Annotated in this window: 114 protein-coding genes and 5 pseudogenes (3 of these 119 only partly in view); 98 read left to right on the top strand and 21 right to left on the bottom strand. The window is 39.2% G+C overall.

Annotated elements, in window-relative coordinates:
- The 18 genes from pepF to D2A30_06575 form a co-directional block, all read left to right on the top strand.
- Positions 1-980 carry the 3' portion of an oligoendopeptidase F gene (gene pepF / locus D2A30_06660; GenBank protein ID ULL21276.1) on the top strand. The gene continues 829 nt to the left of window position 1, outside the view, so 980 of the gene's 1,809 nt are visible here — the last part of the coding sequence; its start codon lies beyond the left edge, outside the window; it ends in the stop codon at positions 978-980.
- A complete protein-coding gene (locus D2A30_06655) occupies positions 977-1,423 on the top strand; it encodes a hypothetical protein (protein ULL21275.1) in 447 nt (148 codons plus the stop codon). The genes pepF and D2A30_06655 overlap by 4 nt, the downstream gene beginning before the upstream one ends.
- Before the next feature lie 12 nt (positions 1,424-1,435).
- A complete protein-coding gene (locus D2A30_06650) occupies positions 1,436-1,984 on the top strand; it encodes a hypothetical protein (protein ID ULL21274.1) in 549 nt (182 codons plus the stop codon).
- A gap of 74 nt (positions 1,985-2,058) precedes the next feature.
- Positions 2,059-2,778, top strand: coding sequence for an O-methyltransferase (locus D2A30_06645; protein ID ULL22007.1), 720 nt, complete (start codon positions 2,059-2,061; stop codon positions 2,776-2,778).
- A gap of 62 nt (positions 2,779-2,840) precedes the next feature.
- The gene (gene prsA / locus D2A30_06640) at positions 2,841-3,824 is read left to right on the top strand and encodes a foldase PrsA (GenBank protein ULL21273.1); all 984 of its coding nucleotides are present in this window, start codon (positions 2,841-2,843) and stop codon (positions 3,822-3,824) included.
- A gap of 267 nt (positions 3,825-4,091) precedes the next feature.
- The gene (locus tag D2A30_06635) at positions 4,092-4,580 is read left to right on the top strand and encodes a UDP-N-acetylenolpyruvoylglucosamine reductase (GenBank protein ULL22006.1); all 489 of its coding nucleotides are present in this window, start codon (positions 4,092-4,094) and stop codon (positions 4,578-4,580) included.
- Positions 4,581-5,046: 466 nt separating this feature from the next.
- Positions 5,047-7,665, top strand: a complete 2,619-nt coding sequence (locus D2A30_06630; GenBank protein ID ULL21272.1) for an alanine--tRNA ligase — start codon at positions 5,047-5,049, stop codon at positions 7,663-7,665.
- A gap of 87 nt (positions 7,666-7,752) precedes the next feature.
- Positions 7,753-8,583 (top strand): glycosyltransferase family 8 protein, encoded by an 831-nt coding sequence (locus D2A30_06625; GenBank protein ID ULL22005.1) that lies wholly within the window; start codon positions 7,753-7,755, stop codon positions 8,581-8,583.
- 258 nt (positions 8,584-8,841) lie between these two features.
- Entirely contained in the window at positions 8,842-9,750 is a 909-nt protein-coding gene (locus D2A30_06620; protein ULL21271.1) for a carbohydrate kinase family protein, read from the top strand.
- Between the two features lie 213 nt (positions 9,751-9,963).
- Entirely contained in the window at positions 9,964-10,209 is a 246-nt protein-coding gene (locus tag D2A30_06615; protein ULL21270.1) for a hypothetical protein, read from the top strand.
- 13 nt (positions 10,210-10,222) lie between these two features.
- The gene (locus D2A30_06610; GenBank protein ULL21269.1) at positions 10,223-10,429 is read left to right on the top strand and encodes a hypothetical protein; all 207 of its coding nucleotides are present in this window, start codon (positions 10,223-10,225) and stop codon (positions 10,427-10,429) included.
- A gap of 1 nt (position 10,430) precedes the next feature.
- Positions 10,431-10,646, top strand: a complete 216-nt coding sequence (locus D2A30_06605; protein ID ULL21268.1) for a hypothetical protein — start codon at positions 10,431-10,433, stop codon at positions 10,644-10,646.
- Between the two features lie 226 nt (positions 10,647-10,872).
- Positions 10,873-11,439 (top strand): DUF3267 domain-containing protein, encoded by a 567-nt coding sequence (locus D2A30_06600; GenBank protein ULL21267.1) that lies wholly within the window; start codon positions 10,873-10,875, stop codon positions 11,437-11,439.
- A 12-nt stretch (positions 11,440-11,451) separates the two neighbouring features.
- On the top strand, positions 11,452-11,667 hold the full coding sequence (locus D2A30_06595) for a transcriptional regulator (GenBank protein ID ULL21266.1): 216 nt from the start codon (positions 11,452-11,454) through the stop codon (positions 11,665-11,667).
- On the top strand, positions 11,664-12,422 hold the full coding sequence (locus D2A30_06590; GenBank protein ULL21265.1) for a DUF3169 family protein: 759 nt from the start codon (positions 11,664-11,666) through the stop codon (positions 12,420-12,422). The genes D2A30_06595 and D2A30_06590 overlap by 4 nt, the downstream gene beginning before the upstream one ends.
- 401 nt (positions 12,423-12,823) lie before the next feature.
- Positions 12,824-13,513 carry a CPBP family intramembrane metalloprotease gene (locus D2A30_06585; protein ID ULL21264.1) on the top strand — a complete coding sequence of 230 codons (690 nt, stop codon included), beginning with the start codon at positions 12,824-12,826 and terminating at the stop codon, positions 13,511-13,513.
- 8 nt (positions 13,514-13,521) lie between these two features.
- Positions 13,522-13,839: a hypothetical protein gene (locus tag D2A30_06580; GenBank protein ID ULL21263.1), complete on the top strand. Its 318-nt coding sequence runs from the start codon at positions 13,522-13,524 to the stop codon at positions 13,837-13,839.
- A gap of 28 nt (positions 13,840-13,867) precedes the next feature.
- Positions 13,868-14,542 (top strand): CPBP family intramembrane metalloprotease, encoded by a 675-nt coding sequence (locus D2A30_06575; GenBank protein ID ULL21262.1) that lies wholly within the window; start codon positions 13,868-13,870, stop codon positions 14,540-14,542.
- A gap of 42 nt (positions 14,543-14,584) precedes the next feature.
- Here the strand turns inward: D2A30_06575 and nrdF are convergent, their stop codons facing one another.
- The 3 genes from nrdF to nrdH form a co-directional block, all read right to left on the bottom strand.
- The gene (gene nrdF, locus D2A30_06570) at positions 14,585-15,544 is read right to left on the bottom strand and encodes a class 1b ribonucleoside-diphosphate reductase subunit beta (protein ULL21261.1); all 960 of its coding nucleotides are present in this window, start codon (positions 15,542-15,544) and stop codon (positions 14,585-14,587) included.
- A gap of 603 nt (positions 15,545-16,147) precedes the next feature.
- Complete coding sequence (gene nrdE, locus D2A30_06565) at positions 16,148-18,307, bottom strand: class 1b ribonucleoside-diphosphate reductase subunit alpha (protein ULL21260.1); 2,160 nt, start codon at positions 18,305-18,307, stop codon at positions 16,148-16,150.
- Between the two features lie 42 nt (positions 18,308-18,349).
- Positions 18,350-18,568 carry a glutaredoxin-like protein NrdH gene (nrdH, locus tag D2A30_06560; protein ULL21259.1) on the bottom strand — a complete coding sequence of 73 codons (219 nt, stop codon included), beginning with the start codon at positions 18,566-18,568 and terminating at the stop codon, positions 18,350-18,352.
- Positions 18,569-18,961: 393 nt separating this feature from the next.
- Between nrdH and acnA the strand changes: the two genes are divergently transcribed.
- From acnA to D2A30_06530, 6 genes are all read left to right on the top strand, one after another.
- Entirely contained in the window at positions 18,962-21,631 is a 2,670-nt protein-coding gene (gene acnA / locus D2A30_06555) for an aconitate hydratase AcnA (protein ULL21258.1), read from the top strand.
- Entirely contained in the window at positions 21,628-22,746 is a 1,119-nt protein-coding gene (locus D2A30_06550; GenBank protein ID ULL21257.1) for a citrate synthase, read from the top strand. Before acnA ends, D2A30_06550 begins: the two co-directional genes overlap by 4 nt.
- A gap of 2 nt (positions 22,747-22,748) precedes the next feature.
- The gene (locus tag D2A30_06545; GenBank protein ULL21256.1) at positions 22,749-23,930 is read left to right on the top strand and encodes an NADP-dependent isocitrate dehydrogenase; all 1,182 of its coding nucleotides are present in this window, start codon (positions 22,749-22,751) and stop codon (positions 23,928-23,930) included.
- A gap of 156 nt (positions 23,931-24,086) precedes the next feature.
- Positions 24,087-24,350, top strand: coding sequence for a phosphocarrier protein HPr (locus tag D2A30_06540; GenBank protein ULL21255.1), 264 nt, complete (start codon positions 24,087-24,089; stop codon positions 24,348-24,350).
- A 4-nt stretch (positions 24,351-24,354) separates the two neighbouring features.
- Complete coding sequence (gene ptsP / locus D2A30_06535; protein ID ULL21254.1) at positions 24,355-26,088, top strand: phosphoenolpyruvate--protein phosphotransferase; 1,734 nt, start codon at positions 24,355-24,357, stop codon at positions 26,086-26,088.
- Between the two features lie 174 nt (positions 26,089-26,262).
- Positions 26,263-27,687: an NADP-dependent glyceraldehyde-3-phosphate dehydrogenase gene (locus D2A30_06530; GenBank protein ULL21253.1), complete on the top strand. Its 1,425-nt coding sequence runs from the start codon at positions 26,263-26,265 to the stop codon at positions 27,685-27,687.
- 42 nt (positions 27,688-27,729) lie between these two features.
- Here the strand turns inward: D2A30_06530 and D2A30_06525 are convergent, their stop codons facing one another.
- The gene (locus D2A30_06525; GenBank protein ID ULL21252.1) at positions 27,730-29,217 is read right to left on the bottom strand and encodes a DUF1846 domain-containing protein; all 1,488 of its coding nucleotides are present in this window, start codon (positions 29,215-29,217) and stop codon (positions 27,730-27,732) included.
- A 332-nt stretch (positions 29,218-29,549) separates the two neighbouring features.
- Between D2A30_06525 and D2A30_06520 the strand changes: the two genes are divergently transcribed.
- The 5 genes from D2A30_06520 to ftsY are packed head-to-tail and all read left to right on the top strand — an operon-like array spanning position 29,550 to position 36,648.
- Positions 29,550-30,236 carry a ribonuclease III gene (locus D2A30_06520; GenBank protein ULL21251.1) on the top strand — a complete coding sequence of 229 codons (687 nt, stop codon included), beginning with the start codon at positions 29,550-29,552 and terminating at the stop codon, positions 30,234-30,236.
- 2 nt (positions 30,237-30,238) lie between these two features.
- Entirely contained in the window at positions 30,239-33,772 is a 3,534-nt protein-coding gene (gene smc, locus D2A30_06515) for a chromosome segregation protein SMC (protein ULL21250.1), read from the top strand.
- Positions 33,769-34,578 carry an HAD family hydrolase gene (locus D2A30_06510; protein ULL21249.1) on the top strand — a complete coding sequence of 270 codons (810 nt, stop codon included), beginning with the start codon at positions 33,769-33,771 and terminating at the stop codon, positions 34,576-34,578. Before smc ends, D2A30_06510 begins: the two co-directional genes overlap by 4 nt.
- Positions 34,568-35,380: an HAD family phosphatase gene (locus D2A30_06505; GenBank protein ULL21248.1), complete on the top strand. Its 813-nt coding sequence runs from the start codon at positions 34,568-34,570 to the stop codon at positions 35,378-35,380. Before D2A30_06510 ends, D2A30_06505 begins: the two co-directional genes overlap by 11 nt.
- A gap of 2 nt (positions 35,381-35,382) precedes the next feature.
- Positions 35,383-36,648: a signal recognition particle-docking protein FtsY gene (ftsY, locus tag D2A30_06500; GenBank protein ULL21247.1), complete on the top strand. Its 1,266-nt coding sequence runs from the start codon at positions 35,383-35,385 to the stop codon at positions 36,646-36,648.
- Positions 36,649-36,693: 45 nt separating this feature from the next.
- Here the strand turns inward: ftsY and D2A30_06495 are convergent, their stop codons facing one another.
- The 4 genes from D2A30_06495 to D2A30_06480 all read right to left on the bottom strand — a co-directional run bounded on the left by D2A30_06495 (position 36,694) and on the right by D2A30_06480 (position 40,700).
- Complete coding sequence (locus D2A30_06495) at positions 36,694-37,368, bottom strand: DNA alkylation repair protein (protein ID ULL21246.1); 675 nt, start codon at positions 37,366-37,368, stop codon at positions 36,694-36,696.
- A 52-nt stretch (positions 37,369-37,420) separates the two neighbouring features.
- Entirely contained in the window at positions 37,421-38,905 is a 1,485-nt protein-coding gene (locus tag D2A30_06490) for a glucose-6-phosphate dehydrogenase (GenBank protein ID ULL21245.1), read from the bottom strand.
- 77 nt (positions 38,906-38,982) lie between these two features.
- A complete protein-coding gene (locus D2A30_06485) occupies positions 38,983-39,798 on the bottom strand; it encodes a TIGR03943 family protein (GenBank protein ULL21244.1) in 816 nt (271 codons plus the stop codon).
- Positions 39,795-40,700 carry a permease gene (locus D2A30_06480; protein ID ULL21243.1) on the bottom strand — a complete coding sequence of 302 codons (906 nt, stop codon included), beginning with the start codon at positions 40,698-40,700 and terminating at the stop codon, positions 39,795-39,797. Before D2A30_06480 ends, D2A30_06485 begins: the two co-directional genes overlap by 4 nt.
- Before the next feature lie 271 nt (positions 40,701-40,971).
- On the opposite strand from D2A30_06480, the gene ligA reads away from it, so the two are divergent.
- The 25 genes from ligA (at position 40,972) to D2A30_06355 (ending at position 66,232) form a co-directional block, all read left to right on the top strand.
- On the top strand, positions 40,972-42,930 hold the full coding sequence (gene ligA / locus D2A30_06475; protein ID ULL21242.1) for an NAD-dependent DNA ligase LigA: 1,959 nt from the start codon (positions 40,972-40,974) through the stop codon (positions 42,928-42,930).
- A gap of 12 nt (positions 42,931-42,942) precedes the next feature.
- Complete coding sequence (locus D2A30_06470) at positions 42,943-43,986, top strand: YegS/Rv2252/BmrU family lipid kinase (protein ID ULL21241.1); 1,044 nt, start codon at positions 42,943-42,945, stop codon at positions 43,984-43,986.
- Positions 43,987-44,121: 135 nt separating this feature from the next.
- Positions 44,122-44,322, top strand: coding sequence for a F0F1 ATP synthase subunit C (locus tag D2A30_06465; GenBank protein ID ULL21240.1), 201 nt, complete (start codon positions 44,122-44,124; stop codon positions 44,320-44,322).
- 36 nt (positions 44,323-44,358) lie between these two features.
- Entirely contained in the window at positions 44,359-45,075 is a 717-nt protein-coding gene (locus D2A30_06460; GenBank protein ID ULL21239.1) for a F0F1 ATP synthase subunit A, read from the top strand.
- A 14-nt stretch (positions 45,076-45,089) separates the two neighbouring features.
- Positions 45,090-45,596, top strand: coding sequence for an ATP synthase F0 subunit B (gene atpF, locus D2A30_06455; protein ID ULL21238.1), 507 nt, complete (start codon positions 45,090-45,092; stop codon positions 45,594-45,596).
- On the top strand, positions 45,597-46,130 hold the full coding sequence (locus D2A30_06450; protein ID ULL21237.1) for a F0F1 ATP synthase subunit delta: 534 nt from the start codon (positions 45,597-45,599) through the stop codon (positions 46,128-46,130). It abuts the gene before it with no gap.
- Between the two features lie 14 nt (positions 46,131-46,144).
- The gene (locus D2A30_06445; GenBank protein ID ULL21236.1) at positions 46,145-47,647 is read left to right on the top strand and encodes a F0F1 ATP synthase subunit alpha; all 1,503 of its coding nucleotides are present in this window, start codon (positions 46,145-46,147) and stop codon (positions 47,645-47,647) included.
- 11 nt (positions 47,648-47,658) lie between these two features.
- Positions 47,659-48,537 (top strand): F0F1 ATP synthase subunit gamma, encoded by an 879-nt coding sequence (locus D2A30_06440; GenBank protein ID ULL21235.1) that lies wholly within the window; start codon positions 47,659-47,661, stop codon positions 48,535-48,537.
- Positions 48,538-48,558: 21 nt separating this feature from the next.
- On the top strand, positions 48,559-49,965 hold the full coding sequence (gene atpD / locus D2A30_06435) for a F0F1 ATP synthase subunit beta (protein ULL21234.1): 1,407 nt from the start codon (positions 48,559-48,561) through the stop codon (positions 49,963-49,965).
- A gap of 9 nt (positions 49,966-49,974) precedes the next feature.
- Positions 49,975-50,391 (top strand): F0F1 ATP synthase subunit epsilon, encoded by a 417-nt coding sequence (locus tag D2A30_06430; GenBank protein ULL21233.1) that lies wholly within the window; start codon positions 49,975-49,977, stop codon positions 50,389-50,391.
- Positions 50,392-51,154: 763 nt separating this feature from the next.
- Positions 51,155-51,472, top strand: coding sequence for a QacE family quaternary ammonium compound efflux SMR transporter (locus D2A30_06425; GenBank protein ID ULL21232.1), 318 nt, complete (start codon positions 51,155-51,157; stop codon positions 51,470-51,472).
- 6 nt (positions 51,473-51,478) lie between these two features.
- Complete coding sequence (locus D2A30_06420; protein ULL21231.1) at positions 51,479-52,366, top strand: sugar ABC transporter permease; 888 nt, start codon at positions 51,479-51,481, stop codon at positions 52,364-52,366.
- A 9-nt stretch (positions 52,367-52,375) separates the two neighbouring features.
- On the top strand, positions 52,376-53,227 hold the full coding sequence (locus D2A30_06415; GenBank protein ID ULL21230.1) for a carbohydrate ABC transporter permease: 852 nt from the start codon (positions 52,376-52,378) through the stop codon (positions 53,225-53,227).
- A 34-nt stretch (positions 53,228-53,261) separates the two neighbouring features.
- Positions 53,262-54,584: an extracellular solute-binding protein gene (locus tag D2A30_06410; GenBank protein ID ULL21229.1), complete on the top strand. Its 1,323-nt coding sequence runs from the start codon at positions 53,262-53,264 to the stop codon at positions 54,582-54,584.
- Between the two features lie 28 nt (positions 54,585-54,612).
- Positions 54,613-56,121 carry a hypothetical protein gene (locus tag D2A30_06405; protein ID ULL21228.1) on the top strand — a complete coding sequence of 503 codons (1,509 nt, stop codon included), beginning with the start codon at positions 54,613-54,615 and terminating at the stop codon, positions 56,119-56,121.
- Positions 56,118-56,855, top strand: coding sequence for an HAD family hydrolase (locus D2A30_06400; GenBank protein ID ULL21227.1), 738 nt, complete (start codon positions 56,118-56,120; stop codon positions 56,853-56,855). The genes D2A30_06405 and D2A30_06400 overlap by 4 nt, the downstream gene beginning before the upstream one ends.
- The gene (gene ugpC, locus D2A30_06395; protein ID ULL21226.1) at positions 56,856-57,962 is read left to right on the top strand and encodes a sn-glycerol-3-phosphate ABC transporter ATP-binding protein UgpC; all 1,107 of its coding nucleotides are present in this window, start codon (positions 56,856-56,858) and stop codon (positions 57,960-57,962) included.
- 183 nt (positions 57,963-58,145) lie between these two features.
- Positions 58,146-58,373 (top strand): DUF1146 domain-containing protein, encoded by a 228-nt coding sequence (locus tag D2A30_06390; protein ID ULL21225.1) that lies wholly within the window; start codon positions 58,146-58,148, stop codon positions 58,371-58,373.
- 22 nt (positions 58,374-58,395) lie between these two features.
- Positions 58,396-59,679, top strand: coding sequence for a UDP-N-acetylglucosamine 1-carboxyvinyltransferase (murA, locus tag D2A30_06385; GenBank protein ULL21224.1), 1,284 nt, complete (start codon positions 58,396-58,398; stop codon positions 59,677-59,679).
- Positions 59,672-59,863 carry a DNA-directed RNA polymerase subunit beta gene (locus D2A30_06380; protein ID ULL21223.1) on the top strand — a complete coding sequence of 64 codons (192 nt, stop codon included), beginning with the start codon at positions 59,672-59,674 and terminating at the stop codon, positions 59,861-59,863. The genes murA and D2A30_06380 overlap by 8 nt, the downstream gene beginning before the upstream one ends.
- A gap of 29 nt (positions 59,864-59,892) precedes the next feature.
- The gene (locus D2A30_06375; GenBank protein ID ULL21222.1) at positions 59,893-60,732 is read left to right on the top strand and encodes a DNA/RNA non-specific endonuclease; all 840 of its coding nucleotides are present in this window, start codon (positions 59,893-59,895) and stop codon (positions 60,730-60,732) included.
- Positions 60,733-61,033: 301 nt separating this feature from the next.
- Positions 61,034-62,077, top strand: coding sequence for a phenylalanine--tRNA ligase subunit alpha (locus tag D2A30_06370; GenBank protein ULL22004.1), 1,044 nt, complete (start codon positions 61,034-61,036; stop codon positions 62,075-62,077).
- A gap of 646 nt (positions 62,078-62,723) precedes the next feature.
- A complete protein-coding gene (locus D2A30_06365) occupies positions 62,724-63,245 on the top strand; it encodes a GNAT family N-acetyltransferase (GenBank protein ID ULL21221.1) in 522 nt (173 codons plus the stop codon).
- Between the two features lies 1 nt (position 63,246).
- Entirely contained in the window at positions 63,247-65,646 is a 2,400-nt protein-coding gene (locus D2A30_06360; GenBank protein ULL21220.1) for a phenylalanine--tRNA ligase subunit beta, read from the top strand.
- Between the two features lie 319 nt (positions 65,647-65,965).
- A complete protein-coding gene (locus D2A30_06355; GenBank protein ULL21219.1) occupies positions 65,966-66,232 on the top strand; it encodes a DUF2087 domain-containing protein in 267 nt (88 codons plus the stop codon).
- A gap of 20 nt (positions 66,233-66,252) precedes the next feature.
- On the opposite strand, the gene D2A30_06350 is transcribed toward D2A30_06355, so the two are convergent.
- Positions 66,253-66,555 carry a hypothetical protein gene (locus D2A30_06350; GenBank protein ULL21218.1) on the bottom strand — a complete coding sequence of 101 codons (303 nt, stop codon included), beginning with the start codon at positions 66,553-66,555 and terminating at the stop codon, positions 66,253-66,255.
- A 198-nt stretch (positions 66,556-66,753) separates the two neighbouring features.
- On the opposite strand from D2A30_06350, the gene D2A30_06345 reads away from it, so the two are divergent.
- Together D2A30_06345 and D2A30_06340 are read left to right on the top strand one after the other, a co-directional pair.
- Entirely contained in the window at positions 66,754-67,497 is a 744-nt protein-coding gene (locus D2A30_06345; GenBank protein ULL21217.1) for a polyphosphate polymerase domain-containing protein, read from the top strand.
- Positions 67,484-68,161: a DUF4956 domain-containing protein gene (locus D2A30_06340; GenBank protein ULL21216.1), complete on the top strand. Its 678-nt coding sequence runs from the start codon at positions 67,484-67,486 to the stop codon at positions 68,159-68,161. Before D2A30_06345 ends, D2A30_06340 begins: the two co-directional genes overlap by 14 nt.
- Before the next feature lie 69 nt (positions 68,162-68,230).
- On the opposite strand, the gene D2A30_06335 is transcribed toward D2A30_06340, so the two are convergent.
- Positions 68,231-68,713, bottom strand: coding sequence for an 8-oxo-dGTP diphosphatase (locus D2A30_06335; protein ULL21215.1), 483 nt, complete (start codon positions 68,711-68,713; stop codon positions 68,231-68,233).
- Between the two features lie 168 nt (positions 68,714-68,881).
- On the opposite strand from D2A30_06335, the gene folE reads away from it, so the two are divergent.
- The 12 genes and pseudogenes from folE (at position 68,882) to D2A30_06275 (ending at position 76,575) form a co-directional block, all read left to right on the top strand.
- On the top strand, positions 68,882-69,445 hold the full coding sequence (gene folE, locus D2A30_06330; protein ID ULL21214.1) for a GTP cyclohydrolase I FolE: 564 nt from the start codon (positions 68,882-68,884) through the stop codon (positions 69,443-69,445).
- A gap of 8 nt (positions 69,446-69,453) precedes the next feature.
- Positions 69,454-70,266: a dihydropteroate synthase gene (gene folP / locus D2A30_06325; GenBank protein ULL21213.1), complete on the top strand. Its 813-nt coding sequence runs from the start codon at positions 69,454-69,456 to the stop codon at positions 70,264-70,266.
- On the top strand, positions 70,259-70,621 hold the full coding sequence (folB, locus tag D2A30_06320) for a dihydroneopterin aldolase (protein ULL21212.1): 363 nt from the start codon (positions 70,259-70,261) through the stop codon (positions 70,619-70,621). The genes folP and folB overlap by 8 nt, the downstream gene beginning before the upstream one ends.
- Positions 70,618-71,118, top strand: a complete 501-nt coding sequence (folK, locus tag D2A30_06315; GenBank protein ID ULL21211.1) for a 2-amino-4-hydroxy-6-hydroxymethyldihydropteridine diphosphokinase — start codon at positions 70,618-70,620, stop codon at positions 71,116-71,118. Before folB ends, folK begins: the two co-directional genes overlap by 4 nt.
- A pseudogene (locus D2A30_06310) lies at positions 71,115-72,427 on the top strand (GntP family permease). Before folK ends, D2A30_06310 begins: the two are co-directional and overlap by 4 nt.
- A 35-nt stretch (positions 72,428-72,462) precedes the next feature.
- Complete coding sequence (locus tag D2A30_06305; GenBank protein ID ULL21210.1) at positions 72,463-72,732, top strand: hypothetical protein; 270 nt, start codon at positions 72,463-72,465, stop codon at positions 72,730-72,732.
- A 234-nt stretch (positions 72,733-72,966) separates the two neighbouring features.
- Positions 72,967-74,004, top strand: a complete 1,038-nt coding sequence (locus tag D2A30_06300; GenBank protein ID ULL21209.1) for an NADH:flavin oxidoreductase/NADH oxidase — start codon at positions 72,967-72,969, stop codon at positions 74,002-74,004.
- A gap of 139 nt (positions 74,005-74,143) precedes the next feature.
- Positions 74,144-74,218, top strand: a pseudogene (locus D2A30_06295) (DNA transposition-like protein).
- The gene (locus D2A30_06290) at positions 74,218-74,898 is read left to right on the top strand and encodes an IS6 family transposase (GenBank protein ULL21208.1); all 681 of its coding nucleotides are present in this window, start codon (positions 74,218-74,220) and stop codon (positions 74,896-74,898) included. The pseudogene D2A30_06295 and the gene D2A30_06290 overlap by 1 nt, the downstream one beginning before the upstream one ends.
- A 151-nt stretch (positions 74,899-75,049) precedes the next feature.
- Positions 75,050-75,613 carry a DUF2975 domain-containing protein gene (locus D2A30_06285; protein ID ULL21207.1) on the top strand — a complete coding sequence of 188 codons (564 nt, stop codon included), beginning with the start codon at positions 75,050-75,052 and terminating at the stop codon, positions 75,611-75,613.
- A gap of 12 nt (positions 75,614-75,625) precedes the next feature.
- On the top strand, positions 75,626-75,832 hold the full coding sequence (locus D2A30_06280; protein ID ULL21206.1) for a transcriptional regulator: 207 nt from the start codon (positions 75,626-75,628) through the stop codon (positions 75,830-75,832).
- A 32-nt stretch (positions 75,833-75,864) separates the two neighbouring features.
- The gene (locus D2A30_06275) at positions 75,865-76,575 is read left to right on the top strand and encodes a DUF975 family protein (protein ID ULL21205.1); all 711 of its coding nucleotides are present in this window, start codon (positions 75,865-75,867) and stop codon (positions 76,573-76,575) included.
- A gap of 493 nt (positions 76,576-77,068) precedes the next feature.
- Here the strand turns inward: D2A30_06275 and D2A30_06270 are convergent, their stop codons facing one another.
- Both D2A30_06270 and D2A30_06265 read right to left on the bottom strand, forming a co-directional pair.
- Positions 77,069-77,368: a hypothetical protein gene (locus D2A30_06270; GenBank protein ID ULL21204.1), complete on the bottom strand. Its 300-nt coding sequence runs from the start codon at positions 77,366-77,368 to the stop codon at positions 77,069-77,071.
- A gap of 709 nt (positions 77,369-78,077) precedes the next feature.
- On the bottom strand, positions 78,078-79,127 hold the full coding sequence (locus D2A30_06265; protein ID ULL21203.1) for a DUF389 domain-containing protein: 1,050 nt from the start codon (positions 79,125-79,127) through the stop codon (positions 78,078-78,080).
- Between the two features lie 497 nt (positions 79,128-79,624).
- Between D2A30_06265 and D2A30_06260 the strand changes: the two genes are divergently transcribed.
- From D2A30_06260 to D2A30_06245, 4 genes and pseudogenes are all read left to right on the top strand, one after another.
- Positions 79,625-79,846: an AbrB/MazE/SpoVT family DNA-binding domain-containing protein gene (locus D2A30_06260; GenBank protein ID ULL21202.1), complete on the top strand. Its 222-nt coding sequence runs from the start codon at positions 79,625-79,627 to the stop codon at positions 79,844-79,846.
- A complete protein-coding gene (locus D2A30_06255) occupies positions 79,843-80,250 on the top strand; it encodes a type II toxin-antitoxin system death-on-curing family toxin (GenBank protein ID ULL21201.1) in 408 nt (135 codons plus the stop codon). The genes D2A30_06260 and D2A30_06255 overlap by 4 nt, the downstream gene beginning before the upstream one ends.
- Positions 80,251-80,348: 98 nt before the next feature.
- Positions 80,349-80,420, top strand: a pseudogene (locus D2A30_06250) (DNA transposition-like protein).
- Positions 80,420-81,100 (top strand): IS6 family transposase, encoded by a 681-nt coding sequence (locus tag D2A30_06245; protein ID ULL21200.1) that lies wholly within the window; start codon positions 80,420-80,422, stop codon positions 81,098-81,100. The pseudogene D2A30_06250 and the gene D2A30_06245 overlap by 1 nt, the downstream one beginning before the upstream one ends.
- An 81-nt stretch (positions 81,101-81,181) precedes the next feature.
- On the opposite strand, the gene D2A30_06240 is transcribed toward D2A30_06245, so the two are convergent.
- From D2A30_06240 to D2A30_06230, 3 genes are read right to left on the bottom strand one after another with little or no spacing between them, the layout of a single operon-like run.
- Positions 81,182-81,820, bottom strand: a complete 639-nt coding sequence (locus D2A30_06240) for a TetR/AcrR family transcriptional regulator (GenBank protein ID ULL21199.1) — start codon at positions 81,818-81,820, stop codon at positions 81,182-81,184.
- 25 nt (positions 81,821-81,845) lie between these two features.
- A complete protein-coding gene (locus D2A30_06235) occupies positions 81,846-83,030 on the bottom strand; it encodes an ABC transporter permease (GenBank protein ID ULL21198.1) in 1,185 nt (394 codons plus the stop codon).
- On the bottom strand, positions 83,027-83,749 hold the full coding sequence (locus tag D2A30_06230) for an ABC transporter ATP-binding protein (GenBank protein ULL21197.1): 723 nt from the start codon (positions 83,747-83,749) through the stop codon (positions 83,027-83,029). The genes D2A30_06235 and D2A30_06230 overlap by 4 nt, the downstream gene beginning before the upstream one ends.
- Before the next feature lie 181 nt (positions 83,750-83,930).
- On the opposite strand from D2A30_06230, the gene D2A30_06225 reads away from it, so the two are divergent.
- From D2A30_06225 to D2A30_06175, 11 genes and pseudogenes are all read left to right on the top strand, one after another.
- On the top strand, positions 83,931-84,509 hold the full coding sequence (locus tag D2A30_06225; protein ULL21196.1) for a uracil-DNA glycosylase family protein: 579 nt from the start codon (positions 83,931-83,933) through the stop codon (positions 84,507-84,509).
- Positions 84,510-84,776: 267 nt separating this feature from the next.
- Positions 84,777-86,627 (top strand): heavy metal translocating P-type ATPase, encoded by a 1,851-nt coding sequence (locus D2A30_06220; protein ID ULL21195.1) that lies wholly within the window; start codon positions 84,777-84,779, stop codon positions 86,625-86,627.
- Between the two features lie 76 nt (positions 86,628-86,703).
- The gene (locus tag D2A30_06215) at positions 86,704-86,934 is read left to right on the top strand and encodes a copper chaperone (protein ULL21194.1); all 231 of its coding nucleotides are present in this window, start codon (positions 86,704-86,706) and stop codon (positions 86,932-86,934) included.
- 15 nt (positions 86,935-86,949) lie between these two features.
- Positions 86,950-87,228 carry an iron-sulfur cluster repair di-iron protein, ric gene (locus tag D2A30_06210; GenBank protein ID ULL21193.1) on the top strand — a complete coding sequence of 93 codons (279 nt, stop codon included), beginning with the start codon at positions 86,950-86,952 and terminating at the stop codon, positions 87,226-87,228.
- Between the two features lie 27 nt (positions 87,229-87,255).
- Positions 87,256-87,912, top strand: coding sequence for a Crp/Fnr family transcriptional regulator (locus D2A30_06205; protein ID ULL21192.1), 657 nt, complete (start codon positions 87,256-87,258; stop codon positions 87,910-87,912).
- Between the two features lie 67 nt (positions 87,913-87,979).
- Positions 87,980-89,124, top strand: a protein-coding gene (locus D2A30_06200) for an IS3 family transposase (protein ID ULL21191.1) whose coding sequence is annotated in 2 segments (ribosomal slippage) — positions 87,980-88,241 and positions 88,241-89,124 — 1,146 coding nt in all. Because the reading frame shifts where the segments join, the coding sequence is not laid out codon by codon here.
- A gap of 50 nt (positions 89,125-89,174) precedes the next feature.
- Positions 89,175-89,367, top strand: a pseudogene (locus D2A30_06195) (DNA-binding protein).
- A 74-nt stretch (positions 89,368-89,441) separates the two neighbouring features.
- Positions 89,442-90,949: pseudogene (locus D2A30_06190) on the top strand (site-specific integrase).
- A 90-nt stretch (positions 90,950-91,039) separates the two neighbouring features.
- A complete protein-coding gene (gene ylqF, locus D2A30_06185) occupies positions 91,040-91,891 on the top strand; it encodes a ribosome biogenesis GTPase YlqF (protein ULL21190.1) in 852 nt (283 codons plus the stop codon).
- Complete coding sequence (locus D2A30_06180) at positions 91,878-92,651, top strand: ribonuclease HII (protein ULL21189.1); 774 nt, start codon at positions 91,878-91,880, stop codon at positions 92,649-92,651. The genes ylqF and D2A30_06180 overlap by 14 nt, the downstream gene beginning before the upstream one ends.
- Positions 92,652-92,653: 2 nt before the next feature.
- Entirely contained in the window at positions 92,654-93,664 is a 1,011-nt protein-coding gene (locus tag D2A30_06175) for a YdcF family protein (GenBank protein ULL21188.1), read from the top strand.
- Positions 93,665-93,699: 35 nt separating this feature from the next.
- Here D2A30_06175 and D2A30_06170 read toward each other — a convergent pair whose 3' ends face one another.
- The 4 genes from D2A30_06170 to D2A30_06155 form a co-directional block, all read right to left on the bottom strand.
- Positions 93,700-94,350: a hemolysin III family protein gene (locus tag D2A30_06170; protein ID ULL21187.1), complete on the bottom strand. Its 651-nt coding sequence runs from the start codon at positions 94,348-94,350 to the stop codon at positions 93,700-93,702.
- Positions 94,340-94,891 (bottom strand): DUF1836 domain-containing protein, encoded by a 552-nt coding sequence (locus D2A30_06165; protein ID ULL21186.1) that lies wholly within the window; start codon positions 94,889-94,891, stop codon positions 94,340-94,342. The genes D2A30_06170 and D2A30_06165 overlap by 11 nt, the downstream gene beginning before the upstream one ends.
- Before the next feature lie 108 nt (positions 94,892-94,999).
- Positions 95,000-96,655 (bottom strand): CoA-disulfide reductase, encoded by a 1,656-nt coding sequence (locus D2A30_06160; protein ULL21185.1) that lies wholly within the window; start codon positions 96,653-96,655, stop codon positions 95,000-95,002.
- Positions 96,652-96,987 carry a rhodanese-like domain-containing protein gene (locus D2A30_06155; protein ULL21184.1) on the bottom strand — a complete coding sequence of 112 codons (336 nt, stop codon included), beginning with the start codon at positions 96,985-96,987 and terminating at the stop codon, positions 96,652-96,654. The genes D2A30_06160 and D2A30_06155 overlap by 4 nt, the downstream gene beginning before the upstream one ends.
- 120 nt (positions 96,988-97,107) lie before the next feature.
- Here D2A30_06155 and D2A30_06150 point away from each other — a divergent pair, with 120 nt between their 5' ends.
- The 8 genes from D2A30_06150 to D2A30_06115 all read left to right on the top strand — a co-directional run bounded on the left by D2A30_06150 (position 97,108) and on the right by D2A30_06115 (position 104,613).
- Positions 97,108-97,368, top strand: a complete 261-nt coding sequence (locus tag D2A30_06150; GenBank protein ID ULL21183.1) for a metal-sensitive transcriptional regulator — start codon at positions 97,108-97,110, stop codon at positions 97,366-97,368.
- Positions 97,369-97,378: 10 nt separating this feature from the next.
- Positions 97,379-97,942, top strand: a complete 564-nt coding sequence (locus D2A30_06145) for a sugar O-acetyltransferase (protein ULL21182.1) — start codon at positions 97,379-97,381, stop codon at positions 97,940-97,942.
- A 58-nt stretch (positions 97,943-98,000) separates the two neighbouring features.
- Entirely contained in the window at positions 98,001-98,843 is an 843-nt protein-coding gene (gene dprA / locus D2A30_06140) for a DNA-protecting protein DprA (protein ULL21181.1), read from the top strand.
- Positions 98,844-98,935: 92 nt separating this feature from the next.
- Positions 98,936-101,029: a type I DNA topoisomerase gene (locus D2A30_06135; protein ULL21180.1), complete on the top strand. Its 2,094-nt coding sequence runs from the start codon at positions 98,936-98,938 to the stop codon at positions 101,027-101,029.
- A gap of 378 nt (positions 101,030-101,407) precedes the next feature.
- Entirely contained in the window at positions 101,408-101,905 is a 498-nt protein-coding gene (locus tag D2A30_06130; GenBank protein ID ULL21179.1) for a 50S ribosomal protein L10, read from the top strand.
- A 67-nt stretch (positions 101,906-101,972) separates the two neighbouring features.
- Positions 101,973-102,335 carry a 50S ribosomal protein L7/L12 gene (locus tag D2A30_06125; GenBank protein ULL21178.1) on the top strand — a complete coding sequence of 121 codons (363 nt, stop codon included), beginning with the start codon at positions 101,973-101,975 and terminating at the stop codon, positions 102,333-102,335.
- A gap of 979 nt (positions 102,336-103,314) precedes the next feature.
- Positions 103,315-104,067 carry a D-alanyl-D-alanine carboxypeptidase family protein gene (locus D2A30_06120; GenBank protein ID ULL21177.1) on the top strand — a complete coding sequence of 251 codons (753 nt, stop codon included), beginning with the start codon at positions 103,315-103,317 and terminating at the stop codon, positions 104,065-104,067.
- A 96-nt stretch (positions 104,068-104,163) separates the two neighbouring features.
- Positions 104,164-104,613 carry a VOC family protein gene (locus D2A30_06115; GenBank protein ULL21176.1) on the top strand — a complete coding sequence of 150 codons (450 nt, stop codon included), beginning with the start codon at positions 104,164-104,166 and terminating at the stop codon, positions 104,611-104,613.
- Positions 104,614-104,676: 63 nt separating this feature from the next.
- Here D2A30_06115 and D2A30_06110 read toward each other — a convergent pair whose 3' ends face one another.
- Both D2A30_06110 and D2A30_06105 read right to left on the bottom strand, forming a co-directional pair.
- Entirely contained in the window at positions 104,677-106,287 is a 1,611-nt protein-coding gene (locus D2A30_06110) for a permease (protein ID ULL21175.1), read from the bottom strand.
- A complete protein-coding gene (locus D2A30_06105) occupies positions 106,284-107,027 on the bottom strand; it encodes an ABC transporter ATP-binding protein (protein ULL21174.1) in 744 nt (247 codons plus the stop codon). The genes D2A30_06110 and D2A30_06105 overlap by 4 nt, the downstream gene beginning before the upstream one ends.
- A gap of 280 nt (positions 107,028-107,307) precedes the next feature.
- Here D2A30_06105 and uvrC point away from each other — a divergent pair, with 280 nt between their 5' ends.
- Positions 107,308-109,077 (top strand): excinuclease ABC subunit UvrC, encoded by a 1,770-nt coding sequence (gene uvrC, locus D2A30_06100; GenBank protein ID ULL21173.1) that lies wholly within the window; start codon positions 107,308-107,310, stop codon positions 109,075-109,077.
- 267 nt (positions 109,078-109,344) lie between these two features.
- On the top strand, positions 109,345-109,728 hold the full coding sequence (locus D2A30_06095; GenBank protein ID ULL21172.1) for a hypothetical protein: 384 nt from the start codon (positions 109,345-109,347) through the stop codon (positions 109,726-109,728).
- A 163-nt stretch (positions 109,729-109,891) separates the two neighbouring features.
- Positions 109,892-110,020, top strand: a complete 129-nt coding sequence (locus D2A30_06090; protein ID ULL21171.1) for a DUF4044 domain-containing protein — start codon at positions 109,892-109,894, stop codon at positions 110,018-110,020.
- 205 nt (positions 110,021-110,225) lie between these two features.
- A complete protein-coding gene (gene obgE, locus D2A30_06085) occupies positions 110,226-111,539 on the top strand; it encodes a GTPase ObgE (GenBank protein ULL21170.1) in 1,314 nt (437 codons plus the stop codon).
- 283 nt (positions 111,540-111,822) lie between these two features.
- The gene (locus D2A30_06080) at positions 111,823-111,990 is read left to right on the top strand and encodes a hypothetical protein (protein ID ULL21169.1); all 168 of its coding nucleotides are present in this window, start codon (positions 111,823-111,825) and stop codon (positions 111,988-111,990) included.
- Between the two features lie 98 nt (positions 111,991-112,088).
- Positions 112,089-115,343, top strand: partial view of an ATP-dependent nuclease subunit B gene (gene rexB, locus D2A30_06075; GenBank protein ULL21168.1) — the 5' portion only. Its footprint extends 12 nt past the window's final position; the window shows 3,255 of its 3,267 coding nt (coding positions 1-3,255); its start codon is at positions 112,089-112,091; its stop codon lies beyond the right edge, outside the window.
- Positions 115,322-115,343 carry the 5' end (the start) of a helicase-exonuclease AddAB subunit AddA gene (gene addA, locus D2A30_06070; protein ULL21167.1) on the top strand. The gene runs 3,680 nt beyond the window's last position, so the window shows 22 of its 3,702 coding nt (coding positions 1-22); the start codon lies at positions 115,322-115,324; the stop codon falls past the right edge of the window. Before rexB ends, addA begins: the two co-directional genes overlap by 34 nt.

The following is a 115,343-nucleotide window of genomic DNA, read 5'->3' as shown; positions in this document are numbered from 1 at the left end:
ACCTTCCGCTCTTGCACCGTTATATCAATTTGCGAAAGAAACTCTTGGGCATTGACGACTTGAAGATGTACGATATGTACACGCCATTGTCAGATTTTAGCACCAAGATTTCCTATGAAGATGCACTCAAAAAATGCCAAGAAACCTTGGGAATCTTCGGTGAGGAGTATTCGGCTATTGTAAAAGAAGCCTATGAGAATCGTTGGATTGACGTCCATGTCAATGAAGGAAAACGCTCAGGAGCATATTCAGGTGGTGCCTACGACACAAACGCCTTCATGCTTCTCAACTGGCAAGATAACTTGGATAACATGTACACCCTTATCCATGAAACAGGACATTCTCTTCATTCCATGTTGACTCGCAAGACACAACCCTATGTCTATGGCCATTATTCACTTTTCTTAGCTGAAATTGCGTCAACAACCAATGAAAATCTTTTGACAGAAAAACTATTGGCAGAAGTAGAAGATGACAAGGAACGCTTTGCTATTCTCAACCATTACCTAGATGGTTTCCGTGGTACAGTCTTCCGCCAGACACAATTTGCCGAGTTTGAACAAGCTATCTATAAGGCAGACCAAGAAGGTCAAGTCTTGACGGCTGATTTCCTCAATGAATTATACGGTCAGACTAACGAAAAATACTACGGACTTTCTGCAGAAGAAAACCCAGAAATCCAGTTTGAGTGGGCTCGCATTCCACACTTCTATTACAATTTCTATGTCTATCAATATGCGACAGGTTTTGCGGCAGCATCAGCTCTCGCAAACAAGATTGTCAATGGTAGTCCAGAAGACAAAGAAAACTATCTCAACTACTTGAAGGCTGGTAGCTCAGATTATTCCCTCAACGTCATTGCAAAAGCTGGTGTAGATATGACCAAGGAAGACTATCTTAACGATGCTTTTAAAGTTTTTGAAGCACGCCTAACTGAATTGGAAGAGCTTGTTGAAAAAGGGGTTACATCTGTAAAATGATTTCCTATAAGCGTTCGATTGTGATACCAGTTGCAGTCAGTATTGGTTTGGTTTTGATTGGAATTGGCTTAATGACAAAGCCGGAACCAGCATTGGTTTCAGGATTGTGTTATTTATTGCTGAGTATTCCGTCAGCATTGTATGCTTATTTCTTGCGCAAACAGGGAGCTGTCTTTGTCTTGAATGAGCAGTATTTAGAATATCAAAGCAAAGCAGGAGGAGACTATCAGCGCCATTCTTTAGATGAGATTGCGGAGATTCGCTACCTTGTTTCTCCTGTCTATCGTGGCTATCAGTCGAAACGTCTGCGAATTGTAGGCAATAAAGGAGCACTACTTGCAGTCGTCAATTTGAATAAGCTTGATGGTGCAGATTTTAATGGTATATACCATTTTGTAGAGCAGGTAGCACCGTATATAAAATGGGACTTTTCAAATTCATAAAGTGGAGGTACTATGTTAACGGAAGAACTGCTACAGGATATTTTTGAACTGGCGGACCTCATGTCAAATGGTGATAGGGAGCTATTTCTCCAGCTTAGAGATGTGGTTTTTGCTAGTGATCCGAATCAGATTTTAAACTCTATTGAACGCATCCTAGAACCAGATTCATTTGATGATTTCTTGGACCGTGTTGGGGAGTCTGAAAAGGAAAATCTTTGGTTAATCTTGATAAAATTACTAGAGCATTTTGATTATATTTGTGTGCGTGATTATAAGGACAATCTTGAAGATTTTATCTACTTTTTTGACCGACTTCATCAAGTCCGCAATGCAGGGATTTCTCTCAAATTGGATTCGGATGGATTAAATCCAGCTGCCTCTATTTCAGAATGGGCAAGAGTCATTGATAGCAAATATCTTGATGAACATTTTTGTCTAGGGGCAGTGGATATTGACACGGATAGTTACTATCTCTTTTTCAGTAAGCAAGCGACTTTTGTTCGACTTCAAGAACTAGCTGGAAATTTAGGGTATCGAATTGATTACGCCAAAAAAATGTAAAGAAAAGGTGGGGAAACCTACCTTTTAGTGTGTTGATGAAGAAAATCTTGTCGGCTTATGATATAATGGATTCTATGGTCGAATCATATAGTAAAAACGCAAATCACAATATGCGCCGTCCTGTCATTAAGGAAGAAATTGTGGACTTTATGCGAACACGTCAGGCGCAAAATACAGGGTTTTTGAAAGAACTGGAAGAGTTTGCTCGTCAAGAAAATATTCCAATTATTCCACATGAAACAGTTGCTTTCTTTCGGATTTTGATGCAAACCTTGCAGCCTCAAGAAATATTAGAAATTGGAACAGCTATTGGTTTTTCAGCGTTATTAATGGCTGAGAACAGTCCCAATTCACACGTTACAACAATCGATCGAAATGAAGAAATGATTGGTTTTGCTAAGGAAAACTTTGCCAAATATGATCAGCGCCAGCAGATTGAATTGCTGGAAGGGGAAGCAATGGATTTGTTACCAACTCTCCCTGATGATACCTATGACTTTGTCTTCATGGACTCTGCTAAGTCTAAATACATTGTCTTTTTACCGGAAGTATTAAAAAAGGTAAAAGTGGGTGGTTTGATTGTTCTTGATGATATTTTTCAGGGTGGTGATATCGCAAAGGACATTAAGGAAGTGCGTAGAGGACAACGAACCATCTACAGGGGTCTACAACGCTTGTTTCAGGCAACCTTAAATCATCAAGATTTGACTGCTAGTTTGGTTTCAATGAGCGATGGATTACTGATGATTCGTAAGAATAGTGCTAATATTACCCTTGAAATAGAAGAAATTTAAGATAATTTAAAGCTTTTGTGTTATAATATAGAGGTTATTGAATAAAAGGAGACAGTTTTTCTATGAAGAAAACTAAAAAATTTTTTGCAGGAGCGGTAACTTTATTGGCTGCTGCAACTTTAGCAGCATGTTCATCAAGTGCCGATAAAGATATCATCACGATGAAAGGTAGCACCATCTCTGTTTCAGAATTTTATGATCAAGTAAAATACAATTCTCAAGCACAGCAGGTTTTGCTTTCTATGATTATTAGTGACGTATTCGAAAAAGAATACGGTGGTAAAGTTTCTGCTCAAGAAGTAGATGATGCATATAATGATATGGCAGAGCAGTATGGTGACTCTTTTGCCTCTGCACTTGCATCAGCTAGTTTGACAGAGGAGACATATAAAGATCAAATCCGTACAAACAAATTGGTTGAATATGCAGTTAAGAAAGCCGCAGAAAAAGAGTTAACGGATGATGCATATAAGAGTGCTTATGAAGCTTATACACCAGAAGTAACTGCTCGTGTTATTAGGTTAGATGATGAGACTAAAGCAAAAGAAGTACTTGCATCTGCACAAGCAGAGGGCGCAGATTTTGCTCAATTAGCGAAAGACAATTCTACTGATACTGATACAAAAGATGATGGTGGAAAAATTACATTTGACTCATCATCTACTACTCTTCCAACTGAAGTACAAACCGCTATCTTCGCCTTGGATGCTGGTCAAGTCGGCGCATCAGTTATATCCGTTTTGGATGCATCAACATATACTACAAGCTACTATGTTGTAAAATTAGAGTCTAAAACTGAGAAATCTGATAACTGGGAAGATTACAAAGACAAATTGAAAGAAATCATTCTTGCTGAAAAACAAGCAGATTCTACTTTTGTCTCTAACGTCATTAAGACTGCTCTCCAAGACGCGAATGTGAAAGTAAAAGACTCAGCATTCCAAAACTTGTTGTCACAATACATCACAACTGAAGAAAGTAGTTCATCTACTGAATCTTCAAGTTCATCTTCATCAACAACTGAATCTAGTTCATCTGGTGAATAATGAACAACATATATTAAGATTAGATACTTGACACCTTAGTTCAGAAAATTGGCGGTTGTTGCGAGCCATCTAAGCCAAGTATTTTGCTACTTAATACTACAATTGAATAGTAGAACCTGAATTCACAGTTTAGCCGATCTTTCTTTCATAAGAAATGCTTTACTACTGAATACTGGTTCTTAAATGAGAATGACAAGTCATTGAATGAAGGTGGTACCGCGGTTCTTCGCCCTTCGTTTGATTTCTTGTTATTTTTTTGAGGTGATTATGAAACAATTTCTAGTGAAACAACGGTTTACGTTTGGCGGTGAAAAATTTAATATCCAAGATAATTTTGGACAATTGGCCTATCAAGTTAAAGGAAGTTTTTTAGAAATTCCGAAACGCTTTACTGTCACCAATGACCAAGGTATTGAAATTTGTCAGATTACGAAAAAAGTATTTTCTTTCCTGCCTCAGTTTACAATTGATATGGCTAATGGCCATTCTTTCTATTTACAAAAGAAATTAACATTTTTTAAAGACCGGTATACGGTCGAAAGTTTAGGTTTGCTTTTAGAAGGCAATATTTGGGACCTTGATTTTCGTTTGAGGACTCCGGATGGTCAACTAGTTGCTGAAATTTCCAAAGAACTTTTTCATTTAACTTCCCATTATTCTGTAACGGTTGTAGATGATGGTTATGCTGATTTAGTTATTTCTTTAGTAGTTGCCATTGACTATGTGGAAATGATGGAAGCTGCATCTAGTTCTTAATAGTTTATCACTGAAAGTTTTTCTAAAAACAAGCAATCTATTGGTGTTGGTTCCTGTTCCCTGGAACCATGTGTGTTTTGAAAACAAATTGAAATTTTTAACAAAGGAATGGTTTGGTTAGGTTATTTTCGAATCAAAGCCAAGCTAAAAACAAATGAAAGGAAACGTTCAGTTCAGCTAGTTAGTTAAATTGAACCCGCCCGGAAGGGTTGCTTCTTTCAATTGCTGACTTCTCAAAATATCTAAATGAAAGGAAAGGGTATCGAGTTTATTCTGAAATGAACTCGGGCTACGGACTTTCACCTCAATTATTACTATATGAAAGGAAAAGTTCAATTTAGATAATTTTCTGAATTGAACCCGAGCTAAAAGCGTCGAGAAAAAAGATAGACCGCCTAGTGCGCTGGCGCACAGCGTTGGTCTCCTATTTTCTTCTCGCTTTCTTAACGCTCTTGGTATCTTAATTATGCATCAATTATCTTCTGCTCAAATCCGTCAAATGTGGTTGGATTTCTGGAAATCTAAGGGTCACGCGGTTGAGCCTTCTGCAAATCTTGTTCCGGTGAATGATCCGACTTTGCTTTGGATTAACTCTGGTGTGGCAACTCTTAAAAAGTATTTTGATGGCTCTGTGATTCCCGATAACCCACGTATCACTAACGCTCAAAAATCAATTCGTACCAACGATATCGAAAATGTTGGTAAAACTGCTCGTCACCATACTATGTTTGAAATGCTTGGGAATTTCTCTATTGGAGATTATTTCCGTGATGAAGCAATTGAATGGGGTTTTGAATTGCTAACTAGCCCGGAATGGTTTGGTTTCCCTAAAGAAAAATTGTACATGACATATTATCCAGACGATAAAGATTCATATAATCGTTGGATTTCACTTGGTGTGGAACCAAGTCACTTGATTCCACTGGAAGACAATTTCTGGGAAATTGGTGCTGGCCCTTCTGGTCCAGATACAGAAATCTTCTTTGACCGTGGTACTGAATTTGACCCTGAGAATATCGGTGTTCGTCTTTTGGAAGAAGATATTGAAAACGACCGTTACATCGAGATTTGGAATATTGTACTTTCACAATTTAACGCTGATCCAGCAGTTCCTCGTTCAGAATATAAAGAATTACCTAATAAAAATATTGATACGGGTGCAGGTTTAGAACGTTTAGCAGCTATTTTCCAAGGAGCTAAAACAAACTTTGAGACTGACCTCTTCTTGCCTATTATTCGTGAAGTTGAAAAACTATCTGGTAAAACATACGATCCAGATGGTGATAACATGAGTTTCAAAGTAATTGCGGACCATATTCGCGCTCTTTCATTTGCCATTGGAGATGGAGCTCTCCCTGGTAATGAGGGACGTGGCTACGTTCTCCGTCGTCTTCTCCGTCGTGCTTCAATGCATGGTCAACGTTTGGGAATTTCTGGACCATTTTTATATAAGTTAGTTGAAATTGTGGGTCACATTATGGAGAGCTACTATCCTGAAGTACTTGAAAAACGTGATTTTATTGAAAAGATTGTAAAACGCGAGGAAGAGACTTTTGCCCGTACTATTGATGCTGGTAGTGGTCACTTAGATCAATTATTGGCTCAGTTAAAAGAGGCAGGGAAGGATACACTTGAAGGTAAGGATATCTTTAAACTGTATGATACTTATGGTTTCCCAGTGGAGTTAACTGAAGAATTGGCTGAAGATGCAGGTTATAAAATTGACCATAAAGGTTTTAAAGCTGCGATGAAAGAGCAACAAGATCGTGCGCGTGCAGCAGTTGTCAAAGGTGGTTCAATGGGAATGCAAAATGAAACATTGGCTGGAATTACAGAATCTTCAACTTTTGTATACGGGCAAACCAAGCTTGACGCGACATTATCTGTAATCATTGCAGAAAATGAGCGTACAGAAGCAGTTTCAGAAGGTCAAGCATTATTAGTATTCAATCAAACGCCATTTTATGCAGAGATGGGTGGTCAGGTTGCCGATCATGGTGTTGTTAAAAATGCCACTGGCGATATTGTTGCGACTGTCCTTGATGTTCAAAAAGCACCAAACGGGCAACCATTGCATAAGGTTGAGCTTCATGCTAGCATTTCACTTGGTCAGGTGTATACACTTGAGCTTGATACAAAACGTCGCAATGGTGTAGAGAAGAACCATACTGCAACTCACTTGCTCCATGCAGCTCTTCACAACATCATTGGTGAACACGCAACACAGGCTGGTTCCTTGAATGAGCAAGACTTCCTACGCTTTGACTTCACTCACTTTGAAGCAGTTACGGCAGAAGAACTTCGTCGCATTGAAGAAGAAGTCAATGAACAAATCTGGAATGCTATTCCTGTTGTAACAGTAGAGACTGATATTGATACTGCTAAAGAAATGGGAGCTATGGCACTCTTTGGCGAAAAATATGGTAAAGAAGTTCGAGTTGTTACAATTGGTGATTATTCTATCGAACTTTGTGGTGGTACACATGTTAGTAATACGTCTGAAATCGGTATCTTCAAGATTTTAAAAGAAGAGGGTATTGGATCAGGTACTCGCCGTATCATTGCAGTAACTGGCCGTGAAGCCTTCTTTGCCTATCGTGACCAAGAAGATGCTTTGAAAGAAGTAGCGGTGACTATCAAATCCCCACAAATCAAGGAAGTACCAAACAAGGTTGCAAGTCTTCAAGAACAAGTTCGTGAATTGCAAAAAGAAAATGCTTCTCTGAAAGAAAAAGCAGCTGCAGCGGCAGCTGGTGATGTATTCAAAGATGTGAAAGAAGCTAACGGAGTTCGCTTTATTGCCAGCCAAGTTCAAGTTTCGGATGCAGGTGCTCTCCGTACTTTTGCGGACAACTGGAAACAAAAAGACTACTCAGATGTATTGGTGCTAGTCGCTTCTATCGGTGACAAGGTCAATGTCCTTGTAGCTAGCAAATCAAGTAATGTACATGCTGGTAATCTTATCAAAGTTCTTGCGCCTATCGTAGCAGGTCGTGGTGGTGGTAAGCCAGACATGGCCATGGCAGGTGGTAGTGATGCTTCTGCAATCCAAACACTCTTAAACAGTGTAGCAGAAAACCTATAATATCTTATTCCAAACTCCATTGGGAGTTTGGTTTTTTCTATGGCTTGTGATACAATGAAGGAAATCCATCAGCAAAAGGGAAAAGGTATGAATTTATTATTTGTAATCGATGATGCTTATGTTGAACAGCTTAAAGTAGTCTTATACTCCATCGTTCATCAGATGCCAAAACAGGCGTTTCAGGTGTTCTTAATGCAGCAGGTTCTTTTGAAAAAGCACTCTGAAATCAAGCGTTTTGTGGAGAATTTGGGAATGACTTATCATCCAATCGTGGTCGGAGAGGATGCTTTTGCAAGTGCTCCTACAACGGACCGTTATCCTCAAACCATTTATTACCGTCTTCTTGCACATGAATTTTTACCAGAAGAAGTGGATAAAGTCCTTTATTTAGATGCGGATTTGATTTGCCTAAATGGTTTTTGGGGGCTTTATGAGATGGAGATGGGGGAGCAGTACTATGTGGCGGCTAGTCATAATGAAGATGGTAAGCTTTTAGATTATGTTAATAAGCTTCGACTGAATAATTTTGAAATGGATTCTTCTTACTTCAATACAGGTGTTCTCTTGATGAACTTAGAAGCTATTCGTTCCCATGTGAAACGAGAAGATATTTTAAACTTTATCAAAAATAATCGTAAGCGATTGTTTTTACCTGATCAGGATGTACTTAATGGTCTTTATGCTGACAAGGTGATCCCGATTCCAGATGAAGTGTACAACTATGATGCACGTTACAGTTTGATTTATCAAATAAAAAGTCAGGGAAAGTGGGACTTGAATTGGGTGATTGACCAGACAGTTTTCTTACATTTTGCTGGTCGAGATAAGCCATGGAATCAAAATTATTTAGGACGTTACTCTGCTCTTTACAAATTTATGTCCAGTTTGACACGTAAGTTTGAAGAAACTCTCTCCTAAATTTGAATTGGTTAACCTAGAAATTTGTTGAATTAGACAAGTGGGAATAGCAAGTCGCACGTCAGGCTGAAATAGTTCACTGAACGCTTTCACTCCCCCTGACTGTTAAAGCCAATCACCCACTGCACTGAAGTGTTGACAGGAACTCTGAGAAGTGGCTCTGGTCTTGAGCCCAGCCTCTTCTCTTACGTCGAATTAAATAAATATAATTAAAATGACTTTATTCTGGATGAATGATTTTAGATACGGGAGAGAATTATGGGGAAATGTTTGGTCATAGGCTCAACAGTCTGTGATGTAATGATATATTTGGATCAATTACCGGGTCGTCAAGGAGATGCGCACATAAGAAAACAAGTTATGTCTCTTGGTGGTTGTGCATTCAATGTTGTTACTATTCTCCACCACCTCGGGCTAGATTATGATTTTATTTCACCGGTTGGCTCAGGTCTTTATGGAACATTCGTTAAAAGTGAATTAAAGAAACTGGGTATTGAAACGTCAATTGCTTTAGATGGAGAAAATGGCTGTTGCTATTGTTTTGTAGAGTCAGATGGTGAGCGAACATTTCTGTCAGATCACGGTGTGGAATATTCGTTTGATCCCGCTTGGTTGGAAGGACTTGATTTATCCTCTTATGAATATATCTATGTCTGTGGATTAGAATTGGAAGAGGAAACGGGGCAGCAACTGGTTGATAGTTTGACAGATTGCCCGACTCCCATTATCTTTGCGCCTGGACCGCGGGGAAATAAAATTCCTTTAGAAAGAATGCAACAGTTGCTGGATTTGTCTCCAATCTTGCATGTAAATGAGCAGGAATCCATTGATTTAACTCATGAGGTAGATGTGGAGAAGGCTACAATACAGCTATTCAATCGGACTGGCCGAGCAGTGATTGTGACCAGAGGAAAAAATGGGGCGATTGCTTTTGATGGGGGCTGGCATAAAGTGGCTAGTTTTCCAGCAACCGTAAAAGATACGATCGGAGCAGGTGATAGTCATGTTGGAGCTTTGATGGCTGCACTGGCAATCGGAAAAAACCTAAAACAAGGCTTGAAATTTGCCAATCTTGTCTCTAGCTATATCGTTTCTCAGGAGGGCGTCCATCTTGAAGAGATACAGTATAAAGAATTAAAAGAGCGTTTGACGAATATAGGAGAATGAGGCAAGATAGCCTCTTTTTTATTTTTTACGAATAACTAGATAGAACGATGACAAGGTTTTATTACATTATGACTATCATCATAAACTTTTTGACAAAAATTATTATTTTTTTGACAAAGATACTTGTCAAAAAGAAAAAGAAGTGTTACAATGATATCAAGATAAATTGATGGAAACGAATTCATCAATCAAGAAAAAAGAAAGTAGGGATTTATGATGAAAAAGCAACTGGTTATTACAGGAAAACATATTTTTTACGGTGTGATGATTCTCTACATCCCGATTACGCTATTTGCCTATATCAAAGGGATACTGGAACCATTTATGTTGACACCTTACGCTTCATTTTTCGCTGTATACCTCTTAGATATAGATAATTCAGATACGGAGAAAGAGCCGTGGTTTAAACTAGAATTTGGTAAGAAAGTCGAAAACGACATTAAAAAAACTGATGAATAAAGAGGATACAATCATGAAAAAGTTAAATAGTCTTTACATCGCAAGATTTCTACAAATAGCAGCAATTGCTTATCTAGTTTTTGTCATACTATCAGATATTATGAAGTGGCAACAATTGGATCATACTCAAGTGACCCTTGCCATTTGTCTAATTGTAATGACAACTGATATTATTGAAAAAAAGAGCAAAAGAAATAGAAATGTAGCAGGAGAACAGTAATATGGAGAAATGGAAAGAATTTTGTAAGGGTATCTATTTTGGTTTATTAGCAATTGGATTGTTTATCTTCCTCCTGAATGATTTCTATTGGTTGATGAAGGAGCCATCTTATCAAGTTGGCTTCCAACTATACCTTTCTATCGCTGTTGGATTCCTTATTATTCCGTTTTTTATAAAGGTAGGTTTTGGTTTAGAGAAAAAATTCCAAAACAACTAGATAATGTCTGGGAAGGTAGATATGAATATCAATAATAAGAAAAAAACTCTTGTCACAGGTACAAGTTTTACAAGGTGAATCCAGTTTGCCTTTCTTATTCGCTATACTCTATTCTTTCATTCGGAAGCTCATATTCGGCTATGAAATGGCTATGGTGCTTCTTTTGATAATGACGTGTTTTTGTTGAAGTTAAACTTAGCTATTTGCAAAGAAAGGGAGAAGAAAAATGGAAGCTAAAAAGAAATTATTTGAAGTCAATATCATGGAAAATAAGAAGTTTGTTTGGGGATTGAATATTCTTGCTGTGGCACTCATCTTTCTATTTGCGTACATATTTGGAAAGATAGGGTCTTTGTTGCTCGTTGACGGTGCACAAAATCTTGAAATAGACTTACTTCAATTATGGTTAGGTTTGCTACTGTATTTTCTTTTAATAGCTGTGCATGAGGCTATCCACGGAATCTTCTTCAAAGTTTTTTGTCCTGAAAATCCTGTTAAATTTGGGTTTAAATGGAAATCGGTCATGGCCTATGCGACCAGTCCAGGCTCACTCTACAATCGAATGCAAATGCTAGTAATCAGCCTGGCTCCCTTTGTTGTGATTAGTTTGGTTTTGACTATGGTAGCAGGTTTTGGGATGATGAATACCACTCTTTACTTCATGTTAGCAACCATGCACGCTGCCTCTTGTGCAGGCGATTTCTACTATACCTATCTTTTATTGGTTAAGTTTGCCAAGGGAAATATAGCTGTCGAAGACACAGAAACAGGCTTGATTATCTATCAAGCCTAGAAAGGAAATATCATGGAATATGTCTTGAAAAATCGGCTCAAGGAATTGCGAGCCAGAGATGGTCTCAATCAGACAGAGCTAGCAAAGTTAGCAGAAGTATCACGGCAGACCATTAGCTTGATTGAGCGGGGCGAATACACGCCCTCGGTGGTCATTGCCATGCGTATAGCACAGATTTTTAATGAAAATGTGGAGAATGTCTTTCAATTAGTGGAGGTAGCAAAATGAAACAAGGAAAACAACTTTCAACGAAAAAAAGATGGATGAGATATTCAGCGTATATGCTGATTTCAGCAATTTTGGGTGGCTTTATCGGTTTCTTTGGAGTATTAATCTTTAAATTCAGCCTACCTTCTTATCTCAATTTAGATAATTTTCTAATTTTTTTGAGGATTATTACATTTGTAATTTTCGTTGGAACCGTATATTTTGGTGTTAAAGCTAATCAAAATTATAAACTTTATCATTCCATTTCAGATGAGGATGAAGAACGTGTTGATAAACTATATAAGAAAATGTATCGTAACCTAGAGTACGCGACCATTACATTCAATGTTGCTGCATCATTGACATTGTTAAATTTGGTTTTAGGATTCGGGGTCACTTTCTTAGAAGAGAGTGCAGTTATGTACGGGTCCATTCTTGACGTAGTTTTCTATGTTATTCTTCTCATCTCTCAGGTTTTTATTGTGAAACTAACTCAGAAAATTCGTGACTATAAGCTTTCTGCTTTTGCTACGGTAAAAGAGGTGAAGGAATTTATGGAGGCTATGGATGAGGGAGAAAAACAAGCTAACTACGAAATGAGTTTTCAAATCGTTTTTACTCTGAATCAAATTGTGTTACCAGGTTTGTATCTATTCCTATTTGTAGTTAGCGTGCTATTGCAGGAGCGACAAATTATGGCCTTTCTAGTTGTTGCATTTTTACATATTTACATCAATGTCATGCAAGTTCGCATGATCCGTCGTTACTTTAAATAATTAAACATCAAATCCGTTGATGTGAAAAGAATAAATGACTCGGGAAACTTTTTAAGTGAGTAAATATCTGTTTCCTATCAATTTTGTTTTTTCAACTTAGGCAATATTTTCGGAGAATGGCTAGCTACTGGGCAGAGTGATTTGTCAAACCTGAATTTCCTATTGCCAATGGTTTTGGGCTTGCCAGCTCTGCTATTGTCATTTAGTTTCTCTTTTATTACTTCGACGTAAGTGGAAACTCCGTTTCCTTATTTCCAACTTCAAACACTACACTGGATTGTTTGAACTCGCCTTGCCTAACTGAAGTTATGCCTGTGGCTAGTTGCCTTGTACTAAAAGTAAACTAAAAGACTTTATCTTTCAACAAACGAAAAATAATTGTTTATATTAAGGAGATTGCTATGAATAGACTTGGAAATGTGAGATACTGGAATGTGGTTGAAAATTGGAAGTTTCTCTTAGTGGGACTTGCTGTCGTTGCATTAAATGTTTTGAGTCAGATGGCGATGTACGCCTTACCAAATTTTGATGGGGATAATTTACTGATTGCCGCATCTTTCTTGCTGGTTGCTGTTGTTCTTGGTCTAATCTTAACTGGCAAATTAGGCCTATGGAAGGGTGAGCAGAAGTGGGGGATAGTTGCGAATATTGGTTTTGTAGTACTTGCTTTTATCGTTATGTTTGGTCTGAAAATGATTGGCTGGCAATTGATGATGCTAGAAGAGGGTTATGGTCAAACGACTGCCAATCAGGAAGTCCTCAATCATTCAGGTTTGCCGACCTTACTTTTATTTATCTTTACAGTATTATTTGCTCCTGTTTTGGAGGAACTGTTTTTCAGAGGAATTGTTATGGGGAAAGTCTTTGGTAAAGATTCTATTGTTGGTCTGTTGCTATCAAGTTATCTATTTGGTCTTATTCATGTACCGACTAATATCGGGTCTTGGTTTATTTATAGTGGTATGGGCCTAGTACTAGGGCTCGCCTATCAAATTTCTGGCAAGTATACCAATGCACTCATTCTACATAGTCTCAACAATTTTATCGGATTTTTGTTTATGTTGCTAATGCAAAGTATTGGCTTGATTTAGGAGGAAAGATGGAAGTATTTTTGTGGATAGCCTTTGTTTATTTATTATTAAGCTACCTGTCAGATAGAAAAAAAGTGAAGCAGTTGCATGTTAGGGTAAAAAAGTTGCAGAAAAATACCAAAGGAGAAAATCAGATGTCTGTTTTATTGAAAGAATTGGTCGGAAGAAAAGCCAAAATCCGCTTTGATGAAGAGTTTCTAACTATGTATGAATACACTATTTTAGCAGTTGACGAGGAATGGGTTAAAATTTCTCGTGAATTTGCGGAAGGAAAGATTGAAACCAAGTTGGTTCGAGTAGATAATATAGTCGATTTGACATTCTAGCTAAGAAAAAAAGAAGGGAAAAGGTGTCATGTTAAAATTTATCAAACACACTGCATTATTGTTTTTATTTTTTGTTGCTTATCAAATTATTACTGGATTTTTGATGATAGGACCGACATTACAAGCAATTCCAGAATTTCCAGCTCAATTGATTGAGAATATGATTTGGGTTTGTGCGATTATTGGTATCGTACTCGGAATTGCATTTACAATTGTATTATGGAAATTCGTGTTTTCTCGGCAGACCATTGACTATAGTGTATCTTCATCATGGTTTCATAAGATTTATTGGCCAATTTTACTTTATATTGTATTCTTCATCGTCCAATTTTTAGTGCCAGTATCTGAAAGTCAGAATCAAACTTTGGTCATCCAATTTGTATCTGCCTACCCTTTGGTTGCGTTTTTAGCAGTCGTAGTCTTTGCACCATTATTAGAGGAGTTGATTTTTAGAGGTTTGTTGGCAACCTATTTCTTCCCCAAAATGGCTGATATGAAAACTGTGAGCTTGTATCTGATTGTAACAGGATGTTTGTTTAGTTTGGTGCATGTTCCGGCAACCATTCCACAGTTTTTGATTTATTTCACTATGGGTCTTAATCTTGGTTGGCTTTATCTAATTAGACGAGATATTCGTTATCCAATGGCGCTACATATGTTAAATAATGGAATTTCCTATTTGATGATATTATTTTTGGTATAAAAAATAAGCAGCTCAGATGAACTGCTTTTTTTATGGATCTTTTTATAACCCATATAGATAATCATCATCTGTCATGGCTTCCACTTCGCCGAGCAAGTAGCCATTACCGACTTGTGAGAAGAAGTCGTGGTTAGATGTACCGGTTGAGATACCGTTCATGATGATTGGGTTTACATCATCTGCTGAATCAGGGAAGAGTGGATCTTGTCCCAAATTCATAAGGGCTTTATTGGCATTATAACGAAGGAAGGTTAAGACTTCCTCAGTCCACCCAACTGCATCATAGAGCGAACGTGTATAGCCCTCTTCATTTTCATAAAGTTGGTAAAGAAGGTCATACATCCAGTCGCGGACTTTGTCTTGTTCTTTGTCAGACAATTCATTGAAACCAAGTTGGAATTTGTAACCAATATAAGTTCCATGAACAGATTCATCACGAATGATTAGTTTGATAATTTCTGCAACGTTGGCCAGTTTGTTGTTACCAAGATAGTAGAGCGGTGTAAAGAAACCAGAGTAGAATAGGAAAGTTTCTAGAAATACGCTGGCAACTTTCTTTTCAAGCGCCGTACCATTTTCATAAATTTCGTTAATGATTTTTGCCTTGCGTTGTAAGAATTCGTTGCTATCTGTCCATTCAAAAATTTCCTCAATCTCAGATTTGGTATTCAAGGTTGAGAAGATAGAAGAGTAGGATTTCGCATGAACAGACTCCATGAATTGGATGTTGTTGTAGACTGCTTCCTCGTGCGGTGTGCGAATATCGTTGCGGAGAGCTTGAACACCTGTTTCAGATTGAAGGGTGTCTAAGAGGGTCAATCCACCGAAGACTTTACCAACCAAGTCTTTTTCTTCCACTGTGAGTTTACGCCAATCATCCAAGTCATTTGACAAGGGAATCCGCGTATCGAGCCAGAATTGCTCAGTCAATTTCTCCCATGTAGACTTGTCGATTACGTCCTCAATGGCGTTCCAGTTTATGGCTTTGTAGTAGGTTTCCATCATGTTCTCTTTCTTTTTCTTGTATTTCTAATAGTATATCACAAGTAGATAGTAGCCTGTAAAAAAATCCCCCATAAGGGATTTTTAATCGAGCGCTCAATAGTTGCTTCACATCATGAACGACAGTGTCGTAAGGCAGCTAGCTAATCCGCTTATAGCTGTTAGCGTAGATTAGGTAGTTGGCTTGCCGACAGCTAGACTCGTGAAAGTTACGACCTGAGAAAAGTCGTTCGAACTTAAGGACTTTTCGAGGTAGTAAGCCACTTAGGTACTGACCATATAGTCAGTACCGTTCATTCTTTAGATGCTTTAGGATCAATGAATGTTAGTGTCTTGAAATCAAGTCCTTTTGACGCCCTCACATCTTACGACACGTAGAAACTGAAGACGATATTTCTTCAGTTTCGGAGTTAGTGAGGCAGCTAGCTAATCCGCTCATGGCGGTTAGCGTAGATTAGCTAGTTGGTTTGCCAACAGCTAATCTTGCTACGTCAAAAACGAGTTCGGGCTAAGGACTTGGCAAAAAAGAGAAATCCCTTTGAGATGCAAGCTATCTCTGTGGTATTTCCTATTTTTGCTGTGTCCTTTTGACGCCCTCACATCTTAAATTACACAACTTTCACATTGGTTTGCGCCGACTTCTTCTCCGTCATCGGTAAAGGTACGGATGTAGTAGATAGACTTGATACCTTTGTTGAAGGCGTAGTTACGAAGGATAGAGAGGTCACGTGTGGTTTGCTTGTTCTCTTTCTTCCATTCATAAAGAGCTTTAGGTAGTTCACTGCGTAGGAAAAGAGTGAGGGATAAACCTTGGTCGACGTGCTCTGTTGCAGCAGCGTAGACATCAATGACCTTACGCATATCCATATCGTAGGCAGACTTGTAGAATGGAATGGTTTCTGTTGACAAGCCAGCTGCTGGATAGTAGATTTTACCGATTTTCTTTTCTTGACGTTCTTCAATCCGTTGTGTGATTGGGTGAATAGAAGCAGAGACGTCATTGATATAGGAAATAGATCCATTTGGTGCAACAGCTAGGCGGTTTTGATGATACAGACCATCAGCTTTTACATTGTCACGTAGTTCAGCCCAGTCTTGCCCGCTTGGAATGAAAATTCCTTCAAATAGTTCTTTGACACGGTCAGATTGTGGCTGGTAGTCTCCAGTCACATATTTATCGAAATAAGTACCGTCTGCGTATTTTGATTTTTCAAAGTTATGGAAGGTTTCTTTTCGTTCCCGAGCGATATTATTTGATTCTACCAAAGTCCAATAGTTAAGGAGCATGAAGTAGATGTTGGTAAATTCTACGGCAGTTTTTGAACCGTAATCAATCAAGTTCTGAGCCAAGTAAGAATGAAGTCCCATAGCTCCAAGACCGATTGAATGCGCTTGACTGTTTCCTGCTTCAATAGATGGTACAGCAGAGATGTGTGAATGATCTGTGACATAAGTCAAAGCGCGTGTCATTGTACGAACAGAACGTCCAAAATCAGGTGACTTCATTAAGTTAACGATATTAGTTGAACCAAGGTTACATGAAACGTCAGTACCCATGGTCAAGTATTCTTGAGAATCGTTTAGAATACTTGGTGTTTGGACCTGAAGGATTTCCGAACAAAGGTTGGACATGATAATCTTGCCGTCAACAGGGTTGCTACGGTTAGCTGTATCGATGTTGATAACATATGGATAGCCAGACTCTTGCTGGAGTTTGGAAATTTCTGTTTCCAAGTCACGTGCCTTGATTTTTGTCTTACGAATGCGAGGGTTCGCCACCAATTCATCGTATTTTTCAGTAATATCTAGGTAGCTGTAAGGGACACCGTATTCCAACTCAACTGAGTATGGGCTGAAGAGGTACATGTCTTCGTTTTTACGTGCCAATTCGTAGAATTTATCAGGAACGGTGATACCGAGTGATAAGGTCTTCACGCGAACTTTCTCATCGGCATTTTCTTTCTTAGTCGAAAGGAAGGAAATAATATCTGGGTGGAAAACATCAAGATAAACGACACCAGCCCCTTGGCGTTGTCCAAGCTGGTTAGAATAGGAGAAGCTGTCTTCGAAGAGTTTCATAACAGGAACAACCCCAGAAGCCGCCCCCTCATAGCCCTTGATTGGAGCACCAGCCTCACGCAAGTTACTAAGAGAGATACCGACACCTCCACCGATACGGGACAATTGTAGAGCAGAGTTAATCGAACGTCCGATCGAGTTCATATCGTCAGTGACTTGAATCAAGAAACAAGATACTAACTCACCACGGCGAGCACGAGCTGCGTTTAGGAAAGAAGGTGTTGCTGGCTGGTAACGAAGGTGAATCATTTCATTGGCTAGGTTTAATGCCAATTCTTCGTTGCCCTCAGCAAAATACAAGGCGTTGAAGAGAACGCGATCTTCCATGCTTTCCAAGTAATAGGCGCCATCGTTTGTTTTGAGGGCATACTGATTGTAGAACTTGTAGGCAGCCATGAAAGACTTGAAGCGGAAATTTTGGTCTTTCAGGAATTGATCAATCTTGATGATAAATTCTGGACTGTATTGGTCCAAAAACTCTTTTTCAAGGTAATTTTCTTCTAATAGATAAGCAATCTTATCTAAAATATTATCAAATTGCTTGGTATTTGGGAGGACGTTTTCTTTAAAGAAGGCCTTAACCGCTTCTTGGTCCTTGTGGAGTGGGATTTGCCCATTGACAGGACGGTTGATTTCGTTATTTAAACGGAAGTAGGACACATCGCCTAGCTCTTTTAAACTCATAGTTGCAATCTCTTTCTTAATTATAGTAGGGTAGATTAGGAATTAAACCAAGGCTTTTAATTTACCTGGTTGGAAACCAGAAAAGACATCATTTTCCGTTTCAATAACAGGTGCTGCTGAGAAACCGAGTCCTTTTACATGATCGATGAATTCAGGTTGTTCATCTAGATTGATTTCATTATATTCCACCTTGTGTTGGTCCAAGAATTTCTTGGTCATTTTACATTGAACACAATCATTTTTTGAATAGATAGTTACCATTCAGTTTCTCCTTTGTCTCTCAAGGATAAAAATATCCCATTTTTGTTACCAATCTAGGATACAAAATTTTGAACTTAAAGTCAAGGAGCTTGTCTGAATGAATCACTAAATATTGTGCAATCAATTTATTGACAACACCAAATATAGTATGCTGGGAGGCCAAAACCTATTTCTATTGTTAATGTTTGGTAGGGTTTTCAATGGTTACGCTTGATGTACAATAGTAGGTGCAGGACAAAAAATAAAGAGTATATTAGAATCAGATACGGTTGATATGATTATTAAATAGTACGCGATATGTCATATGATATAACATGCTTGGTTAGGTATTGATTGAATAAATATTACAATCTATACTATACTAAATAATAATGTTGAAAGAGGGCAGAGCAGATGAGTCTATCGTATAAAAAACGCTTACTTCATAGTGAGAATGAATACTCTTACTATGCATTGAATTCGGTTGCAACCGAAAATGGTGTGGATATTCATACACTTCCATATACCATCCGAATTTTATTGGAAAGTCTTCTTCGTAAGGAAGACGGAGTTGATGTTACTAAAAATCACATTTTAGATTTATTACATTATCAGGCTTCTTCACCATCTGGAGAAGTCCCTTTTAAACCTAGTCGTGTCATTTTACAAGACTTTACTGGTGTACCTGTAGTGGTTGACCTTGCATCCATGCGCGACGCTGTTGTCAAAGCTGGTGGAAGCCCAGACTTGATAAATCCAGAAATTCCTGTCGATTTGGTCATTGACCATTCTGTTCAGGTTGACTTTTTCGGGACAGATCAGGCGCTTGAGCAAAATATCGCCTTAGAATTTAAACGAAATAATGAGCGCTATGAGTTTCTTAAGTGGGCAGAAAATTCATTTGAAAATTACCGTGCTGTACCGCCTGCAACTGGGATTATTCATCAGGTAAATATTGAATTTCTAAGTGACGTTATCATTAATAAGGATGGTTTGCTTTATCCAGACTCTATGTTTGGTACTGATAGCCACACAACTATGATCAATGGTATTGGTGTACTTGGTTGGGGTGTCGGTGGTATTGAGGCGGAAGCAGCAATGTTGGGTGAAGCATCTTATTTTCCAATTCCAGAAGTGATTGGAGTTCACTTAACTGGACAGTTACCGAAAGTAGCTACTGCGACGGATTTGGCTTTGAAAGTGACACAGTTGCTTCGTCAAGAAAATGTAGTTGGAAAATTTGTGGAATTTTTTGGACCTGGCTTATCCTCCCTTGCTCTTGCAGATCGTGCGACAGTTTCAAATATGGCTCCTGAATATGGTGCAACCTGTGGATATTTCCCAATTGATTCTGAAACCCTCAATTACATGCGATTGACCAACCGTACAGAGGAGCAAATTGAGTTAACAGAAGCATATGCAAAGGCAAATCACTTATTCTATGACAGCACAGCTATTCCAACCTATACTAAGGTACTTGAATTAGATTTGTCTACGATTGTTCCATCCATTTCTGGTCCGAAAAGACCACAAGATTTGATTGAATTGTCTAATGCTAAAAATGAGTTCCAAGCAAGTGTAACACGTGAAGTTGGTGTTCGTGGATTTGGTTTGGAGAAAGAAGAATTAGATAAGACAGCCACGGTTAAATATGCAGACGGCGACGAACTGATTCAAACAGGACATGTTGCGATTGCAGCGATTACCTCATGTACCAATACTTCGAACCCCTATGTTCTATTGGCGGCTGGTTTATTAGCTAAAAATGCAGTTGAAAAAGGTTTGACTGTTGCGAAGACTGTCAAAACGTCCTTGGCGCCAGGTTCGAAAGTTGTAACAGGCTATTTGAAAAATTCAGGTTTACAGACCTATTTGGATGCCTTAGGGTTCAATTTGGTCGGCTATGGCTGTACAACTTGTATTGGTAACTCAGGTGATTTACGACCTGAAGTAGCAGAAGCCATTAAAGATGAAGACTTATTAGTTTCAGCAGTATTATCTGGGAACCGTAACTTTGAAGGACGGATCAACCCACTTGTGAAAGCCAATTTCTTAGCGAGTCCACCACTAGTTGTTGCTTATGCTATTGCGGGTAATATGAATGTTGATTTAACAAGAGACCCACTGGGATATGATAAGGATGATCAGCCAGTCTATCTTGCAGATATTATGCCAAGTCGTGAAGAAGTTGACGCATACATTGACCAATACGTTACGCGCGATCTCTTTAAACAAGAATACCAGCAAGTTTTTACAGATAGTCAAGCATGGAATGCGATTGAAACAAAGATAGATAAGAATTATGCTTGGAATCCATCTTCTACCTACATTCAAAATCCGCCATATTTTGACAACATGCAGGAAGATTTATCTATAAAACCACTGAAAAACTTATCTGTTTTGGCTAAATTTGGAGATACAGTAACAACAGACCATATTTCGCCAGCCGGGAATATTGCCCGTCTGAGTCCTGCTGCACGATACCTAGAGGAAAATGGAATTTCTTATGTGGATTTCAACTCTTACGGAAGTCGTCGTGGTAACCATGAGGTCATGATGCGTGGTACGTTTGCGAATATTCGTATAAAAAATGAACTCGCAGATGGGAAAATTGGTGGATGGACCACATATGAGGGAGAAATCCTTCCTATCTATGATGCAGCCATGAAATATAAGGCTGCTGGTATCGGTAGTATCGTCATTGCTGGTAAGGACTATGGAATGGGTTCTAGCCGTGACTGGGCAGCGAAAGGTTCAAACTTGCTTGGTGTGAAAGTTGTACTTGCTGAATCATTTGAGCGAATTCACCGTTCAAACTTGGTCATGATGGGCGTTCTACCTCTTCAATTTTTGGATGGTCAAACAGCGGAAAGTCTGGGTTTAACTGGACATGAACACTTTACGATTGATTTACCAGAAGATGTAAAAGTTGGACAAGTTGTTACCGTCCATGCAAATTCTGAAGAAGGTTCAAAAAAATTTCAAGCTCTTGTGCGTTTCGACGCAGAAGCGGATATTCGTTATTACCGCCATGGTGGTATTTTACCAATGGTGGTAAGAAAAAAACTGGGGGGAAATGTATGACAGAAACGAATGGGTTAAAAGATGCGATTGCTTGCGATACTCGAATCAGCGCAATTGAAGATGATCGCTTGTCTTATGCAGGATACGATATCGCAGAGTTAATGGATAATAATGTTTCCTTTGAAGAGGTCATTTATCTACTGTGGAATTTGCGTTTACCAACTCAAATTGAATTAAATTATTTTGAGAAAAAGTTGCGTGAGGAGTATGCAATTTCTGATGCTGTCGAACAATGTATTTTGATTCAATCTCGTCAGCACTTGCATCCGATGAGTGTGCTACGTTCAACTGTGTCCCTCTTAGGTGTTTATAATGTGCATGCTGAAGAGAATTCCTTAGAGGCTTTGTATGATCAATCTATTCAAATTATGGCAAAGGTTCCAACTATCATTGCAACATTTGATCGTTTGAGAAGAGGATTGGTTCCAATTGAACCGCGTTCAGACTTGGGATTTGCCGCAAATTTACTTTATATGTTAAATGGTGAAGAACCTTCTGAATTGCAAGTGAAAGCATTTAGTAAAGCACTAGTTTTGCATGCTGATCATGAATTGAATGCATCAACCTTTGCTGCGCGTGTCACTGCATCAACTTTAACGGATTTGTATTCTTGTGTCACAACTGCGATTGGGACCTTAAAAGGTTCTTTGCATGGTGGTGCAAACGAGCGTGTATTTGACATGCTACTAGCGATTCGTGAAAGCGGTGATACGGAAGGATACTTGCAGGAAAAGTTGGATTCGAAAGAGAAAATCATGGGATTTGGTCACCGTGTTTATAAAACTGTGGACCCTCGCCAACAGTATTTGAAAGAAATGGCGCGTGATTTGACACTCGGAACTGACGATGAAGCATTTTATCAGTTGTCAGAGGAAGTAGAGAATTTTATTAAACACAAAAAAGGGTTGATTCCCAATGTCGACTTTTACTCTGCAACTGTTTACCATGTATTAGGAATTGATAGTGACATTTTTACTCTCATTTTTGCAATGAGTAGAATGGCAGGATGGATTGCTCATGTTCAAGAGCAACGGAAGAATAATAAGTTAATCCGTCCGCGTTCTTCCTATATTGGTAGCAGAAATCTAAAATATATTCCTATTGGAAAGAGGTAAGTATGGCAGAGAAGATTAGATTGGAAAATGGAAGACTTTTAATCCCTGACCAACCAATTATCCCCTATATTGAGGGGGATGGGGTTGGACAAGATATTTGGCCAGAAGCTCAAAAAGTCATCGATGCAGCAATTGAAAAAGCATACAATGGTCAGCGTTCTATTCAGTGGAAAGAAGTTCTGGCGGGTGAGAAAGCTTATGCTTTAAGCGGGACGTCTTTACCTGATGAGACTTTGAAAACGATTCGTGAGCATTTGTTGGCCATCAAGGGACCTTTGGGTACACCTGTTGGAAAAGGCCACCGGTCACTGAACGTCGCATTGCGTCAGGAACTAGATTTGTTTGCTTGTGTTCGTCCAGTTCGGTATTTTCAAGGGGTTCCAAGTCCATTAAAACATCCAGAAAAAACCGATATTACTATTTTCCGTGAAAACACAGAAGATATCTATGCTGGAATCGAATGGGATGCTGGTACAGAAGAAGTTGCAACTGTCATTTCATTTCTTCAAGAGAAGATGGGTGTGGCTAAAATCCGTTTTCCAGAGTCATCAAGTATCGGTATAAAGCCCATTTCTGAAGAGGGAAGTAAACGCCTCATTCGTTCTGCTATTGAATATGCACTAAAACACCAATTAAAAACAGTAACCTTGGTACACAAAGGGAATATTCAAAAATTTACAGAAGGCGGATTCCGAAAATGGGGTTATGAATTAGCTCAAGAGGAATTTTCGAATGAGCTAGAAAAAGGTTCATTGGTTATCAATGATATTATTGCGGATAACTTCTTACAACAGATTTTATTGGCACCTGAAAAATTTGATGTTGTGGCCTTGACCAACCTGAATGGAGACTATGCATCAGATGCTTTAGCTGCTCAGGTTGGAGGGATCGGCATTTCTCCTGGAGCTAACATTAATTATCAGACTGGTCATGCAATTTTTGAAGCGACACATGGAACTGCTCCAGATATTGCAGGTCAAAATAAGGCAAATCCTAGCTCAGTACTCCTGTCTGCTTGTATGATGTTAGAGTTTATGGGATGGAATGAAGCTGCTGAGAAAATTATTGTCGCTCTAGAACAGGCTATTTTACATCAACAAGTGACGATTGATTTTGCCAGTGCATTAGGTGTTGAAAGCCTGTCAACTAGCCAATTTGCTGAAGCACTTATCGCTCGTATTTAATAGAAAGGAACTCACCAGTCGGTGGGTTTTTCGACTTGAAATACTGAAAGAATAATAAAAAATTCTTGAAAATGATTTCAAAAAATGATATAATGCTCTTTGTAAGGGTTATCACATTGACTCGAAATAATTGCAAAAATAAAGGAGAAACCAACTATGGCTTCAAAAGACTTCCACATTGTGGCAGAAACAGGTATCCACGCACGTCCAGCTACTTTGCTTGTGCAAACAGCTAGCAAATTCGCTTCAGACATCACTTTGAACTACAAAGACAAATCTGTAAACCTTAAATCAATCATGGGTGTAATGAGTCTTGGTGTTGGTCAAGGCGCTGATGTAACTATTTCAGCTGAAGGTGCAGATGCTGACGATGCAATTGCAGCTATCACTGAAACAATGGAAAAAGAAGGATTGGCATAAAAAGATGACAGAAATGCTTAAAGGAATTGCAGCATCTGATGGTGTTGCCGTTGCTAAGGCATATCTACTCGTTCAACCCGATTTGTCCTTCGAAACGATTACAGTTGAGGACATAAATGCAGAAGAAGCTCGTTTAGATGCCGCTCTTACAGCATCACAGAACGAGCTTTCTGTTATTCGTGAGAATGCAGTAGCTAGCCTTGGAGAAGAAGCTGCAGCGGTATTTGATGCGCATTTAATGGTGCTTTCTGACCCAGAAATGGTAGGTCAAATCAAAGAAACGATTCGCGCCAAGAAAACAAACGCAGAGACTGGTTTGAAAGAAGTTACGGATATGTTTATCGCTATCTTTGAAGGTATGGAAGATAACCCATACATGCAAGAGCGTGCAGCAGATATTCGTGACGTAGCAAAACGTGTTTTAGCTCATTTGCTTGGGGTTCGTTTGCCCAACCCAGCAACAATTGATGAAGAATCTATTGTGATTGCTCATGACTTGACTCCTTCAGATACAGCTCAATTGAACAAACAATTTGTAAAAGCCTTTGTAACAAACATTGGTGGTCGTACAAGTCACTCAGCTATCATGGCTCGTACACTTGAAATTGCTGCTGTATTAGGTACTAACAACATTACAGAAATTGTTAAAGATGGCGACGTCCTCGCTGTTAACGGTATCACAGGCGATGTTGTTATCAACCCTACAGAAGATGTCATTGCAGAATTCAAAGCAGCTGGTGAAGCGTATGCTAAGCAAAAAGCTGAATGGGCATTATTAAAAGACGCTCAAACAGTGACGTCAGATGGCAAACACTTCGAGTTGGCAGCTAACATCGGTACACCAAAAGACGTTGAAGGTGTAAATGATAATGGTGCAGAAGCTGTTGGTCTTTACCGTACAGAATTCTTGTACATGGACTCACAAGACTTCCCAACAGAAGACGAGCAATACGAGGCTTACAAGGCAGTACTTGAAGGTATGAATGGTAAGCCAGTTGTGGTTCGTACAATGGATATCGGTGGTGATAAGGAGCTTCCTTACTTCGATCTACCACACGAAATGAACCCATTCCTTGGTTTCCGTGCCCTTCGTATCTCTATCTCTGAGACTGGTAACCAAATGTTCCGTACTCAGTTACGTGCTCTTCTTCGTTCATCAGTACATGGTAAACTTCGTATCATGTTCCCAATGGTTGCTTTGTTGACTGAATTCCGTGCAGCAAAAGCAATCCTTGATGAAGAAAAAGCAAACTTGTTGGCTGAAGGTGTAGCAGTTGCAGATGATATCCAAGTAGGTATCATGATTGAAATCCCTGCAGCAGCAATGCTTGCAGACCAATTTGCCAAAGAAGTTGACTTCTTCTCAATCGGTACAAACGACCTTATCCAATACACAATGGCTGCAGACCGTATGAATGAACAAGTTTCATACCTCTACCAACCATATAACCCATCAATCCTTCGCTTGATCAACAACGTTATCAAGGCTGCACATGCAGAAGGCAAATGGGCTGGTATGTGTGGTGAGATGGCTGGTGACCAACAAGCTGTTCCGCTTCTTGTAGGTATGGGCTTGGATGAATTCTCTATGAGCGCAACTTCTGTACTTCGTACACGTAGCCTTATGAAGAAACTTGACACAGCTAAGATGGAAGAATATGCTCAACGTGCCTTGACAGAATGTGCAACGGCAGAAGAAGTTCTTGAACTTCAAAAAGAGTATGTTGATTTCGATTAATCATTAAAAGAGTAAATAATCATCTGACATTGTTGGAGTTGTCAGATGATTATTGGCTCTTTTTTTCTATGTTTTGCATCAAAATCCGAAAGAATATTGGAAATTTTCAAAAAATTCTTGCAAATGTTTTCTGACTATGTTACAATGTTCACATTATCCAGAAGGAGGGAACGAATGAAGCAGTATCAGAATTATATTGATGGGAAATGGGTTGATTCCGAAAAGAAAATAACCATTTATTCGCCGATTAATCAAGAAGAGTTGGGGAATGTTCCTGCCATGTCGCAGGAGGAAGTCGACAAAGCTATGGAAGCAGCAAGAAAGGCTTTGCCAGCTTGGCGTGCTTTATCTGCATACGAACGTGCCCAATATTTGCACCGAGCTGCGGATATTTTAGAAGAACGCAAAGAAAGCATTGGTGAAATTCTTGCAAAAGAGGTAGCAAAAGGAATAAAAGCTTCGATTGGTGAAGTCGATCGCTCCGCGCATTTAATTCATTTCGCTGCTGAAGAAGGTCTGCGTGTTTATGGTGCTTCTCTAGAAGGGGGAACGTATGAACCAGCTGCAAAATCAAAAATATCGTTGATTCGTCGTGAGCCTGTTGGTGTTGTTCTAGCTATTGCACCTTATAATTACCCCGTCAACTTATCAGCCTCTAAAATTGCTCCGGCGCTTATCGGTGGGAACGTAGTGATGTTTAAACCACCAACACAAGGATCGATTTCGGGGTTGCTTTTGGCTCAAGCTTTTGCTGATGCAGGCATTCCAGCTGGTGTTTTCAATACAATAACTGGTCGTGGATCAGAAATTGGTGACTATATTATTGAACATTCTGAAGTGAATTTTATCAATTTCACAGGTTCGACACCGATTGGTCAAAAAGTTGGGAGATTAGCTGGTATTCGTCCAATTATGCTTGAGTTGGGTGGAAAGGATGCAGCTGTTGTTTTAAGCGATGCGGATTTGGAACATGCAGCGAAGGAAATCGTTAGTGGGGCCTTTAGTTATTCTGGTCAACGTTGTACTGCTATTAAGCGAGTATTAGTTGTAAATGAAGTTGCAGACCAATTGGCTGAGAAACTTCAGACTGAAGTTGAAAAATTAACGGTAGGGGATCCTTTTGAAAATAAGGATATTACGCCTGTCATTGATGAACAGTCTGCTGTCTTTATCGAAGGTTTGGTACAGGATGCACAATCAAAAGGGGCAGTGGAGTTAACTCCGTACAAACGTGAGAAAAATCTAATTTGGCCAACCTTGTTGGACCAGGTCACTCCTGAGATGGACATTGCTTGGGAAGAGCCGTTCGGTCCAGTGCTTCCAATTATTCGCGTATCATCTATTGAAGAAGCACTTGAGTTATGTAATCAATCAGAATATGGTTTGCAGTCATCTATATTTACGAAAAATTACCCATTAGCCTTTGAATTTGCTTCAAAATTGGAGGTCGGTACTGTGCATATTAATGCTAAAACGCAACGTGGTCCTGATAATTTCCCATTCTTAGGGATCAAAGGCTCTGGTGCTGGAGTTCAGGGGATTAAATATAGTATTGAGGCCATGACTAAGGTAAAATCTGTTGTCTTTGATATACAATAAGAAAAAGGAAGTTTCCAATTAATGGATACTTCCTTTTCTCGGTTATTTTGCTTGGTAAAATTTATTGTGTTGGTAAATTGGATCAAATGTTAAATTGATTCCAAGCTTACGTAGGACACTCTTGTCTTCATCTGACAGGATAACGGTTGAGTGGGCCTCACTACCATTTAATTGGCCCAATTCTTTCATGGCACTCGCCGCAATTGGGCTATCTTGTGCGGTAATCGCCAATGCGTTGAGTATTTCGCTGGCATCCAGTCTTGTATTGGTTTTATCGAGGTAATCTGATTTCAATTGCTGGATTGGGCGTATGTAGGTTGGTTCGATTAAGAGGGTTTCATCTTCGATTGCCGCAATTTGTTTGATGGCGTTTAAGAGGACAGATGCAGTTGGTTTAAGTAGGTCGGATGTTTTACCTGTTACAATATCTCCAGTTGGCAACTGAATAGCAAGGGCAGGGCTAGTTGTCAGCTCTGCTTTTTCGCGCGCAGCGATAACAACCTTACGATCTGCTGGTGTCACACCGACTTCATTCATGAGGAGTTCGATTTTCTTCACAGCCTGTTCGCTAATCCGCTCTGCCTTGAAATCCACCAAGGTCTGGTAGTAGCGACGGATGATTTCCTGTTTGGACGCTTCGATAGCAGCTTCTTCATTGATGATGGAATAACCTACCATGTTGACACCCATATCTGTCGGAGATGCGTATGGTGATTTACTCAAAATACGTTCAAAGGTACGGTTGAGGACAGGGAAGACTTCGATGTCACGGTTGTAGTTGACCGCAGTTTTGCCATAAGTTTGAAGGTGGAAAGGATCAATCATGTTGAGGTCGTCCAGGTCGGCAGTTGCTGCTTCATAGGCTAAGTTTACGGGATGATGAAGTGGTAAGTTCCACACTGGGAAGGTTTCAAACTTAGCATAGCCTGATGTTACGCCATGCAGTTGGTCGTGGTAAAGTTGGGAGATACAAGTCGCCAATTTACCTGAACCAGGTCCAGGTGCGGTGACAACGACGAGATTGCGACTAGTTTCGATGTAGTCATTTTTGCCCATACCTTCTGGTGAGATGATGCGGTCAATATCAGAAGGATAGCCCTTGATTGGGTAATGGAGATAGGACTTGATACCATGTTTTTCTAACTGCTTGCGGAAGGCATCCGCAGCTGGTTGGTTGCGGTATTGGGTAATGACGACAGAACCAACATAAATATCAATATCATTAAATGTATCAATCAAGCGGAAGACTTCTTGGTCATAAGAAATACCCAAGTCACCACGTGCCTTAGAGTGTTCGATGTTGCTAGCATTGATAGCGATGACGATTTCTACTTGATCTTTTAACTCTTGGAGAAGTTTGATTTTATTATCAGGTTCATAGCCAGGAAGTACACGAGCTGCATGAAAATCTTCCAACATTTTCCCACCAAATTCCATATACAATTTGCCTTCAAACTGAGCAATGCGCTCTAAAATATGATCACGTTGTAAATTCAAATACTTATTTGAATCAAATGCGATTTTCTTCATCCAATAAGTCCTCCAATTGTGTATTAATCTCTGGGAAAAACAAAAAATAGCTCCCTAAAACTAGGGAGCCTTTTCTCCGACCTCTCAAAAGAGGTGCCCGAACAATACTATAACAAACTGTTCTTTGCTTGTCAAGAAAAAGTCTGAGTAAAACACGCCGTACGCATGAAGCGTGACGTTGTATCAAAGCTAATTCAAATGTCTATAGCTTAGTAGGAAATGAGGCTGAGATAGGAAGAGTGGTCGAAAATATGTTATAATATTGGGACGGAGTGTGAAAAAAATCTCCTGTTTATCAATTGCTTTGAGTTTGTATAGAAAGGAACAAATAGATGAAAGATTTACATGCAAAATTATTGACTGATTTTGGGATTAATTTTTCAGATTTGAATTTATTAGAAACGGCTTTTACCCATACTTCCTACGCTAACGAGCATCGCCTTCTAAAAATTTCACATAATGAGCGCTTGGAATTTTTAGGAGACGCTGTACTCCAGTTGATGATTTCCAAATACCTCTACCAGAAGTATCCCAACAAGCCTGAAGGAGAAATGTCTAAATTACGTTCTACCTTTGTTCGTGAGGAGTCATTGGCTGGTTTTTCTCGTGCCTGTGACTTTGATCGGTTTCTTCGCCTTGGGAAAGGGGAAGAAAAGTCTGGAGGACGGAATCGTGATACCATTTTAGGAGATGCTTTCGAGGCTTTTTTAGGAGCTCTGCTGTTGGACAAGGGAGAAAAGACCGTAGAGGAGTTCATCCATCAAGTCATGATTCCTCGTCTGGAAGAGGGGAACTTTGAACGGGTAACGGACTATAAAACAGCATTACAGGAAATCTTACAGGTTAATGGGGAAATTGTCATTTCTTACCAAGTTGTAGCGGAAACTGGTCCAGCACACGATAAGACTTTTGAAGTGGAAGTGTCTGCGGATCAGCGTGTGATTGGCCGTGGTCGAGGTCGCTCTAAGAAATTAGCTGAACAAGCCGCCGCAAAAAATGCTGTGGAGGCTAGAGCATAAGTATGTATCTTAAATCGATTGAAATGCAGGGCTTTAAGTCCTTTGCGGATAAGACCAAAGTCGTCTTTGACCGTGGAGTGACGGCTGTTGTAGGACCAAATGGTTCTGGAAAGTCCAATATCACTGAAAGTCTACGTTGGGCCTTGGGAGAGTCGTCTGCTAAAAGCCTACGTGGAGGCAAGATGCCTGATGTTATCTTTGCAGGAACGGAAAATCGTAATCCACTCAATTTTGCTTCTGTGGTGGTAACCCTAGATAATAGCTCAGGCTTTATTGTAAATAAAAACAAAGAAATTAAAGTCGAGCGCCATATTTATAGATCTGGTGATAGTGAATACTTGATTGATGGGCAAAAGGTTCGTCTGCGAGATATTCATGATCTTTTCATGGATACTGGCTTAGGGAGGGATTCATTTTCTATCATTTCACAAGGGCGGGTTGAAGCAATTTTCAATTCCAAACCTGAGGAACGTCGTGCAATTTTTGAAGAGGCTGCAGGTGTTTTAAAATATAAAACTCGTAAAAAGGAAACAGAAAGTAAGCTGGCTCAGGCTCAAGGCAATTTGGATCGCTTGGACGATATTATCTACGAATTAGATAATCAGGTCAAGCCATTGGAGAAACAGGCACAAACTGCTAAGAAGTTTTTAGAATTAGATGGACAGCGCAAGGAATTATACTTAGATGTTTTGGTGGCTCAGTTGTCGCTTGGTAAGGAAAAGTTGTCGGAAAAAGAAGCCGAACTAGAATCTGTCAAAACTGAATTGACTAGTTACTACAAACAGCGTTCTGAGCTAGAGCAAGAAAACCAGTCTTTAAAAGAGAAGCGCCACCGCTTATCAGTACAATTAGACCGCGAACAGGCAGTTTTACTGGATGTGACCAAGTTAATCAGTGATTTAGAGCGAAAAATTGAGGTCCATAAACTGGAATCTAGTCAAAACGAATCTAGTCGTCAAGAAGCGCAGGCGCGTTTGGAAAACTTGTTGACTAGACGAGAGCAGTTGGAAGAACAAATTGAACAAAAGCAGGGTGTTCTTGAGCAATTAGAGAATTCATTGTCTAGTTTGAAAGAAGATATTGCTGCGGTAGACAGAGAAATTTCCTACTTTTCAGAAGATCCTGATCAGGTTTTAGATTATCTGCGGGAACAGTACGTGGCTCTGATGCAAGAAGAGGCAGAAGCTTCAAACCGTCTGACCAAGATTCAGCAGGATATAGCCAATCAAATCAGTCTTTCTGAGAGTAAATCTGAAGACTTGGCACGCTTGCAGACAGAAAAACAAACAGCTCAAGAAGAACTTGATAAGAGTCGGAAAAGTTTAGAAGAAGCTGATCACGAGTTACGCCAGTTACTTGAGCGCTATCAGACCAAAAAATCAGAATTGGATCAAGTTCAGGCTACTTATCAGTCTGAACAAGGTCGTTTGTTTGATTTGTTGGATCAGTTGAAAGGCAAACAGGCTCGCCAGTCTAGTTTGGAAGCTATTTTGAAAAATCACTCCAATTTTTACGCGGGGGTTAAGGCTGTCTTACAGGAGGCACCAAGCTTAGGAGGAATTATTGGAGCAGTCAGTGAACAATTGACCTTTGACACTCGCTACCAAACGGCTTTGGAAATTGCTCTTGGTGGTGCTAGTCAAAACGTCATTGTTGAAGATGAAGCGACTGCTAAACGAGCTATCGCATTTTTGAAAGAAAAACGGCAGGGACGGGCAACCTTCTTACCTCTGACTACTATCAAGCCACGTCAGCTTTCTGGACAACAAATCTCTTTACTAGAATCTTCCGATGGATTTTTGGGTTTAGCGAGTGATTTGGTGACTTATCAGCCAAATTTAGATGTGATTTTCCAAAATCTGCTAGGCACTATCGCGATTTTTGATACCATTGACCATGCCAATAAGGCAGCGCGGGCAACCAAATTTCAAGTACGTATGGTGACCATGGATGGAGCGGAAATCCGTCCTGGTGGAGCCTTTGCTGGTGGTAGCAATCGAAATAACAGCACGACCTTTATCAAACCCGAACTGGATGCTCTTTTAGGAGAAATAGCAGAGCTGTCTGGCCAGTTGCAGGAGCAAGAAAGCTTGGTTGCAGCTAAGAAAACTAGCTTAGACCAGACCAGAGAAGCCTTGGAAACGATTAAGGCTGATGGGGAAGAAGCTAGATTGAACCAGCAGAGCGCAAGGATTCATCAGGAACAGGCAGAAAATAGACTGGCTCAGCTTTCAGTCCAGTATGACCTGCAAATGAGTCAGGTTAGTCCGACCATTTTGACTGAGCTAGATGAAGAAGCTACTAAGGAAGCAGCAAACGTTCAAGCTTTGAATGAGAAAAAAATTGCCTTGGAACAACAAATCAATCAAGTCCGTGATAATCGTGATAGTATTCAAGAAAGCTTGCAGAAACTACAGACTCAGAAGGGGCAACTAACTTTGGTACAGGCTGAAGCGACCAGTCAACTTCGTTTTGAACAGATAGATCTGAGACGCTTGCAAGAAGAAAAAGCAACTACCGAAAAGGATATTGCTATCCTTGAAGATTTGATCAATCAGAAAGTAGTGGCTCTAGAAGATACGACTATAGAGCTTCTAGAAGAGCAGTTGCAGGCAGCATCTGATAAGCAAAGCCAGACCAATCAGATCCTAATTCGCTTAAAATTTGAATTGGAAGATATTGATGGGCAGTTTGAAGACCTGGAAGAAAGATTGCAACAAGCTCGGACTAAGAATGATGATTTGATTCGTAAGCAGGCTAAGTTAGAGGCGGATTGTGAGCAAGCGGGCGATACATTACGGACTTTACTTGGTAATTTGACCGATCATTTTAAATTAAGTTTTGAAGCTGCCCAGTCTCAGGCCAAGGCAGTTGAAAACCTTGCTAGTGCCGAACAAAATCTTAAGAACTTGGAAAGAGCTATTCGAGCTTTGGGCCCAGTCAATTTGGATGCGATTGAGCAGTATGACGAAGTCAATAATCGTCTAACCTTCCTCAATGAGCAACGGACTGATATTTTGTCAGCGCGTGATCTTCTTCTTGATACCATTCATGAGATGGATGATGAGGTGAAAGAACGCTTTAAAGTCACATTTGAAGCTATTCGTGAAAGTTTCAAGCAAACTTTCAAACAAATGTTTGGCGGTGGTTCAGCTGATTTGATTTTGACAGAGACTGATATTTTGACTGCAGGTGTTGAAATATCTGTTCAGCCTCCGGGTAAGAAAATCCAGTCTCTCAACCTCATGTCCGGTGGCGAAAAGGCACTTTCGGCCCTCGCTCTGCTATTTTCCATTATCCGAGTGAAAACCATCCCGTTTGTGATACTTGACGAGGTGGAGGCAGCCTTGGATGAGGCCAATGTCAAACGCTTCGGAGACTATCTCAATCGCTTTGATAAGGAAAGTCAGTTTATTGTCGTGACACACCGAAAGGGCACAATGGCTGCAGCGGATGCCATTTATGGGGTAACCATGCAGGAATCTGGTGTATCAAAGATTGTATCTGTCAAATTGAAGGATATGGAGAAATTATGATAAAAAAAATTTATGCCAGTGATATGGATGGTACGTTTTTACGTGAGGATCATAGCTTTGATAAAAAAAGTTTCCGACGGATTCTGGATCAGTTTAAGGAAAAAGACTATTTATTTGTGGCGGCAAGCGGGAGATCTTTGCAGAGTCTAAAGTTAGTTTTTGAAGAATTTGCAGATGAAATTGGGTTTGTTGCTGAAAATGGTTCTATTGTTGAGTATCAAGGTCAGATGATTTTTCTGGATGAACCGATTCGTCCAGAAGTTTACTTGCCTATTATTGCTGGAATTGATGCCGGTCCTTATGGAAGTAGTCGTTCCATGGTATTGTCTGGACTCGAAAACTTTTATTTGTTAAAAAATGCTGAGCCTCAGTTTTTAGGAGCAATGACAAATTATTATGCTCATTTTCAATTGGTGGACTCGTTTGAAGATGTCCAGGAAAAAATAATAAAGATTAATGCCAAATTCACCCCAGATGAGATGGACCAAGCAAGATTGTGGCTCAATCAGACCTTTGAAGGTGTGACAGCCATGACAACAGGTTTTGACAATATTGATATTATTCCTAATGGTTCAAATAAATCAGTTGGATTGAATCATTTGTGCAGTCATTTTGGAATTACAGGACGAGATGTAGTTGCCTTTGGGGATAATCAAAATGATTTGGATATGTTGGACTTTGCCGGTCTTGCCATTGCATCAGAAAATGCAAGAGAAGAAGTGAAGGCTCTAGCTCATCAGATTATTGGTCATTGCAATGATGGAGCTGTACTGGCTTATTTAGAGGAGGAAGTATATGGCAATTAAAATGATTGCACTAGATTTGGATGGAACTCTTCTGACGTCGGATAAACGAATTTCAGAAGCCAATAATCAGGCCTTGTTAGCAGCTCGGCAACAAGGTGCTTATGTTGTCTTAACAACAGGACGGCCTTTACAAGCTATTGGTACTTTTTTGGAAGAATTAGACCTCTTAGGTGAAAATCAATATTCCATCACCTTTAATGGTGGATTGGTACAAGAAAATACAGGGCGCATTTTAGATAAAACTGGCTTCAGCATTGATGATGTTCGTGCAATTCGACAAGTAACCAATCAATTGGACCTACCTCTGGATGTCTTGTATGGAGGAGATGTTTACTCATTACCAGCGGTCAATGGATCTCTGTATCTAACAGCCAATCCATTGCTGAATAAAATTGATGTGACAGATGAGGAGATGCCAGAAGATTTTGTCTATAATAAGGCGGTTACAGCTGTAGCAGCTGATTTTCTGGATGGACAAATTCCAAAAATTCCTAGAGAGTTGTACGATCGTTTTGAAATTTTCAAATCGCGTGACATGCTGCTAGAATGGAGTCCAAAAGGAGTCCATAAGGCAAATGGATTAGCAAAATTGATTGGACATTTGGGAATTGATCAATCGGAAGTGATGGCCTGTGGTGATGAAGGTAACGATCTTTCGATGATCGAATGGGCTGGTTTAGGCGTTGCAATGGCTAATGCAACAGACGAAATTAAGTCTGCTGCAAACCTTGTTTTACCAAAAACAAACGATGAAGATGGCATTGCCTGGGCTATCCAACAGTATGTATTAAATGAGGACTAAGTATGGGATTATTTGATCGATTATTTGGACAAGAATCGCAGGAAGAAAAACAAGTTGAAGTTGGTGAAGAAGTTGAAACGCACCAGACAGCTGAAAATGAACAAGTGGCTGTGGTTGCGACCAATTCTGATGATAGTTCAGCAGAAGATGGAGAAGCTGTACCCTTGACTGCTGAACAAGAAGCGCAAAAACAACGGACACTTGATATGATGGCTCAGTATTATGCGGCCAAAGAAGCAGCGGCTGCCCGCGTGAAAGAGGCGCAAGAAAAAGGTTTTGATCCTGCTATTCAGACAAAACCAAAAGAAGAGCCTGTTCAAGAAATTGTACAAGAAGTACAAGAAAGTGAGCAAGACAAGTACCAGCGGACTTTGAAGAAAACAAGAACTGGATTTGGTGCAAGGCTCAATGAATTCTTTGCTAATTTCCGTTCAGTGGATGAGCAATTTTTCGAGGAGTTAGAAGAATTGTTGATTTTGTCAGACGTTGGTGTGCAAGTAGCTTCGACTCTGACTGAGGAGCTCCGCTATGAAGCCAAGTTACAAAATGCCAAGAAGACAGAGGAACTCCGTCGTGTCATCATTGAAAAATTGGTGGATATTTATGAGAAGGATGGTCAGTTTAGTGAGCAGATCAATTTCCAAGATGATTTGACAGTGATGCTCTTTGTGGGTGTCAACGGCGTTGGGAAGACGACTTCAATTGGTAAGTTGGCCTACAAATACAAGAAGGCTGGCAAGAAAGTCATGCTGGTTGCGGCGGACACCTTCCGTGCGGGGGCGGTAGCCCAGCTGGTCGAGTGGGGGCGCCGTGTCGATGTGCCTGTAGTCACAGGACCTGAAAAATCAGATCCAGCTAGTGTGGTCTTTGACGGTGTCCAACGTGCCATAGCAGAAGGCGTAGATATTCTCATGATTGATACAGCTGGTCGCCTGCAGAATAAAGATAACCTCATGGCAGAGCTGGAAAAAATTGGTCGCATCATCAAACGGACTCTTCCTGATGCACCGCATGAAACCCTCTTAGCCATGGATGCTTCCACTGGTCAAAACGCTCTCAGTCAGGCAAAGGAATTTGCAAAGATAACCCCGTTAACAGGTCTCGTCCTGACCAAGCTAGACGGAACAGCCAAAGGTGGTGTCGTCCTTGCTATCCGTCAGGAGTTGGATATTCCTGTTAAACTGATTGGTTTCGGTGAGAAAATCGATGATATCGGTGAGTTCAAATCTGAAGAGTTCATGCGTGGACTTTTGGAAGGATTGATATAGAATGAAAAAAGTAGTTAACTGAGAAAGTTAGCTACTTTTGTGTTTTCATTTTTTCGGCAGTAAAGCCTCAATCCAGTCAGGTGCATAGGCTGAAGTACAACCTTTGGCAACTTTCATTTCAGAATATACTCCTAATTTCTGTCCGATTGCCCGCCCTTTTTCTAGATAGTCAGGATATGTAACTGCGATTTCTACCAAGCACTGGTTCATGGTCCACTGGATAAGTGGATCCGTAGTTTTTAAATGCTCATTGATATAAGTAAGTGTTTGTTCAATTTCTTGGTCTGTAGTTGTTTTTCTAGCAAAATATTTGGCCCGAAGGAACCAGCCAAGTCGTTGAAAAATAGCTTGGTCTTGGGTGAGTAAGTATTCTTCCCAGTCTTTGCTATCCCTTCGTTTACTAAGAATAAGGGAGGCAAGTTTATCAAGAACATTGTGGGAGACTTGTTTACTAATACTACTTTTTAGGTCAGAAGCTACAAGTTGGTCTGGCTTGTTTTTGACAATTTGAATGGCTAGGTATTGAGCTTCAAGAATGCCGGTTTGCCAAAGCGGTACAAAGAGATCGGATTGATTTATGTAAGTCTTTGCGATTTTTGAGAGGGCTCCCATTGGTACACCATAATATGGCTTTGTCTCACCAATTTTATCATAACGTTTGAGAGTCCCAGCATGGCTGGCTTCCTCGAGTTGGCTCAGAATTGTCTTTATTTCAGTCATTAAAATATTTCTCCGAAAAAAACTGGAGTAATCCAGTTTTGTACATGATTTATTATAGGAGGCCACGCTCACGATACCAAACATCCGGCGTCCATACCCACTTGCATCCGTAATGATCTAGTAAATCGAATGCGGCCTGTGGCCCCATTGTCCCAGCAGAATAGGTATGCAATGGAACCTGATTACTTGACCAAATATCGATGACCCGGTCAATCAAACTCCAACTTGCTTTTACTTCTTCCCAATGGCTAAAATTAGTGGAATCGCCATTTAAGACATCGAAAAAGAGTTTTTCATAGGCTTCAGGTGAATTGCCAAGAGCAGTGGCATTGTGACGGAAGTTGAGTTTGGCAGGAGTAAGAGCAAAGTGCGAACCAACTTCTTTTCCATTTATGGATAACATAAAGCCTTCAGTAGGCTGAATATAGATTGTCAATACATTTGCTTCAGAAGGCTGACCAAAAATATTTTCAGCATGTTTAAAGGTAATTGTAACACGAGTCCCTTTCTCGGTTAGTCGTTTACCTGTACGGAAGAAGAATGGGACATCGCGGAAACGGTCTGTATCGACAAAGAAGACACCGCTAGCAAATGTTTCAGTCTGTGAACCACCGGCAATATTAGGTTCATCTAGGTAGCTGACATAATCTTTCCCATCAATTGAACCAGCAGCATATTGGCCACGAATAAAGTTTTGTTTCAATTCTTCATCAGTTTGATGGCGAAGGTGTTGGAAAACCTTAATTTTCTCAGCTCGAACATCTTTTTCTTTGAAACTAGCTGGTTTATCCATTGCCAAAAGTGACAGAACTTGAAGTGCGTGATTTTGTACCATATCTTTTAGTGCACCAGAATGATCATAGTAGCCACCACGGTCCTCAACCCCAATTGATTCAGCAAAAGTAATTTGGACATTATCGATATAATCACGGTTCCAGACATGTTCAAAAATAATATTGGCAAACCGAACTGCAAAGATATTTTGCACCATTTCTTTACCTAAGTAATGGTCGATACGATAGATTTGGTCTTCATTAAATGCAGCAGCCAACTCATCATTGAGCTTCTCAGCAGTTGCAAGACTTGTTCCAAATGGTTTTTCAATAATCAAACGTTCAAAACCTTGTCCGTCAACAATCTGCTCAGATTTGAGATGTTTGGCAATTGTACCGAAAAATTCAGGCGCCATAGAAAGGAAGAAGACCTTGTTGTGCTGTGTATCGTATTTTTCACACAAGTCGTCCTGCAATTTACGTAATGCTACATAATGCCCTGTATCATTAACATCATGGCTTTGATAGTAGAAATGGCTGGCAAATTCATGGGCTTGGCGTGGAGTATCTGGTAAGTCTCCAAGTGATTCAATAACAGTTTGTTCAAAAAATTCTTTGGTCCAAGGTCTTCGAGCTGTACCAATAACGGCAAAGTTTTCCCTGATATGTCCAGCCTTGTAGAGACGGAATAATGAAGGATAGAGTTTGCGTTTGGCAAGGTCGCCACTAGCACCAAAAATAGTAAACAATACATGTGATGACATAATTTCATTCCTATCTGTTGAGTATAAAAACTATTATAGCATAAATTGTCAGAAAATTCACTTTTAAGGCGAAATTATTAGAAAACACGGTAAACATATGGAGAGTCCGGTTGTTCAATCTGGACAATAGATTGCAATTCTAATGTTGGAAGATTTTGTTTCAATGAGGTATGGTAAGAAACCCTGATTATGCCTTTGGCTTTAACCCAGGTGTTATTTGAAAATGGAGTATCGGACCCAGTAGAGAGCAGGCCATATACCCCTGAGTCTGCAATGCAGTGTATAATTCCGAAGCGGAAGATGAATTGTTGATGAGCATTGTCAGGATCATTATAGACAAAACCTACCATCTCAACAGTTTTTCCTGAAAATTCCGTAGGATAGTCATAGATTGCCTCCATCACCTCCATGTAATTTTCACTAGTGACAATAATCTGATCTTCAGCGAGGTAGTGATTGGCAATTTCACGCATCTGACTCTGATAGGCAGATTTTGTAAAATAAATAGAACTGTCTGGTTTGAGATACTGAACCGTCGTTCCTTCTTGCGTCTGAGTCGTCGCATCATTTTCCGCACCTAACGGGAAATGGTAGCCTTTTGCTGCGACAGTGGTTGAATCCAAGCTGACGGTCGGGAAGAGCCAGGCAACTAAAAGTGGTATTAATAAGAGGGCTACACTGGCAAACTTGGCTGATTTCTTTGACAAATGGCTGTGTGTCTCTATCTCTTTGACCCAAATATACAATTGTACAATAGCTAATATAAAGGACAAGACCATGGATAGAAATGCTAAGTAACTATAGTGTAAGTTGATATATTGGTCTAATTTTCCAGAGACATAAAGATACATGGTCATCTCAAAATAGCCTGCAAGAATTAAAAATCGAATCATGACACACCTCCAAGTAGGAGACTATACCCTAGAATGACTAGAGTTATAACCGAGATAAATCCAATAATAAATCTACCTGTAAAGTAATGTTTCATCATGAGTAAATTTTTGACATCAATCATTGGTCCGATGACCAAGAAGGCCATCACCGGAGCAAAGCCAAAACTTGATAAAAGAGATGCAGCGATGAAGGCATCTGCCTCTGAGCAAAGTGAAAGAAGAAACGCCAATAACATCATCAGCAGAATGGCAGATAATGGATTGTGACCAATAGTCGTCAGGACAGCAGTTGGAATATAAACCTGAACCAAACTAGCAAAAAGGCAACCGAAAACCAGATAGCGACCCGTATCAAAAAATTCATCAATAGCATGAATAAGTGCAAAACCGACTTTTTGCAAGCTTGTCTTATTGGAATAATCATGTTGGTGATGGCTTAAATTATTTTCTTTCAGTATCGGATTTTTTACAAAGAAACCTAGAATGATCCCCAGTACGACTGAAACAAGGATTGCTCCTAAGGCACGATACGTGGCAAAAAGCATAGAATTACCAAATGCAGTATACGTTGCAAATAGTACAATGGGATTGATTACAGGAGCAGTAACTAGGAATGGGATAGCTGTATATTGGGGAACTTTTTTCTCCAATAATCGATTGACAATTGGAACAATCCCACATTCGCAGGAAGGAAAAATAAAACCAATAAAGGTGCCAAAAAGAATGGCGAGAACCCTGTTTTGGGGAAGGAGTTTATGTACTTTCTCAGGGGTGATAAACACATCGATAAAACCAGAAATCAATGCTCCAATCAATACAAAGGGTAAGGCTTCAATGATAATAGACAGGAAAATAGCCCCCGCCTGCAGAACGGAGGTAGGAAGTTGATTGAAATCAAACATACTATTTATCATCCTGCTTCAAGTTGTTTTTTCCGGAATTTGTTTTTGATTTTGGATCTTGATACTCAATTTCTTCTAGATTTTCAAATGAAGCAAATTCTTCGAGCATTTTTTCTAAATCATCTTGTCGTTTATATGTTACAGCCATGGGGCACCTCCAAAAATTATATATGCTCATTATACCTTTTTTACCCAAAAATATCTAAAAGAATTTGATTGATTTGAAGTCCAAAATATACTTAGCAACTTCAAATCATGTTATAATACTCTTATGGAAACAAGAATAACAGAATTAGTTAGGTTGCTGAATCAGTATGCTAAAGAATATTATCAATTGGATCGACCAAGTGTATCGGATGCCGAATATGACCAGCTCTATCGTGAGTTAGTTGAGCTTGAAACAGCACATCCAGAACTGATTTTACCAGATAGCCCAACCCATCGAGTGGGTGGGAAAGTATTAGATGGTTTTGAGAAATATAGCCATGTTTATCCTCTTTTTAGTCTGCAGGATGCTTTTTCGCGTGCAGAATTAGAAACGTTTGATCAGCGTGTACGCAAGGAATTTCCACAGGCAAGTTATATTTGTGAGCTGAAGATTGATGGCCTTTCCATTTCCCTTACCTATGAAGCTGGAAAACTTGTTGTTGGAGCTACACGCGGGGATGGCAGTATTGGTGAAAACATTACTGAGAATTTAAAACGTGTAGCTGATATTCCTTTGACCTTACCCGAGGCGATTGATATTACCGTTCGAGGGGAATGTTATATGCCCAAAGCTTCTTTTGCTCGTGTTAACAAACAACGTGAAGAGGCTGGAGAAGCTGAGTTTGCTAACCCTAGAAATGCCGCTGCAGGAACCCTCCGTCAATTAGATACAGCTGTCGTTGCTCAACGTGGACTTGCTACCTTCCTTTACCAAGAGGCGAGTCCATCTGATGCAGTCAGTCAATCAGAGGTTCTTCATAAGCTAGATACCCTTGGTTTTACGACAAATCACGATTATCATTTGGCAAATACCATTGATGATGTGTGGGAGTTTATTGAAAAAATGGCAGAGCGCCGAGATGATCTCCCCTATGAGATTGATGGCATAGTCATTAAAGTAAATGATTTATCTGCACAAGAAGAGTTGGGTTTTACGGTCAAGGCACCACGATGGGCTGTTGCCTATAAATTCCCAGCCGAGGAAAAGGAAGCTGAAATCTTGTCGGTTGATTGGACTGTTGGTCGTACGGGTGTCGTAACTCCAACTGCAAACCTCAGTCCTGTTCAATTAGCGGGGACGACGGTCAGTCGAGCGACCTTGCACAACGTAGACTATATCGCCGAAAAAGATATTCGTATTGGTGATACAGTTATTGTATATAAAGCAGGAGACATTATTCCAGCAGTGCTGAAAGTGGTGGACAAGTATCGTACCATTCAAAAACCGATGCCTATCCCAACTATCTGTCCAAGTTGTGCTGGTATCCTACAACATTATGAAGATGAAGTTGCTCTGCGCTGTATCAATCCTTTGTGTCCTAGTCAGTTGATGAGTAAGTTGGAACATTTTGCTAGTCGTGATGCCATGAATATTGCAGGATTGGGAACGTCTATCGTTGAAAAATTGTTCCTGTCACAATTAGTTCATGATGTTGCAGATATTTATAAATTAACGGTCACCGATTTACTCACTGTAGATGGGTTTAAGGAAAAATCAGCTGAAAAATTATATCAAGCAATCCAAAGTTCCAAAACAAATTCAGCGGAGCGCCTCTTATTTGGGTTGGGAATTCGTCATGTTGGTAGCAAGGCAAGTAAAATATTATTGGAAAAATTTGGCGATTTAGAATCGTTAGCAAAAGCTGATCAAGATACTATTGCCTCGTTAGAAGGATTAGGACAAGTCATAGCAAAGTCAATTACAACTTATTTTACTAGTCAAGGAGCTCAACAACTTTTAGACGAACTTAAGGAAGTTGGGGTAAACTTAGCTTATCTTGGACAGGTAGCAGATGAAAATGCTGCCTTATCCGGTATGACAGTTGTATTAACGGGCAAATTGGAAAGAATGAAACGCAATGAGGCTAAAGCTAAATTAGAATCCTTAGGAGCGAATGTAGCTGGCTCAGTTTCTAAGAAAACAAATCTTGTTGTCGCAGGAACGGATGCTGGTAGTAAATTGGCCAAGGCACAAGAACTCGGGATTGAAATAAAAGATGAAGCTTGGCTAGAAAACCTTTAAAAGGAATGAACAATGAAAAAAAGAAAACGTGCACGATTGATTTATAATCCGACTTCGGGTCAGGAAATTATGAAAAAGAATGTAGCAGAAGTATTGCATATTTTTGAAGGATATGGATATGAAACGTCTGCTTTTCAAACTACTCCTGAGCCAGATTCTGCAAAAAATGAAGCAAAAAGAGCCGCACTTGATGGATTTGATTTAATCATTGCTGCAGGTGGTGATGGTACGATCAATGAAGTGGTCAATGGCATTGCTCCACTTGAAAAAAGGCCTAAAATGGCTATTATTCCTACAGGAACAACAAATGACTACGCGCGTGCATTGAAAATTCCAAGAGGAAATCCAGTTGAGGCAGCAAAGATAATTGGCAAGAAGCAGACCATTTTAATGGACATTGGCTTGGCAAAAAATAAAAAAAATGGTATTCAACAAGAGCATTATTTTATAAATATTGCAGCTGCTGGAACCTTGACTGAGCTTACTTATAGCGTTCCAAGTCAGCTTAAGACGATGTTTGGCTATTTGGCATATGTGGTAAAAGGGGCCGAGCTGTTACCAAGAGTCCAATTTACACCAGTAAGAGTGAAGCATGATCAAGGGGTGTTTGAAGGATCTGTATCCTTAATTTTTGTAGCCCTTACCAACTCAATTGGAGGTTTTGAACAAATTGTTCCAGATGCAAAATTAGATGATGGCAATTTTACACTATTGATGGTTAAAACAGGCAACTTATTTGAAATTTTGCATTTAATTCGTCAGGTTTTAGATGGTGGGAAACATATCGACAGTAACTTAATTGAGTACATAAAGACTAAGAGTTTGTCAATAGAAAACCTTCAATCTACAAACAGACTGATGATTAATTTGGATGGTGAGTTTGGAGGAGATGCACCTGTTGAACTAGAGAATTTAGCAAATCATATTGAATTCTTTGCAGACACAGACCTTGTATCAGATGATGCCATCACACTCGATATGGATCAAATCAATCGAGAAAAAATGGCTAAACGATTTATTGAAGAATCCGATCATATGGATGAAACTATTAGATAGGAAGAAAAGATGAAAAGTCTTTTCTTTTTCTTTTAGAAATTCGAATTAAACGCTTCCAATAGCGATATTTTCTTGACAAATAGGTTTTTTAGGAGTATCCTTACATGGTATTAAATTTTAAAAGGAGAATTCGTTATGAATTTAGGCGCATTGGCCCTTGGTTTGGCCTGTCTTGGTGTAAGTATCGGTGAGGGACTTTTGGTATCTTCTTATATTAGTTCGTCTGCACGTCAACCAGAAATGCAAAGTAAATTGATGTCTGGTGTTTTCTTGGGTGTTGCCTTTATCGAGGGAACTTTCTTCGTCACTTTGGCTATGACATTTGTCTTGAAATAGTAGAAAATAGAGAAATAGAAAAGGGGGGAACCTCAATTGGAAGAAACTTTAAGTCCAACCCTTACCCTTGGTCCCGTAACCTTTGACCTGACCATGGTATTGGTTTCAGTCATTATCATTTCGGTTATTTTCTTACTTGTGTTTTGGGCTAGTCGTCGGATGGAACTTAAGCCAAAAGGAAAACAAAATGTTTTGGAATATGTTTACGAACTAACGGTCAAATTTACAAAAGGAAACCTTGGTGATGAGGAAGCAAAGCGCTATTCTTTGTTTTTCTTTACAGTTTTCACTTTTCTTTTGCTTGCCAATAATTTGGGACTAATGACGAAGTTGGAAACACCAGAGGGACAAAATTTGTGGACTTCTCCAACGGCTAATATGGCATACGACTTTGGTCTTGCTGGTATAGCAATACTTTTTTGTCATTTTGAAGGGATTCGCCGTCGTGGCTTTAAAGAATACTTTAAATCTTTTGTTACACCTTGGGCGATGGCTCCAATGAATATTTTGGAAGAAGTGACCAATCTTGTGTCGCTTGCTCTTCGTTTATATGGTAATATTTATGCCGGTGAAGTGCTTGTTTCTCTTCTTCTACAATTATCTCAACAAAATGCATTTGCATACCCAATAGCCTTTGTTCTAAACATTGTTTGGACAGGCTTCTCTGTATTTATTTCATGTTTACAGAGTTATGTATTTGTTATGTTGGTATCTATGTATCTGAACAAGAAAATCAATGGAGAGAGTGAGTAAGAGAGGGATAAATAATGACGACACAAATTACAATGCAGGCAAGTACTGTACTAGGAAATTTTATCCTCGTTACAGCATCTTTTGCAGTTTTAATTATTTTAATTCGTGTATTCGCTTGGAATAAAATTACTGGAATTTTTGAAGAACGTGAAAATAAGATTGCAGGTGATATTGATGCGGCTGAAGAAAAATTAGCAGTTGCAGCTGACCTTGTGAAACAACGAGAAGATGAATTAGTGCAAGGTCGTATTGAAGGACAAAAAATCATTCAAGACGCAGTAGAACGTGCTAAATTGGAGAAAAAACGAATTCTTGAACAGGCTGAAGTTGAAGTGCAAGGCTTGAAAACAAAAGCACAAATGGAAATTGAATCTGAAAAACGTGAGGTTCAAGAAACACTTCGCGTTCAAGTTGCTAATTTGGCAGTAGATATTGCAGGAAAAATTATTTTTGAAGATTTGGATCAACAGGCACACAGCAATTTGATTGATCGGTATTTGGACAAATTAGGAGACAAGTAGATGAACGCTAGAGAAAATGCCATCGTGCAAAAACATGCTCTATCATTTGTTGAAAATATCAGTGAAAGTTCAGAAATTTGGAACATGTATGATCAGATTTCTGAGTTGATAACTATCATTCATGATAGTAAATTGAACCGTATCTTATTGTCGGCTACAGTTTCAAGAGAAGAAAAAGCAGCTTTTGTACGCACTGTTCGTCAATCTAGTTATTGGCAAATCAATGATTTAATAGAAGATGTGATTCGAGATGGACATGCAGATTTACTTCTGGAAACTCTTGAACGCGCTCAACTTCAAATCAGTAAATTAAAAAATGAGTTTGATGCACATATTGCATCAGTTTATCCATTAACGGAACAACAAAAATCTCGTTTACGTCAATTAGTCGAGGAACGGTTTGGTTTGCGTGTCCGTAATATTGTTGAAGAACAGGATGCTTCATTATTAGGTGGTTTTGTTTTGACCATTAACCATAAAGTAATTGATGCAAGTGTTCGTACACAATTAAAGGATGTTAGAAAAAAACTATAGAAAGTGGTGTTCTTTTGATAAATGCACAAGAAATTAGCGCTTTACTAAAACAACAAATCGAAGAGTTTCAACCTGACTTTGATTATACAGAGACTGGTGTAGTTACCTACATTGGTGATGGTATTGCACGTGCGCAAGGTCTTGATAATGCCATGAGTGGAGAGCTGTTAATCTTTGAAAATGGCACCATTGGTATGGCTCAGAACCTGGAGACAAATGACATCGGTATCATCATTCTTGGCGGATTTTCAGATATTCGTGAGGGTTCTGTTGTTCGTCGTACAGGAAAAATCATGGAAGTACCAGTTGGGTCTGGGTTGATTGGTCGTGTCATTAATCCTTTGGGACAACCAGTCGATGGATTGGGCGAAATTCGTACAAGCAAAACTCGTCCGATTGAATACCCTGCACCAGGTGTTATGCAACGTAAATCAGTAAATGAACCCCTTCAAACTGGTCTGAAAGCGATTGATGCCTTGGTACCAATTGGTCGTGGACAACGTGAATTGATTATCGGTGACCGTCAAACAGGTAAAACTTCTGTAGCTATTGATGCAATCTTGAACCAAAAAGGTCAAGATATGATTTGTATCTATGTAGCAATCGGTCAAAAAGAATCTACAGTTCGTACTCAAGTAGAAATACTTCGACAATATGGCGCGTTAGATTATACTATTGTTGTGACAGCATCTGCTTCACAACCATCCCCATTACTTTTCTTAGCACCTTATGCTGGGGTAGCAATGGCGGAAGAATTTATGTATGAAGGCAAACATGTTTTGATTGTCTACGATGATTTATCAAAACAAGCGGTAGCATATCGAGAATTGTCTCTCTTGCTTCGCCGTCCTCCAGGTCGTGAAGCATATCCAGGGGATGTATTCTACTTGCACAGTCGTTTATTGGAACGTTCCGCAAAAGTTTCTGATGAATTGGGCGGAGGTTCCATTACAGCCTTGCCATTTATTGAAACACAAGCTGGTGATATCTCTGCTTATATTGCAACCAACGTGATTTCCATTACAGATGGACAAATTTTCTTAAAAGACGATTTGTTTTACTCTGGTATTCGTCCAGCGATTGATGCCGGATCTTCTGTATCACGTGTTGGTGGTTCCGCCCAAATTAAGGCCATGAAAAAGGTTGCTGGTACCCTTCGTATCGATTTGGCTTCTTATCGTGAATTGGAAGCATTTACGCAATTTGGTTCTGATTTGGATGCAGCAACACAAGCAAAACTCAATCGTGGTAGACGTACAGTGGAAGTTTTGAAACAACCATTGCACAAACCACTTCCAGTTGAAAAACAGGTTTTGATTTTGTATGCTTTGACAAATGGATATTTGGATTCAGTTCCGATTAATGATATTTTAGCATTTGAAGAAGAGTTGTATGCATACTTTGATTTGCACTATGATAATCTTTTGGATGTCATTCGTACAACGAAAGATCTTCCAGATACGGATGAGTTGAATACTGCTATCCAAACATTCAAAGACCAATCAATCTTTAAATAAAGGAGTATAGGATGGCAGGTTCTCTTAATGAAATTAAATCAAGAATAGCATCAACCAAGAAAACCAGTCAAATCACAGGTGCCATGCAGATGGTTTCTGCATCAAAGTTGGCGAAATCAGAGCAGTTGGCGAAATCATTTCAGATTTATGCTAGTAAAGTTCGGGCAATTACGACGGATTTGTTACGTGGTGAACTAATGACATCAGATACTAGTAATCCGATGCTCATTCGACGTCCTATTCAAAAAGTGGGTTATATTGTCATCACCTCAGATAGCGGCTTAAAAGGTTCTTATAATTCTAGTATTTTAAAAGCTGTTATGGAAATGATTGATCAGGACCATCAGTCAAATGGAGAGTTTGAGATTATTGCTATTGGGGGGATGGGTGCTGATTTTTTCCGTGCACGTGGTATCAACCCTGTGTTTGAATTGCGTGGAATTGCTGATAACCCTAGCTTTGAAGAAGTCCAAAAAATCATTTCTAAATCTGTAGAAATGTATAAAAATGAGCTGTTTGATGAACTTTATGTTTGTTACAATCATCATGTAAATAGTTTGACTAGCCAGGTACGTGTACAGCAAATGCTTCCTGTTGAAGATTTAGACCACAATGAAGTAGATGGCTATACGGCGACATTTGAATTGGAACCAAATCGTGAAATGATATTGGACCAATTGTTGACTCAATACGCAGAATCAACCATTTACGGGGCACTTTTGGATGCTAAGACTGCTGAAAATGCTGCTGGTATGACTGCGATGCAGACTGCGACAGATAATGCGAAGAATGTTATTTCGGATTTAACAATTCAATACAATAGGGCACGTCAGGCTGCTATTACTCAGGAAATCACTGAGATTGTTGCCGGCGCATCAGCTCTTGAGTAGGTTAGAAAAAGAGGAAATAGAATGAGTTCAGGTAAAATTACTCAGGTTGTTGGTCCTGTTGTAGACGTCGCGTTTGCAGCAGAAGATAAACTTCCTGAGATTAACAATGCACTTGTTGTATATAAAAATGATGATTCTAAACAAAAAGTTGTGTTAGAAGTTGCACTGGAGCTTGGTGACGGGGTTATTCGGACAATTGCTATGGAATCAACTGACGGATTGACTCGTGGAATGGAAGTGCTTGACACAGGTCGTCCGATTTCAGTTCCAGTTGGTAAAAAGACGCTGGGCCGTGTCTTTAACGTTTTAGGGGACACAATTGACCTTGAGGAACCGTTTCCGTCAGATTTTGAGCGTGAACCGATTCACAAAAAGGCTCCTTCTTTTGATGAATTATCGACTTCAAATGAAATTTTGGAAACAGGTATTAAAGTTATTGACCTTTTAGCTCCTTATCTTAAAGGTGGTAAAGTTGGACTTTTCGGTGGTGCCGGTGTTGGGAAGACAGTTCTTATCCAAGAATTGATTCATAACATCGCTCAAGAACATGGTGGTATTTCTGTATTTACTGGTGTTGGTGAACGTACTCGTGAAGGGAACGACCTTTACTGGGAAATGAAAGAGTCTGGTGTTATTGAAAAAACAGCCATGGTCTTTGGTCAGATGAATGAGCCACCAGGTGCACGTATGCGTGTTGCCCTTACTGGTTTGACGATAGCTGAATATTTCCGTGATGTTGAAGGTCAAGACGTTCTCTTATTTATTGATAATATTTTCCGTTTCACTCAAGCAGGTTCAGAAGTGTCAGCCCTCTTGGGTCGTATGCCTTCAGCCGTTGGTTATCAGCCAACCCTTGCTACTGAGATGGGACAATTGCAAGAACGGATTACTTCAACTAAGAAGGGTTCTGTAACTTCTATTCAGGCGATTTATGTACCTGCGGATGACTATACTGACCCTGCTCCAGCAACAGCGTTTGCCCATTTGGATTCTACAACCAACTTGGAGCGTAAGTTGACTCAATTAGGTATTTATCCAGCGGTTGATCCATTAGCATCATCTTCTCGTGCCTTGGCTCCTGAAGTTGTAGGTGAAGAGCACTATGCTGTAGCGATGGAAGTAAAACGTGTTCTTCAACGTTACCAAGAATTGCAAGATATTATTGCCATTCTCGGTATGGATGAATTGTCTGATGAGGAAAAGACTTTAGTTAGTCGTGCACGTCGGATTCAATTCTTCTTGTCTCAAAACTTTAACGTTGCTGAACAATTTACAGGTATGCCAGGTTCCTACGTTCCTGTTTCAGAAACCGTTAAAGGTTTTAAGGAAATTTTAGATGGTAAATATGATCATTTGCCTGAAGATGCTTTCCGAAATGTTGGTTCAATTGAGGATGTAGTCGCTAAAGCTGCTAAAATGAAATACTAGAGGTGGCATATGGCACATATGACTGTTCAAGTAGTGACACCAGATGGAATAAAATATGATCACCATGCAGCCTTTGTTTTGGTTAAAACCAAAGAGGGAGAATTGGGGATTTATCCAGGTCACTTAGAATTGATTGCTGTTTTAGAAATTGATGAGATGAAAGTACGACGTGTTGATGATGAAAACCACGTGGATTGGATTGCAGTCAATGGTGGTATCATCGAAATCAACAAAGATTTGATAACAATTGTCTCTGATTCTGCTGAGAGGGAACGAGACATTGATATTAGTCGAGCAGAACGGGCCAAATTGAGAGCGGAGCGTAAATTAGAAGAAGCTCAGAACGCTCGGAATATTGATATGGAAAAACGGGCTGCAGTTGCACTTCAACGCGCAATCAATCGTATCCGTGTTGGGAAACGTTAAGACCTATGGGATTGGACCTTGTTCCATCCGTGAGCGAACTTAGGAAAAATAGTATTTTATAAGTCGAAGAGTGAATGGGATTGGGCATAAGTTTAGTCTCACATCGCTCTTTTTATGATGTATTATCTGTAGAAAATCAGTTGCGGCTGTAAAAGTTTAAGAGTAGTGGTGTGTTAGTCTCCTATCTTTTTTAGAACTTATAGGCCGAATATATGGAGAATAACAGATAAGACAGACGAGTGTGATAATACTTCACACGCTGCTTGCCCTAAAGCTAAAATAGTTGCAAAAAAGCTTCAAAATCTATGATTTTGAGGCTTTTTACTATGCAGGAATATTCTACTCCGATACATCAAAAATGCAGAATGAGAGGACTTTTTTGCTAATAATCCAGGTCAGTAGCAGAGAGTTTGTTTTGATTTCGTGTGAGTATTGGAACCTATATTTTCAAGTAAAGTACTTGATGTAAGGAATAGTTTTTCGCTCCTCAAGGCTGTTTTTTGAGGGAATAGTGACTGTATTTTTTAAAAAAACGAACGGTGAGTAGCTTAAAATTAACCTTAGATGGAAGTGCCAACTGTGAATACAGACTCTTATATTGTTTTACTGAATAGTGACACTTAGAGATAAAAATTTCAGGGAATGTAAATTTTTTATCAGATTACTTTAAAATTTTTGTGATTTACAAGAAATTTACCTGATTCCCATAGTTGATTCACAAATGTTCGGTAGAATGTGAGTATGTTTATTGAAAGGAGCATATATGAATTTTGTTTATCTGGTCATATCTATTATAGCAGAACTGTTTGCTACATCTTATTTACGGGAGACTAAGGGATTTACAAATTTAGTACCATCACTTATTTGTGGAATTGCTTATGTTGTGTGTCATTATACTTTTTCCAAGTCGATTCTTTCACTTAATCTAGGAGTGGCATACGCCTTGTGGTGTGGCATAGGTATACTTGTAACGACCATAGTCTCTTACAGTATCTATAGGGAACATGTATCTTGGCCTAGCTTAAGTGGCGTTGCTTTGATTTTACTTGGAACCATCTTGGTTAACTTAGGAGGGTATTGATAATCTATGAAGCAAATAGCTGTTGATAAATTTAAATCTCTTGGCATCGTTCTATTGTTCACTTTGCCAGCAATGATTCCATTGTTTGTTTTTTGGATTTACCCGATTGTTCGATCACTGTGGTTAAGTTTTACCAACTGGAATTTTATGACTCCTGATTATAATGTTATTTATTGGGAGAACTACCGAGATTTATTCAGTGACAGTCGATTTTATGAGGCCTTAAAACATACGCTTCTTTTCACGGTTGGAACAGTATTACCGACTCTAATGGGCGGACTCTTACTGGCCTTATTACTTCAGAAGCCATTTAAAGGAAATTCATTTTTCAAGTTTGTATTATTCTCACCATGGGTTACCCCAACGGTTGCTATTTCTATTGTATGGACATGGATATTCCAGCCGAAAGATGGATTTGCTAATCTGATTTTAGGATTTTTTGGTTCGCCAGGATTGGATTGGATAGCGAGTTCTGATACTGCTATGTTGTCAGTGATTATTGTAACAGTTTGGAAAAGCTTGGGCTACGCAATGATTTTTTACTTATCTGCGTTAGAAAAAGTACCGCAGGAAATCTATGAAGCTAGTAGCTTAGATGGGGCCAAGTCCTGGAGGCGTTTTATTGATATGACCCTACCCTGTATTTCGCCCACAACCTTCTTTTTGATGATTATTACAACGGTAAACTCTTTGCAAGCTTATGATCAGATTCAAATTTTAACTCAAGGTGGTCCATCGGGGAGTACAAGAACCTTATTATATTTGTATTATCAATTAGGTTTCGAAGAATTTAAGATGGGTCAGGCGACAGCAGTCGCACTTGTTATGGTAGTTATAACTGTAGTATTATCGTATATTCAGTTTTTCACTTCCAAAAAATGGGTTCATTACTAGGGGGACGAAATGCAGACAAGGTATCAGTCATATATAAACTATCTGAAGCAAGGAATTAGTTTCCTACTTTTGACCGCCATTTCGCTATATACCGTATTTCCGTTTCTATGGATGGTGGTTAGCTCCTTAAAAACCAAGTCAGAGGTGCTAGATGGTAGTCAATTTTTTCCAGCAGTACCGCAAATAACAAATTATCTGGAAATTTTATTTAATTCGCCCATTCTGACCTACATACTCAACAGCCTATGGACCTCTCTGTTAATTGTATTTCTTCAAGTATTAACTGGCGCCATGTTGGCCTACGCCTTAGTATTTTTATCCTTCCGAGGACAGAAATTTATATTTGTTGTCGTGATGGGAACTTATATGCTACCTGTGGCAGCAACTTATATTCCTAGTTATATTATTTTATCAAAAGGGGGAATGTTGAATACATTTACAGGTCTAATTATCTCAAGTACGATAAGCATTTTTGGGATATTTTTACTCCGTCAAGCCTTCATGCAGGTACCAAAAGCTTTGGTTGAGGCTGCTAGAATGGATGGGGCAAAACATTTCAGAATCTTATGGGAGATTGTCTGTCCTGTTACAAAGTCATCTTTTATAACATTTGCTTTAATGAGTTTTATCTCTGCTTACAATAGCTATATGTGGCCATCATTGATTACAAATGATCCGAGTAAATACTTGGTTTCACAAGGGTTGAGACGCTTCTTTATAGAGGGCGGTGCCTATGGAACTGAGTGGGCAAAAGTGATGGCTGCTTCTAGCGTTATTGTTATACCAATTTTGATAATTTTTGCTTCTACGCAAAAATGGTTCATCAACGGGATTGGCGGAGAAACTGGCGTTAAGGGCTAATAGCCTTATTAAGAAATAGAACAAAGGAATTATTATGAAAAAGAAAATTGCGTCCATATTATTAATGACAACTGTTGCTTCATCTGTTTTGTCCGCATGTGGGACAAATTCCTCTACCAACTCGCAGTCTTCTGCTGGTTCAGAAGCGGGGAATAAGGTTGAGGTTGAGTTCTGGTATGCTGGTGGTAAAACAGCTGTTACTGTTGTTCAAGAGATTATTGATGAGTACAATGCGTCACAAGATACCTATTATGTAAAAGCTGTAACCCAGGCAGATTATGGGGAAACTTACGAAAAATTGCAGGCTGGAATTGCTGGTAATGCTGCACCAGATATGGTGTTAATCTCTCCAAGTGCTGGACGGACATTGAATGAAAGTGGGCTTCTGGCTGATTTGAATGCCTATCTGACAGAAGATGTGACTGTTAAGGAAGAGGATTATCTGGAAGTCTTTGCAGAACAGGGAGTGTCGGAGTCGGGTGCTCGCTTCGGTCTGCCTGCTTATGGAACAACTCAGGTTTTATATTATAATATTTCAGCATTTGAAAAGGCAAATATTGATCCAAACTCGATTGCTACATGGCAAGATTTGGCAACAGCAGCTAAGGCCATTAAGGCCACGGGAGAATTTACATATGGCTGGGAGCCGATGTGGGGACCGTACAACTTGATTGATGCTTCCCTAAGTAATGGAGCGAAGATGTTCAGTGAAGACGGTAAAACAGTAACGATTAACTCTGAAGAATGGGTTAGCGTCTGGGAATCGTTTAGAACTTGGATTCATGATGATGAAATTATGGCTGTCAATTCAGGTGGTCAAGGTTGGGAGTACTGGTACAATACCATTGATGATGTATTGGATAATACTGCTGGTGGTTATACGGGTTCATCTGGTGATCAGGCTGATTTGGATTTTAATATTGTCCAGGCGATGGAGCAACCAGCATGGGATGAGGATTCGACATCCGCACCAGCTGCAGATGCCTTGTTATTTAGTGTAGTAGAAAGATCCTCCGAACAGGAAAAAGCAGGAGCATTTGAATTTATTCAATTTTTCACAAATATTGAAAATCAAATCCAATGGACTAAGGAAGTGGGTTATGTAGCAGTAAACAAGGGCATTGCTACAAATGAAAAGTATCTTTCGTATGTTAAGGAACATCCTCAAGCACTGGTTCCATTTACACAGGCGAGTCACGGTTCTGTGCTTCCAATCGATCCGACTGGTGGAGCAATTTATGATGCCTTGACTGTTGCTGCAGATCAAGTCGAATTAGAAAATATCCCAGCACAAAAAGCCTTGGACAAAGCTCAAAAAATAGCTCAACAGGTGTTGGTTAAGGCATTGAATGAATAAGAAAGGGTGATATATGAGCCATACATTAATGTTTGAATTGCATGATAATGTACCAATCAAGCAAGTAGGGGCCTTCTTTGTTCCTCAGAATTGTTCAGGAATTAGTTTCACACATACTATTGATACTCCTTATAGCATGCTGGTTATTTTAATGATTCGGGACAATCATGGGCGGTTAAGGTTTCAAAAGCAACTCGGTCACAGTAGCAAGACAGTCTATTTAGGAGGGACCGCAGAATATACAACCATTGGAGGCATTCCAGGAAAAATAAATTCTGGGCAATGGACATTGGAATTTATTTTCAATCAGGAATATGGAAAATATTTCGACGGAAGCCATATTCATTCCTGTATTGAAATTCAGTTTTCTGAGGGTAGAAATGAGACGGAGATGATTGATGGTCCAATCTGGGTTGATGAGGATTTTAACTACAGTTTTTTGGAACCGAGTAAGATCTACCAGAGGGGGACGAAATGGTACAAGGGGGATTTTCATACCCATACCCAATTATCTGATGGGAGGGATTTGCCACGGTCGGTTGTAGAAAAGGTCATTGCAGAGCAGAACTTAGATTTTTACCTTGCGACCGAGCATAATCTTTTGCATACTGGTTGGCCTGAAACATTCCTAATGGTTTTACCAGGTATGGAAATTACGACAGGACAGGGTCACGCTAATTTATTTGGACTGACAAAACGGCCAGAATCGTTGGATGCACTGATTTTGGCTCACCAAAAAGAAGATGTGTTGCAGGCCTTGGATGAGCTAATTGCTGAGGCCAAGGATAATGGTTGGTTGTTTTCAATTAACCATCCCTTCTTATATCTTTGGAAATGGCTTCATGATACATTAAGTTTAGACTTGTTGGATTGTGTTGAGATTATCAATGATCCAACGTATGAGCTAGAGGAAGATGCAAATGGAAGATTAGCCAATCAGCAAGCTGTAGAGTTGGCAGATTTATTCTGGTCGCAAGGTTACCGTATTTGTGCAATAGGTGGAAGTGATTCTCATATGGTGAAAGGGGAACGCTATCCAAGTTCGAAAATTCCATCCATACCTGGGGATCCAGCAACGTGGGTGTATATGGAAAATCTTACTCCGAATAATCTCTACTCTGCACTGAGACAGTGCCATGCTTATGTCACTCGTTTCAGTAGTCTGGACTTTGAATTTATTCAACGAAGTGAGGAAGAGGTGAATCTTGGCACGCTGTCTTTCGGTGATCAACTTCATGCAGAATGTGCATTTCTGGATTATAGGCTTTCCTTAAAAATGGATTTTGATGAGGCGTTGCTATTTTGCTATATAGATGGCCAAAAAGTCGAACTCACCACCGAGGTCAGTACTGAAGGAGTCTATACTGCTTCTGGACGGATTACGCTGAATGAAGTCTCCTACCAGTGGATTCGGTTTGGGGCTACGAATCAAGATGGTGATTTTAGGTTCTATGGAAATGCCCTGACGAAAGGCCATCGGGTGCCTGATATAAGAACCTTCCGTCAGGCAAAAGAAAAGCTAGGAATTTCTGGATGATTAAAGGGATATTATTTGATAAAGATGGCACTATAATTGATTTTTTCAAGGTCTGGCAACCAGCAGTTAGGCCTGTTCTGATAAATCTATTATCCTTCCTTGATCTTCCACCTACAATGGATAACATACTTCCTTTGGAGGAGGCTATTGGTATCAAAAATGATGTACTTGATCCGGAAGGGGCCTTGGCTTGGAAACCTTATGAACAGATTGCTGCCGATTTAGCAGTTATACTTGAAAAAGAGCGACCTAATCTGGAGATTGGGGTATTGCAGATGTTGCTAGAACGGTCTTTTTCAGAACATTTCCAGACCATCACAGACTACCCTGTGTTTACCGATATGTCTGTATTGTTTGAAGAATTAAGAAAAAGGAAAATCAAAATCGGTATAGTTACGACAGATAACTCGGATGCTACACAGGATTGTTTATCAAGCCTTGCGATTGAGAAGTATGTCAGTTATTGTGCAACAGCAGATAGTGGTCACCCTATCAAACCGAGTGAGCGTCTGTTTCGAGATGTACTGAGGGAGTGGCAACTAACTTGTGAAGAAGTTGCAGTGGTAGGTGATACGCCAAATGATATGCGTTTTGCATTGAATGGTGGTGGAGTACCGATTGGAGTGTTAAGCGGGGTAGGAACGTATAAGTCGCTCAGTCACTATACAGATACGATTATTCCATCTTTAGCTGAGTTGTTAGAGTTTATTGATAGAAGAAATGAGGAAATATAGGTGGCAAAAATAGAATTAAGAAATATCGTCAAGGCCTATGACAACCATATAGCTGTCCATAATTTTAACTTGGAGATAGCTGATAAAGAATTTATCATTATTGTGGGTCCTTCTGGTTGCGGGAAATCAACGTCTTTACGGATGATTGCTGGTTTAGAAGATATTACCTCGGGAGAACTGCTGGTGGATGGGGAAACCATCAACCATATCAGTCCAAGTGACCGAGATATAGCGATGGTTTTTCAAAATTATGCCTTATATCCGCATATGACAGTCGCCCAAAATATTGGCTATAGTCTCAAAATCAAGGGACTTAAGAAGCAAAAAATCAAGGAAAAGGTAGCAGAAATTGCAGATGTATTAAGTTTAACACCGTACCTAAATAGAAAACCATCTCAATTATCGGGTGGACAAAAGCAGCGGGTGGCCATGGGCAGAGCAATGGTTCGACAGCCTAAACTATTTCTAATGGATGAGCCATTATCAAATTTGGATGCAAAGCTACGAGGCCAGATGAGAGTGGAGATTGCCAACCTTTATCAGCAACTAGACTCTACATTTATTTATGTAACACATGACCAGACGGAAGCTATGACATTAGGAACTAGGATTGTAGTGATGAAGGACGGTGTGATTCAACAGGTTGACACTCCTCAGAATCTCTATCACAATCCAGCAAATTTGTTTGTCGCAGGGTTCATTGGTACCCCTCCGATGAATTTCATTGAAGGGAGCTTGTTAGAAACAGATCAAGGATTGGCAGTTGAGGTTGGTCAAATGCTGCTCTTGTTACCTAGCGATAAGGAAACAGTGGTAGTCAATAGCGGAATGGCAGGAAATCAAGTAATCGTAGGAATTCGTCCGAATAATATTGTTATATCCAGAGATTTAACAATTTCTAAGGCAGTAGAAGGCAGGGTGGAAGTTTATGAAATGTTTGGAGATGATGCCTTCTTGCATATTCATCTTGCAGCTATAGATACTCAGATTGTTGTAAAAACGGACTCCTTGGAGCCATTTTCTATTGGAGAACAAGTGAGTGTAAGAATACTGGAAAACCATCTCCATCTATTTGATAAGGAAACGGGGATAGCGATTGTAAATTGAATATGGCTAAATGATCTCTTTACTGACCTGAACTATGATTGTAAGGGACCTGGAATAAATAGATATAATTGCTTGCTAAAACCTCCAACAAGCAATCAATCGTATTCGTGTTGGGAAACGTTGATAAAATTGGGATTGAACTTGGTTCAGTTCCTTTTTTTAATTTCATGATATAATGGAGATATGATACAATCAATTTTGCAATTTATAAGTCATCTACTCTTTATCTATATAAGTTATCATCTATTGATAACGACAGTAGATTGGGCACGATGGTTAAAAGTAACGGGAGATAATCAGCCAAAAATCAACATGCTGATATTATTTATTGCTATTGCATTAGGTTATTTAGTCTCAACTTTCTTTTTAGAGTTGTTACTAATTGGACGTTCTTTTGCAACTATGTCTTAATAGGTTAAGAAGAGGGAAGTGAATGGAAACAATCATTGTTAAAGGAAGTCAAGCTGGATTAAAAGGTCAAGTTGAGATTGAGGGTGCAAAAAATGCAGTTCTACCCTTGTTAGCAGCGACAGTTTTGGCAAGTAAGGGTCAGACTCAGCTGACACAAGTACCGATTTTATCTGATGTGTTCACAATGAACAATGTTGTTCGTGGTTTGGGTGTTCGTGTAAAATTTGACGAGGAAACGAAGACAATTGATGTTGATGCGACTGGAAAATTAGGTAGTGAAACTCCCTATAAATATGTTAGTCAAATGCGTGCATCCATCGTCATTCTTGGTCCAATTTTAGCTCGTAATGGCTATGCGAAAGTATCTATGCCAGGTGGTTGTACAATCGGTAGTCGTCCAATTGATCTTCATTTGAAAGGTCTACTAGCGATGGGAGCAAGAATTAAGCAACGGGCTGGTTACATTGAAGCCAGTGCGGAGGCCTTGCAAGGTGCTCATATTTATCTTGATTTTCCAAGTGTCGGTGCGACACAAAATTTAATGATGGCAGCAACGCTTGCTCATGGTATGACTATACTTGAAAATGCTGCGCGCGAACCTGAAATCGTTGATTTGGCTATTTTTCTAAATAAGATGGGTGCGAATGTTAAGGGAGCAGGTACTGAGACAATTACCATTACGGGTGTAGAAGAATTGGTAGGAGTAGAGCATCAAGTTGTTCAAGACCGTATCGAAGCAGGTACATTTATGGTGGCTGCTGCTATGACCGGTGGAGATGTTTTAATTAAGGATGCTGTCTGGGAGCACAATCGTCCGCTTATTTCTAAAATGATAGAAATGGGAGTTGAAGTAACGGAAGAAGCAGAAGGGATTCGAGTGCGTTCACAAGTGGACAAACTCAAACCTGTAACAGTAAAAACCTTACCACACCCTGGCTTTCCGACCGACATGCAGGCCCAATTTACCGCATTAATGGCAGTTGCAAAAGGTGAGTCAACCATGATTGAAACGGTGTTTGAAAATCGATTCCAACACCTTGAAGAATTACGTCGGATGAATTTGCATTCGGAAATTTTACGTGATACGGCTATCATTTCTGGGGGACAACCCTTGCAAGGAGCTCAGGTAATGTCGACAGATTTACGGGCTAGTGCAGCCTTGATTTTAGCTGGATTGGTTGCTGAAGGACAAACCATTGTTGGGAAATTGACCCACTTGGATCGTGGTTATTATCGTTTTCATGAAAAATTAGCTGCCTTAGGTGCGTCGATTGAACGTGTGAGTGGAGAAGTTGAAAATGGATAAGGAATATCTAGGTAATATGGGTAAAAATTTACTCTTTGTAGTGATAATTTTACTGTTTGCAATTTTAATCTTTGCCTTTGGGCTGATGGTTGGATACGGAGTCATAGGTGATGGTGACAATATGTTTTCAATACTATCGGTAGAAAAATGGCAAGAATTCATTTCTAAATTTACTGGAAAGTAGGCTAGTCCTACTTTTTTAATGGAGATTTTATGGCGAAGAAAAATGTAAAAAAACAAGCAATGAGTTTGCTCAGCTTATTGGCTACGATTGTTGCAGTAGCGGGTGGCTATCTTTTAAGCGATAACAAGAGCAGTAACGTTGCTGATTATTCCTATTATGTCAATCGGTCTAAGGCAAGTGAAGGCACACCTAGTCAGGAACTGGCTAATTCGGTATTGACAGAAGATGTAAAAAAGCAACTGGGGAATTCGATTGAATGGAATGGCGCTGGAGCATTTATTATTAACGGGAATCAAACGGTTTTAGATGCATCGGTTGCCAGTGTTCCTTATGGTGATAATAAGACAAAGACAGTTCAGGGAGAAACGGTTCCAACGGTAGCCAATGCGCTTTTAGCCAAATCTACACGTCAGTATAAGGATCGTGAAGCAACTGGTAATGGACGTACGTCATGGACTCCTGCTGGCTGGCACCAAATTCATGATTTGCCAGGGGAATATGATCATGCAGTTGATCGTGGACATCTTTTAGGCTATGCCTTGATTGGTGGTCTTGCTGGATTTGATGCCTCAACAAGTAATCCCAAAAACATAGCGGTTCAAACTGCCTGGTCTAACCAAGCTAACGACCAAACTTCAACTGGGCAGAATTATTTTGAAAGTCAAATTCGGCGGGCCTTGGATAAAAATAAGCGTGTCCGCTATCGTGTGACCTTGGTGTATGCTGAGAGTGAAGACCTTGTTCCTGTCGGAAGCCATCTAGAGGCAAAAGCAGCAGATGGTAGTCTAGAGTTCAATGTGTTCGTTCCAAATGTGCAGAGCGGTCTCAGTATCAACTATCATAGTGGGGAAATTGCAGTGAATGAGTAAAGAAATCAATTGCCAAAAACTCTTATTTTTGATAGAATATTCTTAATTGAATAGAAGTCTGTGAGACTAGTACACCTATGGAAACTGCCCAGGGAGTTGAGCCGTGACTGCAAGCTCAATCAGTGAAAGTTGGTCGAATTCACTCACACAAGGACTTAGAACCTTTATTCACATATATAAGCACTTTACTTGTGAAGACCGGTTCTTAGAAACAAGGTCTGCCTAGCAGATGAAAACGGATGGTACCGCGTGACAACGCTCCGATACGAGTGGTGTCATGCGTTTTTTTATTGGAGGAATTATGTCAAACATTGAACAACAGTTGGCTGAATTAAGTCAAACTACACTTGAAAAGTTAAAAGAAATCCAGCACCAAGGAGAGAAAGAACTACAAGACCTGCGTGTCGCGGTTTTGGGTAAAAAAGGGTCCTTGACTGACTTGTTGAAAGGCTTGAAAGACCTGTCTAACGATATGAAACCAATCGTTGGTAAGCAGGTCAATGAGGTGCGTGATGTGCTGACGGCTGCTTTTGAAGAAACCGCTCAGAAGGTTGCAGCAGCAAAAATCCAACAGCAACTAGCTTCAGAAACTATTGATGTAACCTTGCCAAGTCGTCAGGTTAAGGTCGGAAAACGTCATGTCTTGACCCAGACTTCTGAAGAAATCGAAGATATTTTCTTGGGCATGGGCTTCCAAATCGTTGATGGATTTGAAGTGGAGAAAGACTATTATAACTTTGAGCGCATGAATTTGCCAAAAGACCACCCAGCACGTGATATGCAGGATACCTTCTATATCACAGAAGAAATCCTTATGCGGACCCATACATCACCAGTTCAGGCACGTACAATGGACCAACATGATTTCTCAAAAGGTGCTTTGAAGATGATTTCGCCAGGCCGTGTTTTCCGTCGTGATACGGACGATGCGACCCACAGCCACCAGTTCCACCAGATTGAAGGCTTGGTTGTCGGTGAAAATGTATCCATGGGTGATCTCAAAGGTACACTTGAATTGATCATCAAGAAAATGTTTGGTGAAGAGCGTCAGATTCGCCTGCGTCCATCTTACTTCCCGTTCACAGAGCCTTCTGTTGAAGTGGATGTTTCCTGCTTCAAGTGTGGTGGTGACGGCTGTAACGTATGTAAGAAAACAGGCTGGATTGAAATCCTCGGTGCCGGCATGGTCCATCCGCAAGTATTGGAAATGAGTGGCATTGACTCAACCAAGTACTCTGGCTTTGCCTTTGGTCTTGGTCAGGAACGAATTGCCATGCTCCGTTACGGTATCAACGATATTCGTGGATTCTATCAAGGAGATGTACGATTCTCTGAGCAGTTTTAATCCGATACTCATAAATGGTGCTGAAGCACCTATTTATGAGACGACAATCGCTATGGCGAACTGTCTAATCGTCACACTAGCTCTAATGTTGAAAAAATATCGTTTTCAACATTAGAACGTCGTAACTCCGCTGGAGTAGGTGAACGGAAATCGCGATTAAGCGACTTTCCTAGCTACCTTACTAGGATTTCAAGCAAAAAATATCGTTTTGCTTGAAATACCTTCGTAATCCTATAAAAAGTTATTAGATCGTTGTTTGAGAGAAGCAGAAGCCGCTATAGCGGTCTTTCTACTCACCTCACTAGGTTTAGAGTTGAAAAAATATCGTTTTCAACATTAGAACGTCGTAACTCCGCTGGAGTAGGTGAACGGAAATCGCGATTAAGCGACTTTCCTAGCTACCTTACTAGGATTTCAAGCAAAAAATATCGTTTTGCTTGAAATCTGTCGTAATCCGATAAAGTTAGTAGATTGTTGTTTGAGAGAAACGGTAGCGGCTCTAGCGGTATACCTACTCCCTCACTAGATTTCTGGATGAAAAAATGTCGTTTTCAATCTTATAACGTCGTAATTCCGCACGAGTAAAGTGAAGGAAAGTCGCTATTCTGCGATTTTCCTAGCTCATTTAGAAATGAGAGGCAATGAGATGCAGATTGATCCTATACGTTTAGAAGAGGTTTCCGCTTTGCAGGAGCTGGCTACACAGACTTTTGCCGAGACCTTCGCTCACGATAATGACCCTAAAAAACTGAAGGCTTTCTTTGAGGAAGCGTATTCACTCGAAGTCTTGACTAGTGAGTTATCGGATTCCAACTGCCAGCACTATTTTCTAAGAGTAGATCATCAGATAGCTGGTTATCTTAAGCTTAACCAGGGTCCTGCTCAGACAGAACATGAGCTGGAAAATGCCTTTGAAATCCAGCGTATCTATCTCTTAAAGGCCTATCAAGGTCAAGGGTTGGGTAAGAAACTTTTTGAGTTTGCTTTGAAAAAAGCAGAGCAGTCAAGCTGTGATTGGGTCTGGCTGGGAGTTTGGGAACATAATTACAAGGCTCAGAAATTCTATTCCAAATACGGATTTGAAAAATTTGGCCAGCATGAATTTGCGGTCGGTGATAAGATAGATGTGGATTGGCTACTAAAACGGCCTTTGCACCAGAAAGGATAATATGTTAGTAAGTTACAAATGGTTAAAAGAACTCGTTGACTTTGATGCGACAAGCCAAGACTTGTCTGAAAAAATGTCAACAACAGGGATTGAGGTAGAAGGGGTTGAGCAAAAGAGTGCTGGGCTGTCTAAGTTGGTTGTTGGTCAGGTTGTGTCTTCTGAGCCAATTCCAGATACCCACCTCAACATCTGCCAGGTCAATGTCGGTGAAGAAGTTACGCAAATCGTTTGCGGTGCTCCAAATGTCAAGCCAGGCATCAAGGTGATCGTCGCTCTGCCAGGTGCGCGTATCGCTGGAAACTACAAGATTAAGAAAAGCAAAATCCGTGGAGTTGAATCCTTGGGTATGCTCTGCTCATTGAGCGAAATCGGCGTGTCCGACTCTGTGGTACCAAAAGTATATGCGGACGGAATCTACCACCTGCCTGAAGATGCAGTCGTGGGTGAGCCAGTCTTTTCATATCTGGACCTCGACGACGAGATTATCGAGCTGTCCATCACACCAAACCGTGCCGACGCTCTCTCTATGCGTGGTGTGGCTCACGAAGTGGCTGCTATCTATGATAGCAAGGTCAACTTCAAGCCTGTAGCCTTGGAGGAAAGTGATAAGAAGGCCAGCGATGTGATTGAAGTGGCCATTGAGTCAGAAAAGGTAGCTGCCTACACGGCGCGTGTCATTGAAAATGTGATTATCGCACCGAGTCCACAGTGGTTGCAAAACCTGCTCATGAACGCAGGTATCCGCCCGCTCAACAACGTGGTGGACATCACCAACTATATCTTACTTTACTTCGGTCAGCCAATGCACGCCTTTGACTTTGACAAGTTTGATGGCAAGAAAATCGTGGCTCGTCAGGCAAAAGAGGGTGAGAACTTGGTAACTCTTGACGGCGAAGAGCGTGACTTGATTGCTGATGACATCGTCATTTCCGTTGGGGACAAGGCGGTTGCCCTTGGTGGTGTCATGGGTGGTGCCAACACAGAGATTGACAACAACTCTAAGACGGTTGTGCTGGAAGCAGCCCTCTTTGACGGCAAGTCAATTCGCAAGACCTCAGGTCGCCTCAATCTTCGTTCTGAATCCTCTTCTCGCTTTGAAAAAGGAATCAACGTGGCGACTTTGACGGAGGCTATGGACACAGCAGCTGCTATGATTGCGGAATTGTCTGGCGGTCAGGTCTTGTCTGGCATCGTTTCTGCGGGCAGCGTGGACACTTCGGATGTCCCAGTCACAGCGACCATTGATTACGTCAACCGCTCGCTCGGGACTAATCTGGACTATGCCCAAATCGCAGATATTTTCCGTCGTTTAGGTATGGAAACAACTGGCGATGCAAGTCAGTTTACAGTCGCAGTACCGCGTCGTCGTTGGGACATTCGCATTCCTGCAGACTTAGTTGAAGAAATCGCTCGTATTTATGGCTACAATAATCTGCCAACTACTCTTCCGAAAGAGGACGGAACAGCAGGTGAGTTGACCCTGACCCAGAACATCCGTCGCCAAGTACGTAGCCTGGCAGAAGGTGCAGGACTGACAGAAATTATTTCCTATGCCTTGACAACGCCTGAAAAGGCTGTGGAGTTTGTGGCACGCCCAACCACAGTCACCGAACTCATGTGGCCAATGACCGTTGACCGCTCTGCCCTTCGTCAGAACATGGTGTCTGGTATGTTAGACACAGTTGCCTACAACGTGGCTCGTAAGAACAAGAACTTGGCTCTTTACGAAATCGGTAAAATCTTTGAACAGTCTGGCAATCCAAAAGAAGACCTTCCACAAGAAATCAATAAATTTGCCCTTGTCTTGACTGGCTTGGTAGCTGAGAAAGACTTCCAGACACCTGCTGTACCCGTTGATTTCTTCCATGCTAAAGGTATCTTGGAAGCTATCTTTGGTCACTACAAGTTGGCAGTTGACTTTATGGCAACCAGTGAGATTGCTGCCCTGCACCCAGGTCGTACTGCTGAAATCCATTTGAATGGGGCGGTAATCGGCTTTGTCGGACAAGTTCACCCTCAAACGGCTAAGGACTACGGTATTCCTGAAACTTATGTGGCTGAAATCAATTTGGATGGGATTGAAGAAGCTCTCCAGCCTGCTCAGCCATTTACCGAAATCTCTAAATTCCCAGCGGTCAGCCGTGACATTGCCCTACTTTTGAGCAGTGATGTCAAGCATCAGGATGTCCTGAATGCCATTGCGGCTGCGGGCGTGAAACGCTTGACCAAGGTGACCCTCTTTGACGTCTATGCTGGCGGCAATATCGAGGCTGGTAAAAAGTCTATGGCTTATAACCTGACCTTCCAGAATCCTGAAGATAGCTTGACGGATAAGGAAGTGGCTAAGTACATGGAGAAAATTAGTAAGGCTTTGGTTGAGCTTGGTGCTGAAATTCGTTAAACTTTAGTCTTTCATTTTATCTTTTATTACTTCGACGTATGAGGAAACTCTGTTTCCTTATCTCCAACTTAAAATAATTTCAGATTATTTGAACTCGCTTTGACGTACTCGACAGCTGTGACTTGCTATCGTAAGTAATATTTTCAGACTTGCACAGACGGTTGGTCTGTGCAAGCTATCTGCAGCTTTTGATGCGAACTTTATTCGATCTATTTCCCACCTCCAAAGGTTTCCTAAACCTTTGGAGGTGTACAAAAGCAAATTGAAAGACTATACTACTAAATCCTAGTCTGAGGGCTAGGATTTTTGGGAGGGTGGTATGAATGTTCAAGAGATTCAAGAAAAATTTTTCCGAGAAGGCAAGCTTATCGCTTTTCCTAAAAAATTAAAAAGTAGGCAGGACTTGTTTGCCTATTTACAAGAAGAATTAGCTAAAAAAGGCTCGACCTTCACAGAAAAAGAAGTTAATGCCTTTCTAGCTGAGATTTATGATGACTTTGCTATATTGAGACGCTACTTGGTGGATTATGGCTATCTATCGCGTGATCAGTATGGTTTGGAATACAGAATAGAAGAAAAGAGATGATTGCGGTCATCTCTTTTGTCTTACAAAATAAAGGGTTCAATCTTCAACTCTATCTGGTTGCCATACTTGGCTAGTAAATCGTCTGCCAGGGGATGATAGAGTGCTCGTAGTTGTTCAATCTTGTCAGGGAATTGCTTGCCGATGTAGTCAAACTTGCATTCGATGGTTAAGAAAAGTTGGTGGAAGAGTTCGTTAATCTCATTCAATCGGGCAATCATTTCTTCATCTTCTTTGAGAAAATCAGGGATTTCTGAGCGATTGTTGACAAAACCATCGCTGAGTTTTACGGGGAAAGAGCCGTATTCTAGGACAAATTCGTACATGGGATTCTCCTTGCCTTACTATTGATAGGACTATTGTAGCATAGATTAGAATGTGACAAAAGAATTTCACCTTCCTTCAGTTTAAGTTTTGTTTAATGCTATTTTCAGTTTCATTTAAAGCTTGGTCGGTAAACTATATTTTGTAAACAAGACAGGAACCTGTCAAAATTCAAGATTTAGGATAGAAGAGGTAAAGCAATGAAAACAAGAATCGTACAAAAGCAATTTAAACGTAAAGAAACCAAATATATTGTTGATATGGATGTATTTGTAGAATTTGAGAAAGAACTTCGTCAACATATGACCGAAGATGAATTTGCTACATCAACGATTACGAATATTTACTTTGACAATGAAGATTTTGATATGATTCAAGATTCTCTTGCTAAGAAAAATGGACGTGAAAAAATTCGTATGCGTGTGTATGATGAAATTCCATCAGAAACAAGTCAAGCCTTTTTGGAAATCAAGAAAAAGGAAAATAAAATTGGCTATAAATATCGTCTAACATCTAATCCAGTATCTGTTACAAATTACATTAAAAATGGTGTTATTGATGCTACTATCAAAGATGAAAAAGTAATATCAGAACTGGAACAGTTGAGAAAACGTTATGGTGTCATCAAACCTAAAATGTATATTTATTATGATCGCGTATCATATAAGGGTATTAAGGACAAAAAAGTTCGCTTAACCATTGATAAAAACCTCGTATATCGTGACTATAATGTCAATGTAATGGTAGGGAGATTTGGTAAAGCCTTGCTAGATCCTAAAAAGGTCATCATGGAAATCAAAGTTCCAGAGGAACGTCCAGATTGGTTGGTTGCCTTGTTGGAAAAATACAATATCGAAAAACAATCGTTTTCAAAATATGGCAATGCTTATAAGCTAGCCCACGACATCGTAGAAGAGGAAGTCATTCATCATGCAGCTGTATAATAGTATCTTTTCAACAGCCAATAGTAGTATCAACCTAGTCCAGATGGTCCTGGTTTTCGGAGTCAGTCTATCCATGGGGGTACTCTTAGCGGCTGTTTACAAATATAAATCGAATTATACAAAGGAATTCGTTATCACTCTAAGTCTCATGCCGGCCTTGATTGCTGTTATCATTTCTTTGGTAAACGGGAACTTAGGTGCAGGTGTTGCGGTAGCGGGGACCTTTAGTCTAATTAAATTCCGCTCGGCAGCAGGTTCATCAAAAGAAATGCTTGCAGTCTTGCTGGCGATGGCTATTGGTCTTGCAACAGGAATGGGCTTCCTTGGTTTAGCCATATTTACAACAGTCATCTTATCAGCTTGTATCTTGATTTTTGAAAACATCAGTTTTGTTCAAGTCAATCAAAATCGTCGCCATCTCTTAGTGACAGTCCCTATGAATTTCAATTATGATCAGTTTTTTGAAAATCAATTTGGTAAGTCTTGTAAGCAGTCTGATTTATTATCCCTTAAATACAAAAAGAAAAAAGAAGCGCTTGTTTTAGAATATCAAGTCCTTCTTGATAAGAAAATTACAGATAAGCGTTTGGTAGATACAGTCTTATCAGCGGGTCCGCTGGATGTTGTGTTAAATAAACAAATGCCTAAGAAGAAATTCTTATAATACAGAAAACCTTGGTTTGTGTGTCTACCAAGGCTTTTTTTCTATTTTGAAATAGACTGATGGGATAGCCTACTCACCATAAAAATCGACACTATAATCGACGAGTGTGTCTCCATCATATTGAAAACTAGCAGAGAAAAAGGGGCGATTTTCCAGAAGCCACTGTTGAAAATGACGGTCGCCTTCCCAAGTCGGCTTTGATAAAACCTGATCGTAGGGAACCCATTCCAAATCACCTTCATTACACTCAATAATTATTCCTTCAAAGCCTGTTATTTTAAAGACATAGGTGTACCAATCACAATTAGGGGTGAAATCTGGAAAGGTGATAATTCCTTTTAAGGCATGCTTTGTAACAGTTAGACCTGTCTCCTCAAAGACTTCACGAATGGCGCAGGCTTGAGGGGTTTCACCTGGTTCAAGTTTGCCACCCACCCCAATCCACTTCCCTTCATGGACGTCATTTTCTTTCTTATTTCGATGAAGGAGGAGAAATTCCTTGCCATTATCAATGTAACAAATTGTCGCTAATTGGACTGGTTTCTTAGTCATAGAGGGCTCCTTGTAAATGAATGATTCCATTATACCACAAAGGAGAATGGAGAGAAATCTTTGGGAGGTTTTCTGATTGGGTACAGTCTTGAAATTGAGAAGATGAAAGGTCTTTTCTGAAAATCTAATTTAGGGTATAATAAAGAATCAAATGATTTAGGATGTATTATGTCAAAACAAGAACAAATCGAACAAACTATTTACCAATTATTGGAATTATTGGGTGAAGATCCAAACCGTGAAGGTCTACTTGATACACCGAAACGGGTGACTAAGATGTACTTGGAAATGTTTAATGGGCTAAAAGAGGATCCCAAAGACCAGTTTACAGCCGTTTTTTCAGAAGGTCATGAAGAGGTTGTTTTGGTGAAGGATATTCCTTTCCACTCCATGTGTGAGCACCACTTGGTGCCATTTTATGGGATTGCTCATGTAGCCTATATTCCAAGCAAAGGCCGTGTAACTGGTCTGAGTAAGCTAGCGCGTGCAGTGGAGGTGGCAAGCCGGCGACCTCAATTGCAGGAACGCTTAACTCATCAAGTGGCTCATGCTCTTCAAGATGCCCTTGAGCCAGAAGGTGTATTTGTCATGGTTGAAGCGGAACATATGTGCATGAGTATGCGTGGAATACGCAAACCTGGTAGTAAGACAGTGACCACAGTTGCTCTTGGAAAATATAAAGAAGATGCTGTTTTGCGCCGAGAACTCTTGTCCATGATTCACAATAAATAGGGGGTTCTATGTCTATTGAACAATTAGCCCATCAAATATCAATTATGGGAATACTCAATGTGACACCGGATTCTTTTTCAGATGGTGGTAACTATAATGAAATCGAGTCTGCTCTAGCCCAAGTTGAAAAGTTGTTGTTGGAAGGAGCGACTGTCATCGATGTTGGAGGGGAGTCCACGCGACCTGGTGCAACATTTGTGTCTGAAGAAGATGAGATCGCACGAGTGGTTCCGATTATCCGTGCAATAAAAGAAAATTACGATTGTTCGGTCAGCATTGACACCTATAAAACGAGCACGGCCCGTGCAGCCCTAGAAGCGGGTGCGGATATCTTGAATGATGTTTGGGCTGGCCTTTATGATGGAGATATGTTGGCTTTAGCCGCAGAGTATAAAGTACCAATCATTCTCATGCACAATCAAAAAGAAGAAGTCTATGACGATATTGTAGGAGAAGTAAAAAACTTTCTGGTGGAGCGTGCGCAAGCAGCCTTAGAGGCTGGAGTTGCAGCAGATAACATTTGGTTGGATCCTGGATTTGGTTTTTCAAAAAATGTCCAACATAATCTGGACCTCCTACACGGATTGAACCAAATTACCAGTCTTGGTTACCCAGTATTGTTTGGTATTTCTCGCAAAAGGGTGGTTGATTACCTAATAGGTGGAAATAGTTTACCTGTTGACCGTGATCAAGCAACAGCAGCCCTGTCTGCATGGGCAGTGCAAAAGGGATGCAAAATGGTCCGTGTTCATAATGTGGCAGCCAACAGAGATATTGTAAAAGTTTGGGCTCAGTTAACTGCAGGAGGGCAGAATGGATAAGATTTCGCTGGAAAAATGTCGATTTTATGGCTATCATGGAGCCTTTAAGGAAGAACAGGTCCTTGGTCAAATTTTCACTGTAGACTGTGATTTGTTTGTTGACCTAACTGCGGCCTCAAAAACTGACAATTTAGAAGATACAGTTCACTATGGTATGGTTTTTGAAACGATTAAGGCAGTCGTGGAGGGAAAGCCATATCTTCTTATTGAAAAGGTAGCAGGTGTCATTTGCCAAGAAATTTTTAGTCAGTTTCCAAAAGTGGAAAAGATTCGTTTGGCCATTTACAAGGAAAATCCACCAATTGCTGGCCATTACGATGCTGTTGGGATTGAATTGGAGCGTGAGCGACCATGAAAAATCATGCCTATCTGAGCATTGGGAGTAATATGGGGGACAGACTGGCTTATTTGCAAGCCGCTTTGGAGCAATTAGACAACCATCCAGACTGCCAACTTGGTTTGGTTTCCCCCATTTATAAAACTCCAGCTTGGGGAAAGACAGATCAAGCAGATTTCTTAAATTTGGCTTGTTTGGTATATACCAATTTACCAGCAGAAGATTTTCTCATTGTTTGTCAGGAAATCGAACTGGCCCTAGACAGAGTAAGAATTGAAAAATGGGGTCAACGAACCATTGATTTGGATATCGTGTTCTGGAATAAGGAAATGATTCAGGAGGAGAATTTAATCGTTCCTCATCCCTATGCCCATGAGCGTGGCTTTGTACTTAAGCCACTTTCTGATATAGCGATAGATTATTGCCACCCTGGTTTAAACAAGACAGTTGGAGAAATGTTAAGAGATTTAGGGGAACAAAATGAGATAAGGAGATACGTTTTAGGAGATTTATGACAATCTTAGCGACTTTAGGAGTGTTATTGGCTATTATTGCCATTATTTATTGGACATCAAAGAACTTACATGTGATTATTGCTGCCCCCGCTTGCTAGTTTAATCATTATCTTGACAAACCAAATGAATGTTTTGGAAGTCATGTTGGGGAAAGAGCAGTCTTATATGGCTGGGTTAGCTGGTTTTTTAATCAATAATTTTGCCATTTTTATGTTGGGGTCTATTTTAGCCCAGTATATGGAAGCAAGTGGAGCTACGCAGACGATTGCTAATAGTATTTTAAAAGTGATGGGCAAAGATAGTCCTTATAAAGGTTTGTTGGCTATTACATTGATTGCTTCTATTTTAACCTATGGTGGCGTGAGTATCTTTGTAGTGATTTTTACTTTACTCCCTTTGTCTCGCCCCCTTTTTAAGGAATTAAATATTAACTGGGCGCTTTTCCCGCTACCGGTCTTTTTGGGAGCAGGGACCTACACAATGGCTACTTTACCAGGTGCCCCCTCTATTCAAAATGTTATTCCAACAAAGGTATTAGGAACCAGTTTGACAGCGACACCAGTTATCAGTTTGGCAGCTAGTTTAACACTATTAGTATTCGGAATGCTCTATATGGCCTACTGTTTAAAGAAAAGTCTAGCAGATGGAGAAACTTATACAGAGGAAGAGGATGATACTTCAGTAGCATTAGCTGATTAGGCACCCAATCTGTTTCTATAAGTTTTGCCTTTATGGAGTTTGATTGGAACGATTTTCCTTATGAACCAAACTCCCAATGTCTTAGCAATTGGATTACTTATCTCTATCATCCTATCAGCCTTGATTTTCTATCCATACTTACCAAACCAAAAAGAGATTTTAAATACTGCAACCATAGCATCTGTTGTACCAGCATTTCAGACTTCTAGCACTGTAGCTTTTGGGACAGTGTTAACCCTGTCTGCTGGATTTGCTGTTATTCAAGAATGGTTTCAACAAATTCCTGGCTCCCCATTGATTAGTTTGTCTTTCTCGACAGCATTGGTTAGTGGTATTATTGGCTATTCATCAGGGGCTGTTGGTATCGCCTCCAGTCATTTTTTGCCTACTTATATGGAAAATGGGTATCAATCCAGAATTGCTTCATCGTGTGGTAGTTGTTGCGTCAGCTATCTTGACAGTAGTGCCTCAGTCTGGTGTGATGATTACCTTCCATAATCTATCAAGACTAAGTATGAAACGTGGGCTTAAGTATTCGTTTATTCTGGTGACAGTAGGTCATATTTTAGCTTTGTTGGTTATCTTGCTATTAGCTCCTATTTTTTATTAAAAAATAGAATCCTTAAAAGAAGGGAAGTATTGATTATGGAAAAATTTTGTCAATCTTGTTCTATGCCGCTTGAATTGCATGGTCAAGATGTCCGTGGAAGTGAAAAAGATGGGAGTCAATCACAGATTTATTGCTCCTATTGCTATGTAAATGGTGCATTTGTTGAACCTGATATTACATTTGAACAAATGGTAAATAAGGGGAAAACAGCGATTGCCAACGGGCAAGGTAATGCCCTTGTTAAATTCTTTATGAAGGCAAGTTATCCTATGATGTTGAAAAAAACGCAACGTTGGAAAGCTTAATTTTTCGCTCCTTGTGTATTTCAAGGAGTTTTTCTATTTCATTTTCCAACGTTTTCGAGAATCGTGGTATACTATTATTTAATTAAAGTTAGTGATTTTAATTGAGTATAGTCGAATGAATTAGCTTTCAGACAAGGAACTACGGTGCAGACAGTACTAGAGTACGGCAAGCCGAAAGTGACGATGCATCTACGCTAATTCAAATGACTATATTAGCATTTAAAGGAGGTTCTCATGTCTTTACTTTTATCACCAGTTGAAATGGCAGGTTTGTCATTAAAGAATCGTGTGGTTATGCCACCTATGTGCATGTACGAGGTTAAAAATGAGGATGGCTTACCCACGGCTTTTCATCATGTTCATTATGGGGCGCGTGCGATTGGTGGGGTTGGACTCATTATCCAAGAGGCTACTGCGGTAGAACCAGATGGGCGCTTGTCCAATCGTGATTTGGGAATATGGTCTGATCGTCAAGGTAGGGCCTTAGCGGACTTAGTAATGGAGTTGAAAGCATTTGGAAGTAAAGTTGGAATTCAGCTTAGCCATGGTGGGCGAAAAGCTGCTGATGCTTTACAGCCAATCGGCCCAAGTGCTGTAGGGTACAGTAAAGAATATCAAGTACCAAAAGAAATGACCTTAGACGATATTCAACGTGTTCAGTCAGCTTTTGTATCTGCTGCTCGAAGAGCTCAAGATGCTGGTTACGATATGATTGAAATACATGGTGCACATGGTTACCTGGTAAATGAGTTTTTGGAGCCGTTAACTAACCTACGTTCTGATGAATATGGCGGAACTTTAGAAAAACGTTTCCGGTTTTTGAAGGAGATAATTGAAGGAGTTAAAACGGTATTTTGTGGACCAATTTGGGTGCGTTTATCAGCAACAGCTTATGATGAAACAGGAACACAAAATACTCTTCAAGATTACCAACAAATTGCCAAATGGCTAGAGGAACTTGGGGTGGCTTGTTTAGATATTTCTACGGGTGGTTTGATGGATGTGAAGCCCAATATTCCTATTTATGGAGGCTATCAAGCTACATTTTCAGCACAAATCAAACAAGCAGTCTCCATTCCAGTAACAGCAGTTGGTTTGTTACATAATCCGGAGTTAGGTGAGTATCTATTGCAAACAGGACAAGCTGATCTCATTCAAGTGGGACGCGGTCTAATACGAAATGTCAATTGGTTGGCTGATGCAGCAGAGTCGTTGCACGATCATGATTTTCAGGTCTATAACAACTCCTACAAACGAGGACAGGTGAGGTAATTTCCTAGTATATTACGAGACAAATTGTCTATGTCTCCAAGCTAAAAAGCATTATTATGGATTCAACTATTACTAAATAAACAATTATCAGCTATCTACCTTTGTGGATGGCTTTTTTGATCCTCCCTCTTCTTCTCAGTGGTTCTGTTGCAAAGTTTTCCAAAAAATCTATTTTAGTGTAAAATTGAGAAAAAAGACAGAGAGGACAGGGTAATGAATCATTTTAAAGGGAAACAATTCAAAAAAGACGTCATTATTGTCGCTGTTGGTTACTACCTGCGTTACAATCTAAGTTATCGTGAAGTTCAGGAATTGTTATATGATCGTGGAATAAATGTTTGTCATACTACGATTTATCGTTGGGTGCAAGAGTACAGCAAAGTCCTCTATTATCTTTGGAAGAAGAAAAATAGACAATCCTTCTATTCATGGAAAATGGACGAAACCTATATCAAAATTAAGGGACGTTGGCATTATCTTTATCGTGCAATTGATGCCGAAGGCTTAACCTTAGATATCTGGTTACGAAAGAAACGGGATACGCAAGCAGCCTATGCTTTCTTAAAACGACTCCATAAACAGTTTGGTGAGCCGAAAGCAATTGTGACCGATAAAGCACCTTCTCTTGGCTCCGCCTTTAGAAAGTTACAGAGTGTGGGTTTATATACTAAGACAGAGCACCGAACTGTGAAGTATCTTAATAATTTAATAGAACAAGACCATCGACCTATTAAACGACGAAATAAATTTTATCAAAGTCTCCGTACAGCCTCTTCCACGATTAAGGGCATGGAGACCATTCGAGGAATAAATAAAAAGAACCGAAGAAATGGAACGCTCTTCGGCTTTTCGGTGTCTACTGAAATCAAGGTATTAATGGGAATAACAGCTTAAATCATAGATACCGTAAGGGATTTTATTCTTTATTTAAAACTTTGCAACAGAACCGTATATCTGTACTGATATATATTTCTTTACAAGTGCTAATTATTGTTTTATAATAATTTATATTCGAAAAAGAGTAATTTTGAATACAGGAGAAAAAATGGCAAAATCTACGATTAAAAATATGTCGTTAACAATTTTTAAGGTCTTAACATGGTTAGTGCAGTTAATATTAATGATTGCAGCCTTACAAAATGTTTATTGGCTAATTCGATCAATTAACTCAGCTAGCAATAGTATGTATAGTAAATTTTTTGTGTATTATTTCAAAATCATTACACCTAATACATTAGGACAACAGTTTTTAAGTGGTATAACGATCATTATTCATCTAATAATCATTATCATGATTTTTATCATTATGATAATGATTAGAAAATTAATTACTAGTATTCAACAGGGAAACTATTTTACAACCGTTAACTTACGTTATATAAAAAAGTTGTTTTTAGCAGCAATAACAGCCGTTGTAACACAATTCATGCAATTAGTATTACTTTATCCTTGTATTGCATCTAACGACCTCCATGTATCAGCCATTCGACGAAATGATAGTGTCGGATTGTGGCTAACAGAATTATTATTTGTTGCTATTTTGTATGTTGTTTATCAGGTATTTCATTCAGGTATGCAACTGAAGGTTGAAAATGATGAATTTGTTTAGTTGGAGAAGGATATGATCTTAACAAAGTTAGATTTTATGATGTTAAAGCGACATATATCAGGAAAAGAATTAGCTGAACAGATTGGCATTACGCCCGCTAATTTATCAATTTTAAAGACAGGAAAGGCAAAAGGTATTCGTTTTTCTACTTTAAATAAGTTATGCCAAGTGTTGGATTGTCAGCCAGGCGATTTATTTGATTATGAAGAAGATGAATAATCTGCGTATTGCCTAAATGGGGGAAATGTATCATGAATAATAGTCAATTAAAATTAAATGCAAAAAAACTACTGAAGCAGCATTTAAGTTTTTTTCTAATATTATTTATACCGTATTTTATCTATTTCTATTTACAATATGTTTTGGATTTTTTAGCACTGGATTTAGAGGTAATTTATAAAGGGTTATTGTTAACGAATAACGCATCTTCGCAAGCCGAGTCCTTATTGATTACGAACAACAATTTCAGTAGTTCGTCATTATCAATGACTACGACGCTTGTATTTAGTATTATTACAAGTGGTCTATTATTTGTTGTACTTGATGCGATTAGAGATCGTGAAGATTACACACAACCTATTAAAAAATGGGGAACGATTTTTTCCAATGGTTCTTATTTCATTGGGGCGATAGTGATCTTGATTTTACAAACTATCTGGACTGTATTATGGACAGTACTTTTGATTGTTCCTGGTATTGTTAAATCATTAGCATATTCACAAGCAATATTGATATATCGTGATGCTTTGGATAGCGGTGAATCAATTGGTTATATTGAAGCGATTTCTAGAAGCCGTGAATTGATGGATGGTCATAAATGGCAGTATTTTAAATTATTGATTAGTTTTATTGGTTGGTGGATTTTAGTTGTTCTAACAGCAGGGTTATTAGTAATCTGGGTAGGACCTTATTATCAAATGGCAAAAGTTAACTTTTATAACAACTTAGTTAACAATAACTAGTTAAAGTAAATCCGAGTATTTAGTTGCTCATAAGTCAATAATTCGGACTATTTTTTATCTAGGGCTGAACTGATTAGGCAACTTTTATTTTTTGATTAAAGCCTGGATCCTCAGGTAATGGATTTAGTCATCTTATTAATCAGAGTTCCAATGCTATATTGTCTTTAAAAGGTGATTTCTTTAATGATTTTTTAAATGAAATAAATGGTCAACTTGCTGATCAAGGTAGAGATAAACTATCTAAATCTGATTTTCAAACTTCGCAACAAAACCCTACATAGAAAAAGAGTTATATTTCCGAAAAATTTATATTTTCTGGAAAGAAATATCAAAGTCCATTGAAAGAGACTTTTTTGAAATAGTCCATTTTTACGGAAACTATCTGTTCAACAAAAAGAAGCAGCCATGTTAAACATTAGCTGCCTCAAGGAGATTATGAAAAAGAAAAAATTTTGGATTGTTTATAGTATATAAATGGGACCTTAAATTCATCTTAACCAACTTTTTGAGTTGTACGTTGACCGACATATTGAAACGTCCTGACATTCTTATTATCAGCTTTCAAGGTAACTTGAAATTGGAAATAATGGTCTCGTCCATCAACCGACTTTTCTTTGTTGAGTTTGAAGTAATTTTTATGAGAGAGTGCCATGGAAAGCAGGATATCATCAATGATAAAAGTCAAGGGTGTTCCATCAGCTGAGTAACGGTAAAAATCTTCTTCAAACTTGATATAGCTTTCTGAGAAATAATCCATCTGTAACTTATCTTTGTAAAGCTCTTTCCTGTTCATCTTCTATTCCTCCTTCCACTAAGTGAATAGCTAAAACGTTTTTAACCTCTATAAGATAAAACTTATCTGCTGAATATAATTTAAATATTCTCGGTTCTTCCTTTAGCATCTTAATACCCATTATTAAAGGATTCTTAATTATTAGTAATATAACTTAGTATCACTAAAATTCTTCATGTTTCCTCAAAATTGGGGGCCAATTCGGGGCAAGAATCCTAGTTATGGATACTTCATTTCTTAAGACCTGGTTGGAAAGATATTTCTTTGAATAAATTTCAAAAGCTTGTAATATCAATGTTTCCACAAGTTTTCAAAACTCACAATTCATCCAATTCCAACTAATTTCATCTGAATGGTGTGAACTTTATCCTAAAAATACACGAATTGAGCTGATAAATACTAAAAGTTCACACCATTAGTTAAATTATTTTTTGTTACATACATTTTTTTTAGGTGATAGACCTCCTAATTTATTTCTTATAGCATTTGAGCAAACCTCCGTTATCAGAAAACAACCAGAAAGAAAAACGCAAAATTTATATTTTCTTTCTTGTTGTTTTTTTATAAATTGAATTTACAGTAAAATACTTTAATGTACTTTCTTTCATCTAAAGAAAAATCTCGTATTCATCAATTTTATTTTGTTATAGGTAAGAAAGAAGAACAAACAAGAAAAACACGACATAAAAACCTATTCAGTTCATCGTCCTCAATCCTTGTCTGCTTCAATTTCTTTTACGAGATCGTTTTGTGAATTTTTTTCAGAGAGTTTTTGATCGATATACTTGTCAATGTTTTCGTAAAATTCCTTGGTCGTCTCACTATCTAATTTTGTCGAATTATGGACTTGATTGACTTTCAATTGAACAGATTGAATACCGTAAGAGGCTTGTTTTTGGCGAATTGTTTCTAATTCTTCTTTTGAAATTGGATCTCCAACAACCGTCAAGACCAATTCATTATTCCTTGACTTGTAGAGTTGATTAATGACCGTATGATTGGCGAACTCTTTTCCTACAAACTGTTTGATCCCTTCTTTTCGCGCTTGATCCATCGTCAGAGTGACTGCTGAATAGCTTGCTGGAAGGACCAATAATACAATCAAGAATATCAACCCAATTCTCATTTTAATGTTTAGCTCTTTAAATGAACTTAAGGGAGATTTTCTCATCAAAATTCTTGTTCCAATAATATTGGTTAGCATGATAAAGACACAGTTGATCAAGAAAAGATAGAGAGCCCCAAATAAATATCGTACATTTCCATTAGCTAAACCATACCCCGCAGTACAGATAGGTGGCATTAGAGCTGTTGCGATGGCTACTCCTGGCACGATATTGTTTGCTTCTTTTTTCCTTGAACCAATGACACCTGCTATCCCACCAGCAATAGCAATGACAACATCCCAAATGGTTGGAGAGGTTCGTGCAATCAACTCGCTACTTGCGTAAGATAAGGGAGAAATCCAGAAATACAGAGTCGATACAAGCAAACTGACCAATACTTCAGTGAATAAAACCTCTAGAGATTGTTTGATTAAACGTGTATCAAAAATTGCTAAACCGAATCCCAGTCCAACAATCGGTGTCATAAGAGGGGAAATCAGCATGGCTCCAACAATGACAGCTGTTGAATTCATATTTAGACCTATAGAGGCAATAAAAATCGCACACATCAAAATCACTGTATCACTTAACCGAACATGAAGGTCATCATATAATTTCTCTCGGTATTCACGTGTTGAATAGTTTCCGGTCATTGGTTATTCCTTTTATTTCATATAATTTGTTTCCGCATGGATGATCGTAGAAAGACTTCTGTCCAATCTTACATATTTTTAATTTTCACCTGTAATTCTTTTGAACATTATCTTTTAAATATCTATCAGACCATCCTTGACATTATATCAAAATTTTACAGTCTTTCTCTGAAGAAATCAATTAATTTAAATGATAGAGAATTGTGATGCTTTACGTGCTTTCTTAAGACCTGGTTGGAGCATTGTTTATTTCAACTAATTTCAAAAGCCTTTAAAATCAACGTTTTCATGAATTTTCAAAATCCATAATTTCATCCAATTTCAACTAATTTCATCAAAATAAGGTAAATTTTCAAGCAAATTAAGCAAAATCGAACCAGAAAATACAAAAGTTTACCTTATCATGATTCAAGAAAATAGGAGCAACTAGTAGTATTCACTTTTATTTTTTGTATATATCATGTATAATGTATTTACAAATGCAGGAGGTATATCCGATGAATGTTTTATTACGCAAAACAGGTAACAGCACTGTTATCACTATCCCAAACGCTATTAAAGAAGTACTTGGTGCAGAAATTGGTGAAGAAATCGAATTCGTCACTTCAGGAAATAATGTCATCATCCGTAAAGCTGAACCAACATTTGACTTTGACAAAGAGTTAGAAAAAGCTATGAGCCAATACGATGAATTATTGAAAGAGTTGGTAGATAAATGAAATACCTATCCGCTGAAGACATTATCAAAATCAATGTCATGGTTATTGGAAAATATTCCCCAAAGGAGCCAGTTGGGATAGCTGATCCAAATAGCCTTCAGATGATAGTTGAGCAGCCCAAACAAGAAATTTTTGGAAAAATACTCTATCCCGACATTTTTAGTAAGGCTGCTATCACCTGGATAAACCTAATCAAGAAACATCCATTTAAGAACGCCAACAAGCGAACTGCCGTGCTTGCTTTACACATGTTTCTAGCAATGAATGGATATCAATCCAATCTTTCCTTAAACGATGGACTGGAAAAAACGATTGACATTGCTACTTTTCAAGGTGACTTCGAGGAATTAAAAGATAACATTATCCAGTTCTTGAAAAAAGAAAATCGAGTATACAAAAAATAGAAAAGTGGTTATCGTCCAAATAGGTGATAACCACTTTTTATTTTAATTGATTGTTTAGATATTTAGAAGTCTATAGCACTATCGGGTCCAGTAGAAGGTTCTGTTGCAAAGTTTTCCAAAAAATCTATTTTAGTGTAAAATTGAGAAAAAAGACAGAGAGGACAGAGTAATGAATCATTTTAAAGGGAAACAATTCAAAAAAGACGTCATTATTGTCGCTGTTGGTTACTACCTGCGTTACAATCTAAGCTATCGTGAAGTTCAGGAATTGTTATATGATCGTGTAATAAATATTTGTCATACTACGATTTATCGTTGGGTGCAAGAGTACAGCAAAGTCCTCTATTATCTTTGGAAGAAGAAAAATAGACAATCCTTCTATTCATGGAAAATGGACGAAACCTATATCAAAATTAAGGGACGTTGGCATTATCTTTATCGTGCAATTGATGCGGACGGCTTAACCTTAGATATCTGGTTACGAAAGAAACGGGATACGCAAGCAGCCTATGCTTTCTTAAAACGACTCCATAAACAGTTTGGTGAGCCGAAAGCAATTGTGACCGATAAAGCACCTTCTCTTGGCTCCGCCTTTAGAAAGTTACAGAGTGTGGGTTTATATACTAAGACAGAGCACCGAACTGTGAAGTATCTTAACAATTTAATAGAACAAGACCATCGACCTATTAAACGACGAAATAAATTTTATCAAAGTCTCCGTACAGCCTCTTCCACGATTAAGGGCATGGAGACCATTCGAGGAATATATAAAAAGAACCGAAGAAATGGAACGCTCTTCGGCTTTTCGGTGTCTACTGAAATCAAGGTATTAATGGGAATAACAGCCTAAGATATTTGGAGTTCAGAGAGGGCGCGTTTGATTTTCAAACTTCGCAACAGAACCTTTTGAAAAATAGTAGATATAATCTCATTAAACTTTTGTTGTTATCAGTTTAGTAAGCTGTTCTTCAATGCACTTCAAATCTTCCTCCTCTGACTGAGTTGAAATTTCAAGAACAAATCGTTGAAAAAAGTATGCAAATAGGAGTCCTAAGCCTGTGCGGATAACCTCACAATCTTCCTGATAAATAACAATATTGGGGTTATCATTTTGTAACCGGTTTAGCTGCATTTTCAAATCATCAATAATAGTATCTTGAATAGCAACCATTAGACTCTGACGTAGTTCTGAATTAACTAAGATTTCCTGAAGTATTATTTTTATTATGTCTGCATTTTGAGCTAAGAAACGAAAACGATTCTGGACAATAAAGTGAACAACATCTTCAATTTTGCTATAGGTCTTCAATTTGGGCAGAAATTCTTTTTTCAACTCAGGAATGAGGGGCTTAATAATTTCTGATAAAAGCTCCTCTTTGGTTTTGAAATATTTAAAAATGGTGGCCTGACTAATACCAGCTTTTTCTGCAATTTGGGCAGTCGAAGTTCCATTGTAACCTTGCCGCGAAAACAGTTCAATAGCAGCAGAAAGGGTTTTCTTTTTTCCAGCAGGCATTTTTTGTGCTTCCAGCCAATTCTGATAGCTATGCAAAATCGTGTTGTTATCCATCATTACCTCATTCTTTTCTTCTCTATTATACCTTGCGGTAGCGTTTTAGTCCAACGATATTCAAAATTGTTAAAATGACTAGAAACAAGGAAAGGACAAGTAGGTCATTTCCAAGATAGACAATGCTGGTACCGTTCAGAACAATTTTTGATAAGGCGTGCCCGGCATAATAAAGTGGGAGTACTTTCCCAATAGATTGCACCCAGCCTGTCATAGAATCTAAAGGAATAATACCTGAAAAGAAAAGTTGCGGAGTGATAATAAGCGGGATAAATTGCATCATTTGGAATTCGGATTTGGCCAAAGTGGACAGCAGGAGACCAAATGCCAGAGCGACTAGCGCAAAAAGAATATTGACAATGATGACATCTCCTATATTGCCAAGAACTTCCAAATCCAAGAGCCAGATGGTTGATAAGACAATAACAACTGTCTGAAGTGCTGCAATAAAACTATAAGCCAGCATGTAGCCATAGACGATATCAGATCGCTTGACTGGTGTGGCTAGGAGACGATCCAGTGTTCCCGTGGTACGTTCTTTCAAAAGAGCCATCCCTGAGATGAGAAAAACAAAGAAGAAGACAAAGAAGCCCATCAGAATAGGAGTCATTTTGGTAAAGAAAGTGGTGTCCTCATCTCCATAAATATATTGTTCAGAGAGGTTAATATCATCACCTTGAGAACTATCAATTTCTTCTGTTTCGGCTTGATCAATATTTACTTCATTAGAATCGCCGGCTTGTAAATTGCCAGACTGGCTTTGTGCCTTTTTAACAGCTTGAGCACTGGCTTCTTGTGCCTTCTTGAAATTTTCGATTAGGTCCTGAATTTGCGCTTGCTTGAGGGTGCTCGTTATGACCTGACGGGTCAAGTTTGTTTTGCCGGGATCGGTATTGGCATATGTTACCTGGTAGTCGTTTTCGTCCTTGAAAATAAGGACGGCATCGACTGTCTGATTTTCTAAAGCCTGATTTGCCTTGCTTTCTGTTTTATAATCCTTGGCCTTAATTTGTTTCACATCGTCTAGGGATTTGACAATACTATCGGAAACATCGACGGCAGCGATGCTGACATTTGTTTCAGTATTAGCGGAAAAAGCAGCATTCATGAGCCACATGATAAAAACAGGCGCTATAAATAATAGGATTAGGGTTCGTTTATCACGTAATAGTTCCAGGAATACTTTTTTTGAAATGGCCAAAATCTTCATTCTATTTCTCCCTCTGCTTTCAAGAAAACTTCCTCAACTGTATTGACACCATATGATGACTTAAGGGCAATGGGGCTGTTAAAGGCGATCAATTTGCCATCAAGCAACAGTCCAACCTTATCTGTCAGTTCCGCCTCATCCATGACATGGGTGGTAATCAATATGCCAACCCCTTCAGACTTCAATTGATGTAGTTCTTTCCAAACCTGACGGCGCAGAGCAGGGTCAATACCAACAGTTGGCTCATCAAGAATGAGGAGTCTAGGATTCCCTAAAAGTGCAATGGCTAAAGACAATCGACGTTTCATACCGCCAGAGTAGCCTGAAACGGACTTATTGAGGTGCTCCGTTAGTTCGACAACTTGTGAGACATGTTTAATGGCTTCAGGAATCTCAGCGCGAGACAGTCCCTTCATCCGGGCAAAAAATTGCAGATTCTCGAAACCCGTCAGTGACTCATAGAGGGCATCCGATTGTGCCATATAACCAATTTCTCCCAAGACATAGCGGTTGGGCATATGATGCCCTAGCACAAGCGCCTCTCCCTGATCCGCCTTTTCCATCCCAAGCATGGTTTTAATCATGGTTGATTTTCCAGCACCGGATGGGCCGATTAAACCGATAATTTGACCAGCTATCAAGTCAAAATTGATCTTGTCAAGAACAAGCTGCTGCCCAAAGTTTTTAGAGATTGCTTGTAAATCTAATAATTTTTCCATAAGAGCCTCTTTCTAAGTAAGTGAGTAATCACTCACTTTTTTTATTATAGTGGATAATCACTTACTTGTCAAATTATTTTTTAAAATTTAAATTGAAATTTGCTAACAAAATTGAGAAGCATCAAGTTTTCCCTCATACAAAGATGCTACAATATAGTAATAAAGAGAAAGGACGATTTGAATGAGCTATTCAAAACTTTTAAAAGAAATCATGTACGATGAAGATAATATTTCATATACAGAAAAAGGGATAAAACCACTTTTTTCTGCTCCAGAGACTGCTCAAATTATAATCATAGCACAAGCACCGGGTATTCGTGCTCAAGAGTTAGGTATATTTTTCAATGATTTAAGCGGCAATAAGCTTCGTGAATGGTTAGGTATTGATAGAGAATGTTTTTATGATTCTGGATATTTTGCAGTGGTCCCAATGGATTATTATTTTCCTGGAAAAGGTAAAACGGGGGACTTACCTCCAAGAAAAGGATTTGCAGAAAAATGGCATAAGAAAACATTAGATCTCATGCCAAATAAACAATTAATACTTTTGATTGGTGCCTATGCTCAACGATATTACTTAAAACAGAGATCGACGGAAAAATTAACCAATACTGTAAAGAATTTCGATAGATATCTACCTGAATTTTTCCCCCTTGTGCACCCTTCGCCACGTAATAATATTTGGCAGTCTAAAAATCCTTGGTTTCTAGATCAGGTTATTCCTGCTTTGCAGGAACGTGTTAAAGCAATTCTTAAATAAAGATTCGGAAATGTACAGAAGATCGTTTTTAAACAATCTACCAGAAATGGTAGGTTTTTTTATAGTCAAAATTTTTAGAACTGACACTATCGTAACCGAATAGAATTATTAAGATATAAGTCTATGATTAATATCATTAAATCAATTGAACATAGTTAGATGTATTTGAAACAATCTAGACATTCTAGTATTTTTAAAACTTGATATAAATCAATTCTTATATTTTTATACTCATTTATACTAGAGACAATAAGGGAGGTATTAATCATGCAAAAATGGTTATCAGGTTATCGAAATTGGTTGACAGCAATAACTGGTGTTCTTATTATTCTTGCTTTTTCATCCAAATGGGTTTTTAGTAGTGAGCAGGGATCAGCTTATCTATTGTTTGTAGCTTCATTAGTTGGCGGTTTACCAATTTTTGTTCAAGCCTATCAAGCTCTTAGAGTTAAGGTCATTAGCATCGATCTTTTGGTGACCCTTGCTATTTTAGGGGCATTTGTTATTAAAGAGTTTGAAGAATCAGCTATTGTAGCTTTTCTCTTCTTGTTTGGTGCATACTTAGAACAAAGAACATTAGCCAAGACACGTTCTGCGATTAAGAATCTTGTCGAGTTGGTGCCAGAGACTGCATTTCGGAAAGCACACAATGGTGACTTTGAAGAGGTGTCGATTGAAGAAGTTGAAGAAGGTGACATTCTTATAGTAAAAACAGGTGGTAAGATCCCAGTTGATGGTGAAGTTATATTTGGCGCTGGTACCACAAATGAATCTAGCATAACAGGTGAGCCTATTCCAGTCTCTAAAGGTCTAGGAGATAAAGTTTTTGCTGGTACTATTCTCGAAAATGGGACCATACAACTTCGTACTGATAAAATTGGGGAAGACACAACTTTTGGGAAAATTATTGAATTAGTCGAAGAAGCACAAGACTCCAAATCAAAAGCTGAAAGATTTATTGATCAATTTTCAAAATACTATACACCTGCAGTTTTGGTGCTTGCTATTCTCGTTTGGCTTATTAGTCGCAATATTGAGTTAGCCGTTACTATTTTGGTTCTTGGATGTCCTGGTGCATTGGTTATTGGGGTACCAGTTTCAAATGTGTCAGGGATTGGAAATGGCGCTCGACATGGTATTTTATTTAAGGGTAGTGATGTCATTACAAACTTTAGTAAAGTTGATACAATGCTATTTGATAAAACAGGAACATTAACTTATGGTAACCCTCAGGTTGCACAGACAATCTACTATAGCAGTGATAGGAGTCTTGCTGAGAGCTTACTGGCTAGTGTTGAGACAGAATCAGATCATCCGCTCGCCAAAGCAATTGTGAACCATTACTCAGGTTCTGTAGTAGAGGTAATTGACTCAACAGAGGTCGTTCAAGGTGGGGGAGTTGTTGCTCGTATTCAAAATCACCAAGTTCTCGTAGGGAACTCTTATTTGATGAATCAATATAATATTCCTTTCACTAACCAGATGAAGAGCGACATAGCAGGGATGGAAGCAGAAGGGAATTCAATTGTCCTAACTGCTATTGATGGACAAATAGCTCTTGTTGTAGGGATTCGCGACCAGATTAGACAAGGAGTCAAGGAGGATTTAGAGACGCTTAAGAATATGGGAGTAAAAAATCTCATTCTATTGTCTGGAGATAATCAAGGCACAGTTGATTTAGTTGCTAGTCAGTTAGGCTTAACCGAGGCTTATGGTCATCTACTACCAGAAGACAAGGCAGAATTTGTGAGAAAACGTCAGGCAAGTGGAGAAATAGTAGCATTTGTCGGAGATGGTATTAATGATAGCCCATCATTGGCCTTGGCAGATATTGGAATTGCCATGGGAAACGGTACAGATGTTGCTATTGAAACTTCAAATGTTGTTTTGATGAATTCGGATTTTCACAGAATCCCTCATGCGATCGGATTGGCTAAAGCTACACGACGTAATATGATTGAAAATATCTTCATTTCATTGCTAGTCGTAGTAGTTCTTCTTATCAGCGTTCTCTCAAGTTCGTGGATGAATATGGCTATTGGCATGTTTGTTCATGAAGGTAGCATTCTCCTAGTTATTTTGAATGCTATGAGGCTTTTAAAATATAAAAGAAAATAGAGATTCTTGATATAAATCAATTTTTTATTCTAAATATTGTACTATACTAAAGATATAATAAGGAAAGGAAGTAAAGATGATGAAAAAAGCTATACTACAGCTTGAAACACTGGCTTGTCCTACATGTATGCAAAAGATTGAGGGAGCCATTAAAAGTGTGGCAGGTGTTGATAAGAACAGTGTTAAGGTTCTCTTCAACGCTAGCAAGGCAAAAGCAAATTTTGATACAAGTTTGACAAATATTGAAGAAATTGCGAATGCAGTACGAGCAATTGGCTATGATGTTCTAAAAGCATCAGAAAAATAATAGGGGGAAGTTGTAATGTTAAAACAATTTTTTGAAGCAAATGATGAGATGCTTGATTTATATACTAATGCTATCACAAAAGCTCATGGGAAAAATCATCCAGAAGTTTTTGAAGTTCGCAAACTTTATGAAACAATTCAGCATAAAATTCAGGGTAATAATATGGACCTATCAAATGAGTTTTCGGAACTAAGGGGTGTCACAAAAGATTTTGCGATTCCAGATGATGTTTGTGAGACTTTTACTAAAACCTATCAGCTCTTAAAACAATTTGTCGAATTATCTCAAGAGTAGGTTTCGTCAATTAGAAAGAGGTTATCCATGGTTCAACATCTTTGCGTAACACTTGTACCATTATTTAATTATCTGTCAGAAGATGAGCAGATTGAAATCAATCAATTGGCGAGACACCAACAATTTAAAAAAAATGAGGTTGTTTTCAAACCAGGAGATGAAAAACTAGATATTGTAGCTCGTGGAAGTATGAAAGTATTCCAACTGTCTACAAATGGTGATGAACAGATTTTACGGGTCGTTGAACCGGGTAGCTATGAGGGTGAAAATCAGTTGTTTGGTATAAAAAACGAGACACTTTTTGGTGAAGCTCTCGAAACAACTGAAATTTGTAGCTTGAGCAAACAAGCTTTTAATCAAGTAATGCTTAGGAATCCACAAATAGCTCTTAAATTATTTGAATTAAGTGCGCAAAAGATGATTCAAGTAGAGAAGCAGGCCCAGATTTTATCTATGGAGCGTGTTGAGGAACGTTTGTCGAGCTACCTCTTGGATTTGTCAAAAGTAGCGAATGATTATCAGTTCAGTTTACCTATGAAGATGATTGATATCGCGCGATATATAGGAACTACCCCTGAAACTCTTTCTAGAAAATTTAGATTTCTTGAGGATAATAGATTGATAAAACGTTCAGGTAGAAGAATAATTATTCTTAACGGAGATGGCTTACTTGATTTGACCTGATATAATTAAGTTGTAACACCTGTGTATAGTTTGGTAAAATACATACATAATCCAAGGAGATGTTACAATGACAAACAATCGTTACGAGCCTGAGCTCAAACAAAAGGTTCTTCGCCTCTATCTGGAAGAGGGACGAACCAAGAAAAGCCTGACCGAAGAATATAATCTTGGACAAGGCACGCTGACATACTGGTTACAGCAATACCGCAAAGAATGCGATAACAGCCCAACAAAACGGGAAGAATCTGATTCATACGAAGTTGCAAAAAAGCTACGCAAAGAAATTGAAGAACTCAAAAAGGAAAATGATTTTTTAAAAAAAGCGGCAGCATTCTTTGCGAAGGAAATCGATTAGCTCAGTACCAGTTCATCCAGAAATTTCAACAGACATTTGGGGTCAGATGGCTTCTTAGAAGAATGAACATCTGTCCAAATGCTTACTATAATTATCTTAAAAACAAAAAACATGCTTATTGTCAGGAAAAGGCAGAGATTCAACGTAAAATTGTTGAAATCTACCACCGCGAAAATGGAGTTCCTGGATACCGAATGATGAACGATTATCTTAAGGGTATCGGAAGCATTCGTTCAGATCTGACAATACATCATTTTATGAATGAATTGGGCTTACGTTCCATCACACGTCGAAAGAAACCAAACTATGTAAAAGGAACTGCCAATAAAATCTTTCCAAACCTTCTGAATAGAGAATTTGATGTAAAAGAACCCAATAAAATATGGTGTACTGATTTTACATATTTAACTCGTCCAGATGGAACAATGCGTTACAATTGCACGATTATAGACCTTTGCGGTAGTGAAGTGGTTGCATCATTAAACAGCAGTCATATCGATACTGAATTGGCAAAGGAAACCTTGAAAATCGCACTAGAACGTCGAAAACCAGCAAAAGGAATTATCCTGCATTCTGATCAAGGGCGTCAATTTACCGCAAAAGAATTCAATAAATTTTGTGATAAAAACTATGTCCAACAAAGTATGAGCAAAGCAGGCTGTCCATATGACAATGCCGTTATGGAAAGATTCTACAATACGCTCAAACACGAATTCTATTATCTCTACAAGTTTGATTCAAATGACGTTCTTGACCAAAAGCTCTATGAATTCGTTTATGGGAAATATAATCACGTAAGACCACATCGTGCAAACGGTGGACTTACACCTTATGCTGCACGATGTCGTGCAGCGTAAGAAATTTTATACACTAGTGTTACAAAAATGCTTGACTAGGTCAAACTATTATGAAAATTAAATTTGTGTCGGTTGAGAATAGTATAGCTGAGTGAGCAGATAAAAAAGCTATATTGAGGAGATGGGAAGGTCTGAATCAATATACACTGAATAGATGGTTAGGTGAAATGAGAGATAATAAGCAGTATTAATCTGGAAGGCTTTGAGGAGATTTTAAGATGGAAGCAGAGGGCGGTAAAATAAAGAGAATCATGATATAATATAAAATGGTTATATTTCTATGATTGATTTTTCTTTTCAAGTTTAAGGAAACGAAAATGTTCTATAGAACAAAAACTAATTCAAAAGGAGTTACTCGATACGAAGTTGTGGATAAATATAAGGATCCACTAACTGGCAAGGGGAAGACAGCTGTTGTAAGTTATCATAAAAACACGAGTCGCGCTCGAAAACAAGCAGAACGCGAGCTCGAAGATAAAATTGAGAGATTAGTTAATGGCAGTGAAGCTCAATTTAATCCCCAGTTGATAAGAACATTCGGAGAGTTAAAGATGAGTTGGCTAGAAACCTGGTCAGTATCAGTAAAACCTCAGACAGTAAAAAGAGAGGCTTTTGTGATAGAACGTCTTGGTGAAATTATTGGTGTTGATTATTTACTCTAACGTTTAACACCGTTAATGTTGAAAAAGTGTTTGACTACCTATATGGAGAAATATAATTCGTCACAATCTACTATAATACATATAAAAAGCACTTGTAACAAAATTTTTATCCATGGTGTTCTTTATAATGTTATTTAGTTCTCACCAATGTCTGTAATAAAGCTAGAAACGTCCCTTGAGAAAAAGCGTGAAACAAAGAAAAAACGAGAAGAAAAGTTTTTAGAAATTCATGAAATTAGAGCTTTCTTTGAAACACTAAGTCAAAGAAGAAACCCGAATTACTATGACTTGGTTATAGTTTTACTATTTTCAGGACTGCGATTCGGGGAAGCTGCTTTTACAAAGGAAGATTTTGATGCTGAGAGAGTTATACTACATATTGCTAAGGCTTTGCAATATTATGATTTGAAAGTTTCAGAATTCTACTTTGATGAAACTAAAACAATAAGTGCTGATCGAGGTGTTGCTTTACCTAAGTGGCTTGTGATGCTATATTAAGAGCTATACAACGGAGTGAAGGGTTTGACCTCTATGCGATTGAAAATCCTTGCAAATCATTTATATTCTCTGAGAGTGTTTTTAGAACAGAATACGGTTCACCAATAACTTCGTATTCTTTCAGAGAAGTGCTGGCTCGTGTTGAAACTGATCTTATTAAAAACTGCGAAGACAGATACGGTTTCAAATGGACAAAGCATGTAACCCCTCAATCCTTTAGGCATATGCATATTACCTATTTACAAAGTGAGGGGATGAAAGTTGCTATAAAAGAAATTATGGAACGTGTTGGGCATGCCAATTATGAAACAACTATGTTGTATACTCATAGTCAAGGAATATCTCAAAATCAAACAATTAAAGCCTTAGATAAATTTATTGATAGGAATAATTTTAGATTTGAAGCATTAAAATCTTGGTCTAGCAAATATTCCAAAATATTAAATGATGAAATAGAAAATAATCTTGATTCAAAAATAATTGAATTTTCTTTAGATGTTTTTAGAGACAAACTTGGTCTAAAACTAACTTATACACCTAGGCATATAACTGCAAATATAATTCCTAAGCTTAAGAAAGATTTATCAAAATATTACAAGTCATTTGATATTTCATATTTAAGAGAAGGGGAGCAAAATGTTGTTGGTTATAGGTTAACTTGGTGAATACAAAATCTTGGTGCCTGTTTGGTGCCTAATAAAAAATAGACAGGTTTTTTAAACAAAAAACCTTGCTACGAAAGGAATGATACACTCATGGCAATTATTCAATGGTTCCCGGGCCATATGTCAAAAGCTCGCAGGCAGGTGCAGGAGAACATCAAGCACGTTGATTTCGTGACTATTTTGGTCGATGCCCGCTTGCCCCTATCCAGCCAAAATCCTATGCTGACCAAGATTGTTGGTGACAAGCCCAAGCTAATGATTCTAAACAAGGTCGATTTAGCAGACCCCGTTCGTACCAAAGAATGGCAGAGCTACTTTGAAGAACAGGGCATCCGTACCCTTGCCATCAACTCAAAAGAGCAAGCGACGGTGAAAAAGGTGACCGACGCAGCCAAGAGTTTGATGAAAGACAAGATTGAACGCCTCCGAGAAAGAGGAATTCAAAAAGAAACCCTGCGTACCATGATTATCGGTATTCCAAACGCTGGAAAGTCCACCCTGATGAACCGTCTGGCTGGTAAGAAAATCGCCGTTGTCGGCAACAAACCAGGTGTGACGAAAGGTCAACAGTGGCTCAAGTCCAATAAAGATCTTGAAATCCTTGATACACCAGGTATTCTCTGGCCTAAGTTTGAGGACCAGGAAGTTGGACTTAAGTTGGCTCTGACAGGAGCCATTAAGGATCAGCTCTTGCCTATGGATGAAGTAACTATTTTTGGTTTGGACTATTTCAAGGCCAACTACCCAGAACGTCTACAAGAGCGGTTCAAAGGCATGGATTTGGAGCAGGAAACGCCTGAACTCATCATGGACTGGACCAAGAAATTGGGCTTCCGTGATGATTATGACCGTTTTTACAACCTCTTTGTCAAGGACGTTCGAGATGGGCGTTTGGGAACCTATACATTAGACAGGGTGAGTGACTTAGATGGCAACAATTAAGGAAGTGACTGCTCTGCTGGCTCAGGTAGACAATCTAGACAGCCCTGTCTGGGCGGACTTAGCTCAGGATGATCGAACAGGGATCCAGGCTGCCATCAAGAAACGCCAAAAGGAGTTGGAAAAAGAAGCAACAGAAGACGCTCGCTTAGAAGCTATGCTATGTTACGAAAAAGCCCTTTATGAAAATGGGGTGGAGTTAATCGCTGGCATCGATGAAGTCGGCCGGGGGCCTCTAGCAGGTCCTGTGGTGGCAGCGGCGGTTATCTTGCCCAAGGGCTGCAAAATCCGCTACCTCAACGACTCCAAGAAAATCCCCAAGTCCAAGCACGAGGCAATTTACAATGAAATAATTGAGCATGCTGTAGCAGTCGGTGTAGGCGTCAAAGATGCAGCTGTCATCGACCAGGTCAACATCTACGAGGCGACCAAGTTAGCTATGCTGGAGGCTTTGGGGCAGTTGAGCCAAGAGCCTGAACATCTCTTAATAGATGCTATGAAGTTGGATACCTCCATACCGCAAACTTCTATCATCAAGGGAGATGCCAATAGCCTATCTATCGCAGCTGCCTCAATCGTGGCCAAGGTGACGCGGGACAAGATGATGGCGGATTATGACAAGGAATTCTCAGGCTACGGATTTGCTAAGAATGCTGGTTATGGAACGTCAGAGCATTTGGAAGGTTTGAACAAGCTAGGCATCACGCCAATTCACCGTAAGACCTTTGAGCCGATTAAGTCTATGGTAGCTGGGGGGGACTAGTCTTGACAGTCTTTTTCTGGTTATTTTTAGCGGCTATCGGTTTGTTTGCTCTCATCTATTTCTGGGAACGGCGGTCGATTTTTATCTCACTGTTTGCCTTGAACATCCCCGTCTGGGCCTTGGCATGGATTATCTCAACAGGCATTCTCGAAAACAATGAAATCTTGCGCTTGCTGGCTATAGCAGTGGCTATGGTGCTCTTTTTAGCCTTGTTAAGTGGTCCATTTGTCTTGATTTTCACACTTTATCTAAATGGTTTTCAGATTTTGAAGAGAGAAGGGGTTCACTTACATAATTTCCTATCCATGGGACTGGCGGTTGCCCTGACTTTCTATCTCTTCATCGCTCCCTTTGTTGTTCAATCCTTTTCAGACATCAGCTTTTTCAATATGGTGTTCATCTACGTTGGTTTTTTGGTGTCCTATGCCATTATCATCAGCATGCTCTATACCACGTCTAGCTTTATCAATTTGGTGAATCTCTTCCCAGGCAAGCTTGATTATGTGGTGGTCTTAGGTGCTGGCTTGATTGGTGACAAGGTAACACCACTTTTGGCTTCGCGGATTGAAAAAGGCATAGCAATCTACCAGAAACATCCTGGCAGCAAGCTTATCATGTCAGGCGGACAGGGTCCTGATGAACTCATGGCAGAAGGACAGGCCATGGCTAATTATGCCTTGGAACAGGGTATTCCTGTGGAAGATATTGTGATAGAAAACCAATCAACCAATACCGAGGAAAACTTGAAATTTTCCTATGCCCTGATGAAACCTGGCAGTCGATTTGCCCTTGTAACCAATTACTATCACGTTTTCAGAGCTTTGCTATTAGCGCAACAATTGAAAATCAAGTGTATCGGATATGGCGCAAAAACCAGATTTTACTTTAGCCTTAATGCCTTCATTCGGGAATTTGTCGGCTATGTGGTCATGAGTCGAAAGGCGCATCTAGTTGTAATAGGTATTGTTTCAGTGATTTATCTGTGTGGAATGATTATCAGTTTGATGTTTTAAGAAAACAGCCTCTAGTTTGACTAGAAGCTGTTTTCTTATAACATAAAGTAGACAATGGCGATATATTGCAGTGCCGAAGCTAATAGGATAAAGAGATGCCAAATCATATGGAAATAGGGCTTTTTCTTGGCGTAGAAGAGGGCTCCAATAGTATAAGATAAACCACCAGCTAGCATCAGAATTCCGAAAACAAGTCCAGTCTTTTGAAGAATGGCTGGCAAGATAAAGAGAACCAACCAGCCCATAAAAAGATAGAGAAAAAGGCTGAATTTTTCATTGATTTTTTTGGCAAATATTTTGTAGAGAATACCAAAAATAGTTAATCCCCACTGCAAACCAACAATTAGATACCCCAACCAACCACCGACCAAGGATAGGGCGACAGGTGTGTAACTTCCAGCGATAGCAATGTAAATCATACTGTGGTCGATGATACGCAGGATGTATTTGTGGATCGACGTGTAGGGCATGGAGTGATAGATGGAAGAGGATAAGAACATGAGAAAGAGGCTGATGACAAAGATAGACATGCCAACTACCGCTGTCACATTATAATCTTGAAAGGAATGAATAGCTGTAACAGGAAGCAAAGCAAGCATCAATAGAGCTCCAACCGCATGTGTGACACTGTTAGCAACTTCTTCACCAAAGGAAAGTTGTAGGCTTAATTTCAAACTAGGATTCATGTTGGCTCCTTTCTAAATCAACTGTGAGCTGACGGGTTTTATAATAAAGTTTGACGGACTGACAAGCAAATCGGATAATATCAGGTGTTTTTTCGTTCTCTTTATCCCTCATACAATCTACAAAATGATTGTATAGGCTTTCTGAATCACTAGAATTGAGTAACAAGTTTAAGGTTTGACTAATTTCTTGAATAGAAAAGACATTTTTTAATATAGTCAAGGCTATCAACCGTGCCACCTGGTGTTTCTGATATTTTTTCTTAATTGGTTTTTCAATCTGTTTGTGTTTGACGTAGTTATTGATCATTGCAGCTGTTAATACTCTTCGAAAATCAACATTATCCGTTGTCAACTTGCCTTGATAAACCCCAGTTCTGTCATCGGCTTCGTTTCCTAGGCTACTATTGATTTTCATTGAGTATGAACAATTCTGTTCAAGGCTTTCCTGAGAATTGACTACTTGATTTACATACAGCAGGACTTGGTCCAAATACAAATCTAAATCAGGTAATTCATGCCAGTAGGGGAGGATTTGTTTCATAATTATTTACTTTCTCTTTTCTAGTATTCATAACTAGATTGTAAGACAATCCTTTTCTATTGTCAAGAAAAAAAGTATCTGCATTCGGAAATGACAGATACTTTTTTCTTATTTTGGTACAACAATTTTTTCTGGCAAGGCCATTTTGTATAGCGAATAAGCGCCATCCAAATTTTTTACGGTGAATCCCATTTCTTTCAAAAGCCGTTCGGCAATGTAAGAACGAAGTCCGCTGTGACAGCTGACGATGTATTCTTTTGCAGGGTCCAACTCATCAATTCGATCACGTAGTTGATCCAGGGGGATATGAAGAAAGTCCTTGAATTGTCCACTTGGAAGCTCTGCTGGATTACGAACATCCAGCAAGATTTTTCCAGCAGCGAGCTCTTCCTCTAACTGGTGCCATTGGATATTTTGGCTAATTCCTTCAGCGATATTCATGGCAGCATATCCAATCATATTGACAGGGTCTTTGGCTGAGCCAAATGGCGGAGCATAAGTCAATTCTAATTCTGGCAAATCAAAAATTGTTAAACCAGCTTTGATGGCTGTGGCCAGTACATCGATTCGCTTGTCAATCCCTTTTTTTCCAACAGCTTGAGCACCAAAGATTTTACCATCAGTTGGTGAGAAAATGAGTTTTAGAACAATTTCTGTTGCACCAGGATAGTAACTAGCATGGTCTTTACCTGTTGTATGTACAACGGCATGTTTGTAACCTAATGCTTGTACAGCACGTTCGCTTAATCCTGTTGAAGCAGCAGCAAGGTCAAAGACCTTAACGATTGCAGTTCCGATTGAACCTCTATTCTTGCGAGGGAGACCTGTAATGACATCGGCCACTTGTCGCCCTTGACGGTTTGCAGGTGAAGCTAATGAAATTAAGGCATCCTGACCAGTGATTTCTTGTTTGACGATGATCGCGTCTCCAACAGCATAGATATGTTTTTGACTAGTTTGATAGTTCTGATCAACTAGTATGCCCCCTCGAAGACCTAGTTCGATTCCTGCTTGACTTGCTAATTCACTATCTGGTGCGACACCGACTGAAAGAATTGTAATATCTGAAGCTAAGGTTTGACCATTAGATAGCTCTAAAATTTGTCCCTTATCATGAAAAGCGGTAACAGATTGACCTGTTATCACATGTACGCCTTTTTCGCTTAACTCTGTCTCAATGTACCGAGCCATTTCCAAATCAAAAGTTGGTAAGACATGAGGAGCTTGCTCAACTAGAGTGACTGTCAGTCCTTTTAGGGCCAAGTTTTCAGCCATCTCTAGACCGATAAAACCAGCACCAATTACAACTGCCTTTCCTGAATTGATTTGTTCTAATTTTGCCATAATCTTATCTAAGTCAGGTACATTCCGTAAGGTAAAGAGATTCTCAGCTTCAGCAATCCCTTTTAGTGGCGGGATGACAGGCTTAGCTCCCGGTGACAAAATGAGTTTATCATAGGATTCCATGATTTCACCATTAGGTGTTTGAACGGTAACTGTTTGAAGGTCAGGGTTGATGTTGACCACCTCGTGGTAGGGGCGGACATCTAAGTTAAATCTATTTCGTAAACTTTCTGGCGTTTGAAGTAATAAACTGTCGTGCTCAGCTATTTCTCCAGAGATATGATAGGGTAGACCGCAGTTGGCAAAAGAGACAAATGGCCCTTTTTCAAAAACGATGATCTCTGCATCTTCCATAAGACGACGAAGACGTGTAGCAGCGGACATCCCACCTGCGACACCGCCGATAACAATGACTTTCATTTTTTTCCTCCTTTAATTGATCCATTCCATGCATTCATACCACCCTGAATGTTAGTTGCTTGATAGCCTTGTTCCTTGAGAAAATCTGTCGCACGCTGACTGCGCATACCTGATTGACAGATGATAACATAATGTGTATCTTTATTACCTTTGAAAGAATCAAGTTGGCTTAATGGCATATTTTTCGCCTGTGGTATATGACCATTGATAAATTCGTCCTCTTCACGAACGTCAAGTAAAATGGTGTTATTCTCTGTTAGTGTTTGCTCTAAGGCAGAAATTGGAATGCCCTCTCCTGTTGAAAACATTCCTGAAAAAATTTGTTTAAACATATCTACTCCTTTTCTACTCCTTTTCCATACCCTATAGGGTATATAAAATATAACAATTATATCAGTAGGTGTCAAGTATTATAATTGACATTTTGTAAAACTAACTGTACCATAGTTAGTATGAAAACAGAAAAAAAGAACATGATGAATCGTCTAAAACGAGCAGAAGGTCAACTTCGTGGTATCCAAAAGATGATTGATGAAGAACAAGAGTGTATTGATATCGTAACGCAATTGAGCGCTGTCCGTTCAAGTATTAATAGTATTATGGGGTTAGTGATTGCCCAAAAAGTACAAGCTTGTATTGAGCATCCATCTGATAATCCTGAAGAACAGGAAGCTCGGTTACAAGAAGCAATCACCTTGATTGTTAAAAAATAGGGGGTGGGGTATGAAAACTGAGAGAGAAAAAATGGTTGCTGGCCAATTTTACATTGCATCGGATCCAGAATTAAGACATATGAGGAAAACCGCCCGTCAACAGATGCAAGTCTTTAATTTTAATAATGAACTCGATGGAGCTAAACGATCGGAGATTTTGAAGACTTTGTTTGGAAAGACTGGCAATCGCATTTACATGGAACCTAATTTCTATTGTGATTACGGAAGCAACATTCATGTCGGAGAGGATTTCTATGCTAATTTCAACTGTACTATGCTTGATGTCTGTCCGATACGAATTGGGAAAAATGCTATGCTCGGTCCCAATGTGCAACTGCTGACTCCTTTACATCCCTTGGACCCTGTCGAACGCAATTCTGGCTTGGAATATGGCGCACCTATTACCATTGGTGATAATTTCTGGGCTGGTGGTGGTGTGACAATCTTACCAGGCGTGACCTTGGGCAACAATGTCGTTGTCGGTGCAGGTAGTGTTGTTACTAAATCTTTTGGTGATAATGTCGTGTTGGCTGGTAATCCTGCGCGTGTTATCAAAGAAATACCTCATCACTAATTCTCCCTTTGGGAGATTTTTTCTTTCCCTTGCGAATAGTATAAGTGAGGTGAAGAAAATGAATAATTTTGAATTGTTTAAATGGAAAAAAGCAGGCTTGTCCAATCTTAATATTAATAAAGTTTTGGCCTATCAAGAAAAACAAGGTAAAAAATTAACTTTACGGAATGTCGCTGTAGTATCTGAATGTAAAAATCCAATTCTTTTCATGGAAAATTATAAGAATTTAGATACTAAGGCTTGCCGGGAGGAATTTAATAAGTATCCATCTTTTTCAATTTTGGATGATATTTATCCCACAACTTTAAAACAAATTTATAATCCACCAGTTCTCTTATTTTATCAAGGTGATCTTGAATTACTTGAAAAATCAAAATTGGCGGTGGTAGGTACACGCAATGCCAGTGAAAATGGCATTCAATCTGTTCAGAAAATTATCAAAGAACTCAATAATCGCTTTGTCATTGTGAGTGGTATGGCCAGGGGGATTGATACGGTAGCTCATATTGCGAGTTTGAAAAATGGCGGACAAACCATTGCAGTGATTGGAACAGGATTAGATAAGGTATATCCTAAGGAAAACAAGGAGTTACAACACTATATTGGAAAACATCAATTAGTGCTAACAGAGTATGAACCAAATGCCCAGCCTTTAAAATACCATTTCCCCGAACGAAACCGCATTATTGCCGGATTAGCTGAAGGTCTGGTGGTCTGTGAGGCAAAGATACGGTCTGGTAGCTTGATTACTTGCGAACGTGCCTTGGAAGAAGGAAGAGAAGTTTATGCCATTCCTGGTTCTATTGTGGATGGAAAATCAGATGGCTGTCATCATTTGATACAGGAAGGGGCAAAGTGCATTACATCAGGCTTGGACATCCTTTCAGACTATCGATTTTAAAACAAGTTTTCCTATAGGAAAATAAAAATCTTGACACTGACTAAAAAATAGTATATTCTTTGTGAGATTAACAATATCAGTAAGGTAAAAGAATGGCTAAAAAAACAGTTAGTAAGAAAAAATCAACAACCAAGAAAAATCTTGTGATTGTGGAGTCGCCTGCCAAGGCGAAAACAATTGAAAAGTATCTTGGGAAAAATTATAGGGTTGTTGCTTCAGTAGGACATGTTCGTGATTTGAAAAAATCGAGTATGTCTATTGACTTTGACAATAATTATGAACCTGAATATATAAATATTCGGGGAAAAGGTCCACTGATCAATTCATTGAAAAAAGAAGCAAAAAATGCCAAACAAGTCTTTTTAGCGAGTGACCCGGACCGTGAAGGGGAGGCTATTTCTTGGCATTTGGCTCACATATTGGGCTTGGATGAAAATGACAAAAACCGTGTTGTCTTCAATGAAATCACAAAAGATGCCGTTAAAAATGCCTTTCAAGAACCGCGTGCTATCAATTTAGATTTAGTAAATGCCCAACAAGCGCGTCGCGTTTTGGACCGAATTGTCGGCTACTCTATTTCTCCCATTCTATGGAAGAAGGTTAAGAAAGGTTTGTCTGCTGGACGTGTCCAATCAGTTGCTCTCAAGCTCATTATTGACCGCGAAAATGAAATTAGTAATTTCAAGCCAGAAGAATACTGGACAATTGACGGAACTTTTAAAAAGGGCAGTAAGAAGTTTCAGGCTTCTTTTTATGGCTTAGATGGTAAGAAGGTCAAAATTGAAACCAACGACCAAGTTAAGGAAATACTTGCTCGTCTGGATGGAAATGACTTCCTTGTCGAGCAGGTTGAACGCAAAGAACGCAAACGAAATGCGCCTTTGCCATACACAACATCCACAATGCAGATGGATGCGGCCAATAAAATCAACTTCCGTACTCGTAAAACCATGATGGTTGCGCAACAATTATACGAAGGGGTAAGTCTTGGTACAGGCGGTACACAAGGTTTGATTACCTATATGCGTACGGATTCAACTCGTATCAGTCCTGTTGCTCAGGCGCAAGCTGCTGAATTTATTACTGAGCGCTTTGGTTCTAAGTATTCAAAACATAGCAATAAAGTCAAAAATGCTAGTGGTGCACAAGATGCCCACGAGGCCATTCGTCCATCAAATGTAAACCTAACACCAGAGTCGATTGCTAAGTACTTGGACAAAGATCAATTACGACTCTATACTCTTATTTGGAATCGTTTTGTAGCTAGTCAGATGGCTGCGGCAGTCTTTGATACGATGAGTGTCCGTTTGGGACAAAATGGCGTTATCTTCGCTGCTAATGGCAGTCAAATCAAGTTTGATGGTTACATGGCTGTTTATAATGATGCTGATAAAAATAAAATGTTACCAGAAATGTCGGAGGGAGACACTGTTGTTAGAACAGCTACAACTCCTGAGCAACATTTCACTCAGCCACCAGCTCGTTATTCAGAAGCCACTTTGATTAAAACCTTGGAAGAAAATGGAGTAGGTCGTCCCTCAACTTATGCACCAACGATTGAAACCATTCAAAAACGGTATTATGTCAAGCTTGCTGCGAAACGATTTGAACCGACAGAGTTGGGTGAAATCGTAAATAAATTGATTGTTGAATTCTTCCCTGATATTGTCAATGTCAAATTTACAGCCGAAATGGAACAAAAATTGGATGATGTAGAAATCGGGAAAGAGCAGTGGCAGAAGGTCATTGATGGTTTCTATCAGCCATTCAAGGTAGAATTATCTAAGGCAGAAGAACAGATGGAAAAAATCCAAATTAAGGATGAACCAGCTGGCTTTAATTGTGATGTCTGTGGACATGAAATGGTTATTAAATTAGGACGTTTTGGAAAATTCTATGCATGTAGCAATTTCCCAGATTGTCGCAATACCAAGCAAATCACTAAAGAAATTGGTGTGACTTGTCCTGTTTGCCAAAAAGGGCAAGTGATTGAACGCAAGAGTAAACGCAATCGTCTTTTCTATGGTTGCGATCGCTACCCAGAGTGTGAATTTACTTCTTGGGACAAGCCAGTCGGGCGTTCTTGTCCGAAGTGTGACCACTATCTCGTAGAGAAAAAAGTTCGTGGTGGTAGTAAACAAGTCGTTTGTCCAAATGGTGATTACGAAGAAGAAAAAGTAAAATAGTATCAGTCTGGTGACCTATAAGTTTCCAAATTTGTGAAAGCCCTGCATAATAATAGCTTAAGGTCACTGTATTCAACGACAGGATTTTAAGCTTTTTCTATTTTAGAGTGAATGATTAGCTGACTTTAACGACGCCTTTCAGTGAGAAATAGAAATTTATTTAAAAAAACAGTAGAAAGTTCTTGCGTTCTTAGGATTTGTATGGTAATATGAATAAGGTTTGAAAAAACTGACCTAAGACAGTAGGGGAGCTAGACTCATAAACATCCTACCGAGGCACAAAACGATTATTGATTTATAAACGTATTTGTACTTTCGTGTCTAGGTTTAGGTGCGATTTTTTTGTGCCTAGCCCAAAATAAAAACGGAGGTAAAAAAATGAGTGAAGCTATTATCGCTAAAAAAGCGGAATTAGTAAATGACGTTGCTGAGCAAATGAAAGCTGCAACATCTATCGTTGTTGTAGACTCTCGTGGTTTGACAGTAGAACAAGATACAGTTCTTCGTCGTAACTTGCGTGGTGCTGAAGTTGAGTACAAAGTTATCAAAAACTCAATCTTGCGTCGTGCTGCTGAGCAAGCTGGTCTTGAAGGTCTTGCGGAATTGTTTGTAGGTCCATCTGCTGTTGCATTCTCAAACGATGCAGTGGCTCCAGCTAAAACAATTTACGATTTCGCGAAAACTGCTGATGCTCTTGAAATCAAAGGTGGAGCTGTAGAAGGTAAAGTTTCTTCTAAAGAAGAAATCGAAGCACTTGCTACATTGCCAAACCGCGAAGGCATGCTTTCTATGTTGCTTTCTGTACTTCAAGCACCAGTTCGCAACGTTGCATACGCTGTCAAAGCTGTTGCAGAAAAAGAAGAAGACGCTGCTTAATGTGTCAGAGCGTAGCTGCTTAGTGCTACACACTATTTAAAAAAACCAAAATTGGAGGAAAATCACAATGGCATTGAACATTGAAAACATTATTGCTGAAATTAAAGAAGCTACTATCCTTGAGCTTAACGACCTCGTTAAAGCTATCGAAGAAGAATTTGGTGTAACTGCGGCTGCTCCTGTAGCTGCTGCTGCAGCTGGTCCAGTTGAAGAAGCTAAAGATTCATTTGACGTTGAATTGACATCTGTTGGCGACAAAAAAGTTGGCGTTATCAAAGTTGTACGTGAAATCACAGGTCTTGGTCTTAAAGAAGCTAAAGAACTTGTTGATGGTGCACCAGCTGTCGTTAAAGAAGGCGTTGCAACTGCAGAAGCTGAAGAAATCAAAGCTAAACTTGAAGAAGCTGGCGCTTCAGTTACTCTTAAATAATAGAGCAACTACTCAAGTAGCCTAAATATAAGATATAACCGCTATTTTACGGAGTAGCGGTTTTTTGTTGGAAAGAATATCCATTTGATTTTAAATGAGTATTAGTTACTAAAGAGAGTGATTATTACATTGCGTAGCTCTGACTATCAGAAACAGCTTTGGTCTCGTTAGCAAAAATCATTCAGAAATGCCAGTAAAACGAGTTTTGAGGAATTTGTGGACATCGTAGCAATTATTTTAAATCATTTGGAGTTTTGTATTGTATGCTGACAGGAACTGACAGATGATGGAATATGAATTTTTCTTTACAACGATAAAGAAAGATTGTTCTTGATTCCTAAAATAGAAGAGTTTTATAATATGGTATTAATTGGTTCATAATAGTTCTGTAAAAATATATACTGTAGAAAATTGTCGATTCAGTCAATAAGTCACTTTTTTGACGAAAAATTGATTTATTGGTATTTTTTTTGTGTCGATTAGGGGCGTGCTAGTCACGTCTGAGAGGATCTGATGCGTCAGTCCTCCCATTTTTTTATTAATCCTTGGTTGCTTTAAGAAGTGCTACCGATAACTTTAATAGTTCTTTGATATGACAGCAAAACCGTGATTTCTACTATTTAAGTATAATTAAACGAAGTTATTTATCTAATTTAGTCAATTCGGATTCAGCAGTTAAGAATGTATTTTAAAGTTCCTTAAGATACTTTCGGTTGATTTTGACATCATGGTGATTGTTGAAGTTGCTTGAGAAGGTACAGCTACATACTTCCATGAAGGTGTAAAATCAGTTAACGCAGCTACTCCATGAGTGGAAAATCTATCTACTTAGTTAACTGGATTATATTCTAGTGCAATATCTGAACAAACAGAAAGCTTTGTATAATTGTATCGAAACGATTGATTATCACAAATATTAGAATTTATTCCTTATTTTTGTTACAATGTAAGCAACGAATGAAAGTTGTGTGATAAAAAAATGAAAAAATACATGTTCGGAATGGTGTGTTGTTTAGTATTAGCTGGTTGTAGCCAGCAGAGTAATTCTACTAAAGCAAGCTCCTCAACATCAACTGAAATTACTGAGGCTCAAACTCAGACAACTAATAGCTCCGCTCAGAGCTCTTCAACGGGAGAAGAAACGATTGAATCTAGTAGTTCGGAAACAGGAACATCCACTAAAGCAACCTTCAATGGTTCTTATTATAGTGTTCAAGGGAAATATGGTGAAGTAGTTATTGCCAATAAGAAACACCCTCTTGCGAAAGACTATGCACCAGGGGAAAATCCAGAAGCACTGGCTGCTTTTCAGCAATTAGTTGCAGACATGCAAGCGAAAGGATTTGATGTTTCAAATAATTACAGTGGCTTCCGGTCATATGAAACCCAGGCCACACTCTACCAATCCTATGTCAATCAAGAAGGACAGGCTGTAGCAGACACTTATTCTGCTCGACCAGGCTATAGTGAGCACCAAACTGGTTTAGCTTTTGATATATTGGATTCTGCTGGCAATTTATTAGAAGAGCCAACAGCTTCAAAATGGCTAGCAGATAACGCTCGTTTGTACGGATTTATAGTACGCTACCAACCAGGAAAGGAAAGTAGTACTGGCTATATTGCAGAATCATGGCATGTTCGCTACATTGGTCAAGAAGCAACGGATATTTATCAATCTGGTTTAACCTTAGAAGAATATTATGGTGTTCCTGGTGGCGATTACCAAGAATAAGCTTATCAAAATAAAAATTTTAAGACCGAGACGAAAGATTTGTCCGTATGATTCACTCGTGTTATAATGAATCATTAAAAAATTCGAAGTTCCATCATGATTAAAGCAATGGAAGTATATTTGGTAACAAACGGTAATGGTTTGGAAGCTATTGACTTTTACAAAGAAGCACTCGGTGCATTTATCGAACAAGTGAATTTATTTAAAGATTTCTTGCCAGATTGCCCTGCAGAATTGGAAAATAATGTTATGAATGCTCAGTTACGTTTGCCTAACGGTCAACGTTTCATGTTATCAGACAACAGCCCAGAAATGCCTTATACAGCAGGCGATAACATCACGGTTGCCCTGATAACCGATGACGCAGAAACTGCTAAGGTTTTCTATGACAAATTATCACAAGATGCTAAAGCGATTAATATGGAACTTCAAGCAGTTCCATGGTCACCAGCCTATGGTAATGTAACGGATAAATTTGGTATTTCATGGCAAGTGAATGCTGAGGTTGCAGATTATGGTCAGGAATACTACGCAGAACAAGAATAAAAACAATTCAAAACGACACAGTCTGAACATGCTGTGTCGTTTTTTTAATCTATTTTGTTTTTCTTATTGCGGTAGTTTGCTCCAATATGCCTTGTGAAGAAATACTTGGAGTAAGGTTGCTGCAACCAAAATAAGGGTTAGTAGAGCTGCACTAACATAAACAGCATTATAGGCATTTGCGACGAAAATGCTGATGGTGACTAAGATAGCACCAACCATCATCGTCAAGAGTATGCTTCCAGCTATCAGCCATTGCCCACTTCCACGGCCAAATAATTGATTGCTATTTTGCCAATTGAGAACTAATAGTCGTTGATCGCGCCAATAGTAAATCTGGCCAACCAATAGGGCAGAAAGTAGAAGCCCTATTGTAAAGAAAATGGATAAAAGAAGGTGAACTTTAAATAGCACAAAGGCTAAGGTGAAGTATAAAATAGTTGGAAGTAGGAATTGTACAAATGCAATGACTTTAAATTTTTGAATAGTAAATTGTTTAAAGGAGAGAGGTAATGTACGGATAAAATGATAATTTTCCTTCTCTAGGGACATCGCAACTCCTAAAAATGTTGTTACACCAGCAAACATACTTCCTAATAGGATACCGATTAACATAGCAATGCCAAAATAATCAGGTGATATTGTACTCAATCCTCCGTCATTAGCAAATCGTGAGACACTCGGATACAATGCAAAACCAATCACAACAGGCTGGACAAAACTTTGAACCAACAGGTTGCTATCTTTCAGTGTAGATAGATGGTGTTTTACCAAGGCTTTTTGTAAATTGCTTGGTAGTTTTGCAGGTTTTTTCTTGCGGGTTTGGCCAGAAACGGCATCAATTTCTAATAACTGATCGAAATAGTGAGGCATTATCTCTTTTACGATATAGTATACTAAGCCAAGTGTGATTGCGAGCGGTAGTAGGAAGTTGATGGCAGTTTCTAGTGATAAAGGTTGGCTGACGATGTAATGAAATCCTACAAAAATTGGTATTTTTGGGAAGTTGACAAACCCATTAGATTCTAATGAAACAATTTGTTGAGATTGAAGAAATAGCATTGCACCAATCGCAATGAGTGTGGACACCGTCATCAGGATTGTTGAAATCATGGTCTTTTGTGAACTTTTACGCAATACTTGACCGATAAAATGTAAAAGGACCAAGTTGATAATGTTTATGAACAGCCACAATAGGATAAATGATGGTAAAACGGCAATGAGTGCAGGAGCTCCGCCTATTTGCCAATAGGTAATCGATAAAAGAGAAAGACAGGGCATGAGGAAAGGTAGAACCATGCCTTGTGCAGACAAGACTTTTGCGATGAATACGTCCTGTGAACGCAGTGGCAAAGCGAGGTATAATTTTGTATCCTTACTGTCGTAGAACACTGAGAAAAATCCAGTGAATCCATAGACAATCGACATAATGGCAAAGATGGAAAGTTGGAGTGAGAAAAATCCAACTGATTCTGAATAATCTACGCCTAAAAAGAAAACAGTGTAAATAAAAGCGAACATGATCATCATAAAGATTTGTTGCCGTAGGATACTTTTATAGGCTGAAAATGATGCATTTTTCTTTTTATTCTGTTTCTTTTTGACAGAGGCCAGCAGTTGTGGGTTGGAATATAAAATATTAATTTTTATCAATTCCCAGATGATGGACTTCTTCATGCTTCCTCACCTGCCTTATCTTGTTGGCGTCCTGCTAATTCCAGATAAATTGTTTCTAAATCCTTATCTGGATATTGTGATTTCAATTCGTCAAGGCTTCCAAGAAAAATCAAGCGGCCTTTTCGCAGAATTCCGATACGGTCACATAATTGTTCTGCAACTGACAATACATGTGTTGAGAATAAGACGGTATTGCCAGCAGCTGCATGTTCTTTCATCATCTGTTTCAAATCAAAGGAAGCCTGTGGATCCAGTCCAGTTAATGGTTCATCCAATATCCAAATATCAGGATTGGAAATAAGCGCGCCAATGATAATTGTCTTTTGCCGCATACCATGAGAAAAACTGTCAATGGTTTCGTGCTGACGAGTTGTCATATCGAACAGTTGTCCTAATTTGCAGATTCGTTCATCAATCAAATTCTGAGGGACCTCGTAGACTTTACCCATAAAATTCCAATACTCGTATGCAGTTAGGTGGAGAAAGATATCTGGAGAGTCTGGAACGTAAGCGATACGTTTTTTTATGGCATTGCGGTGTTCAGCTAAATTTAACTGATCGACCAAGACGAGCCCCTCAGTCGCTTCAATAATAGAGGTTAATAGACTAATCGTTGTTGTTTTACCAGCACCATTGTGTCCAATCAAACCGAAAATCTCTCCACTCTCAATCCTTAAATTAAGATCGTCAAGTGCAAGGGTTTCGCCATAAGCTTTTGTAACGTGGTCAAATTGTATCATATTTTTCTCCTCATATTTCCCTAGGCTTGCCTATTCTACAGACTTTAAAATGGCCTTTCTTTTAGTCATCGAATATTAAACCAATGTGTCGTAAAGCCATTTTGGAAGTGTAAAAGAATAAACATATTTATATTTTTAATGTTATTATACTGCTTAATTAATACAAAATCAATTATTTTTTGTAGGTAGTGACCATACAGCTGTTTTAAAGAATTTGAGAATAAAGCAGTTTGATGATCAATAGTAGACTTACTATTTCTGATTCTGATATAATTAATCTATGAACGAAATCATTAAACATAAGTTAGAGTTACTTCCAGATAGTCCTGGCTGTTACCTCCATAAAAACAAGTACGGAAAGATTATTTATGTTGGTAAGGCCAAAAACCTGCGTAGTAGGGTGCGGTCTTATTTTCGTGGGGCTCATGATACCAAGACTGAAGCTTTAGTATCTGAAATTGCCGATTTTGAATTTATCGTAACAGATTCCAATATCGAGGCGCTCTTACTGGAAATCAATCTGATTCAGGAAAACAAGCCTCGCTATAACATCATGTTAAAGGATGACAAGTCCTATCCCTTTATCAAAATTACCAAAGAACGTCATCCACGGCTGATGATAACACGGCAGATTAAAAAGGATGGCGGTCAGTATTTTGGTCCCTATCCAGATGTGGGTGCGGCTAACCAGACCCTCAAACTATTGGAGCGTCTGTATCCTTTCCGCAAGTGCAAATTGCCTGAGAACAAGTACTGTATGTATTATCACTTGGGCCAATGTTTGGCCCACGGGGACAAGATGCCTAGTCTTTCTGATTATAATAAGATGAGTAAGGAAGTTGCTCAATTCTTAACAGGACACGATGATAAGATTGTTAAACAGGTGCAAGAAAAAATGAAAGTTGCTGCAACCAATCTTGAATTTGAAAGAGCTGCGGAATATCGAGATATTCTTCAATCTATTTCAACTCTGCGAACCAAGCAACGGGTTATGGCTCATGATTTGCAGAATCGGGATGTCTTTGGTTACTATGTTGACAAGGGATGGATGTGTGTGCAGGTTTTCTTTGTTCGTCAGGGGAAATTGATTGAGCGGAATGTCAATCTTTTTCCATATTATAATGATGCGGATGAAGACTTTTTGACCTACATCGGTCAGTTTTACAGGGACCAGCAACATTTGATTCCCTCAGAGGTCTTGATACCGCAAGATATTGACCAAGAAGCCGTAGAAGCACTGGTAGATACTAAGGTCATCAAGCCTCAGCGTGGCGAGAAGAAGCAACTCATCAATTTGGCAACCAAGAATGCGCGTGTCAGTCTGGAGCAGAAGTTTAATCTTTTGGAGAAAAATCTGGAGAAGACCTACGGTGCTGTAGAAAATATCGGTCAGCTTTTGGGGATTCCGACGCCTGTGCGGATTGAGGCTTTCGATAACTCCAACATTATGGGGACTAGCCCTGTATCGGCCATGGTGGTCTTTGAAAATGGGGTTCCTAATAAAAAAGAATACCGCAAGTATAAGATTAAGACGGTGGAAGGGCCAGATGATTATGCTTCCATGCGGGAAGTTTTGCAGCGGCGGTACAGTCGGGTACTTCGGGACGGTTTGACACCGCCTGATTTGATTATCATTGACGGTGGTCAGGGGCAGGTCAACATTGCTAAGCAGGTCATCGAGCAGGAGTTAGGCATGTCTATACCAATTGCAGGTTTGCAGAAGAATGACAAGCACCAAACCCATGAATTGCTCTTTGGAAATCCGTTGGAAGTAGTTGAGTTGCCACGTAATTCACAGGAATTTTTCCTCCTGCATCGGATTCAGGATGAGGTTCACCGCTTTGCCATTGATTTTCATCGTCAGGTCCGGTCTAAAAATTCTTTCTCATCCAAATTGGATGGTATTGATGGCTTGGGACCAAAACGAAAGCAGGCCTTGATGAAACACTTCAAATCAATTGGAAAAATCCAATTGGCAAGTGTCCAAGAAATTGCAGATGTAGGTGTTCCCTATAAGGTGGCGGAAAGAGTGAAAGAAAAAATGAAATAATGAAAATGAAAAAAATACGAAAAATTTGAATAAAAAGACATATAAATGCTTTACAATATTTGCAAAATATATTATGCTATTTTTATTAAGTACTTGGTAAGCTTTATTTTTCAGTTTTTGTTCTACCTTATCCTATTCTTTATGCAGACTCTGATGTAGATGAAACAGAAGAATTCAGAATTGCTCAAGACAAGAGTTTATCGGTACCTGTTGAAGCATATGCTGTGATTCTAGAAACAAACGATATAGAAAGATAGGTGAAGATTTTTGAAAAAATATATTATGCATATAATTGGAATATTGCTCATATTCTCATTACTATTTCCATTTGTGTATGTAGCTGACAGTGATAATTATTCTATTATTCTTGTGTCAGGTTGGAAGTATTTCAGTCAAAACTTGTTTTCCTTGTCTTCTATTCTAATTTTTTTAGCCCTTATCTTCATAAATTATCAAGGTTACAAGAATAGTCAATTGATTGTTTTTGTCATGACTTCCATGGTTGCCTTGTATTTTTATTGCTCACCCATTCTGTCACTAGGAGAAGAATTTTGGAGTAGTATAACTGAATTTCCAGTTGGATATTTTATTAGTGGATTACTGATGATTGCTGGAATTGGATTGAATTTGAAACGATTGGTATCTGGTTAGATTTCAAATTCTAACTTATTTTGAAGAATACAAGGACTGTCTTTCTGGTCAACGGCTGAGAGGCAGTCTTTTATTATTATCCTATATCAGATAGAGATGAAATTTGAAAGCTCTACTGATTTATGGTAAAATAAATTATCTATGACTGAATAAGGAGAAAGCAATGGCTTTTGGTGAAGAAAAACACAAGAAATCAACATTTGAAATAGTTACTTTAGTAATTGTTGTCGTGATGGTAGTCGCGACATTAGCAGGCTTGATTTTACCAGCAATCAATGCATTGATGAATTAAGAAACTGTATTCATAGTTCAGCTCTTCTATCTAAGGCTAGTTTTTAAGCTACTCAACGTTTGTTTTTTCAAGATACTGTCAGTATTTCTTAAAAAAAACGGCATTGATACCTTAAAAATGGTTTCTTATTTATTAGCACTTTGTTTGTGAATACAGGATATAAAACGCTATTAAGCGTTTTTTTCTAGGAAAGAATAGGTTAATTATGAGTATGTTTTTAGATACTGCTAAGATTAAGGTCAAGGCAGGTAAGGGAGGCGATGGGATGGTTGCCTTCCGTCGTGAAAAGTATGTACCAAATGGCGGTCCTTGGGGCGGTGACGGTGGTCATGGTGGGAATGTTATCTTTGTTGTAGATGAAGGCTTGCGTACCCTAATGGACTTCCGTTACAACCGTCGCTTTAAGGCTGACGATGGCGAAAAGGGGATGACCAAGGGCATGCATGGTCGTGGTGCGGAAGATTTAATTGTTCGTGTACCGCAAGGAACAACTGTGCGTGATGCTGATACAGGAAAAATTATTACAGACTTGGTTGAGAATGGGCAGGAATTCGTTATTGCCCACGGTGGTCGTGGTGGTCGAGGAAATATTCGCTTTGCGACACCTAAGAACCCAGCACCAGAGATTTCTGAAAATGGGGAACCTGGTGAGGAGCGGAACCTTGAATTGGAATTAAAAGTCCTTGCTGATGTTGGTCTAGTTGGTTTTCCATCTGTCGGGAAGTCAACTCTCCTCAGTGTGATTACAGCAGCTAAACCTAAGATAGGTGCCTACCATTTTACAACCATTGTTCCCAACTTAGGAATGGTGCGGACCAAGTCCGGCGAATCATTTGCAGTGGCAGATTTACCTGGTTTGATTGAAGGTGCTAGTCAAGGTGTTGGGTTGGGAACGCAATTCCTGCGTCACATCGAGCGGACACGTGTTATCTTGCATGTTTTGGATATGTCCGCTAGTGAAGGTCGGGATCCTTATGATGACTATGTGGCCATCAACAATGAGTTGGAAACTTATAATCTTCGTTTAATGGAGCGCCCTCAAATTATTGTTGCCAATAAGATGGACATGCCAGAGGCAAAGGAACATCTGGAAGAGTTCAAGAAAAAATTAGCAGCCAACTATGATGAGTTTGAAGAATTGCCACAGATTTTCCCAATTTCTGGTATTGCTCATCAAGGTCTGGAAAATCTACTAGAAGCAACAGCAGAATTGCTTGAAAATACACCAGAGTTCCTGCTTTATGATGAAGATGACTTTCAAGAGGAAGAAGCATATTATGGCTTTCATCCTGATGAACCAGAATTTGAGATCAGTCGTGCAGATGATGCAAGTTGGATTCTATCTGGTGACAAGTTGGAAAAACTCTTTACAATGACCAACTTCGATCGCGATGAGTCAGTCATGAAATTTGCTCGCCAGTTACGTGGCATGGGTGTTGATGAAGCTCTTCGAGCGCGTGGAGCCAAGGATGGGGATATCGTCCGTATTGGCAAATTTGAATTTGAGTTTGTGGACTGATACAGTCTGGGGATAGACTGTATCAGCTGGTCGCCTTGAAATACGAAAGCGACCATATCTGGGGGACAGTTTTAACCCGAGCCTAAAAATTCAAAAGCGAGGAAGCCAGGGATTTTTTCAGTCCAAGCCAGAAAATTCGAAAGCGAGGTAAGCAGTTTGACTGGGAGTTAACTTGCTAGTCAAACTACGCCAAGTCCTAGGGGAACTTGGCTAGCTACCTTACTAATTTTGTTCCGTTCGTGACGGTTGATTAAGAATAAGTAATAATAAATTGGAGGTCTTTATGGGTGATAAGCCGATATCCTTCAAGGATAAAAATGGGAATTTTGTTTCGGCAGCCGATGTTTGGAATGCTGAAAAATTAGAAGAACTTTTTAACAAGCTCAATCCCAATCGCAAGCTACGATTGGAACGCGAGCGTTTAGCTAAAGAGCAAGAAAAGAGTAGTTAGATAGTTTTATCTTTCCGAAAAATGGTCCATTGGACCATTTTTTTGTTAGATTTTGATATACTAGACATAGTATATTCAGGAAAGAATGAGAACGAAAGATGGAATTGGTCTATACAGATATTCGAAATCCTCTGACGCAGTATTTAACGGATACCGCAGCAGAATTTGCTAAGGAAGGTAAGCGAGTTTTTTACATTGCTCCAAACTCTCTATCCTTTGAGATGGAGCGCAAGGTCTTGGAATACCTGCCTGAACAGGCAACTTTTGATATTATCGTGACCCGTTTTGGGCAATTGGCCCGCTATTTGATGATTGATAGGAAAGAAGCAGGTCAACCGCTGGATGATGTTGGTCTGGCTATGATTTTCTTTCGTGTTCTATCGCAATTTGATGATGGCGACTTGAAAGTCTATGGTCGTTTACAGACAGATTTTGGTTTTATTAACCAGCTAGTTGCTTTATACAAAGAATTGCAACGGGCAAATATGTCTATTCTGGACTTGGAAGCCATGGAGTCACTAGATAAACAGGCTGATTTGGTAAAGATTTTTCTGGCTGTAACTGACATTTTGTCCAAAGAAGGCTTTGAGCATCAGTCTAAGTTAACACAGCTGACTAGCTTGGTGGAAACTGGTCAGTTGGATGAGCAGTTGAAGAACATCGTGCTGGTGGTAGACGGATTTTCTCGTTTTTCGGCAGAAGAAGAAGCTTTAGTAAGTGCTTTAAATGAACGGGTGTCGGAAATCCTGATTGGTGTATATGCCAGCAAGAAAGCTGTGCAAGCCGCCTATGCGGAAGGGAACGTTTATCAAGCTAACGTTGACTTTTTACGTCAGTTATCAGCGCAGTTCCAGACTAAGGCTACTTATATTGGTCAAGAGCCAGTCTTGGACAGTATCGGTAAGTTTTCAAAGAATATGGAAGCCAATTATGACTACAGCGGGACCATGCTTGACTTGACTCCATCAGACCAAGAAAAAATCCAACTCTGGGAGGTTGTTAACCAAAAAGAAGAGGTGGAGCAAGTTGCAACTGCAATTCGTCAGCATGTGCATCAAGGTGCTCGCTATAAAGACATCTTGTTGCTTTTGGGTGATGTGGATAGCTACAAGTTGCAGATTGGCAAGATTTTTGACAAGTATGATATTCCTTACTATTTTGGCAAGGCAGAGGAGATGAGTCATCATCCGTTGGTCCATTTTGTGGAGTCCTTGGAACGCTTACGTCGCTATCGTTTCCGTGCGGAAGACCTGCTCAATCTCCTCAAATCTGGTTTGTACGCCAGCATTTCACAAAAGGAGCTGGACCTATTTGAGTCTTACATCCTCTTTGCGGATATGAAGGGGCAGGCTGCTTTTTCGAGGGCTTTTTCGGTCAATGGCAGAGCAGACTATGATGCTGAAATCATCAAGGAGAAAAGGCTTGTCTATGATTTGACTGTCTTGGAACCTCTACGTGCTAAGATTATGGAGCCTTTGAACCAGCTGTTTAAGGCAGGTCCCCAATCAGGTGCCAGTTTGCTTGAAAAATTCATGGCCTTTTTGGAGGCAATTGAGCTTCCTAAAAATATGGAAAAAATGTCTCGAAATTTGAGTGAAGTAGAGCAAGAAAAAGAAGAACAGGTCTGGAAAAGTTTTACCCATATTCTAGAGAATTTTTATCAGATTTTCGGAAAAGAAAAATTAAAAATGGATGATTTTCTGGCTATTTTACAGGCTGGTATGCAGGCCAGTCACTATCGTACCGTTCCTGCAACGGTTGATGTGGTCAATGTTAAATCCTATGATTTGATCGAGCCGCACACTGCAAAGTATGTTTATGCTATCGGGATGGGCCAGTCTAATTTTCCAAAAGTTGCTAAGAATACCAGTCTATTGACAGAAGAAGAGATGGAAAAAGTCAATCTTGTTTCGGCTAGTTCTTCACGTTTTGATTTGGTCAGCCGAGAGAATATCAAGAAGAACCATGCTGCTATGATGTCTCTGCTTAATTCTGCGACGGAACAGTTAGTTATTTCTACTCCTCAGATTTATAACGAAGGTGAAGATAGTCTCTCCCCTTATATTAAAATTCTCCAAAAAATGGGGCTGAAATCCGAAGAACGTGGACGGATTAAAAGACTTAGTCCGCAAGACATCGGTCACTACAAGAGTCTCTTATCCCGTTTGATTGAGTCAGAAAGACCATCTCTTGATAATGAAGAATGGGAAGGGCAGACGGCCTTCTGGACAGTCTTGGTTCGCCATTTGAAGAAGAAATTGGAGTCGCAAGGCATTGAAATTCCGACCATTACTGGTGATATTGCTTCTAAACAACTTTCAGATGAAACCTTGGCTGCTTTATATCCAGAGGATAAGCCGCTCAATCTTTCAGCATCCAGCTTGACCAATTTCTACAATAACCAATATCTTTACTTTGTCCGTAATGTTCTTCGCCTGCGGGAACAGGAATCCATCCATCCGACTGCCTTTCAGCATGGTTTGTTCTTGCATCGGATTTTTGAACGAGTGGTCATGGACCAATCTGAGCTAGATTTTGATCAAAAAGTGGACAAGGCCATCCTGCGTACACGTGACGAGGCAGAATTTGCTATGTTTTATAACCAGGATGCGGCTTCTCGTTATACGGAGGAGGTGCTGGATAAGATTGCTCGCTCCAGTGCGACCATTTTGCGGAATAATGATTTGGTTGAAATTGACGGTCAGGAAAAGAGTTTCCGTCAGGATAAGGCGCTAGTTTTTGACCTTCAAAATGGTAAGAGTGTGCATGTAAATGGTACCATTGACCGCTTGGATACCTTGCAAATCAATCAGGCTGTTGGCGTTGTGGATTACAAGTCCAGCGACCAATCTTTTTCAGTTGGGGATTTTTACAATGGTCTTAAACCTCAGTTGGTGACCTATCTGGCAGCCTTACAAGAGCTGGATGAAACCAAGGATAAACCTGTTTTTGGAGCCATGTATTTGCATTTGCAGGATCCGATTATCAAATTAAAGGATACGAAGAATTTAGAACAGCTAGAAGTAGCTGCCAATACGAGCTTGGTTTACAAGGGGCTTTTCTTGAAGGAGGAAAGTCTGGGTCTCAATCATTTTTATCAGACTCGTAACCAACTCTATACGGAAGATGAGTTTGTGGTTTTATTGAACCACAACCAACAACTCTACAAACAAGCTGCCATGGACATCCTGGATGGTCGCTTTGCTATTAATCCTTATACCAAAGATGGGCGTTCGGTGGCAGGTGAGCAGCTGAAGGCAATCACTGGTTTTGAGGCGGATCGGCACATGGGAATGGCGCGGCGGATGGTCAAAGAGGCCAAGCGTCAAGATTGGATGGAACGAATGAAAGGA

Source organism: Streptococcus suis (genome assembly GCA_022354845.1).
Taxonomy (GTDB): domain Bacteria; phylum Bacillota; class Bacilli; order Lactobacillales; family Streptococcaceae; genus Streptococcus; species Streptococcus suis_AA.
Note: the sequence above shows the minus strand (reverse complement) of the source record. Positions and strands in the feature narration are given on the sequence as shown.

What these genes read in the sequence shown, in the direction of transcription:
- D2A30_06240 (ULL21199.1), bottom strand. Translation starts at nt 81,820, where the DNA reads ATGGATAACAACACGATTTTGCATAGCTATCAGAATTGGCTGGAAGCA.
- D2A30_06345 (ULL21217.1), top strand. Translation starts at nt 66,754, where the DNA reads ATGAAAACAAGAATCGTACAAAAGCAATTTAAACGTAAAGAAACCAAA.
- D2A30_06255 (ULL21201.1), top strand. Translation starts at nt 79,843, where the DNA reads ATGAAATACCTATCCGCTGAAGACATTATCAAAATCAATGTCATGGTT.
- D2A30_06490 (ULL21245.1), bottom strand. Translation starts at nt 38,905, where the DNA reads ATGTCATCACATGTATTGTTTACTATTTTTGGTGCTAGTGGCGACCTT.
- D2A30_06600 (ULL21267.1), top strand. Translation starts at nt 10,873, where the DNA reads ATGGAAGCTAAAAAGAAATTATTTGAAGTCAATATCATGGAAAATAAG.
- D2A30_06550 (ULL21257.1), top strand. Translation starts at nt 21,628, where the DNA reads ATGACAGAAACGAATGGGTTAAAAGATGCGATTGCTTGCGATACTCGA.
- D2A30_06625 (ULL22005.1), top strand. Translation starts at nt 7,753, where the DNA reads ATGAATTTATTATTTGTAATCGATGATGCTTATGTTGAACAGCTTAAA.
- obgE (ULL21170.1), top strand. Translation starts at nt 110,226, where the DNA reads ATGAGTATGTTTTTAGATACTGCTAAGATTAAGGTCAAGGCAGGTAAG.
- D2A30_06115 (ULL21176.1), top strand. Translation starts at nt 104,164, where the DNA reads ATGATTAAAGCAATGGAAGTATATTTGGTAACAAACGGTAATGGTTTG.
- D2A30_06205 (ULL21192.1), top strand. Translation starts at nt 87,256, where the DNA reads ATGGTTCAACATCTTTGCGTAACACTTGTACCATTATTTAATTATCTG.
- D2A30_06260 (ULL21202.1), top strand. Translation starts at nt 79,625, where the DNA reads ATGAATGTTTTATTACGCAAAACAGGTAACAGCACTGTTATCACTATC.
- D2A30_06615 (ULL21270.1), top strand. Translation starts at nt 9,964, where the DNA reads ATGATGAAAAAGCAACTGGTTATTACAGGAAAACATATTTTTTACGGT.
- D2A30_06410 (ULL21229.1), top strand. Translation starts at nt 53,262, where the DNA reads ATGAAAAAGAAAATTGCGTCCATATTATTAATGACAACTGTTGCTTCA.
- D2A30_06275 (ULL21205.1), top strand. Translation starts at nt 75,865, where the DNA reads ATGAATAATAGTCAATTAAAATTAAATGCAAAAAAACTACTGAAGCAG.
- D2A30_06125 (ULL21178.1), top strand. Translation starts at nt 101,973, where the DNA reads ATGGCATTGAACATTGAAAACATTATTGCTGAAATTAAAGAAGCTACT.
- D2A30_06495 (ULL21246.1), bottom strand. Translation starts at nt 37,368, where the DNA reads ATGACTGAAATAAAGACAATTCTGAGCCAACTCGAGGAAGCCAGCCAT.
- D2A30_06215 (ULL21194.1), top strand. Translation starts at nt 86,704, where the DNA reads ATGATGAAAAAAGCTATACTACAGCTTGAAACACTGGCTTGTCCTACA.
- D2A30_06365 (ULL21221.1), top strand. Translation starts at nt 62,724, where the DNA reads ATGCAGATTGATCCTATACGTTTAGAAGAGGTTTCCGCTTTGCAGGAG.
- D2A30_06245 (ULL21200.1), top strand. Translation starts at nt 80,420, where the DNA reads ATGAATCATTTTAAAGGGAAACAATTCAAAAAAGACGTCATTATTGTC.
- D2A30_06580 (ULL21263.1), top strand. Translation starts at nt 13,522, where the DNA reads ATGGAAGTATTTTTGTGGATAGCCTTTGTTTATTTATTATTAAGCTAC.
- D2A30_06405 (ULL21228.1), top strand. Translation starts at nt 54,613, where the DNA reads ATGTTTGAATTGCATGATAATGTACCAATCAAGCAAGTAGGGGCCTTC.
- D2A30_06610 (ULL21269.1), top strand. Translation starts at nt 10,223, where the DNA reads ATGAAAAAGTTAAATAGTCTTTACATCGCAAGATTTCTACAAATAGCA.
- D2A30_06305 (ULL21210.1), top strand. Translation starts at nt 72,463, where the DNA reads ATGGAAAAATTTTGTCAATCTTGTTCTATGCCGCTTGAATTGCATGGT.
- D2A30_06090 (ULL21171.1), top strand. Translation starts at nt 109,892, where the DNA reads ATGGCTTTTGGTGAAGAAAAACACAAGAAATCAACATTTGAAATAGTT.
- D2A30_06400 (ULL21227.1), top strand. Translation starts at nt 56,118, where the DNA reads ATGATTAAAGGGATATTATTTGATAAAGATGGCACTATAATTGATTTT.
- D2A30_06630 (ULL21272.1), top strand. Translation starts at nt 5,047, where the DNA reads ATGCATCAATTATCTTCTGCTCAAATCCGTCAAATGTGGTTGGATTTC.
- D2A30_06470 (ULL21241.1), top strand. Translation starts at nt 42,943, where the DNA reads ATGAAAAAAAGAAAACGTGCACGATTGATTTATAATCCGACTTCGGGT.
- D2A30_06335 (ULL21215.1), bottom strand. Translation starts at nt 68,713, where the DNA reads ATGACTAAGAAACCAGTCCAATTAGCGACAATTTGTTACATTGATAAT.
- D2A30_06230 (ULL21197.1), bottom strand. Translation starts at nt 83,749, where the DNA reads ATGGAAAAATTATTAGATTTACAAGCAATCTCTAAAAACTTTGGGCAG.
- atpF (ULL21238.1), top strand. Translation starts at nt 45,090, where the DNA reads ATGACGACACAAATTACAATGCAGGCAAGTACTGTACTAGGAAATTTT.
- ptsP (ULL21254.1), top strand. Translation starts at nt 24,355, where the DNA reads ATGACAGAAATGCTTAAAGGAATTGCAGCATCTGATGGTGTTGCCGTT.
- D2A30_06355 (ULL21219.1), top strand. Translation starts at nt 65,966, where the DNA reads ATGAATGTTCAAGAGATTCAAGAAAAATTTTTCCGAGAAGGCAAGCTT.
- D2A30_06225 (ULL21196.1), top strand. Translation starts at nt 83,931, where the DNA reads ATGAGCTATTCAAAACTTTTAAAAGAAATCATGTACGATGAAGATAAT.
- folP (ULL21213.1), top strand. Translation starts at nt 69,454, where the DNA reads ATGTCTATTGAACAATTAGCCCATCAAATATCAATTATGGGAATACTC.
- D2A30_06150 (ULL21183.1), top strand. Translation starts at nt 97,108, where the DNA reads ATGAAAACAGAAAAAAAGAACATGATGAATCGTCTAAAACGAGCAGAA.
- D2A30_06530 (ULL21253.1), top strand. Translation starts at nt 26,263, where the DNA reads ATGAAGCAGTATCAGAATTATATTGATGGGAAATGGGTTGATTCCGAA.
- D2A30_06605 (ULL21268.1), top strand. Translation starts at nt 10,431, where the DNA reads ATGGAGAAATGGAAAGAATTTTGTAAGGGTATCTATTTTGGTTTATTA.
- D2A30_06165 (ULL21186.1), bottom strand. Translation starts at nt 94,891, where the DNA reads ATGAAACAAATCCTCCCCTACTGGCATGAATTACCTGATTTAGATTTG.
- D2A30_06525 (ULL21252.1), bottom strand. Translation starts at nt 29,217, where the DNA reads ATGAAGAAAATCGCATTTGATTCAAATAAGTATTTGAATTTACAACGT.
- D2A30_06575 (ULL21262.1), top strand. Translation starts at nt 13,868, where the DNA reads ATGTTAAAATTTATCAAACACACTGCATTATTGTTTTTATTTTTTGTT.
- D2A30_06370 (ULL22004.1), top strand. Translation starts at nt 61,034, where the DNA reads ATGTCAAACATTGAACAACAGTTGGCTGAATTAAGTCAAACTACACTT.
- D2A30_06440 (ULL21235.1), top strand. Translation starts at nt 47,659, where the DNA reads ATGGCAGGTTCTCTTAATGAAATTAAATCAAGAATAGCATCAACCAAG.
- uvrC (ULL21173.1), top strand. Translation starts at nt 107,308, where the DNA reads ATGAACGAAATCATTAAACATAAGTTAGAGTTACTTCCAGATAGTCCT.
- D2A30_06425 (ULL21232.1), top strand. Translation starts at nt 51,155, where the DNA reads ATGAATTTTGTTTATCTGGTCATATCTATTATAGCAGAACTGTTTGCT.
- D2A30_06480 (ULL21243.1), bottom strand. Translation starts at nt 40,700, where the DNA reads ATGTTTGATTTCAATCAACTTCCTACCTCCGTTCTGCAGGCGGGGGCT.
- prsA (ULL21273.1), top strand. Translation starts at nt 2,841, where the DNA reads ATGAAGAAAACTAAAAAATTTTTTGCAGGAGCGGTAACTTTATTGGCT.
- ligA (ULL21242.1), top strand. Translation starts at nt 40,972, where the DNA reads ATGGAAACAAGAATAACAGAATTAGTTAGGTTGCTGAATCAGTATGCT.
- ftsY (ULL21247.1), top strand. Translation starts at nt 35,383, where the DNA reads ATGGGATTATTTGATCGATTATTTGGACAAGAATCGCAGGAAGAAAAA.
- D2A30_06285 (ULL21207.1), top strand. Translation starts at nt 75,050, where the DNA reads ATGGCAAAATCTACGATTAAAAATATGTCGTTAACAATTTTTAAGGTC.
- D2A30_06155 (ULL21184.1), bottom strand. Translation starts at nt 96,987, where the DNA reads ATGTTTAAACAAATTTTTTCAGGAATGTTTTCAACAGGAGAGGGCATT.
- D2A30_06465 (ULL21240.1), top strand. Translation starts at nt 44,122, where the DNA reads ATGAATTTAGGCGCATTGGCCCTTGGTTTGGCCTGTCTTGGTGTAAGT.
- murA (ULL21224.1), top strand. Translation starts at nt 58,396, where the DNA reads ATGGAAACAATCATTGTTAAAGGAAGTCAAGCTGGATTAAAAGGTCAA.
- nrdF (ULL21261.1), bottom strand. Translation starts at nt 15,544, where the DNA reads ATGGAAACCTACTACAAAGCCATAAACTGGAACGCCATTGAGGACGTA.
- D2A30_06135 (ULL21180.1), top strand. Translation starts at nt 98,936, where the DNA reads ATGGCTAAAAAAACAGTTAGTAAGAAAAAATCAACAACCAAGAAAAAT.
- D2A30_06505 (ULL21248.1), top strand. Translation starts at nt 34,568, where the DNA reads ATGGCAATTAAAATGATTGCACTAGATTTGGATGGAACTCTTCTGACG.
- dprA (ULL21181.1), top strand. Translation starts at nt 98,001, where the DNA reads ATGAATAATTTTGAATTGTTTAAATGGAAAAAAGCAGGCTTGTCCAAT.
- D2A30_06220 (ULL21195.1), top strand. Translation starts at nt 84,777, where the DNA reads ATGCAAAAATGGTTATCAGGTTATCGAAATTGGTTGACAGCAATAACT.
- D2A30_06235 (ULL21198.1), bottom strand. Translation starts at nt 83,030, where the DNA reads ATGAAGATTTTGGCCATTTCAAAAAAAGTATTCCTGGAACTATTACGT.
- D2A30_06170 (ULL21187.1), bottom strand. Translation starts at nt 94,350, where the DNA reads ATGAATCCTAGTTTGAAATTAAGCCTACAACTTTCCTTTGGTGAAGAA.
- D2A30_06350 (ULL21218.1), bottom strand. Translation starts at nt 66,555, where the DNA reads ATGTACGAATTTGTCCTAGAATACGGCTCTTTCCCCGTAAAACTCAGC.
- D2A30_06160 (ULL21185.1), bottom strand. Translation starts at nt 96,655, where the DNA reads ATGAAAGTCATTGTTATCGGCGGTGTCGCAGGTGGGATGTCCGCTGCT.
- smc (ULL21250.1), top strand. Translation starts at nt 30,239, where the DNA reads ATGTATCTTAAATCGATTGAAATGCAGGGCTTTAAGTCCTTTGCGGAT.
- D2A30_06545 (ULL21256.1), top strand. Translation starts at nt 22,749, where the DNA reads ATGGCAGAGAAGATTAGATTGGAAAATGGAAGACTTTTAATCCCTGAC.
- D2A30_06450 (ULL21237.1), top strand. Translation starts at nt 45,597, where the DNA reads ATGAACGCTAGAGAAAATGCCATCGTGCAAAAACATGCTCTATCATTT.
- D2A30_06380 (ULL21223.1), top strand. Translation starts at nt 59,672, where the DNA reads ATGGATAAGGAATATCTAGGTAATATGGGTAAAAATTTACTCTTTGTA.
- D2A30_06415 (ULL21230.1), top strand. Translation starts at nt 52,376, where the DNA reads ATGCAGACAAGGTATCAGTCATATATAAACTATCTGAAGCAAGGAATT.
- D2A30_06540 (ULL21255.1), top strand. Translation starts at nt 24,087, where the DNA reads ATGGCTTCAAAAGACTTCCACATTGTGGCAGAAACAGGTATCCACGCA.
- D2A30_06645 (ULL22007.1), top strand. Translation starts at nt 2,059, where the DNA reads ATGGTCGAATCATATAGTAAAAACGCAAATCACAATATGCGCCGTCCT.
- atpD (ULL21234.1), top strand. Translation starts at nt 48,559, where the DNA reads ATGAGTTCAGGTAAAATTACTCAGGTTGTTGGTCCTGTTGTAGACGTC.
- D2A30_06650 (ULL21274.1), top strand. Translation starts at nt 1,436, where the DNA reads ATGTTAACGGAAGAACTGCTACAGGATATTTTTGAACTGGCGGACCTC.
- D2A30_06390 (ULL21225.1), top strand. Translation starts at nt 58,146, where the DNA reads ATGATACAATCAATTTTGCAATTTATAAGTCATCTACTCTTTATCTAT.
- D2A30_06485 (ULL21244.1), bottom strand. Translation starts at nt 39,798, where the DNA reads ATGATTCGATTTTTAATTCTTGCAGGCTATTTTGAGATGACCATGTAT.
- D2A30_06635 (ULL22006.1), top strand. Translation starts at nt 4,092, where the DNA reads ATGAAACAATTTCTAGTGAAACAACGGTTTACGTTTGGCGGTGAAAAA.
- D2A30_06360 (ULL21220.1), top strand. Translation starts at nt 63,247, where the DNA reads ATGTTAGTAAGTTACAAATGGTTAAAAGAACTCGTTGACTTTGATGCG.
- ylqF (ULL21190.1), top strand. Translation starts at nt 91,040, where the DNA reads ATGGCAATTATTCAATGGTTCCCGGGCCATATGTCAAAAGCTCGCAGG.
- D2A30_06585 (ULL21264.1), top strand. Translation starts at nt 12,824, where the DNA reads ATGAATAGACTTGGAAATGTGAGATACTGGAATGTGGTTGAAAATTGG.
- D2A30_06300 (ULL21209.1), top strand. Translation starts at nt 72,967, where the DNA reads ATGTCTTTACTTTTATCACCAGTTGAAATGGCAGGTTTGTCATTAAAG.
- D2A30_06590 (ULL21265.1), top strand. Translation starts at nt 11,664, where the DNA reads ATGAAACAAGGAAAACAACTTTCAACGAAAAAAAGATGGATGAGATAT.
- D2A30_06145 (ULL21182.1), top strand. Translation starts at nt 97,379, where the DNA reads ATGAAAACTGAGAGAGAAAAAATGGTTGCTGGCCAATTTTACATTGCA.
- folB (ULL21212.1), top strand. Translation starts at nt 70,259, where the DNA reads ATGGATAAGATTTCGCTGGAAAAATGTCGATTTTATGGCTATCATGGA.
- folE (ULL21214.1), top strand. Translation starts at nt 68,882, where the DNA reads ATGTCAAAACAAGAACAAATCGAACAAACTATTTACCAATTATTGGAA.
- D2A30_06375 (ULL21222.1), top strand. Translation starts at nt 59,893, where the DNA reads ATGGCGAAGAAAAATGTAAAAAAACAAGCAATGAGTTTGCTCAGCTTA.
- nrdE (ULL21260.1), bottom strand. Translation starts at nt 18,307, where the DNA reads ATGAGTTTAAAAGAGCTAGGCGATGTGTCCTACTTCCGTTTAAATAAC.
- D2A30_06620 (ULL21271.1), top strand. Translation starts at nt 8,842, where the DNA reads ATGGGGAAATGTTTGGTCATAGGCTCAACAGTCTGTGATGTAATGATA.
- D2A30_06180 (ULL21189.1), top strand. Translation starts at nt 91,878, where the DNA reads ATGGCAACAATTAAGGAAGTGACTGCTCTGCTGGCTCAGGTAGACAAT.
- D2A30_06420 (ULL21231.1), top strand. Translation starts at nt 51,479, where the DNA reads ATGAAGCAAATAGCTGTTGATAAATTTAAATCTCTTGGCATCGTTCTA.
- nrdH (ULL21259.1), bottom strand. Translation starts at nt 18,568, where the DNA reads ATGGTAACTATCTATTCAAAAAATGATTGTGTTCAATGTAAAATGACC.
- D2A30_06510 (ULL21249.1), top strand. Translation starts at nt 33,769, where the DNA reads ATGATAAAAAAAATTTATGCCAGTGATATGGATGGTACGTTTTTACGT.
- D2A30_06655 (ULL21275.1), top strand. Translation starts at nt 977, where the DNA reads ATGATTTCCTATAAGCGTTCGATTGTGATACCAGTTGCAGTCAGTATT.
- D2A30_06265 (ULL21203.1), bottom strand. Translation starts at nt 79,127, where the DNA reads ATGACCGGAAACTATTCAACACGTGAATACCGAGAGAAATTATATGAT.
- D2A30_06080 (ULL21169.1), top strand. Translation starts at nt 111,823, where the DNA reads ATGGGTGATAAGCCGATATCCTTCAAGGATAAAAATGGGAATTTTGTT.
- D2A30_06595 (ULL21266.1), top strand. Translation starts at nt 11,452, where the DNA reads ATGGAATATGTCTTGAAAAATCGGCTCAAGGAATTGCGAGCCAGAGAT.
- D2A30_06120 (ULL21177.1), top strand. Translation starts at nt 103,315, where the DNA reads ATGAAAAAATACATGTTCGGAATGGTGTGTTGTTTAGTATTAGCTGGT.
- folK (ULL21211.1), top strand. Translation starts at nt 70,618, where the DNA reads ATGAAAAATCATGCCTATCTGAGCATTGGGAGTAATATGGGGGACAGA.
- D2A30_06110 (ULL21175.1), bottom strand. Translation starts at nt 106,287, where the DNA reads ATGAAGAAGTCCATCATCTGGGAATTGATAAAAATTAATATTTTATAT.
- D2A30_06340 (ULL21216.1), top strand. Translation starts at nt 67,484, where the DNA reads ATGCAGCTGTATAATAGTATCTTTTCAACAGCCAATAGTAGTATCAAC.
- D2A30_06210 (ULL21193.1), top strand. Translation starts at nt 86,950, where the DNA reads ATGTTAAAACAATTTTTTGAAGCAAATGATGAGATGCTTGATTTATAT.
- acnA (ULL21258.1), top strand. Translation starts at nt 18,962, where the DNA reads ATGAGTCTATCGTATAAAAAACGCTTACTTCATAGTGAGAATGAATAC.
- D2A30_06270 (ULL21204.1), bottom strand. Translation starts at nt 77,368, where the DNA reads ATGAACAGGAAAGAGCTTTACAAAGATAAGTTACAGATGGATTATTTC.
- D2A30_06130 (ULL21179.1), top strand. Translation starts at nt 101,408, where the DNA reads ATGAGTGAAGCTATTATCGCTAAAAAAGCGGAATTAGTAAATGACGTT.
- D2A30_06105 (ULL21174.1), bottom strand. Translation starts at nt 107,027, where the DNA reads ATGATACAATTTGACCACGTTACAAAAGCTTATGGCGAAACCCTTGCA.
- D2A30_06290 (ULL21208.1), top strand. Translation starts at nt 74,218, where the DNA reads ATGAATCATTTTAAAGGGAAACAATTCAAAAAAGACGTCATTATTGTC.
- D2A30_06520 (ULL21251.1), top strand. Translation starts at nt 29,550, where the DNA reads ATGAAAGATTTACATGCAAAATTATTGACTGATTTTGGGATTAATTTT.
- D2A30_06430 (ULL21233.1), top strand. Translation starts at nt 49,975, where the DNA reads ATGGCACATATGACTGTTCAAGTAGTGACACCAGATGGAATAAAATAT.
- D2A30_06280 (ULL21206.1), top strand. Translation starts at nt 75,626, where the DNA reads ATGATCTTAACAAAGTTAGATTTTATGATGTTAAAGCGACATATATCA.